Source organism: Fundidesulfovibrio terrae (genome assembly GCF_022808915.1).
Taxonomy (GTDB): Bacteria; Desulfobacterota; Desulfovibrionia; order Desulfovibrionales; family Desulfovibrionaceae; genus Fundidesulfovibrio; species Fundidesulfovibrio terrae.
In genome coordinates this window covers 115,344-229,293 of record NZ_JAKZFS010000005.1, presented here as the reverse complement: position 1 = coordinate 229,293, position 113,950 = coordinate 115,344, and the positions used below count along the sequence as shown (strand labels likewise).

The following is a 113,950-nucleotide window of genomic DNA, read 5'->3' as shown; positions in this document are numbered from 1 at the left end:
AACTGGCGGTCTTCCAGAACAACGTCCTCCCCGAGGTCCTCGATAAGCAGCGCAAGCTGGGCGGAAAAAAGCTGCGCATCTGGTCCGCCGGGTGCTCCACCGGAGAGGAACCGTACACCCTGGCCATCATCCTGCACGAGGTCCTGAAAAGCGAGATCAACTCCTGGGACATCAAGATCACGGCCAACGACCTGTCTGAAGCGGTCCTGGCCTCGGCCCGCAACGGGGTCTACAACGACTACACCCTGCGCACCACTCCCAAGGAGATCGTGACCAAGTATTTCTCAGCGGAGGACGGCAAGTTCAAGGTCAAGCCAGAGGTGAAGCGCCTGGTCAACTTCGGGCAGATCAACCTGAGCGACAAGGCCATGCTCAAGCGCGTGGACCGCTCCCAGCTGGTGTTCTGCCGCAACGTCATCATCTACTTCGACGACGAGATGAAAAAGAACGTCATCGGGTCGTTCTACGACAACCTGCTTCCCGGAGGATTCCTGCTCATCGGCCACTCGGAGTCGCTGCACAACATATCGCGCGCCTTCAAGCCGAAACACTACCCGGGCGCCATCATTTATTTGAAAGAAGGATAAAGAAAATCCGCATGTTGGCCGAGAAATATCATGATGGCCCAGCCCTTTCCCGCCGGAAACGGTGGTGAGCGAGCGTGGGAGCAAGCGTAGTGGCCATCGCCAACCAAAAGGGAGGCGTCGGCAAGACGACCACGGCCTTGTCGCTGGGGGGAGCCTTGGCCAGGCTGGGCAAAAAGGTCCTGCTGATGGACTTGGATCCGCACGGTTGCGCTTCGGTCCATCTGGGGATGTTTCCAGAGAACGTGCCCATATCGGCCTACGACCTGCTGCTGGCCGAGTCGTTCGACCGCGAGCTCTGGAACAAGGCCGTGATCCTGGCCCCGCAGGGGGGCGTGGACATAGTGGCCAGCAACGTCAGGCTTTCGGAGCTGGATATCGACCTCAAGGGACGCGAGAACAAGGGGCTTCTGCTCAAGAACCTGCTGGCCGAGGCGGCGCTGGGGTACGACTTCGTGATCCTCGATTGTCCGCCGAACATGGGAGTACTTCTGGTGAACGCGATGGTGGCCTCGGATCTGCTCATCATCCCCATCCAGACTGAGTTTCTGGCCTTGCACGGATTGCGGTTGATATTCGATTCGATCCGCCTGCTGAACAAGGTGCTCCCGAGGCCCGTGGCCTGGAAGGCCCTGGCCACCATGTTCGACCGGCGCGCCGGGGCGTGCCGCAGGGTGCTTGAGCTTCTGCGCAAGAAACTCGGCTCCAAGATGTTCGAGACGGTGATCGACATGGACACGCAGTTCAGGGAAGCCAGCGCCAGGGGACAGGTGATCTACGACGTGGCCCCGGAGTCCCGGGGAGCCAAGGAATACATGGCCTTGGCCAAGGAAATACTGCCCGCATGAAAACGCTGGAAAACTACTTTGAGCACGACGTGGCTCTCCCCGAATCGGGCCAGCGGTCCGCAGACTTGACGGGTTCCGAACGCGCGTTCCTGGAAAAATACGTCGGGGCAGGGTGGGAAAACACTCCGGAAGGCAGGGCCCTCAAAAGCCCCGTCCAGGCCGAGCAGGTCATGGGAGCCGCCACGGACCAGGAGGCACCCGAGTCCGGCGTGGACCTCGAGTCGAGCCTCATGGCCGAGGAAGAACTCAGGCTGGTGAGCTTTTACGTGTCGGGACAGGTCTTCGCCGTGCCCATCATGCTGGTGCAGGAGGTGCTTCGCGCCGTGGCGGCCACCAAGCTCCCGGCAGCTCCGCCGTTTCTCGCCGGAGTGACCAACCTGCGGGGCCGGGTGACGCCGCTTATCGACCTGGCCTGCCTGCTGGACGTGCCGGCCGAAGACGGGCAGGAGGACAATTTCCTCATCGTCTGCCGGTTGCGCGACATGCAGATAGGCTTGCGAGTTCGAGCCATCGACACCATGTACAAGGCCCCGCGTGCCGATATAGAATGGAACATCGAATCCCAGGTGGGCGTGAACGCTGAACTCATGGCCGGCCTGCTCAAGGCCGGCGACAGGCTGATCAAGATACTGTCGGTCAGCCGTCTCTTCCAGAAAGTGCTCAAGAGCTAGGAGCCCATTATGCCAAAGACGATTCTTATCGTGGACGATTCCAAAACCGTTCGCAACCTTGTGGCCTTCATCATGAAAAAGGAAGGTTTCAAGGTGGTCACGGCCGAGGACGGTCTCGATGGCCTGGAGAAGCTCTACTCCTCCGAGAAGATCGACCTGATCATCTCGGACATCAACATGCCCCGCATGGACGGCTTCACGTTCATCAAGAGCGTGCGGGAACAGGATGCCTACAGCGACATACCCATCGTGGTGCTCTCCACCGAAGGGCAGGAGAAGGACATCCAGGCCGGGCTCTCCATCGGCGCCAACATGTACATGGTCAAGCCGGCGCAGCCCGAGAAAATGGTCAAGAATGTCAAGATGCTGCTTGGCTAGACGGCTTCAATTCGCCTTACAGAGGTACTCATGAGCCAGGATTTCATGGATCCGGAACTCTTCGCCGATTTCATCGTCGAAGCCAAGGAGCACCTGGAGACCATCGAGCCCAACCTGCTTGAGCTCGAGAAGAACCCGGAGAACCTTGGCCTGCTCAACGAAATTTTCCGGCCCATGCATTCGCTCAAGGGCGCGTCGGGATTTCTGGGGCTCAACCAGATAAACGGCCTGGCCCACAAGGCGGAAAACATCCTCGACGAACTGCGCAAGGGCAAGATCGGCGTCACCGCTGGCATCATGGACGTTATCCTGGCTGCCACCGACGCCCTGCGGACCATGATCGACAGCCTGGAAACCCACGGCTACGAGGGCGAGGTCGAGACCGCCTCCATCATCCACCGCATCGAAGCCATCCTGGCGGGCGAGGAACTGCCTGCGGCCGCCCCTTCCGGGCAGACCGCGCCCGCGTCCGAACAGACTGCCGCCAGTTCCTCCGAGGAGGTTGACGTGCCCAGACCGGAAAAGACCCCCGGAGGAGAATCACGCGGCTTCATCATGCCGGAAGCCACTGAGACCGGCCCGTCCTACGGGCTTCAGGCCATCGGCGAGGGCCACCTGAACGATTTCCTCGAGGAAGCCCAGGAGATCATCGAAAACCTGAACGCCTCTCTTCTCGAACTGGAGAAGGATCCCGCGGGCGCGGGCGGCGATCTGGTCAACGACACCTTCCGCTACTTCCACAACCTCAAGGGCAACTCCGGCATCATCGGCCACAAGGAGCTCAACTCCCTCACGCACGAGGCAGAAACCCTGCTCAACAAGGTGCGCAAGGGGGAAATGACCGCCACCCCGCGCATGATCGACCTGCTGCTCGGCACCGTGGATATGATGGAGACCCTGGTCTCCAAAATCGACGCCAAGCACAACCAGGCCACGCCCATGGATATCTCCTTCCTGGTGGACAAGCTCCAGCAGGCCGTGGCCACGGGCGACGTGGATTTCGGGGACATGGCCGTGCAGGCCGAACCGCTCAAGTCGTCCGAGTCTGTTGATGAGGCCGCGCCCGAACCCGAAGCGGCGCAGGCCCCGGAAGCCGCTCCCAAGCCGGAAGCTCCGGCCCCCGCGGACGAAACGGCCTCGTCGTCCGGCGACTCCGGCCTGGACGACGAGGATAAGGAAATTTTCGAGGAAACCGTCACCCAGCAGCTGGCCAACATCCATCTGGCCCTGGACGAACTGGCCAAGGACGGCACCAACAAGGAATACATCGACGGGCTCTACCGTTCGCTGGACACGCTACGCAACTCAACAGGCTACATGGGCTTCGGTGAGCTCAAAACCTACGCCGAGCGCACCGCCGGGCTCGTGGACCAGGCCCGGAAGACCGGCATGGATTTCGAGATGATGCTCGACATCCTGCGCCAGGAGTGCGGCATCCTCGAGGACATGATCAAGGCCGCCTTGGCCGCGCTCATGGGCGGCGTGAAGGCCGCGCAGCCTGCCGCACCCGAGAAGGCCGAGACGGTCGTCACGCCTGCTCCCGCGAAAGAAGAGGCGGCCAAACCGGAACCCGCCCCCAAGCCCAAAAAGGAAGAAGCTCCCAAGGCGCAGCCGAAGGCCGAACCGGCCCAGGCCGCCGCTCCCGCGTCTAAAGCCGAGCCGAAACCCGCCCCCAAGCCGGAGGCGGCCGCCCCCGCGCCTGCCGCTCCCTCGGCTCCAGGTGCGGCCAAGGTGTCCTCCACCATCCGCGTGGATCATGAGAAACTCGACCACCTCATGAACCTGATCGGCGAGCTCATCATCAACAGAAACCGGTACGCCCTGCTGGCCCGCTCCCTGGAAGAGGGCAAGCTCGACGTGCAGGAAATCGCCCAGCAGCTCACCGAAACCACCTATGCCATGGCCAGGCTGTCCGACGACCTCCAGGACACCATCATGAAAGTGCGCATGGTGCCCGTTTCTTCGGTGTTCTCCCGCTTCCCGCGCTTGGTGCGCGACTTGTCGCGCAAGTCGGGCAAGGAAGTGGAGCTGATCATGGAAGGCGAAGAGACCGAACTGGACAAGTCGGTGGTGGAGGTCATCGGCGATCCCCTGGTGCACCTCATCCGAAACAGCGTGGACCACGGCCTGGAGACCGAGGAAGCCCGCCTCGCGGCTGGCAAGAGCCCCGTGGGCAAGGTCTGGCTTCGCGCCTACCACCGGGGCAACTCCGTGGCCATCGAAGTGGAGGACGAGGGCAAGGGCATCGATCCGGCCAAGATGCGCGAGGTGGGCATCCGCAAGGGGCTCATCACCCCCGAGGAGGCCAAGAACCTCGACGACCGGGACGCCCTGGAACTCATCTTCATGCCGGGCTTTTCCTCGGCCGAGAAGATCACCGACATATCCGGGCGCGGCGTGGGCATGGACGTGGTGCGCACCAACATCAAGAATCTCAAGGGCACCGTGAGCGTGACCAGCGAGGTGGGCAAGGGCACCAAGTTCACCATGGCCCTTCCCCTGACCCTGGCCATCATCGACGCCCTCATGGTCATGGTGGGCGACCAGACCTACGCCATCCCCCTGGACGCGGTGTCAGAGACCACCAAGATCGAGGTCAAGCGCATGACCGAGGTCAACAAGCGCAAGGCCGTGACCCTTCGCGGAGAGGTCCTGGGCATTATCGAGCTGCGCGAGGTGCTCGAACTCCCTCCCGCCCCGGAAGACGACAAGGAGATCGTGTCCATGGTCATCCTCCACGACAACGACCGCCGCCTGGGGGTCATCGTGGACAAGTTGCTGGAGCGGCAGGAAGTGGTCATCAAGCCCCTGGGCAGCTATCTCTCGGAGTTCGACACGCGCGGTCTCTCGGGCGCAACCATCATGGGCGACGGCTCGGTGGTGCTCATCCTCGACCCCCACGAAATATACCTCATGTCCACCTCGCAGCGCTGAACGCGTGGCGGATAGTGCGGCGCGACACGAGAACGACAAGGCTGCCCCGGGGTTTCCGAGGCAGCCTTGCTCGTATTCAACAATCGGTTGGCACTACCGGCCGGCCCGGCGGCGCTTGCGCAAGCCCAGCAGACCGGCCCCTGAGCCGAGAAGGAGGAGGGACGTGGGTTCAGGGGTGGGGCAGGTCATGCTGTAGGCGAATTCGCCGGTGCTGTCCTGGGCCGTGATGAAGTGGAGGGTGTTCACCGGGATATTCGGGAAGATGAAGCTGCCGGCAAAGCTGCCCGTGGCGTCGAGGGACGCGCTCAGCATCACTTGCCCGTCCAGAAGCAGATCGAAGGGACTCAGGGACTCAAGTCCAGAGACGCTGAACGGGTAGGAAACCCCGGGTTTGGGCACGCCGTCCCCGAAGGTTTCCAGGGTGGGGTCTTCCAGCCAGCGGATCAGGTCGAAATCAAAAATGCTGTCGTCGAAGATGGACACACCGTCGCCGGCCGTGGCCACCAAGGGCAGGTCCGTGGCCAAGGAAGGGATGGCCAGGGCAGCCTTGGGTATGTCGAAGAGGTAGTTGGTTTCGGCAGGGATACCGGGTTAGTCGATATCGACTAGCGAGTCGGCTATCACGGCCTGGAGTGAGCTGAGGGGGCTGACGACCGTCAATGTTACCGCATCGATGACGGAACCGGTCAGGGAGAATCCGGGGGTTCCGAAAACGCCGCTGGCCGAGATCTTGACGACCCTGTCCACTCCGGGCAGGCCGCTGTAGGCTACGCCCGTGGCGGCGTTCTGGTCGGAGTCGAACCCCAGTGTGTAGGTCGCGCCGATGGCGCTGCCTGGCAGGGGGGTCTGCACCGAAATCTGCGACTGGATGACCCCCGAGGATTCCAGCGATGCCAAGAACATCTGGTGCAGGTCGAAAATGGCCGGCGCGCCACCCTGGTCGTTGCCGGCATCCGTGTTGGCGCCGAACTGCTGCTTGTCCTTGACTGCCGGAAAGGCGGAGTTGAACTGCGTGGAGCACTTGCCGACGAAGTACTTGCGGGTCTGCATCTCCGCGATCTGGTCCGCGGTCAGCTTGGTATCCGTCCGGTAGTTGCTGGGGGCCATCAGGTTCTCTTTCCCCGTCTCGCCCGGCGTATTGGGGGTGTGGCCGCCGGCGTTGGCCTTCTGAGTGGATGTGACCGTGTGTCCCGCCCCCAGGGTCATCACATGGCCGATCTCGTGGGCGATGGTCTGGCCGGTTTCGGCCGCAGTGGCACGGTTCTTCACGATAAGGGTCGGGTCCTTGTGGACGCTGATGCCCGGGTTGGTGGGCGATTCCGTTGTGGGCGTCTTGCCGAAACAGATCTTGAGCCCCTTCTGGTTGGGGAGCTTTTCGAGTTCCTTGCCGCCGAAGGTGCGCACGGCTTTTCGTTCATCCTTGTTGAATTCCCCGTCATTTCCGGCATCGCCTTCGGTGGCGTTCTGCACCTTGACCACCACGAGCTGCATGTTGGCCTGCTTGTGAGCCTTGTTGGCCTCCTTGATGGCGTCCTTGGCGCCGTCTGGGGTCATCCCCGCATCGGGGTAATGTTCACGATCACGGGAATCTGAATGGCTGAAACCTGCCCGAACGCAACGGAAGACAGGGACAGGGCAACAATGAGACCGTGTAGGAATAATCCTGGGATAAGCATTCCTTTTTTCATGGATAATCCTCCATGCGGTAACATGATTGCAGGAACAGACGGAAATCCGTACTTGCCGCCAAGTAAGAACGGTACTGACTGGCGGGAGAGGAGTAGGTGAAAAAGAGGACGAGTGAAATCTTAGCAAGCAACATCCGTTCCGCTTGCGTGCTTCTTGCCAAGGAAAGGAAAAGGTCAGGAAATAACTCTCGAATTATTCCGCCGATTCGACCCGGGTCAAACAAGGCGGAACATAACGCGACACCAGGCTGTTAAGCATCCAGACGCCTGTCGGGATGCTTAACGGCACTAACATTTCGCGCTCCGAGTTCGACATGCGCGGGCCGTCGGGCATGTAGCGCTTTTCTCACGAAGAAACGAACGGGCGGCTCCTCATGGGGGGCCGTCCTTTTTCGTGGGTGGTATCCCCGCAAGCCCGTCAGCCGGGGAGGACGCCCGTGCCCCACGGGTTGTCCACCAGGATGCGCCAGACACCGTCCCGGCGGCGATGGACATCCGCGGACCGGCCGCTCATGAGGACCGGCGTACCGTCCGCCCCGGTGCCCGACAACGTCCAGGAACCCAATACAAGCGCAATGTCTCCGGTGCTTACGACCTCAACCGGATCGATAACCAGGGTGGGCTTCAGGGCAATGAACCCGGCCAGGGCGTTGCGGACTTCTTCTTTGCCCCGGGCTATCCGCCCGGGGGAAACCACGAAGACCGCCTCGTCGTCATAAAGGCCCGCGGCTGCGTCGAGATCACCGCTTTTGAGGGCTTTACACAGGGCCGAGAACAGATCCTGCGAAGAATGCTCGGGCATGGAGCCTCCTTTCCCCCGGACCGAGGGCCGCGACATGCGGCCCGGTCATATGCGGGAGGGACGAGGCATCCTACACCCTCCGGCCGGAAAAGAAACGGGGGAAGGCCTGCCTAGCCGAAAAAGAAACGGGAGACGGCCACCGCCATGCCCGAAAGCCCAGCCACGGCCAGGGCGTATCCGGTCACGCAGTGGAGTTTCAGGCGAAGCGGGTTCTGGTTCTTGAGCACCATGCTCCAGAGCAGTCCGGCCATGACGAAGGCCGTCAGGGCCACGGCCTCGCCCCAGAAGAACGAGGCCCGGATGGGCATGTCCCTGACCACGGGCCAGAGCAGGGCGAAAAGCGCGCCCTGGGAGGCCAAGGCTCCGGCGCTGCCGCCCAGGGCCCACTTGCCGGCCATCTTGAGGGCGTAGTTGTAGTAGTCGCGCCCGAAGTCATCCTTTTCCCGGCGGTAGATCAGGTAGAGCGGGGCGGATGCTCCGGCCATGGCCAGGGTCAGGGCGAGCACGCTCGGAAGAAGCAGCCAGGACGCGGAGTCCAGGGGCGGAAGGAAGAGGGTCGGGTCGGCGGCAGGGTCGGCGGAGCTGACGGCGAAATGCCTGAAGAACGACAGGAACAGGTAGCCCAGGCCCCAGCCGCAGACGGTGGCGGCCATTCCCATGGCGGCATGGGCGGGGCGGTTCTCCTTGAGGATCTGCCAGGTGGCCCGGTAGGCCACGGCCAGGACGGCGCACAAGACGAGCAGGGCGGCCAGGGGAGCCAGGGGCAGGGGCCAGCCCAGCCAGAAGGAGGCCGCGGCGGGGAACACCATGGGCAGGAAGCCCGCCGCCGCCCCCAGGCAGGCCGTGGCGATGATCCCGGCCAGAAGGCAGAAGGTGGCGGTCTGCTGCCCGTACTTGTCCCGGAAGACCTTCACCCGCTTGGGCGGGTTCAGGAGCATCGACGCACTGGCCAGGGGCAGGCCGGCTGCGGCCAGGGCCAGGGAAAGGGGCAGGCAGACGAGGGCCGTTATGGCCGCGAAGAGAAGGTTCTCGTTCACGCTGGACCGGACTCCTTGTGGACTTGTGACCGCGCAGGCGCGGCGCCGGTTATGTGCCTGAAAAACGCCCGCGATGCAACGCGCTTGGACCGGCTTACCGGAAAACCGGAAGTTTGTGTTCGACCAAGCGATTTTCCGGCCCGGGGAGCTTGCTTTCACGGCAAGGCTCGATTATCGCAATGAAAACTCTTGGAGGATGCGGTGAAACGATTCGGCCTGACCGTCCTGGCACTTGCGCTCGCCGTCTCCGGTTGCGCCCAGAACAAGGGCAAGGCCGGGCAGGAGGCCACCCAGGCTTCCCGGCTGGACAACCTCGAGGCCGGATTCTCCCGTTTCCAGGAACAGCAGCGGGCCCGGGACGCCGACATCGACTACAAGCTGCGAGACATCGCCAGCCGCCTGGACCGCCTTGGCCAGGGCCAACCCGCCGTCCCCTCCAAGACCCAGAAGGGCAAGGACCACAAGCCCGCACCCGTGGCCGGTTCCCGCCAGCCGGTGGCGTACGGGCAGGTGATCCCGTATTCCTCTCTCGCTTCGGGCGCGCCGGGCGCTCCCGCCGCCACGGCAGCGCAGCCCTCCCCGCAGGCGCAACCGGTTCCCGCGACGCCCGCTCCCCAGCCGCTGCCCGTCTTGCAGCCCCCGGTGGTGACGCTCGGCGAATCAGCCAAGCAGCCCGTGCCCATGGCAGCTCCAGCCGTTGAAGGTTCCAGGTTCGCCAAGGGCAAGCAGGCGGCCCGCACGCCTCAACCTCTCGCTTCCGCGGCCCAGCCCGCGCCCGTTTCTTCCGCCGCACCCTCCACTACTCCGGCCAAGCCGCAGGGCACCACGCCGCAACCGGCACCCGCCGCGCCTGCAGCTCAGACGGCCGCACCGCAGGCCGCGGACGTCCAGGAGCAGCTGCTTTACACCGAGGCGCTTCGCGCTGTCTCCGCCAACCACAACGACGAAGGCCGCCGGAAATTCAACGACTTTCTGGCCAAGTATCCCAGCTCCCCCAAGACCCCCGAGGCCCTTTACTGGATCGGCGAGAGCTACATGGGCGACAAGAGCTACAACCAGGCCATCTTGAGCTTCAAGGAAGTGACCACCCGCTTCCCCAAGGACTCCAAATCAGCCGAGGCCCTGTACCGCATCGCGGACGCCTACGAGCGACTGGGGGACAAGGCCAACGCCGCCTTCCACCTGAAAATGCTCGTAGACGAGCACCCGTCCTCCGAATTCTCCGGCAAGGCCAAGCAGAAGCTCAAACAGCTGGGCCAGTAGCGCCGTGACCGATCCCCAGCGCCAGGAGTTTTGGGCCAGCCTGTGCCTCAAGCACGCGCCGGGGCTCGGCCCTCGCACGTCCAAAAAGATCCTCGAACGCTTCGGCTGCGCGGCCAAGGCCGTGGAGCGGGCCAGGAGTTGGCACGACCTGGGGCTTGCGTCCTCCACGCAGGTGCAGGCGTTTCTGGCCGAATCCTGGCGCAAAAACGCCGAGGAGGAGTTGGCCACGGCCGAGGACAAGGGCATTGCCGTGCTGCCGTGGCCGGACGCGCGCTATCCTGAGCGGCTGCGCGAAATCCCCGATCCGCCGGTGTTTCTCTACGCGGTTGGCGACCTGGGGCTTCTGGACAATCCGGGAGTGGCCATGGTGGGCTCGCGCGACTCAACCCGCTACGGCATCGAGCTGGCCCACCGCATCGCCACGGACCTCTCCGGGACGGGGGTCACCGTGGTTTCCGGGCTGGCCTACGGTATCGACCGCGAGGCCCACATGGGCGGCCTCACGGGGCCTGGAAGCTCGATCGCGGTGATGGGCACGGGGCCGGACCTCATCTATCCCGCGTCCAACCGGGACATCTGGCGGGAACTGTCCGAGAAGGGGCTCATCCTCTCCGAATTTCCGCCTGGAACCAAGCCGCTGGCCAGCAATTTTCCTCTGCGTAACCGCATCATCAGCGGCCTCTCGCTGGGCGTTCTGGTGGTTGAGGCCACCACCAAGTCCGGCAGCCTGATCACGGCCCGGCTGGCCATGGAGCAGGGCAGGGAGGTGTTCGCGGTGCCTGGGCCGGTGTCCCTGCCCAGCTACCGGGGATGCCACGAGATCATCAACAAGGGGGCCAAGCTGGTGCACGGTGCCGAGGAAATCCTCGTGGAACTCAAACCCCAGCTGGAGGCCTTCCTGGCCAATCGGGGACTGCCCCGTCCCATCGCTCGGCTCACGCCGGCACCCGAACAGGCTCGCCTTCTGCCCGGCGCCTCTCCCGCATCGCGCGCTCCCAAACGCTCCAAGACCCCTCGAGCCGACTCCGGCCAGCCTGCGGCACCCGCGAAGCCGAAACGGGTTTCCAAAGGGCAGCGCCTTTTGGCCGCCGAAGGCATCCTCCCCCTCACGCCTTCGCCCCTCAACGAAGCCACCCCGCCCCCCGTCACCGGCTCTTCGCCGTCTGCCCCCACCACCTCCACGCCTTTCGAAACCGACGTGGCCGGGCATCTGGCGGCCATGGGGGCCACGCACATCGACTCGCTTTGCCGGGTGTTCGGGCGCGACGCCTCGGAAATGAGCCGCACCATGGTGGTGCTGGAGCTGAAAGGGGTTGTGCGCAGGCTGCCCGGCGGATACTATCTCACGGCATAAACACCGGAAGGAGCCCCCAGGGCATGCAGAAAATACCGCTCAACCTCGCCAAGCCCGGTTTCGTGCTGGCCAAGCCCGTGGCGCGCGCCGACGGCATGGTGGTGGCCCCGCAGGGGGCCGAGCTCACCGAGGCGCTCCTGGACAAGTTCGACATGATGGGCGTGGATCAGGTGGTGGTGGAGGGCGAGCCCATCCAGACCGAGGGAGTGGCCTCCGGCACCAACTACGACACGCGCTTGGCGCGCCTGGACCATCTCTTCCGCCACCATGCGCAGGATCAATGGATGAATCAGGTCAAGTCGCTCCTGACCAACTATTTCAAGATGAAGGTGGCCTCCAAGGCCGGATGACGCCGCGTTTTCGAAAACCCGGAACAGGTTTCGGAAATCAAACCATTGGTTCCGCTGGCTGCTGGCCGCGGCAGGAGCATACGTCATGGTCGAGGACCTGAAACTCGAACGCAAGGACCAGATCCTGGCGGTGAAGGATCTGCCGACGCTGCCCAAGGTGCTCGACGAGGTGTCGCGCCTGGTCAGGGACCCGGATTCCTCCACCGAACAGATCGCCAAGCTCATCTCCATGGACCAGGTGCTTTCAGCCAAGGTCCTCAAAATGGTGAACTCGCCCATCTACGGCTTTCCGGGGCGCATAAGCTCCATCCACCACGCGTTGGTGCTGCTGGGCTTCAACGTGCTGCGCGGCGTGATCGTCTCCACCTCGGTCATGGACATGATGAACCAGGCCATGGTGGGCCTGTGGGAGCACTCAGTGGGCTGCGCCCTGGCCAGCTCCACCATCGCCCGGCACGTGGGCCTCAAGGATGTGGAAGATGTGTCCGTGGCCGGCCTGCTTCACGATCTGGGCAAGGTGGTCACGGCGGTGCAGTTGCCGGACATGAAGTCCGGCATCGACTCCCTGGTCAAGGCCAAGGATCTGACCTACCTGGACGCCGAAAAGGAATTCATGGGTTTCGGGCACGACCGGGTGAACGCCTGGATCGCCGACCACTGGAAACTGCCGCCCAGCATCAAGGAGGGCATGAGCTACCACCACAAGCCCCAGCTGGCACGGCTCTACCCCGAGGTGGCCTGCTGCGTGCACCTGGGCGATTTCATGGTCCGGGTGTTCGAATACGGCTCGGGCGGCGATGACAACGTGCTCTACCTGGAGCCCGAAGCCCTCAAGAAGCTCAAGCTCAAGCCCTCCGACCTGGAAGCCATCCTGGACCAGCTCTCGGAGCAGTTCCTGGAGATCGCGGACCTGAGCTTCGTCTAGCGCCGCATTACGGGAATATTCACAATGAACGCCCAAGCCTGCCACCTGCCGCGCCCCCAGAAGGTTTATCTTCTCTCCGCGGACAAGAATCTCAAGGACACCCTCGCGAACCTGTGGGACGACGGACAGCTGGAAATCGTCCATTTCGACCGGGGCAGGGGGGCCATCGAGGTTCTGTTCAACGAACTGCCGGATCTGCTCATCGTGGACAACGATCTGCCGGACATGCCCGGCCTGGACGTGGTGAACCTGGTCAAGAGCGAGAACGTCTACCGCCAGCTGCCGGTGATCCTGGCCATCCGCGAGGAAAGGCTCCTGGAGGGGGCGGCCTGGTGCTCGGCCGAGGTGGACGACCTCATCATCGTGCCCTCGAGCCCCGCCCGGATGAAGGCCCGCATCTACCTGACCATCACCCGCGCGTCGCGCGCCTTCGACGCCAACCCCCTGTCCAAGCTGCCGGGCAACACCTCCATCATCCAGCGCATCCAGGAGATGATCGACCGCAGGGAAGATTTCGCCCTGGCCTACGCCGACCTGGACTACTTCAAGAGCTTCAACGACAAGTACGGCTTCTCCCGCGGCGACGAGGTGCTCATGATGAGCGCGCGGGTCATCGTGAACACCATCCGGGGCTTTTCGGGCGTGCGTTCCTTCGTGGGCCACGTGGGAGGCGACGACTTCGTGTTCATCCTGCCCCCGGACAAAGTGGAGCTGGCCTGCCAGCGGATCGTCGAGAACTTCGACTCCATCGTGCCGCACTTCTACGACGAAGACGACCGGGCCAAGGGCTACATCCAGTCCACGGACAGGGAGGGCAACATGCGCACCTTCCCGCTCATGGCCATTTCCATCGCCGTGGTCTTCAACGTGGACGGCCGACTCAAGCACTACGGCGAGGCCTCCCAGATCGCCATGACGCTCAAGAAGAAGGCCAAGGAGAACCCCAAGAGCTCCTATGTCCTCGACAAACGCCAAGCCTGACGCCCCCCTTCCCGATACCGCCCTCGGCTTCCTGGCCTGGCTCTCCGTGGAGAAGGGCTACGCCGGGGCCACGCTCAAAGCCTATGAGTCGGACCTGCAATACTTCGAGCAATACTTGAAGGGTAAGGGCAAGACCCTGGCCGCCCCCAAGACGCTCACGCGCCGCGACATCCAGGGATTCATGGCCGAACAGCACCGCGCCCGCCAGGCCAAGACGTCCATGGCGCGCAGGCTCTCCTGCCTGCGGGGGTTCTTCAAACACCTCATCCGCCGTGGAGTGCTGGTCCTCAATCCCGCCCAGGGGCTCTCCAACCCCAAGCTCTCCAAGCCGCACCCCAGAAGCCTCAATGTGGACCAGGCGTTCTCCCTGCTTGACGCCCCGGCCGGAGAGGGAGGGGCCGGCGGGACAGGCGACCCGGAAGCCGTCCGCGACGCGGCCTTAGCCGAACTGCTCTATGGGTCGGGCCTGCGCGTGAGCGAAGCCCTGGGACTTGAACTCAACGACGTGGACATCGCCTCCGGCGTGGCCCGGGTGACGGGAAAGGGCAGCAAGGAACGCCTTGCCCCCCTGTCGGACACCGCCATGGCCGCGCTCAAAGCCTATCTGCTGGTTCGCCACGCCTTCGCGCCCGAGCCCTCCGAGCAGGCGTTCTTCCTGGGCCAGCGCGGAGGGCCCCTGCAGCGCCGCCAGGCCAATCGGATTCTCGAGGCCATGAGCAAGAGGGCCGGGCTGCCCACGGCCGTGAGCCCGCACGTGCTGCGCCACAGTTTCGCCAGCCACATGCTGCAGAGCGGGGCGGACATGCGCGCCGTGCAGGAGCTTCTGGGGCATGCGCGGCTCTCCACCACCCAGCGCTACACCCACCTGGACCTGGCGCAGCTGACCCGGGCCTATGACAAGGCCCATCCCCGGGCCAAGTCGCGCCCGGCGCCTGAAGAACCCGACAGCTAACCCAGCCTCCCGCTCCTCTGGCCTTTGGCTCCGGAGGCCAACGGCCTATCATCCGACTTCGGCCATCACCTCACGCATCCTCCGTACTTCCGCCCCCGATGCGAAGCGAAGGGGGATTCCAAAGGGACTGGTCCCTTTGGCCGCCGGAGGCTCTTCAATCTTGCTCTTCTTCCAGCCTTTCACCGCGCAAGCCTCTCCATGCCTGGCTTCCCACTGCTCCAGAAGGGCCTCTCCCATCCGGCTTGACAAAACGCGCCATTACACGGTTGAAATCCCCGGCTCGACTCTTTATATACTTTTGCTGGGCGTGCGATTGCCGCCCGAGTTATCCTCATGTCGAAAAACAAACCCGCTCCAATCATCGTCAAACGCGAAGAAGACGGCCACGCGGCCCACCACGGCGGCAGCTGGAAGGTGGCCTACGCCGACTTCGTGACGGCCATGATGGCCCTGTTTCTGCTGATGTGGCTGACCATGGCGCTCAAGCCCCAGCAGAAGGAACAGCTCTCGGCCTTTTTCCAGGACCAGGACCTCCCCAAGCGCGAACGCCCGCAGGAGACGGTTGTCCTGCCCACCTACGTGGCCAAGGACGTGCAGCAGGGCACCCCCCAGTTCAAGCTCTCCCAGGAGGAGAAGTTCAAGTACGAGGTCGCGCTGCTCATCAAGCAGCTCATGGACAACAACCCCAACATGAAGCAGAACTCCGGCATAAGCTCGGACAAGGTCGGCGTGCTGCTCCACGTCAACAACGCCGTCATGTTCCAGCCGGGGTCGGCAGTGCTCAAGCCCGAAGCCTTCAAGCTCCTGGACGACGTGGTTGGGGTGCTCAAGAAGATCAAGGTGGACCTGGTTGTCCGCGGCCACACCGACGACATCGAGTCCGGCAATGGCCTGTCCAAGTTCGAACTCTCGGCGCTTCGCTCCGCCGCGTGCGTACGCTACATCGTCGAAAAAGGGGGCATCCCCTCCACACGGGTCAAGGCAGCCGCCTACGCCGACAGCCAGCCCATAGCCCCAAACACCTCCGATCAGAACCGCGCCATCAACCGACGGGTGGAATTCCTCTATCATTCGCAGGAAATGGCCAACCTCTATTAACGGAAGCGAGCCTACATGCGCCTTCTCATACTGCTCCTCGCCCTCGCAGCCGCCTGTCCGGCCTGGGCCGGGAAACCGGCCGTCTCCAGCCCCCTGGCCATCCAGATCGACGCTTCGGCCCAGACCGAACCCGGCGGCAACCTGTCGCGGCTGGTGGACCCGGCCAACACCACCGGCGTAGCCGTGGGGCAGTGGATCGAATTCGGCTTCTCCAAGCATGTGGTGGTCACGCGCATGACGGTGGTCAACGGCTGGGCCGCGCACGGGTCCTTCAGGCAATACGGGCGCATCCGCACGGCCGTGCTGGCCTTCGACGACGGCGGCACCCAGACCGTCACCCTCAAGGACACCGACAAGCCCCAGACCATCACGCTCACCGGGCGCGGCTCCGCAGTGCGCTTGAGCGTCTCGGAGGTCTACGCCGGCTCGGCCTCCAGCGTTCCCTACCTGTCACGCGTCTCCTTCGAGGGCTACGACCCCGCCGAGCAGCAGGTGACGATCACCGGCCGCTATGAGGGCTGCGTGCGCTCGCGCTCCAGCTCCAGCTGGGGCGGCCAGGACGAGCCCTTCTACTATTGCGTGCGCTTCAAGGCCGACGATGGCACCTTCTACGGCTGCATCGACGATCTTTGCTTCCACCCCAAGGACCATGTGGGCACGCGCCTGCAAGTGACCGGCGTGGTCAAGCCCGGCAACGTCCTTCAGGTGCTGGAGGCCAAACCGGTCAAATAGCGCCCGTGATATCGCTTCTGACCACCGCCATCCGCTTCCCCGACCCGGAATCAGCCGATCCCGGGGGGCTTCTGGCCGTGGGCGGCGACCTGAGCGTGGCCCGGCTGATGGAAGCATACAGCCACGGCATCTTCCCCTGGTACAACGACGAGCATCCCATCCTCTGGTGGTCGCCCGACCCCAGGCCTGTGCTTTTCCCCAAGGACCTCGTCCTGGATTCCCGCTTCCGGCGCTACCTGCGCAACCATCCCTTCCGGGTGAGCGTGGACACCGACTTCCAGGCCGTGATCAGCGCCTGCGCCGTCATGGACCGCCCTGGACAGGCGGGCACCTGGATCACCGACGACATGATCCGGGCCTATGTGCGCCTGCACCAGGCCGGGCATGCCCACAGCGTGGAGTGCCGCCTGGACGGACGCCTCGTGGGGGCCATCTACGGCGTGTCCGTGGGGCGGGCGTTTTTTGGTGAATCCATGTTCCACGAGGTTCCGCAGGCCTCCAAGGTGGCCTTCGTCCATCTGGTCTGGCTGCTCAAAGAATTAAAGTATCACTTTATGGATTGCCAACAGGCCACACCGCATGTGGTCCGCTTCGGCGCCCGCGAGATTCCCCGAAAGCTGTTCACGCGCATGGTGGAGGCCGCGTCGGCCATGAATGAGGAACCGGACGGCTGGCTCACGCCCGCGTGGTGGAGCGACCCGGACAAACGCAAGGAGCATCTGCATCATGGATGGTGAGCGGATCGTGCTGGACGTTCGCGGCAAGTGCTGAGGCGTGGGCGCGGAGGTCGGGTGGCACCTCCGGTTCGTCGGGGCCTCGCGCGTGGACGTGTGGGCCAACGCCGGCCAGGCCTCGATTTTCGAGGAACTGGCGCACACGTTCTCACAGTGGCGGCTTGAGCGGGAAGAGATCGACGGGGCGGTGCGGTTCAGCTTTGTGAGGTGAAAGGCGGGGCAGCGCCCCGCCTTTCACAATAAATCTAGCTTTTCTCCAGCCCGAACCATTTGCCCAGAACAGCGGGCTTGAACGCGGCCATGATGTCCAGGAGTTCTGCCGGGTTGTCGCCCTGGATCAGGTTGTTGCGGTGCGGACCTTTCAAGAATCCCTGTTCCACCATGTGGTCCAGGAAGGCGGCCAGTTTGTCGTAATAGCCCTGGACGTTGTAGAATCCCACGGGCTTGGCGTGCAGCCCCAGCTGTCCCCAGGTGGCCACCTCGAAAATCTCCTCCAGTGTGCCCAGGCCGCCGGGCATGGCGATGAACCCGTCAGAGAGTTCGGCCATCTTTGCCTTGCGCTCGTGCATGGACTCCACCTCGAACATTTCGGCCAAGCCCTCGAAGGCCAGTTCCTTGGCTTTGAGGAATCCCGGCAGCACGCCTACCACACGGCCTCCGGCATCGGCCACGGATCTGGCCAGAATGCCCATCAAGCCGTTCTTGGCCCCGCCGTAGACCAGGGTGATCTTGCGGGCGGCCAAGAGGCCGCCGAGGGTTTCGGCCGCCTGGGTGTACCCGGGCGACGTGCCGGGGTTGGACCCGAGGAACACGCAGACGCTTTTCATTGTTGTTGTGCCTCCACGATGGGGGGGTGCTGGCTCAGGTCAAAGAAGCCTCGGATGGGGAAGGGCAGGGTGTAGTTGGGAATCTTGTCGAAGAGGATGAACCCGATGTCCTTGCCTTCGGTGATGTCGCACAGGGCCGGGATGCCGAGAGGCACGGGGAAGTCGATGGGGCAGGAGCGTATGGCCTCGAGCTTGCCCTTGTAGCGCTCCTGGAAGTAGGCCACCATCATGTCGCGCTCTTCGGGGGTGAACGACTCCATCACCAGCTTGCGGCCGGAGCCGATGTCGGCGTCCATGTCGGGGTGCATGGGATCGCCCAGCACCACGTCCCAGTCGTAGCTCTCCTCCTCCAGGCAGTCCCATTCGGGGCGGAAGAGATGGACCTCCACGTCCTTGCGCCCCTTGAAGCTTTTGATGACGATGGACATGGACCAAGCCCTGTCCACGGGCAGTTTTTCAAGGGCCGGGACGATATCGATCAACATGGATGCCTCCGAGCTTGTTTTATGGCCTTCAAGGCCGTAGAATCTACCTGTTCGTAACCGCGAGGGAAAGATTTGAAAATTCTGGACAAAAGTCAATCGGGGTTCACGCTTTCCAGCCCCTATTCGCCCCAGGGCGACCAGCCACGCGCCATCGAGGAGCTCACGGCCAACCTGGCCACGGGCATCCGCGACCAGGTGCTGCTCGGGGCAACGGGCACCGGCAAGACCTTCGCCATGGCCCAGGTGATAGCCAAGTCCAACCGCCCGGCGCTGATCATGGCCCCCAACAAGACCCTGGCGGCCCAGCTCTTCAACGAGTTTCGGGGCCTCTTCCCGGACAACGCCGTCGAATACTTCGTCAGCTACTACGATTATTATCAGCCGGAAGCCTACCTGCCCCGCACGGATACATACATCGAGAAGGACTCGTCCATCAACGAAGATATCGACAAGCTCCGCCATAGCGCCACCCATGCGCTGCTCACCCGCCGAGACGTGGTCATAGTGGCCTCGGTGAGCTGCATCTACGGCCTGGGCTCGCCCGAATACTACGCCAAGATGGTGATTCCCCTGGAGGAAGGCCAGCGCGTCTCCATGGAGGAGGTCATCACCCGGCTGGTGGAGGTGCAGTACGAGCGCAACGACGTGGACTTCCACCGCGGCGTGTTCCGGGTGCGCGGCGACGTGCTGGAGATCATCCCGGCCTACAGCCGCGAGCGGGCGCTGCGCCTGGAGTTCTTCGGCGACGAGATCGAATCCATGCTGGAGACGGACCCGCTTACGGGCGAGGTGTTCGGCCGGCTGAAAAAAACGGTGATCTTCCCCAACTCCCACTACGTGTCTGACCGCGACAACCTCTCGCGGGCCATGAGCGACATCCGTGACGAACTGCGCGAGCGCCTGGTCTTCTACAAGGACCGGCAGATGCATGTGGAGGCCCAGCGCATCGAGCAGCGCACCCTCTACGACCTGGAGATGATCGAGGAGCTGGGCTACTGCAACGGCATCGAGAACTATTCGCGCCACCTGGACGGCCGCAGGCCCGGCCAGCCCCCGGCCACGCTCATCGACTATTTCCCCAAGGATTTCATCCTGTTCATCGATGAATCGCACATAACGGTGCCGCAGATCGGGGGCATGTTCAACGGCGACCGGTCCCGCAAGTCCACCCTGGTGGACTACGGCTTCCGCCTGCCCTCGGCCTTGGACAACCGGCCGCTCAACTTCCAGGAGTTCCAGGAGCGCATCGGCCAGACCATCTACGTCTCGGCCACGCCCGGCCCCTGGGAGCTGGAGCGCGCCCAGGGCCTGGTGGTGGAGCAGATCATCCGTCCCACGGGCCTGCTCGACCCCCAGCCCGAAGTGCGCCCCACCAAGGGACAGGTGGACGACCTGCTCTCCGAGTGCAAGAAGCGCATGGCCGCCGGCGAACGCGTGCTCGTGACCACGCTCACCAAGCGCATGGCCGAGGAGCTCACCGACTATTTCAACAAGTTCGGCGTCACCGCCCGCTACCTGCACTCCGACATCGACACCCTGGAGCGGGTGGCCATCATCCAGGCCCTTCGTGCGGGCGAGTTCGACGTGCTCGTAGGCATCAACCTGCTGCGCGAGGGGCTGGACATCCCCGAAGTGTCGCTGGTGGCCATCCTGGACGCGGACAAGGAAGGGTTCCTGCGCAGCGCCCGTTCGCTCATCCAGACCTTCGGCCGCGCCGCGCGCAACGTTTCCGGCAAGGTGATCATGTACGCGGACTCGGTCACGCGCTCCATGCAGGAAGCCATGGACGAGACCTCGCGCCGTCGCGCCAAGCAGGAGGCGCACAACCTGGAGCACGGCATCGTCCCCCAGACCATCCGCAAGGAGATGGACAACGTCCTGGAAGCCATTTACGCCCAGGGCAAGGCCGAAAAGGGGCAGAAGGCCAAGGGCGCGAGCTTCATCGACGAGATCATGCAGCGCGCCCAGGACGCCGGCACCGTGGAAAAGCTCATCAAACGTCTGGAGAAGGACATGCGGGCAGCCGCCAAGGACCTGGCCTTCGAACGCGCCGCCGAACTGCGCGACGCCATCACCACCCTCAAGGTGAAGCACGGAAAGGAGGGCGCGTGAAGCGCCGGGGCCCCAAAGGCATGAAGGGCGCGGCCGGCCGGTTCGCCGCGTTGAGAAAAAGGCTCGGGGTCCTGTGGCCGGTGATCGCGGGCCTGTGCTCCCTGGTGGTGGTCTTCGTGATGGGCACCACCGGCTTCATGGTCATCGAGGGCTGGGACCTGTTCGACAGCGTCTACATGATGCTCATCACCCTCTCCACGGTGGGCTACGGCGAGGTGCATCCCCTATCGCGCGCGGGCCGTGTGGTCGCCTCCCTGGTGATCCTGTTCGGGGTGGGCACGTTTTTCTACCTGGCGGGCGCCTTCGTGCAGCTGGTCATCGAGGGGCATATCCAAAACATTTTCGGGAGGCGCAGGATGCGGCGGGCCATCGACAAAATGCATGGGCACACCATCGTCTGCGGATACGGCCGCATCGGGGCCATCGTGGCCCGGGAGATCGACGCCGAGGGCCACGACGTGGTCGTGGTGGAGCGCTCCCAGCAGCTCATCGACGAGCTGCAGCAAAAGGATCTGCCCTTCGTGCCCGGCGACGCCACCAAGGACGAGGTCCTGTTGGCTGCCGGGCTCAACAGGGCAAAATCATTGGTTTCTGCCCTTACGGACGAATCGGCCAACGTCTATGTCACCCTCACCGCGCGCCAGCTCAACCCGGACATCTACATCGTGGCCCGGAGCGAATCGCCGGACCACTCCCAGCGCCTGATCCGGGCCGGGGCCAACCAGGTGCTCTTCCCGCACCTCTACGGCGGCATCCGCATGGCCCAGTCCGTGCTGCGCCCCACGGTGCTCGGGTTCATGGACCTGGCCATGCGCGGCGACATCGAGGACTTGCAGATGGAGCAGCTCACCATCGCCCCCGGATCGCCCGTGGCCGGCAAGGACCTGATCGAGTCGCAGTTGCGCCAGCGCTTCAACATCATCGTCATCGGCATCAAGAAGGCCGACGGCAAGCTGCTGTTCAACCCGCAGCCCCAGGCGGTGCTTGAGGCCGGAGACACCCTGATCCTGGTTGGCGGCAAGCAGAACCTCGCCGCCATGCAGAACGAGCTGGCGTGATGGGTTGGGACGCCTCCGGCGGCCGAAGGGACGAGTCCCTTTGGAATCCCGTGTAATGGGCACGGCCGGGATCGATCGCTATGAACGCTATGAGCGAGGATGAAACGGGACAGGGCGTGGAGCTGGTCATCGCCCGATACCGGGAGGACGCCTCCTGGGTTGAGCGGTTGGGCTTGCCGTTCGTGGTGTACGACAAGTCGGGCGCGCCGGGGCCCAACGCGCTTCCAAACATCGGACGCGAGACGCACACGTATTTAACCCACATCGTGAGGCGCTACCCGGATTTTCCCGGGTACACGGTCTTCCTGCAGGCCGACCCCTTCGGCCACATGGGGGAGGGGGCCGCCCCCGCGTCCCTCAAGTCCCGCATCGAACAGAACGTGCGCCTTGGCGTGCAGTTCACCGGCTTCGCCTGGTTCAAGCTCAAGTGCGACCGCCTGGGCCGCCCCCACGACATGGCCGCTCCGGAGAACGAGGGGCGCTGGAAAGGGTGGGGCCGGGACATCCCCGTGGGAGAGGTGTATGGGAAGATATTCGCCGGGGAGGTGCCGCAGTCGTTTCTGGTAACGGCCCCGGCGGGGATGCTTTTCGTGTCGAAAAGCCGTATCCTGGCGCGGTCGCACGATTTCTACAAATACTGCTTGAAACTGGTCGAGAACGATCCCGAAGATGAAGACAACACCGGCCATGCCTTCGAGAGGCTGTGGCAGGTGATATTCGGCGGCGACGCCCGGCTGAACAAAAAGGCTTACCCATGAACGGATCCAACGCGCAGGCGGCGCAACGCGTCAAGACGCTGCGCGGCCTGCTCGAACACCATAATCGCCAATACTACGTCCTCGACGCCCCTGAGATCACCGACGCCGAGTACGACGCCCTGTTTCGCGAACTTCAGGAGCTCGAAGCAACACACCCGGAGCTGGACGACCCCAACTCCCCCACCAGGCGCGTGGGCGGGGGCGTGGCCCAGGCGTTCGCATCCCGGCCGCACCGGCTGCGCATGTACAGCCTGGACAACGCCCTCACCGGTGAGGAGTGGACCGCGTTCCTGGAACGCCTGGGCCGAGTGCTCCCCGCGCGCGAATTCAGCTTCTGGGCCGATCCCAAGTTCGACGGCCTGGCCCTGGAGGTGATCTACGAGGACGGCCGTTTCGTCAGCGCCCTCACGCGTGGCGACGGCGAGACCGGCGAGGACGTCACCGGGAACATGCGCACCGTGCGCAACCTCCCCCTGGACATCCGGGACCACGCCGCCAAGGCGAAGCTGCCCGTGCCCCGCATTCTGGAAGTGCGCGGAGAGGTGGTCATCACCAAGAAGGACTTCCGCGCCCTGAACGAGGCCCAGGACGAAGCCGGGGCCAAGGTGTTCGCCAACCCGCGCAACGCCGCCGCCGGGAGCATCCGCCAGCTCGATTCGGCCGTCACGGCCTCGCGCCCGCTCAAATTCTTTGCCTACGGCATCGGCGTGACCGAATGGCCGCTGGGCGACCCGTGGCCCACGCAGCGCGCGGTCATGGAGGGCCTGTCCAAGCTCGGCTTCACCATCGCGGAGCAGGGCCGCGCCGTGGACGCCGCCGGTGTGGAGGCTTTGTACGCCCGGCTGGAGCAGGACCGCGACTCGCTGCCCTTCGAGATCGACGGCATGGTGGTCAAGCTCGACCGCCTGGACTGGCAGCGCGAGGCCGGGTTCACGGCCCGCGCCCCACGCTGGGCCGTGGCCTGGAAATTCCCGCCCCGGCAGGCCCGCACAGTGCTCAAGCGCATCGATGTCCAGGTGGGGCGAACGGGCGTGCTCACCCCCGTGGCCATGCTCGATCCCGTGTCCCTGGCAGGCGTCACCGTGTCCCGGGCCACCCTGCACAACGAGGACGAGATCAGGGCCAAGGACCTGCGCGCGGGCGACACCGTGGTGGTGCAGCGCGCGGGGGACGTGATCCCCGAGGTGGTGGGGCCGGTGCTGGAGCTGCGCCCGCAGGACGCCGAGGAGTACGTTTTCCCGCAGACGTGCCCCTCCTGCCATGAACCCGTAAAACGCCTGGAGGGCGAGGCGGCCTGGCGCTGCCTTAACCTGTCCTGCCCGGCCATGCTCAAGGGATCGATCATCTTTTTCGTGTCCAAGGCGGGCCTGGACATCGAGGGGGTGGGCAAGCGCTGGATCGAGATACTGGTTGAGCGCGGCATGGTGAAGTCCCCGGCGGACCTTTTCGGGCTCACCGCGGAAGACTTGCTGGAACTCGACCGCATGGGCGAGAAGCTGGCCGGGAACTTCGTGGCCTCCATCGCCCAGGCTCGGGAAAAGGCCACTCTGGCCCGGCTCATCGGGGCTCTCGGCATCCGCCAGGTGGGCACGCAGACCGCGCGCACACTGGCCGCCCACTTCGACGACCTGGACGCCGTGGGCGCTGCGTCTGCCGAAGAACTCCAGGACCTGCCGGACATCGGCCCTGAAGTGGCCGCGAGCATCCGGGCTTTTTTCGACAACCCCGCCAACCACGAGCTCCTGGCCCGGTTCAAGGCCATCGGGCTCTGGCCGCGCAGGGCCGCGGTCGAAGCCGCCTTGGGCGGTCCCAAGCCCCTGGCCGGGAAGCGCTTCCTGTTCACGGGCTCGCTCGAAGGCCTCACCCGCAACAAGGCCGAGTCCATGGTGGAGGCCCTGGGCGGGGTGGTGGCCGGATCGGTCTCCAAGAAACTCGATTATCTCGTCGTGGGCCAGGACCCCGGCTCCAAGCTGGATAAAGCCCGCGCACTTGGTGTACAGGTCCTTTCACAAGACGATTTCGAACGCCTCGCGCGGGGCGAAACCCTTTCATCCTAGAATGAGGACGAGAATATGAGCGTGTGCGATGTCATCATCATGGGCGCTGGTGGGCGCATGGGCGCGACCCTGGCCGGACTGGCCATGGACGACCCTGCCTTCCGGCTGGCCGGTGTGGTGGAACGCCCCCAGAGCGAAGCGGCGCTGGCCCGCTACGACTGCGTCAGGGGAACCTCCATGGAGGACGTGTTCGCCAAATGTCCGGGCGCGGTGATCATCGACTTCACCGCGCCGGAATCGAGCCTCAAGGTGGCCAACCTGGCCGCGCGCCTGGGAAATCCCGCCGTCATCGGCACCACGGGCTTCACCGCCGCGCAAATGAAGGAGCTGGAGGCCGCCGCCCACAACGGCCCCATCTTCTGGGCTCCCAACATGAGCGTGGGCGTCAACGCCCTGCTGCAGGTGCTGCCCAAGCTGGTGGAAGCCCTGGGTCCTGCCTATGACCTCGAAATCATGGAGATTCATCACAACAAAAAGGCCGACTCCCCCAGCGGCACTGCGCTCAAACTGGGCCAGGCCATCGCGGCAGCGCGCGGGGAAAAGCTCGACGACGTCAAGAAGTGCTCCCGCGACGGCATCATCGGCCCTCGCACCCCCCGCGAGATCGGCCTCATGGCCGTTCGAGGCGGCGACGTGGTGGGCGACCACACCGTCTACTTCCTCGGACCCGGCGAGCGCATCGAGGTGACCCACCGCGCCCACTCCCGCGAGACCTTCGCGCGCGGGGCCATGCGCGCCGCACTCTGGCTCAAGGGCCAGAAGGGCGGCAAGCTGCACACCATGTCCGACATGCTGCAATGAAGATCGGCCTTTTGCAGGTGAACACCGTGGTGGGCGATCTGGCTGGCAATGCCGGACGCATCGCCCATGCCGCGCGCCTCGCTGCCGAGGCAGGGGCGGAGCTGTGCATCACGCCGGAGCTGGCCCTCACCGGCTATCCGCCGCGCGACCTGCTGCTCTCCGGCGCGTTCGTGGACAAGGCCCGCCGCGAGTTGGACCATCTGGCCAAGCGCCTGGAAGACGCTCCGCCCATCCTGGCGGGAACGGCCGCCAGGACGGTCCTGCCGGACGGGAGGCCCTTGCAGAACTGTGCTGCGCTGCTATTTAAGGGCGAGGTGGGGGCCCTGTTCCCCAAGAGCCTTTTACCCACCTACGACGTCTTCGACGAGGACCGCTACTTCCAGCCCGGCACCTGTCCCGGGTTCGTCGAAATCGGCGGCAGGCGCCTGGGCGTGACCATCTGCGAAGACATCTGGAACGACAAGGACTTCTGGCACAAGCGCCGCTACGCATCCGACCCCGTGGAGAAGCTGGCCGAGGAAGGCCTCGACGCCATCCTCAACCTGTCCGCTTCGCCATTCATTCTGGGCAAGCAGCCCATGCGCGAGCGCATGCTCGCCAGCGTCGCCGGCAAGTACGGCCTGCCCGTGCTCTACTGCAACCAGGTGGGCGGCAACGACGACCTCATATTCGACGGTCGCTCCATGGCCCTGGACGCATCGGGAAGGCTCGCGGCCCGCGCCAAGGGGTTTGGCGAGGACGTCCTCGTGGTGGAGTTGGACAACCTGATGGAGGGGAACGGCGAAGCCTCCCCGAGCCTGGCCGACGACGACTTCTCCGAGGAGGCCGAGGCCTGGCGCGCCCTGGTGCTGGGCGTCAAGGACTATGCGGCCAAGTGCGGCTTCAAGGGCGCGCTGCTCGGGCTCTCCGGCGGCATCGACTCGGCCCTGACCGCCGCCATCGCCGCCGAGGCCCTGGGACCGGAAAACGTCCTGGGCGTGCTCATGCCCAGCCCCTATTCCAGCCAAGGCAGCCTTGACGACTCCCTGGAGCTGGCCCGCCGCCTGAAGATCGCCCACAGGACCATCCCCATCGCGGACATCATGCAGGCCTTCGACCGGGGACTGGCCGAGTCCTTCGCGGGCCTGCCCCCCGACGTCACCGAGGAGAACATCCAGTCGCGCATCCGGGGCAATTTGCTCATGGCCATCTCCAACAAGTCCGGCAAGGTGCTCCTGACCACGGGTAACAAGTCCGAGCTGGCCGTGGGCTACTGCACAATCTACGGCGACATGTCCGGCGGCCTAGCCGTCATCTCCGACATGCCCAAGACCATGGTCTACCGCCTGGCCGAGTACGTGAACGCCCGCCACGGCGAGCCCATCCCCCGCGCCATCATAGACAAGGCCCCCTCTGCCGAGCTCAGGCCCGACCAGAAGGACCAGGACAGCCTGCCGCCCTACGAGGTGCTGGACGCCATCCTGAAACTGCGCGTGGAACTGCACGCCTCGGTGGACGAGATCGCAGCCGCCGGATTCGAACGGGCCATGGTGGAGAAGGTGTGCAGGCTGGTGAAATCCGCCGAGTTCAAGCGCCGCCAGGCAGCACCGGGGCTTAAGATCACGGATCGGGCGTTCGGGACCGGGTGGCGGATGCCCGTTGCGTGCAGGATAGAATATTGAAGAGGGAGAAGAGCCTCCGGCGGCCAAAGGGAGAGCCTCCCTTTGGAATCCCCCGATAGCTTCGCGTCGGGGACGCCTCAGCTCGAGGCGGGCCGAAAGGCCACTTTGGTGAATATCACGCTCACCTCCGGAAATTCGGGGAGCAGGCTGCCTATCGGTGCCGTGAAGGACTTGTCCGCAACCAGCGTGTAGCGCACGTCCCGGCCCGGCGCGAAGAGCGTCACCCGGTTGGGCAGCCCCCAGAACGACAGCTTGCCCGCGTCCTTGCCGTCCACGTACATCCGCACCTCGAGAGGGGAAAGGCTCACGCCTTCAAGCACCAGGCTCTCCCCCGAACGCAGCGAGAATTCCGCCCGCCGGCCCATCCAGAGTTCGCCATTTCCCAGTACGGAAAAGCCTTTCATGCCAAGCGCCCAGATGAGGTCTTCCTTGGAGCCGGAGGAGGAAAACAAGCGCAGAAGTCCGTTTCGAGCCTCTTCACGGCTGGAGGGAGGGAGGGCGCAGGCTTGAGCCGCGCCCGGACCGGCCTGTGCGAAACCCTGGAAGAGGGGAGAACCGGAGCGGGATTGGTTCCGCAGCATCCACGATTCCAGCTCCGGGCAGTCCGAATGCCTGAAGAAGCCGTATCCCCTCGGGAACCAGCTGGTGTAGCCGTTGACTACGGCCTTGCCCATATCCTGACCGGCCAGCATGGCCGCCACCGTCACCCGGCAGTCCATGGACGCATCCCTGGGGGCGGGCAGGTAAGCCACGACCCCGGCTTCGGGAGCGTCTCGCAGGATGTCTTCCCGGACCTGGGCTATCTCCTTGGCCCGGTCGACCTTCTCGTAGCCGTAATGGTCAAGCAGGGTGTCGTACTGGTCCAGCACCGCGACGAGGCAGAAAAGAGCCAGCAGGGCATTGCGGATCCATGGCGTCTTCACCGCCTGGGCGAGGGCGGTCATGGTACCGGCGCAGATCAGCACCAGGAAGAATGACTCCACTAGCACCACGCGCGTAAGCGCCCGCATGGATTGGAACACCGGCAGCCCCTGCAGGAGCCTGAAAAGGCTTACTCCGCCGATGTTCAGGGTGAGCGCCGTCAACAGAGCCCAGGTGGCCAGGGCCGCGGCCAGGCGCTTGTCGCCGCGCCGCGTGAAGAGCAGGTAGAGAAATACTCCAAGGCAGAGCCAGGGAACGAGCCCCACGTGCATGGCGTTGTTGAAGGACTCGATGTCCCCGGCTTTCGAGGTCCAGCCCCAGAAGAAGTTGCCGGTGCTGGCCCGGAAAAGGTCGGGCAGGGTGGGCAGCTGCGACGCGACTTCGCTCCAGAAGCGCTGGAAACCATTGGCTTCGGCCACGGCCAGGTAAGGCGAGGCCAACGGCCAGAGCAATACGCCCGCGCCCGTGAGGCATCCGAGGAGGGAGAACGTCCTGGGTTCGGTCCAGGCGCCGCCTATGCCGCGGTTCATGCACAGCCAGGCGATCCCGTACAGCGCCAGCGCCAGGACCAGAAAGGTGCCCAGGTAGAACGCGCCGTAGAACTGCAGGGCCACCGCCAGGCTCATGCCCGCGAAAGCACGGACGGAGCCGCTTTCGGCCCAGAGCACGAACCCGCAGACGGCCAGCGGGATGGGGAACAGGTGCAGAAGCGCCGGGTGGGTGACTTCCTCCAGCACAGGAGCCATGAAGGCGAAAAGATATGCTCCGAGCGCGGCCGGCACGGCGGGAAGGCGCAGCCGGGAAAAGGCGAACCAGGCGCAGCAGTAGTTCAGGATGAAAAGCGAAAGAAACCAGAGCTGATAGGCTCCTTCACGGTCCAAGCCCGCCAGCCGAAAGGCCGAATAGACAGGCAGGGTGGCCAGGAAGTTGTCCGAGAGGGCGATGGCGTCCTTGAACGGATAGAGGAAAGGCGCGCTGAAAAAGGACGGCTCTAGCCCTCGAATAAAGCGGTACCCGTGCTCCAACACGTAGTTGGAAAACCCGGCGTCGCAGGGTTCACCTGGCATGCGCGTAAAACCGGTGCCCAGGATGGCCATGGGCACGAGCCACAACCCCAGCGCGAGGAACAGGGCGGGGAGGGCGTAACGAAAAAGGCGGCTGGAATGCATGGAGTGGTTCGCAGTATCCTATGCGCGGGACGTCCGGCCTCGCGGGTCACCGCCATACTTCGAAAAAGCCCTGGAGGCAAACGCCGTGCGACGCTCGGAAGGCGTCAGCGGGTCATGAACTCCTTCATGACACGGATGGTCTGGTCGAGTTCGCCCACCAGGAGTTCGACCTCGCGTCCGGCCAGCCCGGCGTCTCCAGCCTTGGCCGCCTTTTCCACTTCGAAGGCCCGGTCCTTGAGTACCTCCGCCCCCATGGTGGCCGCGCCGCCCTTGAGCGTATGGGCCATGAATCCCACCTGCTCCAGGTCGCCATCGTCGAGAGCCAGGCGCATTTCGGCGATCTTGCCGGGCTGCTGATCAACGAAGACCGCGAAAAGTTTCTTCAGGAAATCCCTGTTGCCCCGCGCCTTGTCCAACAGCCACTGTTCATTGAGAATGCTCGAACCGGACACACAGACCTCCGGAGATTCGTCTTTGGCGCAAAGCACTTGATGGAGCGCCGTCTGGATGTCCTCGGACCCTACGGGTTTGGAGAGGTATCCGTCCATACCCGATTGCAGGAAACGCTCCCGGTCGCCCTTGAGAGCGTGCGCGGTCATGGCGATGATGGGCAGCTCACGGGAGATGCCGGGAACTTCGCCGGAGCGGATGCGCCGCGTGGCCTCCACCCCGTCCATTTCCGGCATCTGGATGTCCATGAGCACCACGTCCACACGCGTCTTGGCAAGCGTGGCCAGAGCCTCGGCCCCGTTGGCCACGGCGATCACGGTGTGACCGTCCTGCTCGAGTATCTCGATTGCGAACATCTGATTGATCAGGTTGTCTTCGGCAAGCAGTATGGTCAGCGGCCCGATGTCCGTTTTCGGGGCGGGCTTGGGCGTGGGCAACTGCGGAGCCTCGTCCACCATGGGCAGCATCACTTCGAAGAAGAACGTGCTCCCACGGCCTTCGAGGCTTTCCACCCATATCCGCCCGCTCATGCGTTCCACCAGGTGTTTGCAGATGGCCAGGCCCAGGCCCGTTCCATAATGCTTTCTGGTGGAGGAGTTGTCCGCTTGGGTGAAGCTCTCGAAAATGGTGTGGAGCTTGTCCGTGGGTATGCCCGTGCCGGTGTCGGCCACCTCGATGCGGATAATCGCCGGGCCTGAACAGGCTTTCACGCATTCCGCCCTGACGGACAGGCGGCCCTGGCTGGTGAACTTCACGCCGTTGCCCACGAGGTTGACGATGATCTGGCGCAGGCGTCCGGAATCGCCCTTCACTCGCACGGGTACGTCCGGGGCCACGGAACACTCCAGCGTGAGCCCCTTGTTCTGGGCCAACGCCGTGAAGATGCCGACAGCGCTGCGGATGGTGGAGTGCAGGTCGAAAACGTGCTCTTCCAGTTCGAGCTTCCCGGCCTCGATCTTGGAAAAATCCAGGATATCGTTGAGAATTTCCATGAGCGACGACGCGGACTGGCGCACCATGTCCAGATAGTCGCGCTGCTTGTCGGTGAGATCGGATGCAAGGAGCAGCTCGCTCATGCCCAGAATGCCGTTCATGGGCGTGCGGATCTCATGGCTCATGTTGGCCAGGAACTGGCTCTTGGCCCGGTTGGCTGCTTCAGCGGCTTCCTTCATGGTCGTCAGGTCGCGCTCCAGGCGTTTTCGCGCGCTGATGTCGCGGAGTGACGCCAGGTAGACGAGTTCGCCGCTTTCCCACCGGGACTGCACCACCCGCATTTCCACTGTCTTGAGCACGCCGTCGCGGGAGAGCACTTCGATTTCCATGGTGCCGCCGGGGATAAGCGCGTGTCCGAAACGCTCCCCGGCCAGTTGCTGGGCCGTGGCGCCGAACAGCTGCTCGGCGCTGGTGTTGGCGAAGCGTATGAGTCCGTCGATGCCCACCACGACGATGCCGTCCGCGTTGCTGGCGATGATGCTCTGAAAGCGCTTCTCGGACGACGCCAGTGATTCCTGGGCGTTTTCGAGCTGGCGGCAGAGCTGTGCCCTGTCCGTAGCGCAGAGCAGGCTCTGTTCCAGCAGCGAGTTGTCGAGCCTGGATTTCGGCAGGACGATGACCACGTTTTCGGAAAGCGACGAGTGCAGAAAGAGGCTGGAGCCCGTGTCGCAGAATCCCACCACGGGCAGGCCGGAGAACACGGTGGCCAGCTCGCCGGTATCGGGACCATGGGGGGCGGGCAGGGGCAGCCCCGCCAGAATGACGTCGAAGTGCCGCAGGGCGATGGCTTCCCAGGCTTCGCCCACGGTGCCCGCCATGCTCCATTCGGCCTGGATGCGAGTGAGGCCCTGAAGCCGGTTGGCCAGCGAGACGGTGAACTCCGGCGACGGGTCAATCACCAGCAGGCGCATCGGCTTTTTGTCTTGGTACTGGTGCATCATGGATTTCATCCCCAATACCAATTCCAGGAGCTATTGCAACCCACTATCCCTTCACACATGCAAGGGGACGCATCCTGGCCACAGTGGCGGCTATTCCCGCACCCACGGAACTCTCCACCACGGCGTCGATGTCCTTGTACGCTCCGGGAGCCTCCTCGCTGACTCCCTTGTATCCGTGGCATCGCACGATGATGCCGTCCCGGGCCAGGGACTCCAGGACGTCGCGCCCTTTCCAGCGCTTGAGCGCCTGAGACCTGGAGAGGCTGCGGCCCGCGCCATGGCACGACGATCCCAGCGATCGCTCAAGCGACAGATCGGTCCCGGCCAGCACGTACGAGGCCGTTCCCATGCTGCCGCCCACAGGCATGGGCTGGCCCACGCCGCGAAGCCATGCGGGGAGCTCCGGATGGTTCGGCCCCCAGGCGCGCGTGGCCCCCTTGCGGTGCACGAAGACCCGCCGGGGCTTGCCGTCCACCAGATGCGTCTCCTCCTTGCAGGTGTTGTGAGACACGTCGTAGAGGAGCCAGAGCCAGTTATTCGGAAAGAACTCCGCGAACACCTCACGCACCAGATGGGTGAGCACCTGCCGGTTGGCCAGGGCGCAGTTGATGCCCGCGCGCATGGCCGCCAGGTATTCCCTGCCGAGGCCCGACTCGATGGGCGCGCAGGCCAGTTCCGGGTCCGGCAGCTTGATTCCGTATTTAGGGGCCTTGTGGAGCATGCGCGTCAGGTAGTCCGAGGCCACCTGATGCCCGAGCCCGCGCGAACCGCAGTGGATGCTCACCACCACCTCTCCCTCGACAAGCCCGTAGACCGCCGCCGCCTTGCTGTCGTGGACGCTCTCAACCACCTGGACCTCCAGATAGTGGTTGCCCGACCCGAGCGTGCCGGTTTCGGCCAGCTGCCGTTTCTTGGCCTGGTCCGACACCAGGGAGGGATCGGCTCCCGACGCGCGGCCCCCATCCTCGATGTGTTCCAGATCGGCCTTTTCCCCGTAGCCCTGCTTCACCGCCCAGACCGCGCCGCCTTCCAGCATGGCGTCCATGTCCCGTCCCTTGAGTGCAAGATCCCCCGTTTTCCCCACTCCGGCCGGGATAGCGGAGTACAGCCGGTCCGCCAGGCGCTCCAGCACCGGACGGATGTCATCTTTATGGATGCCCGTGGTCAGGGTCCGCACGCCACAGGCGATGTCGTAGCCCACGCCTCCGGCCGAAACGACCCCCCCCTCCTGCGGGTCGAAGGCGGCCACGCCGCCGATGGGGAATCCGTAGCCCATGTGGGCGTCCGGCATGGCGTAGGCCGCGCCCACGATGCCCGGCAGGCAGGCCACGTTGGCGATCTGTTTGGACGCCGTGTCGTCCAGGGATCGCACGAGTTCACGTGAGCCGATCATCACGGCGGGGACGCGCATGCCCCCCCGCGGGTGCAGCATCCATCTCCATGAATCCATCTTTTCGAGCATGCCCACGTCCATGATGCCTCCCGTGCGCCGCACTCCGGCGCGCTTGACAAAATCCCCCGCGCGGGCGCATTCCCCCTATCCCGAGGAGACGAAACAATGCGTACGCTCACCGCACTTATCATCTGCCTGACACTCACCGCCTGCGCCGGGGTTCCGCTCATGCCCGGCGGCGATTCCGAGGATTCCCTCACCGCCGCCGACGCCTCCTTCACCCTCAAGCTGCCCGCAGGCTGGACCGTGAAGCAGAAGGGAGGAGGCGAGGGAGGGCGGGTCAGCATCCTGGCCCACAAGGACGCCGCTGCAACAGGCAAGGGCTATCCCACCATGGTGATCCGGCAGGTTCTCGACCCCACCCCCCAGGGCGTCCTGGACATCATGACCAAGGACACAAAGCTCGATTTCTCCGAGCTTTGGACCGTGAGCCCGGAAAAATACCAGCTCAAGCAGGCCCTGCTGGACGAAACCTCTCGCGTGCTGTCCTACTGGGTAGTGCCGCGCGACGGGCAGGACCTGGAATACTACGGCTGCATCATACTCACTGGATACGGCCGGGTCGAGATGATCGGCGTGGCTCAGGCCGGGACGACCGCCAAGTACATGAAGGATTTCAACCAGATGTTCACGTCCCTGAACATCGCCGAGAAAGCCCGTTTCAACCCGGCCCAGTCGGGCGACACCGCCGCCTATCTGCGTAAGACATATGCAAGCGCCCTGGAGCGCGAAAAGAACGGCCTCACCCGCCTCGCCGCCGAAACGGCTTCCTGGGCGGGTGCGGCGGCCGGGCTCACGGCCCAGGAAAAAGGATTCATCGGGACCACCTACGTCAAAGCCGTGAACAAGGCCCTCGAAGCCTGCGCCGGGCTGACCGAGGTGATCGGCAGGGCGCAGGCCAATGACTCCAGAGCGGAGATGCAGCGCTTTGCCGAACGCCTGGAAGAAGCGGCCACCGCCGTGGACACCGTCCAGCTCAACATACGCGAAAACCAGGTCAGGACCAGCGTGGAAAAAAGCGCCGCCCGGATCAAGCGCATGGCGGCGCTGGGGCGTGAAGCGTCGAAGATGCCATTATGATATGAGAGGAAGATGCCTCCGGCGGCCAGAAAGAACTTTTCGAAAAAAGTTCTCTCTGGACTCTCTCAAAAACTTTTAAATAGCTTCGCGCCCTTGAGCGTTCCGACGCTCAAGGGCGCGAAGCTATTTACGAGTCCAGGGGATGATCCCCTGGCGGGAGAGTCCAGAGAGGACAGGCCCTCTCTGGCAGCCGGAGACATTCTTTTCTACAAGTTTACCGAGTGCTTGAGCGCCTCCACCTCGTCCGGCGTCAGCGGACGCGACGCCCCGGTGGCCAAGGTCCCGAGCTTGAGCGGCCCTTGCGCCACCCGGACGAGCTTCAGGATGGTCAGCCCCAGATCGCGGCACATGCGCCTGATCTGGCGGTTCACACCCTGGATCAGCTCCAGCTCCAGCACGCTCGACCGGGCGTCTTTCCGCACCAGCCGGGCCTTCACCGGGGCCAGTGTCTCGCCTTCGGCCAGGGTCATGCCCCCACGCATGGCCGCGAGGGTGCTTTCACCGGCATCGCCCCGCACCGTGACCCGGTAGAGTTTGGGCTGGTGCCAGCGCGGGTGCATGAGGCGGTTGGCCAGATCGCCGTCCGTGGTGAGGATGAGCAACCCTTCAGAGAAATAGTCCAGGCGTCCCACCGGAAAGAGCCTGCGCCCGCCCGCCTGGGGACGCATCAGGTCCAGGACGGTCCTGCGCCCCTGGGGGTCCTTTGCGGTGGTCACGGTCTCTATGGGCTTATTGAGAATAAAATAGAGGTGTTCGCGTGCGTCCGGGGCACCCACGGGCCTTGCGTCCACGCGGATGTCGTCGATGCCAGGGCGCACGGCCGTGCCCAGGTCGGCAGGACGGCCGTTCACGGTGACGCGTCCGGAGCGGATGAGTTCGTCGGCGTTGCGGCGCGAACAGACCCCGGCTTGCGCCAGGGCCTTGTTCAAACGCATGGGAGCATCGGCTTCCGGGGCGGAGTTTGCAGAAGTTGGTTGTTTGGAGCGCATCCCCGGACCCATAATACGGGATGCCAAAGGGCGCCAGCCCTTTGGCCCCGGGATCCCCTTGGCCGGGCTTCGATTACCCGGCGGGTTCTCCATCGCCCACTACAGGTCGATCACCTTGGTGGCCAGTTGCAGACTTGTGACCACGTCCAGCATGTTGGTGGTCTGGCCCACGGCGCGCTTGTCCATGAGGCCGAAGAACTCCAGACAGGTACCGCACACCAGGATGTCCACGCCCTGGGCTTCCAGTACCTTGAGAGCATCCAGATGCGGGCTGTCCAGCGCCGCCAGCTTCACCGCGCCGTTGACCATGACCACGCGCCAGAGGTCCTGGCCGAGTTCGGGCAAGGTCTTCAGGAAATTACCCATGAGCTTGCCGCCGAGGCCGTCGTCGCCGCGCCCGATGGTCTCGGCGGTGAGAAACACCACGACGCGCGTCCGTTCGCCGGGTCTGGGGACGGGGCAGGGGAAGTCCTCCACGGCGGGTGCGGGGGCCTTGCCCGCCTCGGGGCCGCGCGCGGCGCTGATGATCCAGGTGCGTCCGTCCTTGGCGGAGGAAGGCTGGTAGCCGCTGGCCGTGAGGAAACGGGTGACGTTCTCCAGGGCGGCCTCGTCGTCGACCAGCACCGTGAGGGCCTCGGGCGCTTCGGTCTCGAGGCACGCCCGGCAGGCCATCAGGGGCTGGGGGCAGGTCATGCCCAGGCAATCCAGTGTTTTCACGCTCATTGTGTCTGTCCTTTTCCCCGGTGATTAGCATGGACACGGGCACGGGGGTCAAATAGTATCCCCTGATACATAAGGCCGGTCTCCAAGGAGGCGGCCAATGACGGAGGAATGCATGAATTTCAGCGCGCCTGTGGCGGCCCTGGCCGGAAAGATCGCCCTGGCATTGGGCGAGAGGCCGGTGGATCTGCTGCTCAAGAACGCCCGCCTGGTGAACGTGCTCTCGGGCGACATCCACGAGGCGGACATCGCCGTCTCGGACGGGATCGTCGTCGGCTTCGGAGACTATGAGGCCAAAAAGGTCATCGATTGCCAGGGCCGATACGTCTGCCCCGGACTCATCGACGGTCACATTCATATCGAATCCACGCTGCTCACCCCCTGGGAGTTTGCCCGTGCGGCGGCGCCGCGGGGCACCTGCGCCGTGGTGTGGGACCCCCACGAGATCGCCAACGTGCTCGGGCGTGAAGGCATCGAGCACATGCTTGACCTGACGAAGGATTGTCCCTTGAGCTTCTATATCATGGTGTCGAGCTGCGTGCCGGCCACCAATATGGAGACATCGGGGGCGGAGGTCACAGCCGAGGACGTGGAGCAGTTGGTGCTGCAGAACCTGGATAGGGTGCTTGGGCTGGCCGAGCTCATGAACTATCCCGGCGTGCTGGCCAAGGACCCATCCGTGCTGGCCAAGATTGTGGCCTGCTCCTGCGCGGTGGTGGACGGGCATGCGCCGCTGGTGTCCGGAAAGGCGCTCAATGCCTACATCCTGGCTGGTCCCAGCTCGGATCACGAATGCACGGACGTGAACGAAGCGATGGAGAAGCTGCGCAAGGGCATGCACCTCTTCATGCGCGAGGGCAGCGACGAGAAGAACCTCAAGGACCTGATCAAGGTCTGCAACAAGTTCAATTCCCAGAATATTTCCATGGTCTGCGACGACCGCGACCCCGTGGACCTGACCACCAACGGCCACATGGACCACAATGTGCGCATGGCCGTGAGCCTGGGTATGGACCCGGTTCGGGCCATCCAGATGGCCAGCATCAACACCGCCCGTCACTTCGGCATGCGGGGCAGGGGGGCAGTGGCCCCCGGATACAGGGCGGACATGGTGATCCTGGACGACCTGGAGGGGTTCACCGTCTGGAAATCCATCCTGAACGGTCAGGATGTGGCGGGCATCTCTTTCGGACCGAGCGGTGCGGTTCACGCAGAAAACACTGTAAAATTGAACGTTCTCGGCGGAAAGCTCAGGGCTTCCGACTTCGAAATAGTTAAAGTGAAAGATAAGGTTCGCTGCATCGGAGCCGTGACCGGGCAGATCATCACCCAGTCGCTTGTGGTGACGCCGCGTTTCGAAAACGGCTTGGCCATGGGCGACCCGGCCAAGGACCTGGCCAAGCTCGCCGTTGTGGAGCGGCACGGCAAGAACGGCAACATCGCTCTGGGATTCATCCACGGCCTGGGCCTGGGGCGCGGAGCCCTGGCCGGGACAATCGCCCACGACTCGCACAACCTCATCGTGACGGGGGTGTCCGACGCGGATATGGCCCTGGCCGGGAACACCCTGGCGGAAGCTGGCGGTGGATACTGCATTGTGGCCGACGGCAGAGTGCTGGCGCTGGTCGACCTGCCTCTGGCCGGCCTCATGAGCCTGAAGCCCATGGAGGAGGTCGTGGTCGGGTGCAGGGAACTCATCGAAGCCTTCAGGTCGGTGGCCATCAACCCGGACGAGTACACGCATCCATTCATGGCCATGTCTTTCTCGTCCCTGGCCGTGATCCCCGAACTGAAGCTCACGGACAAGGGCCTGGTGGACGTAGGAACGTTCTCCATGGTCGACTTGTGGGTGGGATGAAACTCATGATGCGCGCGGGACCGCCGAACGGAACGAACTCTGACCGTCCGACGCTACAAGTTAACTGCTGCGGTTCATGCCTCGGCCATCCATAATGACGCCTGGCGCGGAATAGGCCCAGGAGACCCTATCAACGCTTCAGGGCGGCTTCAGGTTTGAAAGCCTGGGCCGCCCTTTCGTTTGGCAGGGCGGGGGCAGCCCCGTTCTTAAAGTTTACATAATTTACATTATGAGACACAGACGGATATGCCCGAAGAGGGCGCCTCCGGCTCACAACAGACCTCCCGCCTGCAAGGTCCCACATAACGGCAAGTCTCTGCGGAGCCACCCACTCTAGCTCCAGGCCGCACCCCGTAGCTCTCGCCACATACATGCGACGTCAGATCTGCGCCCTGGATGAATTCCACTCGGAAGCTCGTCGACCCTCTCTACCCAATCTTTCGCCGACCACGCCTCAGTGGCCCAGTCTGAAGCTCAAAATTGACCTAAAACAGAATATTTCCCCATAAATGCCCCAGGATCAAATTGAGCCTGTTTCGCAAACTCATCCAAGGGAAAGCCCCTTGAAATCGATCTCAGACGATCCTGGGCGGTCGAATAAATTTGGACACTCGTTGACGCAGGTCGTCAGTCACCGTAACCGGCACCTCTTTCACAGAACCAAAGACGCCCCAAGTGATTGCAGTCAGCTCCTCATTATCCCCGCCATCCTCTGTTTTGTAAAATCGTAGCGCTTGATTTGTTTCATATTTTTGTTAGTTAAATTCATAGCATCATCATAACTGACTGCAAGCGGACGAGAACTGCAGCCCCCTTCAACTCAGTGCCAGCAGGTTCGGCATGAGAATATTCTCTTTCTTGATCGCTCTATGCATGCTCACCATGCCCAATGCTGCTTCGTGCCAGTCCCTCCTGTTCGCGTACCCTGAACGCCCTCCATACAACTACACGGAGAACGGCAACGCCGTCGGAACCCTTGTGGAGTTGACCAGGAAAATCCTTGCCGAAGCGGGTATCGATGCGACCTTTGTCGAAATGCCCTCGAAGAGAATCCTCGCCGAGATACAGAAGGACGGGAGCACCCTGTGTTCTTTCGGTTGGTTCAAAACGCCTGAGCGGGAATATTACGTCAGATATACCCTGCCCATCATTCGCGACACCCCCCTCGTCGCCGTATTCTTAAAGAATAACTTTAATATTCAGCCGCTGGGCCTCCGCCTCGAGACCTTGGCCGCCAATACGAATCTGTCCGTCGGCCTCGTGCGGGGATGGACCTACGGCGAGCATGTTGACGCGGTGTTCAAAAACAACGGCACACGTTTGGTTGAAATTCCTGAAAGAAAGCAGCAAGCTCTGATGTTGGCTCTGGAGCGATTTTCATACACCCTGGCCAGGGAATCCGAAATTGATGAGATCATCCACATGTCCGGAAAACCCAAGGAAGCGTTCGTGGTGTCGCCCCTTGAGGATGTCATCCTGAACCGGAACAGCCGCTACATCATATGCGGCAAGGGCGTCCCCGAAGATGTCGTGGAGCGAATAAACGCCTCGATCGTCAAGCTCTGCGCCCGGCAGCCCGGCGGCGCGGACGACTGACGCAAAAAAAACGCCGGGAACAGTCTTCGGACCGCTCCCGGCGTTCACGCATACACGCTTCTCCGTCCGGAATTTCTGTGGAATCCGGACGGGCGGGTTTCCTCTAGCCCTTCTCCACCTTGCCCCAGTCCTTGAGGAATGTCTCCAGGCCCGCGTCGGTAAGGGGGTGCTTCACCAACTCCTTGATCACGGAAAACGGCACCGTACACACGTCCGCACCCATGAGGGCGGCGCGTACGATGTGAGTGGGATTGCGGATGCTGGCCACCAGAACCTCGGTCTCGTAGGCGTAGTTGCGGAAGATGGTGACGATCTCCTCCACCATGGCCATGCCGTCGCCGCCGATGGCGTCGATGCGGCCCACGAACGGACTCACGAAGGTGGCCCCGGCCTTGGCGGCCATGAGGGCCTGCAGCGGCTGAAAGACCAGGGTGACGTTCACCGGGATGTTCTGCGCCTTGAGCTGGCGTACGGCCTTGAGTCCCTCCAAGACCATGGGGATCTTGACCACCACGTTGGGGCCGAACTTGATGAGTTCCTTGGCCTCGGCCAGCATCTGCTCGGCGTTGGTTCCCACCACCTCGAGGCTCACCGGTCCGTCGACTTCCTTGCAGATGGCCTCGGCAGTCTTGTGCCAGTCGCCCTTTTCCTTGGAAAACAGCGTGGGGTTGGTGGTCACGCCGTCGAGCATGCCCATGTCCTTGGCCGCCTTGATCTCATCGAGGCTAGCGCTGTCGAGGAAAAATTTCATCCGTTACCCCTCTTTGGTTTTCGAAGCTTCGATCTGCTTCAGGAACTTGTCCCGGCACTCGTAGCTGCAAAAATGCCGGACGGTTCCGCCGTCACGCGCTTTCACGGAATTTTCGATGGACACGTAGGAGCCGCAGATAGGGTCCTTGACCATCTCGCCCTTGGCGATGAGGGTCTCCTGCTCCTTCTTGGTCTCCTGCTTGCGGCGGTTCATGTCGCCGGCGAACATCTTCCAAAGGATGAAGGCCGCGACGGCGAAAATAACGAATTTCCACATGGTCCGCACGATCCTTTTCTAGAGTTGGAATATCATAGTTCCAGACGCTGTAAATGACAAACAGTCGATCCGCTCCGGCGTGGCGGTCTCGGGGGCGACTTCCTCCAGGGGCAGGAGCACGAACGCCCGCTCGAACATGCGCGGATGCGGCAGGGTCAGGCGAGGGGTGGCACGGGTCTCGGCTCCGAAGGCGAGCAGATCGATGTCGATGACGCGAGGCCCCCAGCGGGTTTCCATCACCCGGTTGCGCCCGAGTTCCGCCTCCAGGGCCATGAGCGCCTCGAACAGGGCCTCCGGGGTGACGTCCGGCGGGCAATCCAGGCGCACGGCCATGTTGGCGTACCAGGGGGAAGTCGCCGCCGCTGCGGGCCCGGTTACTACCTCCCGCTGGCACTCCGGCCGGGGATATTCCATGGCCGCCATTCCCAGGGGGGCTGTGTGCCAAACGCGCGAGCGGGCCGCCAGGCGCACGCCGGGGAGAATCCCGTGCATGCGTCCGGCGGCCCGGTGAAGCGTGGCCGCGGGTTCGCCCAGGTTGGAGCCCAGGGCGACCAGAGCCGTATGTTCAGTATGCCGAGTTATGTTCTCGCCTTACATCTTCGCCAGGCGCGAGAGGGCTTCCTCGATCTTTTCCTTGCCCACGGTCATGGCGATGCGGAAGTAGCCCTCGCCCGCCTCGGGGGAGCCGAAGCCGTTGCCCGGGGTGACCACGACGCCGGTCTCCTGGAGCACCTTGGTGACGAAGCCCTTGGAGTCCTGGCCGTTGGGCACCTTGCACCAGAAGTAGAAGGTGGCCTCGGGCAGGCGGAAGTCGATGCCGATCTTCTTGAGGCCCGCGGCCAGGGTGTCGCGGCGCTCCTTGTAGACGGCGCGGAACTTCTCGGCGTAGGCGTCGCCCTTTTCCAGGGCGGCGATGCCGGCTTCCTGCACTGCCTGGAAGATGCCGGAGTCCACGTTCTCCTTGATCTTGCCCAGGCCCTTGACCAGGTCAGAGTTGCCAACGGCCATGCCGATGCGCCAGCCGGTCATGTTGTAGGTCTTGGACAAGGAGTGGAACTCGATGGCCACGTCCTTGGCGCTGGGAATTTCGAACACGGAGATGGGCTTGGCCGCCTCGTTGTAATACATCTCGGTGTAAGCGGCGTCGGCCACCAGGATGGTATTGGTTTCGCGGCACTTCTTCACCAGCTTCTCGTAGAAGCTCTTGGGGGCGCAGGCCGAGGTGGGGTTGTTGGGGAAGTTGGTGAAGATCATCTTCGCCTTGTCCCATTCGGCGTCGGTGACTTGGTCCAGGTCAGGCAGGAAGTTGTTGGCGTCGGTCATGGGCAGGAACTTGGTGGTGCCGCCCGCGAAGCCGGTGGCCACGTTGTACACCGGATAGTTGGGGGTGCACACCAGCACCAGGTCGCCGGGGTTGACGTAGGCCAGGGGGAAGTGGGCGATGCCTTCCTTGGAGCCGATGAGGCTGACCACCTCGTTGTCGGGGTCCAGGTCCACGCCGAAGCGGCCCTTGTACCAGGTGGAGACGGCTGCGCGGAAAGTGCGCAGGCCCACGTAAGACGGATACTGGTGGTTCTCGGGCTTCTTGGCGGAAGCGTAGAGGGCGTCCACGATGAAGTCGGGGGTGGGCATGTCGGGGTCCCCGATACCAAGGCTAATGATATCCACGCCGCGCGCCTTGACCTCGTTCTTCACGCGGTCGATCTCGGCGAACAGGTAGGGAGGCAGCGCGGCCAGGCGATCGGCCATCTTGAACTGAGGCATGATAGGCTCCTTGGGCGATTGCGCGTAAACGCAAGAAATGGAATAACAGGCCACGAGGTCATAAAAAGAGGCCCCTGGAAGTGTCAATAAAAACCAAGCAGCAGCGCGACGCGCCCTCCTCCCCTCCTCCCGCCCATCCCTGGGTGGACGCATGGCTGGAACACCTGCTGGTGGTGAAGGGACTCTCGGAAAACAGCCTGGCGGCCTACGCGCAGGACATGCTGCACTTCCAGGTATTCCTGACGGAGCGTTCCTCCGCGATTGAGGACGTCTCCGACCAGACCATCTTTCTCTATCTGATGTACCTGCGCCAGAAGGGTTTGACCAGCCGGTCGCTGGCCCGGCATCTCTCCAGCATGCGGGGATTCTTCGCCCACGCCGTGGCCGAGGGATGGATCGACGCAAGCCCGGCCGAACTCATCGAGGCTCCCAAGCTGCCCCGCAAGCTCCCGGACGTGCTCTCTCAGGGCGAGATGGAGGGACTGCTCGCACGCCCGGACATGGAGACCAGCCTGGGATTTCGCGACCGGGCGATGCTTGAACTGCTCTACGCCGCCGGGCTTCGGGTGACGGAACTCATCACGCTGACGCCCCTTGATTTCGACGCCCAGGCCGGGGTGCTGCGGGTGTTCGGCAAGGGCGACAAGGAGCGCCTGGTGCCCATCCACGACCTGGCACAGGACCTGCTCGCCCGCTACATGCAGTCCATCCGTCCGGCGTTCAAGCCGGTGAAGGAATTCCTGTTTCTGAACCGCTCGGGCAAGGGGCTCTCGCGCCAGGGGGTCTGGAAGCTCATCAAGCGCTACGCCCTGCTTGCCGGCATCCGCAAAGAGATATCCCCCCACAGCCTGCGCCACTCTTTCGCCACCCACCTGCTTGAGGGCGGGGCCGACCTGCGCACCGTGCAGATGCTTTTGGGACACGCCGACATCTCGGCCACGGAAATCTACACCCACGTGCAGGCCGACCGGCTGACGGCCGTCCACCGCAGCCACCATCCCCGCTCAAGCTCCACAAGGAAGGGTTCATGATCCCCAAGCCCCACAAGGGTTTGGCCGCTCCCACGGTCATCACCGCGCACATAAACGCCGACTTCGACGCCCTGGCCGCCATGATCGCCGCCAGCAAGCTCTACCCCGGCGCCACGCTCATATTTCCCGGCAGCCAGGAGAAGAACATCCGCAACTTCTTCATCCAGAGCGCAACCTACCTCTTCAACTTCAAGACCTACAAGGACATCGACCCGGAGACCGTGGAAACACTGGTCATGGTGGACACCCGCCAGCGCTCCCGCGTGCCCCATGTGGACCCGCTTCTCGACAAGCCCGGCATCCACGTCCACCTCTACGACCACCACCCGGACACCGAAGAGGACGTCCCCTCCGAACTCTCGGTGGTGAAGCCCTGGGGATCGAGCACCACCATCCTCACCCACCTCATCATGGAGCGCGGCCTGATCCTCACCCCGGACGAGGCCACCTTCCTGGCGCTGGGCATCTACGAAGACACCGGCTCCTTCACCTTCACCTCCACCACTGAAGAGGATTTCACCGCCGCCGCCTGGCTCAAGGGACAGGGCATGGACATGCCTACCCTGTCCGAACTGCTCACGCGCGAACTTTCCGCCGAACAGATCACCATCATGAGTTCGCTCATAGAGTCCTCCACCACATACGACATCAACGGCGTAGAGGTGGTGGTGGCCGAGGTGACGCTTGAGAACTACGTGGGCGACTTCGCCCTGCTGGCCCACAAGCTCATGGACATGGAGAACATCAGGGTGCTCTTCGCCCTGGCCCTCATGAAAGACCGGGTGCATCTGGTGGCCCGCTCGCGCACCACCGACGTGGACGTGGGTCGCATCTGCGCCTCGCTCGGCGGGGGCGGCCACACATACGCGGCCTCGGCCTCCATCAAGGACAGGACCCTCACCCAGGCCAAGGAGGAACTCTTCGGGCTGCTCTACTCCCAGGTGAACCCGCAGATTCTGGCCGAAAGCCTCATGAGCCGCCCGGCCAAGGTCATCGGAAACGACCGGCCCATATCGGAAGCCCAGGAGCTCATGGCCAACTACGGCCTCAAGGCCCTGCCCGTGGTGGATTCCCGGGACGGGACCTGCCTGGGCATCCTGGAGCACGACATCGTGGACAAGGCCATCAAGCACGGCCTGGCAAGCTCGGACGCCAGCGACTACATGATGCTGGGCGCCCAGACCGTCAGCCCCAAGACCGACCTGTACCACGTCATGGAGATCATCCTGGGGCAACGCCAGCGCCAGGTGCCAGTGGTGGAGGACGGCCAGGTGGTGGGCGTGGTCACGCGCACGGACCTGATCAACACCCTGGTGCGCGAGCCGGCCCGCATCCCGGAAAGCGTGGGGGCCGAGCGAAAGAGCGAGCGCAACGTGGCCGGACACCTGCGGGACAAGCTGCCCGCGCGGCTCCACCAGCTGCTGAAGAAAGCCGGGGCCCTGGCCCAGTCCATGGGGTACGAGGCTTACGTGGTGGGCGGTTTCGTGCGCGACCTGCTGCTCGGACGAGCCAACTTCGACCTGGACCTGGTGGTGGAGGGCGACGGCATCCTCTTCGCCGGAGCGCTGGCCCGGGAGTTGGGGGGGCGGGTGAAGGCCCACAGCAAGTTCAAGACCGCAGTGGTGATCCTTGCGGACGGCACCCGCGTGGACGTGGCCACCGCGCGCCTGGAATACTACGAATACCCGGCGGCCCTGCCCACGGTTGAGCTTTCCTCCATCAAGATGGATCTCTACCGGCGCGACTTCACCATCAACGCCCTTGCCGTGCACCTGACGCCCGGCCAGTTCGGCAAGCTGGTGGACTTCTTCGGGGCCCAGCGGGACCTGAAGGAACGCGCCATCCGGGTGCTGCATTCGCTCTCATTCGTGGAGGACCCCACCCGCATCCTGCGCGCCATCCGTTTCGAGCAGCGCTTCAACTTCAAGATCGTGGCCCAGACCGAACGCCTCATACGAAACGCCATCACCAACCAGTTCGTGCACAAGCTGTCCGGATCGCGGGTGTTCCACGAGATGCGCCACATCCTGGAGGATGACAATCCTCTGTCCTGCATCCGGCGCATGGACGAGTTCGGGCTGCTTGCGGCCATCCACCCGCTCTTGGCCCTGGACACGCGCAAGGACGAGGTGCTGGCCGAGTCAGAGCGGGTGGTCAACTGGTATCGCCTGCTCTACACCGAGCCGCGCCCAGAGATATGGCGCATCTACTTCCTGGGCCTGTGCGCGGGCATGGAGGACGATCAGGTGGTGAGCGTGGCCCAGCGCATGGGCTTCTCGGCCCACCACCAGGAGGCGTTCCTGCATCTGCGCCACTGCATCCGCAACACGGCGCAAACCATTTTCGAATGGGAATACCGCAAGGGACTCTACAGCGAGCTCTACTTCCTGCTGAGGGACCTGCCCCTGGAAGGGGTGCTGTACCTGATGGCACGCCACCCCAAGGAGACCGTGCAGCGCTCCATCTCGCTGTACCTCACCACCCTGCGCACCCAGCAGATCGACATCAGAGGAGAGGACCTGAAGGCGCTGGGCATCCCGCCTGGGCCGCGCTACGGGGATATCCTGCGTACGATCACGGCCGCCTTGCTTGACGGCAAGGCCACCTGCCGGGCCGAGCAGCTGGCCCTGGCCAAGCGGCTCTCCGAGGGGGACGTGGGGTTGGATTGGATGCCGGAAGCGGCGGAAAAATCGGGAAGTTCCCCCGCCGCCTAAAGATTAACGCATGCGGCAGCGCCGTTCATCGGCGAACAAGGTGCCGGGATTGGCGGGGCGGTCGGACGTCCGACCCTTCTGGCTCGGCGGAAATCACATCCGTCATCAAGGCATTCCACGCGCAATGATGAGCCCCGAGTTTCCCTCGGTGCCGTGTTGGAACGTATTCTCCAGGATGAAGCTTCAGTGCGACGAGATGTTCTGGTTCAGCCGGAACAGATTCTGCGGGTCGTAGCGACGCTTCACCTCGGCCAGCCGCTCATAGTTCGAGCCGAAGGCTCCCCGGATACGGTCAGTCTCATCCGCGGGCATGAAGTTCACGTACACAGAGCCCAGGGCGTGCGGGGCGAGCGCCTTGAAAAGGTCCCGCGCCCAGGCGATGCAGGTCGTGTCCTGCGCGGGATCACGCCAGCGGGTGTGCATGTTCACGATGAACTCCACGTCGCGGCGGGGGAACGCGGTCGCGTCGGCCGGCACGCGGTTGACCTGGCCGCCGAGATGCCCGACGAACACTTCGCATTCGTTGGAGGGCAGCCGCCGGATAGCATCCACGAGCGCGTCGCATGCACCGTCGGACAGCTGTTTGAAGTCGTGGCTCTTCCAGTAGTTGCGTGCTCCCGGGGCCAGCAACGGATCGAACGCCGCCTGCCAGCCCACGAACGGAGTAGGACCGATCAGATCGGCGATGGGCTTGCCCAAGGCGCGAAACGGCGCAGCCGCAGCTTCACCATCGGCTAACGGCCCGGCATAGCAGAGCGCGATGATCAGGACTTCCTTGTCGTGCCACTCAACCGGCACGAAGGGAGCGGGCGGCGCCTTGCGCAGCACCAGCCAGGCGCTCAGTTCGTCCGGAGCGGCGGCGGCCAGACGCCGGTATTCGCGCATGAGCGCCGGAGCTTCGGCGAAGGGATGCAGCAAAAGCCCGGCGGTCACCTGCGGGCCAAGGCTGTTGAGCTTGAACTCGAACGAGGTCACCACCCCGAAATTTCCGCTGCCGCCGCGCACGGCCCAGAACAGGTCGGGGTGCTGCGCGGCGTCGGCGCGGCGCAGCTCACCGTCGGCGGTGACGATATCCACGGAGAGCAGGCTGTCGATGGTCAGCCCGAATTTGCGGCTGGTCCAGCCGAAGCCGCCGCCGAGCGTGAGCCCGGCAATGCCCGTGGTGGAGTTGATTCCCACGGGAACCATCAAACCGAACGCCTGGGTTTCCCTATCCACGTCGGAGAGCAGCGCGCCGCCTTCCACACGGGCGCGACGCGAGTCGGGGTCCACATGCACGGAGCGCATGCGCGACAAGTCGAGCATGATCCCGCCCTCGCAGACGGCATTGCCCGCGATATTGTGGCCGCCCCCGCGCACAGCCAGAAGCGCATTCCTTTCGCGGGCGAAACTGACCGTCCGCATGACATCCGAAGCGCCCAGAGCCTGGACGATCATGCCCGGGCGCTTGTCGATCATGGCGTTCCAGATCATCCGGGCCGCGTCGTACCCCGGTTCGTCCGGCAGCAGCAGGCTGCCCCGCAACGAGCCGCGAAAAGCGCCGAGATCATCGCTGCCAAGCTTCACCGCCCCGCCGCCAAGGGTCTGCAAGCGTGTGTCCATTTCGCCCTCCCTTTCCTGCCATCATGATAGGTAGCAGAAAAAGACAGAAAGCAAAGATGAAATTGACACTCCTTACGATTCCTTCGTCGCTCCCATGAAATACACCGGCACGCACCCGACAACGATCACCCCGGCGATGAACAGAAACGCCTGCTCGTAGCCCCCGGTGTGGGCCTTCACCCAGCCCATCAGGTACGGCCCGAGAAACCCGCCCACGTTGCCCAGCGAATTGATCAGCGCGATGCCCGCCGCCGCCGCGGTCCCCGTGAGGTAACGCGTGGCCAGCCCCCAGAACGGTCCGAGCACGCCCCAGATGCCCGTGGCCGCGACGGAAGCTCCCAGCAGGATTCCCGCGAGCCCCGTACTCTGGGTGAGCACCAGCATCCCCACCATGCACAGGGCCATGGACCCGGCCACGTGCCAGCGCCGCTCCCCAAGCCTGTCGGAGCTGGCCCCAATGACCACCATGCCCGCGGCGGCGAAAAAGTAGGCCACCATCACGTAAACGCCCACGGAAAGCGTGCTCGCGCCGGTGACTGAAGCCACGATCTGCGGCAGCCACATGACCAGCCCGTACATGGCCAGCACCGAGCAGAAATAGACGAATCCCAGCAGCCAGACCCTGGGGCTCGTCAGGCCGTCGCGCAGCCTGGAGAGGTGGCGCGCGGCCACGGCGCGGCTTTCTCCGTCCAGGGCGGTCTTCAGGGCGTCCCGTTCCTCGGCGGTGAGCCAGGATGCTTGGCCCGGTCCGTCAGGGAGCAGAAAGAGCACGACGACGCCAAGAACGACCGCGGGAACCCCTTCCAGCAGGAACAGCCACTGCCAGCCCGCATGACCGAGCGCGCCGTGCAGCTGCATGATCCAGCCGGAGAGGGGGCTGCCCACCAGCCCGGCGATGGGAGTGGCGGTCATGAACAGGGCCACGGCGCGGGCGCGCCTGGCCTGGGGGAACCAGTACGTCAGGTAGAGGATCATGCCCGGGAAGAACCCGGCTTCGGCCGCTCCCAGAAGGAAACGCAGCGCGGTGAAGCTCGTGGGTCCCTTGGCGTAGGCCAGGGCCATGGTCACCATGCCCCAGCTGGCCATGATGCGGGCGATCCAGCGCCTGGGGCCGACGCGTTCGAGAAAGAGGTTGCTCGGAATCTCGAAGATGACGTAGCCAAGGAAGAATATGCCCGCGCCCAGGCCGTAGGCGGTCTGGTCCAGGCCCAGGTCCTTATTCATGGTAAGCGCCGCGAAGCTCACGTTGATGCGGTCCAGGTAGGCCACTATATAGAGGAGGAAAAGAAGCGGCAAAATCCTCCAGGAGGCTTTGGCCACCGCGCTGTCGAGAGGCTGCGTCATGGTTCCTCGCGGCTTGGGAAGTGTGGAAGGGCCGGGAGAAGCCCCGGCGGCCCAAGGGCTACGCTCTTTGGGCCCCCCTTTCAAGAGGGGCGCGGAGCGCTTGCGGTACTCGACAAAGCCCCCTGCATAATCTATCAAGCCGCCAACGACGCCATCAGGAGCCTTCATGCCCTGCCCGCAACTCACATACCAGCGTCCCGAGGATTTCGCCCCACTGCACGCCAAGCTCAAAGGCCGGGAGAATCCCGACCAGGCCGTGGAATCGCGTGTTCGCGACATCCTGGCCGACGTGGCGCAGCACGGCGACGAGGCCCTCGCCCGCTATACCAGCCGTTTCGACTGCCCGGATTTCACCGCTTCCATGCTTCGCGTCCCGGCCGAGGACATCGCCGAGGCCAGACGGCAGGTTCCCGCCGAGGACATGGCCATCCTTGAAGAGGCCGCCGCCAACATCCGCTTGTTCCACGAATCCCAGAAGGAAAAGTCCTGGTGGACCACCCGCGAGGACGGCACGATCCTCGGCCAGCTGGTGCGCCCGGTGGACTCCGTGGGCCTGTACGTGCCCGGCGGCGTGGGCGGCGAGACGCCGCTCATCTCCTCGCTGCTCATGAACGCCATCCCTGCCCAGGTGGCAGGCGTGGAACGCATCGCGGCCGTGTCGCCCCCGCGCAAGGACGGCACGCTCAATCCCTATATCCTGGCCGCCGCCGCCATGCTCGGCATCGAGGAAATCTACCGCGTGGGCAGCGCCTGGGCCATCGCCGCCCTGGCCTACGGCACCAAGTCCATCGCTCCGGTGGACGTGCTGGCCGGCCCCGGCAACATCTACGTCACCACGGCCAAGAGGCTTTTGGTGGGCCAGGTGGGCATCGACATGATCGCCGGCCCCTCCGAGATCGTCATCCTGGCCGACCAGAGCGCCCCTGCCGCCTGGCTCGCGGCGGACATGCTCTCCCAGGCCGAGCACGACCCCTTGGCTGCCTCGATCCTGGTCACGGACAGCCCCGAGCTGGCCCGGGCAGTGGAAGGCGAACTCGAATCGCAGCTCGAGCGCCTGCCGCGCGGGGACATCGCCCGCAAGGCCCTGGCCGATTGGGGAGCCATCGTCACCGTGCCCGGCCTCAAGGAAGGCATCGAGCTGGTGAACAAGCTGGCCCCCGAGCACCTGGAGCTGGCCGTGGCCGACGGCTGGAGCATCCTTTCCGACATCCGCCACGCGGGCGCCATCTTTCTGGGCTGCGGCTGCCCCGAGCCCGTGGGCGACTATTTCGCCGGTCCCAACCACGTGCTTCCCACCATGGGCAACGCCCGGTTCTCCTCGGCCCTGTCCGTCGAGACCTTCACCAAGAAGTCGAGCCTCATCGCCGCGCCCCCGGCCTACGCGCGCAGGCATGGGGCCAAGATCGCGCGGCTGGCGCGGCTGGAAGGCCTGGAGGCCCATGCCCGGTCCGTCGAGTGCCGCAACGAATAATCCCCCCCAGGAGCAAGCCATGCAAGTGGTCACCACCACCGACATCAAGGAATATCCGCTCGTTTCGCGCGGCAAGGTGCGCGACATCTACCAGGTTTCGGACGACAGCCTGCTCATCGTCACCACGGACCGCATCTCGGCCTTCGACGTCATCCTGCCGGACCCCATCCCATTCAAGGGCGTTATCCTTAATAAAATCACCATATTCTGGATGAAGATGTTCGAGAAGCTGGTGAAGAACCACCTGCTGGCCACCGACCCGGCCGACTTCCCCGCTCCGCTCAAGGCCCACGCCGACATGCTGGAGGGTCGGGCCGTGCTGGTGCGCAAGGCCAAGCCCCTGCCCATAGAGTGCATCGTGCGCGGCTACATCACCGGCTCAGGCTGGAAGGACTACAAGGCCACGGGCTCGGTCTGCGGCCATACATTGCCCGCAAACCTGCGCGAGTCAGACAAGCTGGAGAAGCCGCTCTTCACCCCCTCCACCAAGGCGGAGCTGGGCAGCCACGACGAGAACATCACCCTGGACCAGGCCAAAGCCATGATCGGGCAGGCGCTCTTCGACAAGGTGCAGGACACGGCCCTTTCCATCTACTCCCAGGCGCGCGAATACGCCGGGAACAAGGGCATCCTCATCGCGGACACCAAGTTTGAATTCGGCATGATCGACGGCGAGCTCATCCTCATCGACGAGGTGCTCACCCCCGACTCCTCGCGTTTCTGGCCCGCCGCCAGCTACGCTCCCGGCCAGGGACAGCCCAGCTACGACAAGCAGTACGTGCGCGATTGGCTGGAGTCCGTGGGCTTCAACAAGAAGCCGCCCGCGCCCGCCATGCCCGCCGACGTGGCCGCCCGGACCCGGGAAAAATACCTCGAAGCCTACCAGGCGCTCACCGGAGAGGCCCTGTCGTTCTGAACCCAAGAGACGCCGCGCGGGGGAAAGCCCCCGCCCGCCATGCGCCGCCACGTTGACTGGGCGGCGCGGTTCGCATAACTTGTCGTAATTTCAGGCCGCCTCCAAGAGCGCGGCTTTTCGAAACACTGGGGGAATAGGAACAATCATGGAGACCCTTCGTACTCTTCCTGGCGACGACGTTCGCCAGATCATGTGGCGATTCGCCGACCGTTACGACGTTCAGATGGCCGTGCAGTCCGCCAGATCCCTGGCCCGCACGCTCGTGGCCCGGCTGGTGGCCGAAGGCGCTCGCCACACCCATGAATGGACCGACCACAAGGCCCAGTTGCTGGAAGCCTTCGACACCTCCGGCCTCACCGCCCTGTTCATGGACCCCCACCAGGGCGGCTTCATCGAAGGCCCCAAGAACCTGGCCCTGGCCCTCGTCGCTTTCGAACTCTCCTGGGTGGACGCCGGCGCGGCCACCTGCTCCCTGGCCACCAACCTGGCCCTGGCCCCCATCCACGAGCGCGGCACCCCCGAACAGCGCGACTACTACATGAGCCGTTGCGTGCCCCCCCAGCCCGGAGAGGACCGCACCATCTTCCGGGGCGCCTTCGCCCTCACCGAGCCCCTGCCCTACGTGGGCGTGGAGACCAACACCCTGGTGGGCAAGGTCCGCGTGCTCGAATGGGAGGAGGGCCAGGAGCCCATCCTCCAGGTGGACAAGCGCGGCCGCTTCATCACCGGCATGGATTTCGCCAACTTCGCCACCTGCGCCGTGGACACCGACGACCCGCGCATCAAGTCCTCCTGCATCATCATCGTGGAGGACACCGACGAGGGCCTGTTCGACAGGGGCGCGCCCACCCTCAAGATGGTGCACCAGCTCTCCTCCACCCGCGACCCGGTCTTCAACCTGAAGGTTCCGGCCAGCCGGATCGTTGGCGGATACACCGTGAAGGACGGCGTCATCGTCCCCAACTACACCCACTCCGAGATCATCGGCGCGGTGTTCCACCGTACCCGCGTGCCAGTGGCCCTCATGAGCTCCGCCAAGCTGCTCTCGGCCGTTGAGCCCGTGATCCGCTACCAGCGCCAGCGCTTCCGCGGCGGCGACGCCGTGCCCGGCACCCCCAAGTACGACCTGGGCATCCAGCAGAAGCAGGACGCCGTGCTGCGCCTGGCCGGCATCTGGGCCATGGGCGAGGCAGGAGCGTCGCTGGGCTTCGAGACCGGCCGCCTCTTCGACCAGCTCGACCCCACCGAGAAGGCCAAGGACAAGATTTTCGCCGAGCAGGGCATCGTGGGGCCCAAATCCCAACTGACCGCCCTTCGCAAGATCGAGAAGCTGGCCATTGAATACCTCGAGCTCGAGGCCATGCCCGAGTCCGAGCGCGACGCCGCCCGCTTCGAGGAACTGGGCAACGACACCCTGGTGCGCTACTCCGTGCTGGAATCGCTGGCCAACATCCTCTGCCCGGCCTGCAAGCTCTGGAACACCGGCCAGGGGGCCAACCAGATGCGCGAGGCCATCGCCCTCATGGGCGGCTACGGCATCACCGAGGACTGCCCGGGCTTCCTCTTCTTCAAGTGGACCGACACCCAGCTCGAGGCCACTTACGAAGGCCCCGAGGCCGTGCAGCGCCGCCACCTCTCCATCACCATGACCAACGAGGTGTTCCTCACCAAGCTGCGCATCTGGATCGCCCAGTTCGCCAAGCTGGGCCAGGATCAGCCCGAGACCGGCGCGGCCATCGTGGCCAAGGGCATGGAGCTGTGGCTGTGGACCCTGGAATTCCTGCTGCGCGCCAAGGACCCCTCCGGCGCGCGCCTTTACCACAACCGCCGCCAGAACGTGACCTTCCCCATGGCCGACGCCCTGTGCTGGATCATGGCCTCGCGCAGCCAGGTCTCCGACGTCATGGAACTGGCCGAGAAAGGCCCCGAGAACCCCATCGTGGCTGAGGGTCTGGAAGGCACCCTGTCCTTCTTCCGCGATCTTGCCGTGACCCAGGCCGCCTACTCCGCCGGGGAATGCGCCCGCGTGTGCGCCAGCATGGTCTACGGCTTCGGCCCCCAGGCCGAGGAAGAACTGGAGGCCTTCGAGAAGCTGCGTAGGGAGCTTGACCGCTCCATGTCCGGGGCGGCCCTGGCCAAGGACCGCGCTGGCCAGGCCCTCACCCAGGTCATGATCCCCGAGGCCCTGGATTACCCGATGTAGTTTGAGATATCATGGCTGTTCGCGAGGCTTCTCCCGGGAAGGCGCCGAGGCGTCATGGGGGAAGCCTCCGGCGGCCAAAGGGACGAAAGTCCCTTTGGAATCCCATATAATTTACGCCGGGGCTGACGCGTGAACGCGGGTCAGCCTTCGCCGTGTCGAGAGGGAGGCACATGTCCGAGATTGAACGCCAGAGCATGGACGTGGACATCGTCTGCGTGGGATTCGGCCCGGCCATGGGCGGCTTCCTGACCACCCTGACCCGTGGCCTGACCAACCCCGACGGCACTCCGGCGGCCGATAGCACGGTCATGCCCGGCATGCCCCCCCAGGTGATCTGCTACGAACGCGCCGACGACATAGGCGCGGGCGTCTCCGGCGTGGTCTCCAAGGCGCGCGGCATCCGGGAGTCCTTCCCCGATTTCGAGCCCTCACAGCTCCCCATGTGCGCCGAGGTGACCCACGAGAAGGTGGTCTACCTCCAGGATCCCCACGGCGCGAGCCGCCGCCAGGACCTGCTGGACTTCAAGGACAACATGATCCGCACCTTCGGCAAGCACCTCCCCTGGTGCAAGGACGAGGCTGTGGAACTGCCCTACATCCCGCCGTTTCTGCGCAAGGAGCCGGGGCTGGTGTTTTCGTTGGGACAGTTCAACCAGTGGATCGGCTCCGAGGTGATGGCCTCGGGCCTGGCCCAGATCTGGCCCGGCATGCCCGTCTCCAAGGTGCTTATCGAGGACGGCAAGGTGGTGGGCGTACGCCTGGTTGACCAGGGCGTGGACAAGAAGGGCGAGCCCGAGGCCGGGTTCATGCCCGGCATGGACATCAAGGCCCCCCTCACCGTCATCGGCGACGGCCCCGTCGGCCCCGTGGGGCGTGACCTGGACGACGCCATGGGCATGCCCCACAACCACCACCGCCGCGACTGGGCCCTGGGCATGAAGATGGTGGTGGACCTGCCCGAACGGTGCGACCTGCCCGAGGGCTTCGTGCTGCACACCTTCGGATATCCCGAGCCGGACATTTTCGGTTTTCTTTACGTGCTGCCCGACCGGGTGGCCTCGCTTGGCATCTTCGTGCCCTCCTGGCTGGACATCCCCGTGCGCACCGCCTACCGCTACATGCAGCACTGGATCACCCACCCCTATCTGTGGAAGCACCTCAAGGGAGCCAAGATGCGCTCCTGGGGCGCCAAGTCGCTGCTGGAATCCGGGCGGCGCGGCGAGCCCTGGCTGGTGGGCGACGGATACGCCCGCATCGGCGAGGGCTCCGGCACCACCAACGTGCTCACCGGCTCTGGCGTGGACGAAGCCTGGACCTCTGGCGTGCAGCTGGCCGAGGGCGTGCTCGAGCTCATGAAGGAGGGCAAGCCCTTCACCCGGCAGAACCTGCGCCGGGTCTACGTGGAGCGCCGCCGCGCATCGCGGCTCGAGGAGGAGGCCATCGTCGCCGAGAAGTCCCGCGACGGCTTCGGCAAGGGCTTCATCCAGGGCCTCATGGGCATGGCGCTCGCCGGGTACACGGACGGCAAGTTCAACTGGCCCGGCGACCACCGCACGCCCCACGAGCGCGTGCCGTCACTGGAGGACGCCTACACGCCCCAGATTCCGGCCGCCGAGCTCAAAGCCATGCGCGAGGAGTGTCAGGCCAAGGGCGAGGCGCTGCACGACGCCATCATGGACCGTGTGGGCTGGCCCAAGATCGAATACGACGGCGAACTGCTGGTGTCCCACCAGGACGCCCTGCTCCTCGGCGGCAAGGTGCAAGCCCCCTTCGGCTTCGCGGACCACGTGGTCTTCGCGGACCACGACACCTGCCGGGGCTGCAATGAAAAGATCTGCATCGACATGTGTTCCGGGCAGGCCATCACCATGAATCCCGAGGACGGCGTACCTCTGTTCGACCGGGAAAAGTGCGTGCACTGCGGCGCGTGCCTGTGGAACTGCTCCAAGCCGCACCCCAAGGACCCGGAGAAGTCCAACGTGGAGTTTAAGGCCGGGGCTGGCGGACTGCATTCGGCCGAGAACTGAGTATCGACCATGAACGCGAAGCGAAAAGGGAGTGCAGAGGGCGCAGCCCTTTGCCCGCCGGAGGCTTCAACCCGTTATAAGGAGACTCTATGAGCGCAGGATTCAACATAGTCGTCTGCGGCGGCATCGTCCCCGACCCGCTCCAGACCCTGGAGCCGGTCAAGGGTCCCGCCGGATGGGGCCTGAAGAACGAGCTGATGCTGCCCGCCATCCTGGACCCCTGGGCGGGCCACGCCCTGTACGAGGCCGCCAATCTGGCCAAGAACGTTCCGGGCAGCAAGGTCTGGCTGGTGAGCATGGGCCCCAAGGCCAAGCTCCAGCAGGTGATGATGACCATCGCTCAGAAGGTTCCCTTCGAGCTGGTGGTGCTGGACGGACCGTCCAGCGGCTTTGTTGAGGCCGACGCCGTGGGCAGCGCCTTGGCCGAGGCCATCGAGGCCATCCCGGGCCTGGACAAGTCCCGCCTGCTGGTGTTCGGAGGCTGGATGTCGGCCTCGCGCGGCGCTGGCGCCACCATGCAGATCGTGGGCGAGAAGCTCGGCATCTTCGACCAGTTCCAGGGCGTGGACAAGCTTGAGGCCAACGGGGACGGCTCCCTCCGGGTGCTCGAACGCATCGAGGGCGGCAGCTACCAGGAATCCGTGGTGGCCGGACCCCCGGCGGTTGTGGGCTGGGCCACGGGCGAGCTGTCAGAGCCCCCCAACAATCCCCAGGTGGGCATGCAGAACATGCGCCTGGTGATGCCTGCCCTGCAGAAAGCCAAGCCCGTGAAGATCGAGGGCGGCCCCGAGTACGCCGGCGTGCAGATCCCCAGCCAGAAGCGCGAGACCCGGATCGTCAAGGACACCCCGGTTGAGACCATCGCCAAGGAAATCGTCGACTGGCTGAGCGCCTAGCGGCAAGCCCCAGGAAGGGGATTCCAAAGGGACTTGCCCCTTTGGCCGCCGGAGGCTTTCCACCGGGAAAGCTGGCTGCTCCCGACCACAGGCTCGACACCGACACGACTGGCAACATCGGGCGATTCCGTCCCGAACGCCGGAGGAACATATGAGCACGATTCTCTTCGCCGCCCAGACCGAATGCGACGGTTCCCTGGGCAAAGCTTCCCTCGAGGCCCTTTCCGCCGCAAAGACCTTGGCCGAACAGCTCGGGGCCGACCTGGCCGTAGGCCTGGTCGGGTCCGATGTGCAGGCCGCCGCCGACTCCCTGGCCGGATGCGGCGCAAAAGCCATCTACGGAGTTTCCGGCGATGAATTCGCCCAACCCCGCTACGCCACCGACGCTGCCGCCCTGGCGGCCCTCTACAAGGCGTCCGGAGCCGACATCGTCATCGGCGCGGCCACCTCGCGCATGAGCCGCGTGCTGCCCGGCGCCGCCGCCCGCGTGGGCGGTCGCTCGGACACCGGCGTCACCGCCCTGGCCGCCGAGGGCGGCAAGCCCGTGGTCACCCGCTGGTACTACCGCCAGCGCATGTACGCCGAGCTGACCCGCCAGGAGCGCCCCTGGTTCATAAGCGTCTCCACGGGCTGCTTCACCCCCTACTCGGGCGACGCGGGCCAGGCCCAGGTCACGGCCGTCACCGCCGAGCTGCCTGCCGGAGGCGTTCGCACCCGGAACACCGCCACCATCTCCCCTTCCGCCGAGGAGCAGACCATCCGCCCCGACGCGGCGCTCCTCTTCGTGGCCGGCGCGGGCTGGACCAAAAAGCAGCCTGACGGCGCGGCCCACCTGGAAGAGGCCGAGCAGATCATCCTGCAGTTTTTGGGCAAGTCCCAGGGTTCGCTGGGTACATCCAAGTCCCTGGTGGACCTCTCGGGCGAAGGCCAGCAGGTCATGAGCTTCCTCACGCACATGCACCAGGTCGGCCAGACCGGCGCGACCCCCCGCCACCCCAAGGGCTTGGCCACTTGCTGCCACGGCGAGGAGCCCCACACCGTGGGCTGGCGATTCATCGGCGAGCGCCGGGCCATCAACCTGGACGCCAACTGCGGCTGGGCCCAGGGCAAGGCGGATGTGGTCTACGTGGCCGACGCCTTCGAGGTAATGCGCAAGATACTGGAAATGATGCCCTAACAGTCTCCGCACGTCCGGAGGCAGGCTTGCTTTCCGGTGCGATCCATGAGAATAGCCCCCGGCTCGACGGCCGGGGGTTTTTCTTTTCCCGGCGAATTCTTCGTACGGGAACATACCGCCAGCGACATCGTTTTTCCTCTCTCGACCGCGCTCCTTTCATTCCAGCGGCTCAACCGGCGCACCAGCCTCCGGCGATCGTTCGCATCGCCGCCGGGCTCGGTCTTTTTTTGCGGGATCGCTGCTAGGACGCATCCGCCTGCCGTTACGGAAAAAATACAGTGCGTGGGGCCGCCGGAATCATGCGGAGGGTTCGTGAAAACTGTCGCGCGACTTGACCCGGTTCACGGATTTCTTAGTAGACACTGTTAGCCCTCCATGAGGGTACCGACATCAAGGAGACCACAATGCTGCTCAACGGCAAGAAAGCCCTCATATTCGGCGTGGCCAACGACCGCTCCATCGCCTACGGCGTGGCCAAGGCCTTCAAGGAACACGGAGCCTCTCTGGCCTTCGGCTACCCCGGCGAAGCCATCCGCAAGCGCGTGGAGCCCATCTGCGAGGAATTGGACGGGGATTTCGTCTTTCCTTGCGACGTGACCAGCGACGCGGACATCGAGGCCGCCGCCGCCATCGTTCGCGAGAAATGGGGCCAGGTGGACATCCTGGTGCACTCCGTGGCCTACGCCAGCCAGGACGACCTCAAGGGCCGTTACGTGGACACCTCGCGCCAGGGCTTCGCCCTGGCCCTGGACGTGTCCGCCTTCTCGCTGGTGGCCCTGTGCAAGGCCTTCGACACCATGTTCACCCAGGACGCATCGGTAATGACCATGAGCTACCTGGGCGCGGAGCGCGTCGTCACCTCCTACAACGTCATGGGCGTGGCCAAGGCCGCGCTTGAGTGCTCGGTGCGCTACCTGGCCAATGATCTCGGAGTGAAGGGCGTGCGCGTCAACGCCGTGAGCGCAGGACCGCTCAAGACCCTGGCCGCCTCGGGCATCTCCGGGTTCAAGACCATTCTGCCCGTGGTCGAAAAGAGCGCTCCCCTCAAGCGCAACATCACCCAGGAAGACGTGGCCGGAACCGCGGTATACCTTGCTTCCGGGCTGTCCAGCGGCGTCACCGGTGAGGTGATTTACGTGGACAGCGGATTTAATATCATCGGGATATAATTTAGGACTTGCCAAGACGGGCGGAAGCCGCTAATTACCGCCCTCTCGCGGAGAGGTGACCGAGCTGGCCGAAGGTGCACGATTGGAAATCGTGTGTAGCGGCAAAACCGTTACCGAGGGTTCGAATCCCTCCCTCTCCGCCACTTTTCCAAGGAAGCCAGGCGGCATTGGCGCCGCCAACCCCGCCAGGCCCGAGAGGGAGCAACGGTAACGGTTGCTTTTGGGTGCCTGGTTTCCTTCAAAGGCCCGGTTAACGCCGGGCCTTTTTCATTGCCGCCGGAAAATCCTCTGGGCCACCCGCCCCACGGCCCGGCAGTAGTTCCAGTCAATGGCCGCGCAGACCACGGCGCTGGCAACGGGAACGGCCTTGAGCACCAGTCCCGGAACCTGCTCCCCGCCCTGGGCCAGAATCCGAAGCCCCACGCCCGGGCCCACCTCGGCCATGACGCGCTCCGAAAGCTGTGCCGCGCCGCGCTCCAGAAGCATCGTGGTGAAGCGCACGCCAAGCCCCTTGAGAATGTCCACCGCCCTCCTCCCGGCCATGGACAGCCCGACCAGCATCCGTACCCGGTGCTCCCGGATGTCGTGCCCGTAGACCAGGGCCACGGCGGCAGCCAGGCGAGCCTGATAGGCGAAGGATGCGTAAACGTTGGCCGGGATGGCCAGGGGCAGGGTCATTACCCCTCCCATGTTGGTCACGGCCGTGGCGAAGGCGTTCTTGCCTGATTCCCTGCGGATGAGCGCGTCCACCCGGCGGTCGTCCGTGGCGTAGCGCCCGTCGCGCATGTAGTGCACGGCGAGCTCCCACGACGAAACCAGCGGCGGCAAGCCCTTGATGCCGCGATCCACCACCGCGTCGAAAACCTGTTGGGCCATTCCTCTGGGATCACCGTTCATGGCGAACCTCCCCGGCCGCATGGCCGCCTACGCGGTCGCACTCCGCTCACCCGTCTGGCTAATGGCGCTTCCTCGCGCGGATCCTGCGCCAAACGGCGTACGCAGCTCCAGCGGCGACCAGGGCCGCCATCGCCACGTATTCGTAGCGCTTCATGTCCTCGAATATCCACCCCATCGCATGGCCGAACACGTAGCCCGCGCCGCCTATCGCCAAGGCCCATATGGCGGCCCCGAGCACGTTGAAAGCGATAAACCGCCAAGGCGCAACTCCGCTCGCCCCGATGATCACCGGCCCGGCCACCCTCAAACCGTACATGAAACGCACCATGACGATCACCGCTGAATGGAACCGCAGAATCAGCCGGTCCACCGTGGCCACATGGGGCCTCAGCTTCGGGAAGCGATCGAACATGGCCTTGCCGTATCGCCGCCCCAGAAAGAAAAACACCTGATCGCCCATCGCCCCGCCGCAGAAAGCCACCCCGGCCACCAGCGGGAATGACAAATACCCCTGGTGGGCGGCGAAACCGGCCAGGATCAGGATCGTTTCGCCCTCGAGAATGCTCCCCAGGAAAACGGCCAGATAGCCGTAATCCGACAGGAGCCTGGCCGCATCGAACTCCATCGGCAACCTCCAACGAACGAATGCCATCCTACGCGCCCAGGCCCGGCGCAGGCAAGGGAGAACACGTCAGCGGCATTTCCATACCCGCCTACAAGGCGATGCGCTCTCCAGACCGCCCTCTTGCATCTTTTCGCTCCGGGCGAGATAGTGCGCACTCGTATGAAAGGAGTGCCCCATGAACACCCCCGGCTTCCAGGGATTCACGCAGGACGGTCTCGCCTTCCTGCGGACCCTTCTCACCCTGCAGCAGAACCTCGAATTCGACGCCGCGCGCGAATACTACGCTAAGAACAAGCCCCTCTACGAACGCGAGATCAAGGCGCCCATGGGCCTGCTGGTGGAGAACCTCTGCGCTGCCTTCAAGGACGACAAAATCCCTCTCAAGGGCGACCGCCACTCGTCCTTGTTCCGCATCAACCGCGACATCCGCTTTTCGCCCGATAAGAGCCCCTACAAGACCCACGCAGGGGCCGTACTCACCCCCTCTGGCACCAAGAACGACCAGGGCCTGATCTACATACACATCGACCCCACCGGCTGCTTCATGGCCGCCGGATTCCACATCCCCCAACCACCGGAACTGGCCCGCATCCGACGCGACATCCGCGACAGGCCCAAAGCCTTCAAGGCCATGCTCGCCAAGCTCACCGCCCTGGGACTTCATTTTGACCAGGAAAACACCCTCAAGCGCCTGCCGCGCGGTTTCGAGGACGTCACCGACCCCGAACTGGCCCAGGCGGTGAAGCTCAAGAGCTTCACCGTCAGCCGCGACCTGCGCACCGAGGACGTCATGAATGCAGGGCTCGTGGAGAAACTCAGGGCCTTCACGCACGAAGTGATGCCGCTTCTGGAGTTCGGCTGGGAGGCGATACGGAGGGAGGATTGAGGGTCATTTCACGATTAGCACGTCGCATTTGGCGTATTCGGCGACCTTGCTGGAGACGCTTCCCAGCAGGAACCGCCTGGCGCCGCGCATCCCGCGGGACCCCACCACGATCAGGTCCGCGCCCAGCGATTCGGCCGTCTCCAATATCTTGTCCACCGGGTCGCCGGTTTCGACCACCGTTTTCACCGCGATGCCGCCTGCGGCGAGTTCGTCCGCCTTTTTGCGCAGCATGTCCCGGGCTTCCTTGGAGTACGCCTGGGCGAGCTTCTCGCAGTCTTCCGGGTCGAATTCCACGGAGGGCAGGCACAGGTCGGGGGTCGCCGAGAAAAGGGTGAGCGGCGCGCTAAATTTCCCGGCCAGCCCCGTCGCGCGCGCAAGGGCTCTATCCGCGTAGGGGGAGCCGTCGTAGGCCACGAGGATGTTCATGGAGGAGCCTCCTTTTCCTGTCTCCGGACGTGGCATGCCCATACCACGTCCGGCAAAGACGCAGCCAGAAAAAAGAGCCCCGGCTCAGGAAAAGAGGGAAGCGCGGTGCGCTTGGCGGCGCATGCGAAAAAGGCCGGGACTCTCGTCCCGGCCTCGATGTCCTACAGGTAATCCGGATCGATCCCGGCCCGGCCGTTGGCGGTCATGAGCTTCAGATACCGCACGGTCTTCTCGTCGGCGGGCACGACCGGAAAACGCTGATGGCAGGCGTCGCACTGGGCCATGGTGGGCTTGGTGGGCGCGATGAGCGGCACCTCACGCACGCAGAACGGGCACGGGTACAGGTAAACCAGTTCCAGGCCGCTGGGCTTCACCGGGGTGACGGGTTTTTTCTTCTCGGACATGATGTACGCCTTAGATGAGGGGTTGCCCGGTCATCTGGGGGGGCTGAGGCAGCCCGGCCAGCTTGAGGATGGTGGGGGCGAGGTCGGCCAGCTTGCCATCCTTGAGGGTGGCGTCCTTGCGGGCGGGGTCCACCAGGATGACCGGCACCTCGTTCAGGGTGTGGGCGGTCATCCGGCCGCCATCGGCGGAGAGCATCTCCTCGGCGTTGCCGTGGTCGGCGGTGACGATGGCCCGACCGCCGGAGGCCAGCACGGCGGCGATGATGCGCCCCACGCATTCATCCACGGCTGAGCAGGCGGCAACGGCGGCGTCCATGATGCCGGTGTGGCCCACCATGTCCAGGTTGGCCAGGTTGCACACGGCCAGGTCGTAGCCCTTGGCCCAGGCCTGTTCGAAGGCGTCGGTGACCTCGCGCACGCTCATCTGGGGCTTCAGGTCGTAGGTGGCCACGTCGCGCGGCGAAGGGATGAGCACGCGGTCTTCGCCGGGGAAGGGCTCCTCGCGTCCGCCGTTGAGAAAGTACGTGACGTGGGCGTATTTTTCGGTCTCGGCGATACGCAGTTGCTTGAGCCCGGCGTCGGAGTAGACCTGACCCAGGGTGTGGGTGAGTTCTTCCGGCGCGAAGGAAACTGGCAGTCCGAAGCCGGATTCGTACTGGGTCATGGTGGCGAATCCGGCCAGTTTGGGCGTCTTGGCCCGGGGGAAGGCGTCGAAGGCGGGCTCGATGAAGGCCTTGGTGATCTCGCGGGCGCGGTCTGCCCGGAAGTTGAAGAAGAACACCGCGTCGCCGTCCTCGATGAGGGCCACGGGCTTGCCGTCGCCGCCTGTCATCAGGGTGGGCTTGACGAACTCGTCGGTCTCCTTGGCGGCGTAGGAGTCGCGAATGGCCGACACGGGATCGGCCGCGAGCCTGCCCAGGCCGTCGGTGAGGGCGGCGTAGGCTTCGGCCACGCGCTCCCAGCGCTTGTCTCGGTCCATGGCGTAGAAGCGCCCGGTGACGGAGGCGATCCGGCCAGCGCCGATGCGCTCCATAGCATTGCGCAGATCGCCCACGTAGCCTGCGCCGGATTCGGGCGGCGTATCGCGCCCATCCAGGAAGCAGTGTACATAAAGCTTTGAAATACCGAGATCTCGGAATGTCTCTAGAAGCGCTTCAAGATGCTTCTGGTGGCTGTGCACGCCGCCGTCCGAGACCAGCCCCATGAGGTGCAGCTTGCCGCCCGATGCCTTGACCTTGGCGGCCAGGTCCACGAGTGCCGGGTTGGACTTGATGCTCGCGTCCTCGATGGCAATGTCGATGCGGGTCATGTCCTGATAGACCACGCGGCCCGCGCCGATGTTCATGTGCCCCACTTCGGAGTTGCCCATGAAGCCGCCTGGCAGGCCCACGGACCGGCCCGAGCACTTGAGGCGCGCGTGGGGGTATCCGGCGGCCAGGGCCTGGAGGTTCTGCGGACAGGCCGTGGTGACGGCGTTGCCCGGCCCGGCCGGGGCGATGCCCCAGCCGTCCAGGATCAGAAGCAACGTGGGAGCCTTGCTCATTGGTCGTCTTCGTCGTCGGATCGAGGCACGGCTGGCGCCTCGGGCAGGGCGATTTCCCCGCCTTCGGCCCACAGGCCTTCGATGTTGTAGAAGCCGCGCGCATCTTCCATGAAGATGTGCACGAGCACGTCGTTCAGGTCCACGAGGATCCACTGGCCGGTCTTGTAGCCGTCCATGCCCAGGAAGGGGAATTTCTCCTCCTTGCACTTGGCCAGAACGTGGTCGGCCAGAGCCTGGGCTTGGCGCATGTTGGCGGCCGTGGCCACGATCATGGCCTCGGTGACGCTGCACACCTTGCTGACATCCAAGGCGGTCAAGTCCTTGGCTTTCTTTTCCATGAGCCACAGGGCCACAAGGCGGACTTTATCGATGGTGGGAATGATGGGTTTCTTTGATTTTGGCATGTGTGTTTTCCGTGGCCCCTTCGTACAGACTTTGCGCCCAAGCCGCAAACGCAAAGTGCCGGGGATATTGACGCGAACGCTCGGCATCAGGCAGGTATCAGCAGGACGCGCGCAACACGATGGAGGTGACGCCGACATGATCTACGACGTGGAGATGGAGACCCTGCCCCGGGAGGACCTGGAAGCCCTGCAACTGAAGAGGCTCAAGGCGCTCGTTGAGCGCGTGCATGCCAATGTCGGCTTCTATCGCCAGAAATTCGACGAGATGGGGGTCAAGCCCTCGGACATCCGGACCCTGGACGACCTGAAGCTCTTGCCGTTCACCGAAAAGCAGGACCTTCGCAATCACTACCCCTTCGGGCTGTTCGCCGTGCCCAAGGAGAACGTGGTGCGCATCCACGCCTCGTCGGGCACCACGGGGCGTTCCACTGTGGTGGGGTACACGCACCGCGACGTGCGCAACTGGGCCAAGCTCATGGCGCGCTGCTTCGTGGCCTCCGGAGCCTCGCCCAAGGACATCATCCACAACGCCTACGGCTACGGCCTGTTCACCGGCGGACTCGGCGCGCACTACGGCGCCGAAGAGATGGGGGCCATCATCGTGCCGGTCTCCGGCGGCGGCACCAAACGCCAGGTGATGCTTCTGAAGGATTTCGGGCCCACAGTCATCTGCTGCACCCCCTCCTACGCCCTGGTGCTGCACGAGGCCGCCCTGGAGGCCGGGGTGAATATCAAGGACCTGCCCCTTCGCATCGGCATCTTCGGAGCCGAACCCTGGACCGAGGAGATGCGTCGCGACATCGAGGACAAAATGGGCATCACGGCCATCGATATCTACGGCCTCTCCGAGATCATGGGTCCGGGAGTCGGCATCGAGTGCAACATCGCCCAGAAGGGCCTTCACATCATGGAGGACCACTTCCTGGTGGAGATCATCGATCCCGACACCTGCGAAGTGCTGCCCCCGGGCGAGATCGGCGAACTGGTCATCACCACGCTCACCAAGGAGGCCCAGCCGCTCATCCGCTACCGCACCCGCGACATCACCAAGCTGGACGTGGTGCCCTGCCGCTGCGGACGCACCTTTGCCCGCATGCACCGCATGATGGGCCGCTCCGACGACATGCTCATCATCCGGGGGGTGAACGTCTTCCCCAGCCAGATCGAGTCCATCCTGCTCGAGACCGAGGGCCTGGCCCCCCACTACCTGCTGGTGGTCAAGCGCGAAGGCAACCTGGACACCCTGGAAGTGCAGGTGGAAGTGGACGAAAAGCTCTTCTCGGACGAGATCAAGAATTTACAACGCATCGAAGGCAAGATAGTCAAAAACATCAAGGACTACCTGGGCGTCACCGCGCAGGTGAAGCTCAAGGAGCCCCGGAGCATCCAACGCTCCGAAGGCAAGGCCCAGCGGATTCTCGACCTGCGCAAGACGAACTAGGGGGAGCCCATGAAAGTCGAACAGATATCCATCTTCCTGGAAAACCGGGCCGGCCGCCTGGAGGAAGTGACCCGCATCCTCGCCGAGAACGAGGTGAGCATCCGGGCCCTGTCCCTGGCCGACACCTCCGATTTCGGCATCCTGCGCCTGATCGTGTCCGACCACGAGAAGGCCAAGAAGGCGTTGAAGGAAAACGGCTTCACCGTGGGGCGCACCTCCGTGGTGGCCGTGGAAGTGGACGACCAGCCCGGCGGGCTCAATGCGATTTTGCAGATCCTGTCCGCGGGCGGCGTCAACGTGGAGTATATGTACGCCTTTGTGCAGCAGAGCTCCAAAACAGCCATCATCGTGTTCAGGTTCGACAAGACCGATCAGGCCATCGAGCTTCTGGGAAAGAAGGGGATCAAGATCATCCCCGGCGAGACGCTGTACAACCTGTGATTTGACCTAGAAGAAGTTGTGCGCCCGGCTCTATCATTCGAGCCGGGCGCATGCTTTTTTTGTCCCGGACAGGACATCCGCCAGGTCGTATGCGGGAGGGCAAATGCTTAGGGGCGCGTCTGGACCTGCCCACGGCATGTGCCAATCGCCGCACCGGAAGCGCTCTCCCAAGCTACCACTTCAGAACGTAATACCGCACGTACAGATACACCGTTGCGACGGCCACGGTCAGAAGCATCACCGGCACGCCGTACTTCATGAAACGCAGGAAGGTGATCTTGTGCCCGGCCTTTTCGCTCATCCCCACCACAATCACGTTGGCGGAGGCCCCGATGGCTGTGCCGTTGCCGCCGAGGCACGCGCCCAAAGCCAGAGCCCACCACACCGGCATCATGGAGGGGTGCTGGAGAAGCTCGAATCCCTTGAGTCCCGTGGACGGCCCAAGCACCTTCTCGGCCATGTCCACCAGCAGCGGGTTCATGGTGGCCACGAAGGGGATGTTGTCCACAATCGCCGAGGCCATGGCCGAAAACCACACCATGACCATGGACAGCGTGAACATGTCGCTGGGTGTCGGAGAGGTCAGCCCAATCATGCTGCGCGCGAGCACCTCGATGAAGCCCACCTTCACCGTACCTCCAATGATGATGAACAGCCCTATGAAGAAGAATATGGTGGACCATTCCAATTCAATCAGCACAGTGTGCGGATCTTCGTCGGAAAGCATCAGCAAAAGAGAAGCTCCTGCCAGGGCTACTGTAGCCGGTTCGTAATGGAACACGCCATGCAGCACGAAACCCACGATGGTAAGCCCCATGATGGCGCCGGACTTTTTGAGTAGCCCCATGTCCTTTATGAGCGCGTTCTCGTCCATGGCCATGACGCGGGCCTTGAGATCCTCCCTGGCACGCAAGCGTTTGCCGAATACCACCTTCCAAACCAGCATCCACACGATCATGGCGAGGATGATCACGGGGGTGAGGTGGTAGACGAAATCCGTGAAGGCAAGTCCTGCCTTGGAGGCGATCATGATGTTGGGTGGGTCGCCGATGAGGGTGGCCGTGCCGCCTATATTGGAGGCCATCGCCTCGGTGATGAGGTAGGGAACGGGGTCCACCTCGAGTTCTTTTGCGATCAAAAGCGTAACCGGGGCCAGCAGGAGCACAGTGGTCACGTTGTCCAGAAACGCCGAGGCCAGGGCGGTGACGATGGAGAAGATGATCATCAACCGGACAGGGTCTCCCTTGGCGATCTTGGCTGATTTTATGGCCACGTACTGGAACACGCCAGTCTTGGTCATGATGTTGACCATAATCATCATGGAGATAAGCAGAAAGATGACGTTCCAATCCACGCCAAGATCGATGTTGTGCAGTGCATCGTGCTGGGTGAGAACCTTGGTCAAGAGCGTCAATGCCGCCCCGAACATGGCCACCTTTGTCTTATGGACTTTTTCCGAAACGATCACCGCATAGGCGCTGAAGAAAATGCCGACTGCTATCCAGAACATGAAAGCGCTCCGTCCTATTGTTCCGAGCTTGCTGGAGCGCAGAGTTCGATGAATTGAGACAGAATGGCCTGGCGGGTCACTTCACCCACCACGTGCCCCTGCTCGTCCAGAACTGGCAGGGCATTGACGGCCTTTTCCTTGATCAGGGCCTCGGCTTCCAGCAGATGGGAGTCCTCATGGAGGGTAATGATATCCACGGCCATGATGTCCGCAGCCGTGAGGTGAGCGTTGTCGGCCAGCAGGCGGCGTACGAAATTCTCGTCATCGGTCACGGCCTTGGCCAAGTTGGAGTCCAGGTAGAAAGGCATCATAACCTTGAGCACATCATAGCTGGAGATGATTCCCATGAGCCTGTCATCAGCATCCACAACGTGCAAAAGCCGCGAGGGCATGGCCTGCATGGCCGCCAGCACCTTTGCGAAGCTTTCGCCGGGGCCGGTCTTGGCCACCTGCCTGTTCATGATGGTGGATATTTTCATGAGTAAATCCTTTGAGTTAATCGGTAGAAACCGGCATCGGGTCCACGATTACATCGCTGGAGGCTGCAATCCACAAATTGTCATTATTGCAAAAAAACGAGAAGCGTTCACGAATGCCGAGCAGATACAGGCATGAGCGGATCATGTCTACCCAGGAAGTGCTTCACGCCCCCGGGGATTCCGCTGGAAAATTCCCGGGTGAGTTCGTGTCCTGCGCGGGTGTCTTGCTACGCCGAATTCCTTGCGTGCTTCATCCCCGAAGTGAGTTTCCTCCGGCCAGAACGTCTGAAGACCGCCCTGAAAAAAAACGCCCGGTCACGGACCGGGCGTTTGAGATCGCTCATACCCTTCGCGCGCAGGCGGCACGAAAGATGAGAAGTTCAAGCCAAAGGCGCGACTACACCTTTTCCTTCTCCCCGGCCTTGGTTTTGAAATCGAAGGAAAGCACCGTCTCCACCTTGCCGCTCTTGCTCTTCTTCGGCCCTTCCTTGGCCACGTCGACCTTGACGGTTCCGCCCTTCTGGAGCTTTCCGAAGAGCAGTTCGTCGGCCAGGGGATCCTTGAGCTTCTCCTGAATCAGACGCGCCAGCGGCCGCGCACCGAAAGCCGGATCGAAGCCCCGCTCGGCCAGCCAGGCCACGGCCTTGTCGCTCAAATCCACCAGGACCTTGCGCTCCTTGAGCTGGGCGTTGAGTTCCGTGATGTACTTGCCCACGATCATCTCCATGATGGACGGGGTCAAGGGCTTGAACGAGATCACGGCGTCCAGCCTGTTGCGGAATTCCGGCGTGAAGAGCCGTTCCAGGGCCTTCTGGCCGTGGAAGGCGGCGTCTTCCGGCTTGGACTGGCCGAAGCCAATGGCCTTGGAGGCCATCTCGCGCGCGCCGGCGTTGGAGGTCATGAGCAGGATCACATGGCTGAAGTCGGCCTTGCGCCCGTTGTTGTCGGTAAGCGTGGCATAGTCCATCACCTGCAGCAGGATGTTGAACATGTCCGGGTGGGCCTTCTCGATCTCGTCGAGCAGCAGCACGCAGTAGGGATTCTTGCGGATGCCGTCGGTCAAGAGCCCGCCCTGGTCGAAGCCCACGTAGCCCGGAGGCGCGCCGATGAGCCGGGCCACGGCGTGCTTCTCCATGTATTCGCTCATATCGAAGCGCATGAAGTGGATGCCCAGCACGTTGGCCAGCTGCTTGGCCAGCTCGGTCTTGCCCACGCCGGTGGGACCGGTGAGCAGGAAGTTGCCGGTTGGCTTTCCCGCCAGGGCGAGCCCGGCGCGGGAGCGCTTGATGGCCTTGGCCAGTACGTCGATGGCCTCGTCCTGGCCGAAGAGCAGGCGCTTGAGTTCGTCCTCGAACCCGGAGAGACGGGTGCGGTCGGTGGAGGACACGCGCTGGGCCGGAATCCTGGCCATGCGCGAGACCACCTTCTCCACGTCATGCACGCCGACGACGTTCTTGCCGGGCTTGCCCGAGAGGCGGAACACCGCCCCGGCTTCGTCGATGACGTCGATGGCCTTGTCGGGCAGGTAGCGGTCGTTGATATGGCGCGCGGAAAGCTCCACCGCGCTTTTCAGGGCGGCGGGCGTGTACTGCACCCCGTGGTGCTCCTCGTAGTGGGGCTTGAGGCCCTTGAGGATTTCCACGGCCTCCTCCTGGGTGGGCTCCTTCACGTCGATCTTCTGGAAGCGGCGCGACAAGGCGCGGTCCTTCTCGAAATGGTTCTTGTATTCCTCGTAGGTGGTGGAGCCGATGCAGCGCAGCTGCCCCGAGGCCAGCACGGGCTTGAGGATGTTGGAGGCGTCCATGGTGCCGCCGCTGGTGGCTCCCGCGCCCACGATGGTGTGGATCTCGTCCACGAAGAGGATGGCCCCGGGCTTGGCCTTGAATTCGTTCAGCACGCTCTTCATGCGGGCCTCGAAGTCGCCCCGGTACTTGGTCCCGGCCAGGAGCGCCCCCATGTCCAGGGCGAAGATTTCCACGTCCCTGAACGCCTCGGGCACTTCTCCCTTGGATATCTTCAGGGCCAGGCCCTCGGCCAGGGCGGTCTTGCCCACGCCGGGGTCGCCCACGTAGAGGGGGTTGTTTTTGCGACGGCGCGCCAGCACCTGCACGGTGCGGGTCAGCTCCTCGTCGCGCCCGATGAGCGGATCGATCTTGCCCTCGCGGGCCTTGGCCACGAGGTCCACGGTGAATTGCTCCAGGGCGGATTCCTTCTTCTTGCCGGGTTCCTCGCCCTGCCGGGAGGCGTCCTCAGAATCCCCGCCCTCCTCCATGCCCTGGCCGTGGGCGATGCACTCCAGCACGTCCAGGCGGGAAACGCCGTGGGACTTAAGAAAATAGACCGCGTAGGAGTCGTCCTCCTCGAAGATGGCCGCCAGCACGTCGCCCACGTCCACCTTGGTCTTGCCCGCGGACTGTATCTGCATGATGGCCCGCTGCAGCACGCGCTGCACGCCCAGGGTCTGGACCACTTCCGTGGCCTGCTCCTGGGGCAGCGTCTCCATGTGTTCGGCGAAGAAGCGCTCAAGCTGGTGGCGCAGGCGCACCACGTTGGCTCCACAGTTGATGAGTATGGACTTGCCGCTCTCCTCGCCCACGATGGCGTGGAGCAGGTGCTCCAGGGTGAGGTATTCGTGGTTGCGGCGTTTGACTTCCTTCACCGCGTTGGTGAGGACCCGTTCGAGTCTTTTTCCGAGCATTTATTCCTCTTCCATGGTGCACTTGAGCGGATACCCGCCCTGGCGGGCCAGTTGGCGCACCGCGACCACCTTGGTTTCGGCCACTTCGGCCGTGAACACCCCGCACACGCCCATGCCGTTCTTGTGCACGGCCAGCATGATCTGGGTGGCTTCGGCTTCCGTCTTGTGGAAGACGGTCTGGAGCACCTGTACCACGAATTCCATCGTTGTGTAGTCGTCGTTGTGCAGGAGCACCTTGTATTTTCTGGGCTCCCGGACTTCGTCCTTGAGTCCGGTCCCGGATTCGGATTCGTCCTGATGCAATGGTCCGGCCATGTCGAAAACTCCGTATGGGGTGGGCGGCTCGGCCCTGAGATAAGACCTGGCGAGGCGTTGTCGAGGTGTCGGCTGCCCGGATGAATGACAATATCCTGGTACTGAAAAATCGCGGCACAGGCAAGGCGCGAAAAGCTCTCTGGACAGCGCGCCGGACCAGGATATAAATGGATTCATGACCGCAAAGCGCATCGTCCTGGCCGTCACCGGAGCCTCCGGAATGCCCTACGCCGTGGCCCTGGCCCGGGCCATATCGGCCGACCCCGGGCTTTCGTTGCACCTGATTCTTTCCGAGGCGGCCAAGAAGGTCCTGGAGCTGGAATCCGACGTCCAGGCTCCCGAGCTTGAGGCCCTGGCCCAGGCGTCCTATTCCCAGCACGATCTCGCCGCAGGCCCCGCCAGCGGCTCCTGGCGGCACGCCGGGATGATCGTCTGCCCGTGCTCCATGGCCTCACTGGCGGCCATCGCCAACGGTTTCGGTTCCAACCTGATCCACCGGGCAGCGGACGTGACCCTCAAGGAGGGACGCCGCCTGGTGCTGGTGCCGCGAGAGACCCCTTTCAACGAGATCCACCTGAAGAACCTGCTGGCCGCCAAGCAGGCCGGAGCGGACATCCTGCCAGCCTGCCCCGGATTCTACTCCCGGCCGCAGACCATCGGCGAACTGGCGGACTTCATCGCCGCCAGGGCGCTCGACCTCTTGGACATCCCCCACAACCTCGGGAAGCGCTGGAAGGACGGCTAGCCCGTCGTCCGTCTGAACCCGCCCGACCCGTACGACAGGAGGACTCCCCATGGCCCACGCGCTCACCTGGAACGGCCATTCGAACTTCACCGTCAAGACCGACGGCATGACCATCCTCATAGACCCCTTCTTCGACGGCAACCCCAAATCCGTCCTGGCAGCTAAGGACATCACCCAGGTGGACTACGTGCTCGTCACCCACGACCACGGCGACCACGTCGGCCAGGCCATGGAAATCTGCCTGGCCACCGGGGCCAAGCTCCTGGCCATCGTGGAGACGTGCTCCAAACTGGTGGGTCAGGGACTGCCCAAGGAGCAGGTGGTCAACGGCATCGGCATCAACATCGGCGGCAGCATCTCGCTCGGCACCGTGCGGGCCACCATGGTGCAGGCCGTGCATTCCAGCGAATCGGGCTGGCCCGTGGGCTACGTGCTGACGCTCGGCGACGGCTACACCCTGTACCACTCGGGAGACACCGCCATCTTCGCCACCATGGAGCTCTACGGAAAGCTCTTCTCCATCGACATGGCCCTCTTGCCCGTGGGCGGAGTCTTCACCATGGACGCGCGCCAGGCGGCCGTGGCCTGCAAACTGCTCAAGTGCAGGCAGGTGCTGCCCATGCACTGGGGCACATTCCCGGTGCTGGAGAGGAACACCCGAGCCTTCGGCCTAGCCTTGGAGGACCTGGGGGTGGACACCATGCTGGTGAACTGCGAACCGGGACAAACGGTGAAGCTGGAAAGGAATCTCTTCAACGAGGATTGCGGCTGCGAATAGAGCCGGACCGGTTTCACGCGGACCAAAAGATATGAAAAAAGCCCGGAACGTACGCTCCGGGCTTTTTTGTATCGGTGCAAGGCTCCCCACTCGGGAGCAATGTCTGGTGTGATCAGCGTCCCGCCGGAAGCGCCGCCTCCGCCCTGTCCTCACGTTCGTTGCGCAAGTCTTGAGCGTGCCGCGCCGCCCGGTCGTCCCTGGGCATCTGCGCGCCAGGGGCTCCGCTTTTGCCGGAAACCATGCGTTGGGTGTTGTGCTGGGACAAGGCCGGGCCGGTGATCAACGCGGTCAGGATCACCAGGAGCGGCGCCAAGGCAGCGAACGATCGGAGTATGGTCATAGGGCCTCCTTACCGGAAGGGTCAGGAAGCTTACTACCCCAGCCTTGTGCAAAGAGAAAGGCAAACCCGGGAATTATTTGCGCAGACGCATGTACTTTCTGGGCTTCTCGTAGCCGTCGCCAATGTCGGAGAGCATCTCTATATCCCAGCGATCCTTGAAGAAATCACGGACGAAATCCAGCACCAGGATGTCGCCGTCCTCGAGATACCGGTCCGGATAGTGGCGGCGCATCTCTTCGACGGTGGAACCGAGTTCCTTGCGGATCATGTAGGTCTTCTGCACCGAGAGGACCAGCTCCGTGTCGGAGAGCGTTTCCAGGAACGCCAGGGAGCGGGGGATGAGCCCCTCGCGCACGAAGGTCTTGCCGATGAACTCCACCAGCATGGCCGTGTCGAACTTTCGGCCGCACAGGCAGTTCAGGGGAACGTCGATATCGCAGGAGACGAACTCCACGCCATCGAGCCCGAAGATTTCGCGCAGCATGGCCGCACCTTCGAGTACCCGGGATTCCCGGTCCACGCCGGTCACGCTGGCCGCGCCCAGGCGGCGGGCCTGGAAGGAGAAGAACCCGAAGTTGCAGCCCAGGTCCACCACGGACTTGCCCGTGAAATCGACCTTGCGGAAGTCCTGGAGACCTTGAGGATCCAGGGGCTCGGTTCCTTCGATGACCGGATTCAGATTCTCGTCGTAGATGGTGCGGTAGACGTGTTCGGGCTCCAGGCCGGACACGTGTTCGCGCAGGCGCTGGAAGCGGGGCATGGACACTCCTTGGCGAAACGTGACGAGGCGCGGATACCGGCTTTTGGCCGGAAATGCAATGCGGCCCTTAGGAATGAAGCGATTCGTAAACGGTTTTCGCTTTTTTGCCCCCAAATCCGGGAATGGATTCGATCTCGGCCAGGGTGGCCCGGCGCATGGCATCCAGCGTCCCGAAGCGGTCCCACAGGAGCTTGGCCGTCTTGGGCCCGACGCCCGGAATGGCCAGAATCTCGCTCTTGAGCGCCGTCTTCTTGCGCGCCTGGCGCTGCCGGCCGATGACGAAGCGGTGCACCTCGTCGCGCAGGCGCTGCAAAAAGAGCAGCTCCTTGCTGCCGGGACGCAGCGGCAGATGGTTCTTGCGCCCCGGCCTGAAGACGCGCTCCTCCATGTCGGTCTTGGTGTGCCCGGCCTTGGCGATGGAGGCCAGCTCCCACAGGTGCGGCAGCCCGGCCTGTGCCAGGGCCCGTTCCACGGCCGCCAGCTGCCCCTTGCCGCCGTCGATGAGCACGAGGTCCGCCCAGGGCTCGCCGGAATCGATGCGCCTCTCCACCCACCTGGCCAGAGCGGCGTAGTCGTCGCCCGTGCCCTCCAGTTCCGGCATGGCGTACTGCCGGTAGGAGTCCTTGGCCAGGCGTCCGTCCTCGTACACGACCATGCCCACGCGCATGCCCTTGCCGCCCAGGTGGGACACGTCCACCACCTCGATGCGCCCAATCTCGCGCCCCACCTGGAGCTTGCGCCCGATGAGCGCGGGCATGGATTCCTCCGAGCCCTTGTCGCGGGCCTCGCTCACGGCGCGGGCCGCGTTGGCCGCCGCGATCTCAAGCAAGCGCTCCTCCTCGGCGGATCTTGGGGCCGTGACCACGACTTTTCCCCCGCGCCGCTCGGCCAGCACCTCCGCCGCCATGGACACGTCCTGCTCCCCCATGACTGCGATCAGGCGCGCGGGCAGCAGGACGCGGGCGGGGATGAAGCTCTCCGGCCGGTAGTACTGGGTAAGAAAGCTCGGCAGGGCCTCGGGCAGTTCGTCCTCGGAGAAGTCGGGCCAGAAGAAGTTGGCCCGGTCCAGGAGCCTTCCCTGGCGCACGAAGAGCACCGAGAGCCCCATGCCGCCCCCGGCAGCGAACACGCTTATGGCGTCCAGGTCGGCGTGATTGGGCAGCACGGCGGCCTGCCCCTCCACGGTGGCGCGCATGGCTGTGAGCAGGTCCCGCAGTTCGGCGGCCCGCTCGAAGAGCAGGGCTTCAGAGGCTTCCAGCATCTCGCGCTCCACCCGCTTGAGTACGTCCCCGGAGCGCCCGGACAGAAAGGCTTCCACCCGCCTGACCAGAACGGCGTAGTCCTCCTTGGAGATGTTGCCCACGCAGGGGGCCAGGCACTGGCCGATGAAGTGGTACAGGCAAGGGCGCACGCGGTTGGAGAAGGAGGCGTCGCGGCACTTGCGCAGGGGAAAAAGCTTGTTGAGCTCGCGCCAGGTTTTGCGGGCGGCCTGGGCCGAGGTGAAGGGACCGAAGTAGGTGGAACCGTCGCGCACCACGCGGCGGGTGAAGGCGATCTTGGGAAAATCGTGGGTCTTGTCGAGCTTGAAGAGGATGTGGCTCTTGTCGTCGCGCAGCACGATGTTGTAGCGCGGCCGGTGCTTCTTGATGAGGCTGGCCTCCAGGAGCAGGGCCTCCTTTTCCGTGGCCGTCACCAGAACGTCCACGCCCGCGATCCTGGCCACCAGGGCGCGGGTCTTGGGATGGGGCACCTCGCCCCGGAAATACGACGACAGCCGCGACCGCAGGTTCACGGCCTTGCCCACGTAGAGCACCTTTCCCTGGGCGTTCTTCATGAGATAAACGCCGGGGTCGGTGGGGAAGTCCTTGGGAACGAATTCGAACATGGCCCCAAAATGCCCGGAAGAGCCCGGACAGACAAGCCCCGCGGCGGCTTGCCCTGGAGGCTGCGAGCGTGTATGGTCCCCGAACCCCACCGGGTGGAAATCAGGAATGAAAAAGCGCATTTCCGTCATCGGGGCCGGCACGTGCGGCCCGGAAACAGAAGCTTTGGCCGAACGCCTCGGCTTTCTCATTGCCGAAAACGGCTTCGACCTGGTCTGCGGAGGGCGCATGGGCGTGCAGCGGGCCGCCTGCCGGGGGGCCAAGACCGCCGGAGGCCGCACCGTGGGCATCCTGCCTGGGCTCGACTTCGCCCAGGCCAACGAATTCGTGGACGTGCCCGTCATCACCGGGCTCGGCCACATGCGCAACTTCCTCGTGGTCAAGAACGGCGACGCAGCCGTGGCCGTGGAAGGCGGCGCGGGCACGCTCTCCGAGATCGGCCTGGCGCTCAAGTCCGGCATCCCCGTGGTGGCCCTGGGCCACTGGTCCGGCATCGAAGGCGTGCGCCCGGCCAAGGGCGCCGACGAGGCCATGGACATCCTCAAGACCCTGGTGAACGGCTGATGGACGTGCTCTGGGCTCCCTGGCGCATGGACTACATCCTGGGTCCCAAGCCGGACAGCTGCGTCTTCTGCATCCCGGAGCACACCGGCGAGGACCGCGACCGCCTGGTGCTGGCCCGCGCCGACCACTGCTACGTGATCATGAACAAGTTCCCCTACAACAGCGGACACCTCATGATCTGCCCTTACCGCCACGTCAGTTGCCTGACCGAGCTCACCAGCGAGGAATGCGCCGAGGCCATGCTTGCCCTGCAGGCGGCCGTGGCCATCATCAAGGACGCCTTCCGGCCACACGGGGTGAACGCCGGGCTCAACCTGGGCGAGGCGGCCGGGTCCGGCATCGCGGCGCACCTGCACTTCCAGCTGGTGCCGCGCTGGAACGGCGACAATTCCTTCATGGCCGTGTTCGGCCAGACGCACGTGATTCCCGAGCTTCTGCTCGACACATACGACCGGATCAAACCGCGCTTCGACGGCGCGGCCCCATTTCGCAACATCTGACGAGGGAGGCGGTTATGCGTTTCATCAAGTTCGTCCTGCTGGTGGCGTTCTTCCTGTTCTTCATGGTGTTCTTCGTCCAGAACCAAGCCCAGCTGTCCACCGTGCTCGAACTGAAGTTCAACATGTTCACACTGAACTGGCAGGCCCAGCCGCTGCCGTTCTACATGGTGGTGCTGGTGTTCTTCGTGCTGGGCGCTCTGTTCAGCACCATTTTCTTCGTCGTCGACCGCATCCGCGTGGGCTCCGTCTGCCGCGACGCCCAGTCCAAGGCCCAGAGCCTGCAGTACGAGCTGGACGCCCTGAAGGCCAAGCAGAGCATCGTCACCCCCGCGCCCGCCCCGGCTCCGGCCGCCGAGCCCGAGGCCAAGGCATAGTATCCGCCCCTTCGAGATCATGCGGCCGGACGCCTCCGCGCGTCCGGCCGTTTTGCCTGTTGACGCGACGAGAATGTCCGGGCAAGGTGAGGCCATGCCCGAACAGGCCTATTTTTACAAAAACGTAAATAAGACCCTCCCCACGCCATGAGCACCGTCAAGCTCACCCCAATGCTCGAGCAGTACCTCTCCATCAAGGGAGAGTACCCCGACTGCCTGCTCATGTACCGCATGGGAGACTTCTACGAGCTCTTCTTCGAGGACGCCGAGGTGGCCGCCCGGGAGCTCCAGATCGCGCTGACCTCGCGCGACAAGAACTCCGACTCCCCCGTGCCCATGTGCGGCGTGCCCCACCACGCCATGACCGGCTACGTGAGCCAGCTCCTGGAGAAGGGCTACAAGGTGGCCATCTGCGACCAGGTGGAAGACCCCAGGCAGGCCAAGGGGCTGGTCAAGCGCGAAGTGACGCGGGTGCTCACCCCGGGCACCGTGGTGGACGACATCAACCTCCAGGCCAAGGAGAACAACTACCTGGCCGCCCTCTTCTGGGAGCCCGACGAGCGCGCCGGGGGCTTGGCCTGGATCGAGTTCTCCACCGGCGAGTGGGAGGGGCTTTTCTCCCGCGACGAGGCCCAGCTCTGGCAGTGGGTGGAGAAGATCCACCCCAAGGAGCTCCTGCTGCCGGACATGAAAGCCCCGCCGCGCCACCTTCCGGAACTGGGCATCCAGATCACCAACTATCCCCACAAGCCGCATTTCGACCTGGGGGCCGCCACCCAGCGCGTGCTCGAAGCCCAGGACGTGGCCAGCCTGGACGCCCTGGACGTCTCCGACAAGCCGCAGTTGGTGAGGGCCATGGGGGCCATTCTCTCCTACCTGGCCCAGACCCAGAAGCAGGAACTCGGCCATCTCTCGTCCTTCCGTCCGGTCAATCTGAGCCGCCATCTGCTCATAGACGAAGTCACCGAGCGCAATCTGGAGATCTTCCGCCGCCTGGACGGACGAAAGGGACAGGGCACGCTCTGGCACGTTCTGGACCGCACGACCACCCCCATGGGCGGACGCCTACTGGAAACGCGCCTGCGCCAGCCCTGGGTGGACATGGAGCCCATCCTGGCCAATCAGGAGGCCGTGCGCTTCTTCTTCAAGGAAGACATACTGCGCGAGTCCGTGCGCGACGCGCTGGACGACGTCTACGACCTGGAGCGCCTCTCCACGCGCATTTTCCTGGGCCGGGCCACCCCCAAGGACTTCCTGGCCCTGCGCCACAGCCTGACCGCCCTGCCCAAGCTCTACCGCCGGCTCACCGCCGACGGCCTGGACGAGGGCGCCTTCACCCTGGAGAAGCCCAAAGCCCTGGCGGACATCCTGGCCGCCTGGGACAGCCTGGAGGACATCCGCGACCTGCTCCTCTCCGCCCTGGCCGACACGCCTCCGGCCGTGATCACCGAGGGCGGTCTCTTCCGGGCTGGCTATGACCCCAAGCTCGACGAACTCATGGAGCTCACCGAGCACGGCGAGGGCAAGCTCAAGGAACTCCTGGAAGAGGAGCAGCAGGCCAACGCCCTGCCCCGCTTGAAGCTCGGCTACAACCGGGTGTTCGGCTACTATTTCGAGCTCACGCGCGCATCCGACAAGGTCCCGGACCACTTCGTGCGCCGCCAGACCCTGGCCAACGCCGAACGCTACATCACCCCCGCTCTCAAGGAGCTGGAAGACAAGCTCCTCTCGGCCAGCGAACGCCGCAAGGACCTGGAATACCGCCTCTTCGGCGAGCTGCGCGAGACGGTGGCGAAGGCCCAGACCCGCTTCAAGTCCATGGCCTCGGCCCTGGCTTCCCTGGACTACTGGCAGGCCCTGGCCGACGCCGCCCGCCGCTTCGAATGGACCCGCCCCACCCTGCACACCGGGCTGGACATCACCATCCAGGCCGGACGCCATCCCGCCGTGGAGGCCGTGCAGGGCGCCGCCAACTACATCCCGAGCGACCTGCACCTCACCGGCGACACGCGGCTTCTGCTCATCACCGGCCCCAACATGGCGGGCAAGTCAACGGTACTGAGGCAGGTGGCCATCCTGTCGCTTCTGGCCCAGATCGGTTCCTACGTCCCGGCGGCCAAGGCCCACCTGGGGCTCACCGACCGCATCTTCTCGCGCGTGGGGGCATCGGACAACCTGGCCCAGGGGCAGTCCACCTTCATGGTGGAGATGATGGAGACCGCCCGCATCCTGCGCCAGGCCACGAAAAAGAGCCTGGTCATCCTGGACGAGATCGGGCGCGGCACGTCCACCTTCGACGGCCTGGCCCTGGCCTGGGCCGTTGTGGAGGAACTCTGCGGCCGGGGCCGCAAGCCCGACTCCAAGGACCAGGGCGGCATCCGCACCCTCTTCGCCACCCACTACCACGAACTGACCCAGCTCGAGGGCAAGCTCCAGGGCTTGCGAAACGTCAACATTGCGGTCAAGGAATGGAGAGGCGACATCATTTTCCTGCGCCGCCTCGTGCCCGGGCCGTCCGACCGCAGCTACGGCATCGAGGTGGCCCGCCTGGCAGGCGTGCCCGCCAAGGTGGTGCAACGCGCCAAGGACGTGCTGGCGGGGCTCGAGAAAAAGGCCCGGGACGCCAAGAATTTCGCTCCCGCGCCGCTGCCCACCTGCCAGACGCTCCTTCCGGGCCTGCCCGGAAAGGACGCGCCCGCGCAGGAAGCGCCGCGCCAGGAGCATCAGCTTCTGGTGGAGCTCAAGAACCTCAAACTTGACAGGATCACCCCGCTGGAAGCCCTGAACATCCTGGGCGACTGGAAATCCAAGTGGAGCGGGGACACGAATACGCAAGGAGACTAAGCGCATGAATTTCTTCGAGTACAAGGACGGCCAGCTCTTCGCCGAGGGCGTCCCCGCCGCCGAACTGGCCAAGCAGTACGGCACCCCGCTCTACGTCTACTCCGCAGCCACGCTGCGCCGCCACTTCAAGGCGTTCGACTCGGCCTTCGACGGCCTGCCCCACATCACCTGCTATTCGGTGAAGGCCAACTCCAACCTGAGCTTGCTTGGACTCCTCAAGGACTGCGGCGCGGGCATGGACATCGTCTCCGGCGGCGAACTGCACCGCGCCTTGGCCGCTGGCGTGCCCGCCTCCAAGATCGTCTACTCCGGCGTGGGCAAGCGCGAGGCCGAAATGCGCCAAGCCCTGGCCGCTGACATCCTCATGTTCAACGTGGAGTCCATGGGCGAGCTGGAACGCCTGTCCGCCGTGGCCTCGGACATGGGCAAGACCGCGCGCATCAGCCTGCGCATCAACCCCGACGTGGATCCCAAGACCCACCCCTACATCTCCACGGGCCTGAAGAAGAACAAGTTCGGCATGGACATCGAGCAGTCCCTGGCCGCCTACTCCAAGGCCGTGACCCTGCCCAACATCGAGCCCGTGGGCATCGACTGCCACATCGGCTCCCAGCTCACCACCCTGGAGCCCTTCATGGAGGCCCTGGACCGCATCATCCGGTTCTACGACCGCCTGAAGGCCATGGGCATCCGCATCGAATACCTCGACCTGGGCGGCGGCCTCGGCATCACCTACAACGAGGAAGAGCCGCCCCACCCGGCTGAATTCGGCAAAGCCCTGACCGGCGTGCTGAAAGACCACCCCATGACCCTTATCCTTGAGCCCGGTCGCGTCATCGCCGGCAACTCCGGCATCCTGCTCACCGAAGTGGTCTACACCAAGAAGACCCCCTCCAAGGACTTCATCATCGTGGACGCCGCCATGAACGACCTGGTGCGCCCCTCCCTTTACGGGTCTTTCCATGGCATCAAGGAAGTGACCCCCAAAGGACGCCAGGTCCTCAACGTGGACGTGGTCGGCCCCATCTGCGAATCCGGCGACTTCCTTGCACGTGACCGCGACATCCCCGCCGTGGAGTCCGGGGAGCTGCTGGCCGTGTTCTCGGCCGGGGCCTACGGGTTCACCATGTCGTCCAATTACAACTCGCGCCCCAGGGCTGCCGAGGTGCTGGTGGACGGCGACGAGGTGATCCTGGCCAGGAAGAGGGAGACTTATGATGATCTGATCGCGTTGGAGAAAGGCGAGTAAGAATAAAGATGCCTCCGGCGGCCAGGGGGAGAAGCCTCCCCCTGGACCCGGCAATAAACGGGATTTAGCGATGAAATCTCAGTCGATAGATTTTATCGAGGTGGAGCAAAAACGACTCACACTGGAGACCTTGGACGATATTGATGCTGGACGCATTGTCGAACATCAATCCGTTCTGGACAGGGTCGAGAGCGTCATCTCCAACCAGATACACACGCGCGAACAACGATAAGATAAGGCCGGAGGCGCTACGCGCCCCCGGCCCGTCCGTTACACCGACGTCAAATCGAACTTCGTCTCCACGCCGTCGTCCCAACCTTCCCACAGGAAGTCGTCAGCGCGCCCGTCGGCGATCAGCCTGAAGGCGTAGCGCACTTGTTCTTCGTAGAAACGGCAGAACGCGCCCTTCTTCTCCATGCCGCCATTCATCTCAGCCGCCTCTGCCGGACACGGCGAACCGCAGAAATGCCTGATGGCGCAACGCGCGCAGTCCTCGATGTCCTCCACCTTGCGGCCGGTGACTGCCAGGAAGGGTTTGCTTTGCAGGACGTCATCAAGGCTGTCCGAGAACAAGTTGCCGCCCTTGTAGTCCGGCAGGCCGATGAACTCGCTGCACGGGAAGATGTCCCCGCTGGGGGCCAGGGCGAAGAAGCACCGTCCGCCGCCGCAGGGCGAGATGTCGCACATGAGGCGGCGCGCGGTGGGAGCCATGACCGCCAGCAGAATGTTGGCGAAGTTGGCCACCACCAGCTTGCGCCCGGTCTTGGCGTACAACTCGTGGGAGCGTTCCAACGCCTTGACGAACCACTTGGCGGCCTCGTCCTCGTCGGGCTTGATTTCCCGCGCCCCGGGCAGGGTGCAGCGCACCATGTTCAGCAAGCAGGTGGAAACCTCGCGGGAGTGGAAATACTCCACGATCTTCGGCAGCGAACGGATGTTCAGGCTGGTCACGGTGCAGATGACGTTGAACGCGGAGTAGCCGCGCAGCTTTTCCATGACAGCGTTCACTTGCCGCGACACGCCGTCCCCGCCCCACGTGACCCGGGCGCGGTCGGCCACGACCGCACTGTGGCCGTCAAGCGAGATGCCGACGCCCACGCCGTTGTCCATGAGAAACGAAATGGCCTCGTCGTCCAGGAGCGTGGCGTTGGTCTGGACGCCGAACCGGAAATCGCCTCGGTAGCGTTCTATCCCGGCGAACATGGCCTCCCGGTTGAGCATGGGCTCAGCGCCGTGAAAGATGATCTGGGGGCGTGTTCCCTCCGGGAGCGTGGCCCGGAAGTGGGCTTTGAGCCTGTCCAGGGCCTCCAGCAGCCTGGGCTTGGACATGTGCTCGCCGTGCGAGCGCAGCTCCGACGGGATGTAGCAGTAGGCGCAGTTGAGGTTGCAACGCTCAGTGGGGTTGAAATAGACCGCCGAGGGTTTGAGGCCGAAGCGCAGGCGATGCATTTCCTGCGCGAATTCCTGGGCCTTCTGCTCGTAGGCGGCCATGAACGCGCGCCCGGTCAGGGTCTGACCGAGCTTCTCCTTGCGCACCAGCGCCCAGAAGGCCGTGTCCGGATCGACCACAGCCATGTAGTCGCGGTGGCCGATGTCCACGGGCTGCAGGGAGGGACTCATGCCTGTGTTGAAGAAGCGGCCCCCGCCGGGGGCCGCTTTGGAAGACGGCTGGGACATCGTTATTTCTTGGGATCCATCAGGATGTAGTGGGACAGTCCGGTGCCGTCGGCCTTGCAGGATTTCCTGAAGGCGATCACGTCTTTCTTGCCGTTCTTTTTCATGGTTCCTCCTTTGTTTCACCGTACAAACAAAAAAAGGGTTCCGGCAGGACTATCCTGCCGGAACCCTTTGCCTTCGGATTCCGTTGATGATGCGTTTCGACAGGTCTTCTGGCTCCCGGATCACTCGCGGAGGGGCCAGCCTTCCCGGGGAAAGCCCCAGTGACCGGCGTTTCGCCATGCCCTCCCGCGTCCCCGGATACAGCGGCGGGTCCGCCACGGATTCGCACCGTGTTCCATTATATCGAACGCATTCGGGGAGATACATACCCGTCGCCGAATGAAAGGTCAAACAGGGACGGGAGCTGGGCTCCGCCCGGATCCGCCAGGGGGATGATCCCCCTGGACCTCCAAAATGCTTCGCGGGCCAGACCGGCATGCCGGTCTGGCCCGCGAAGCGATAAAGGATTCCAAAGGGACTGATCCCTTTGGCCGCCGGAGGCATCTTACTCTTCCTCTGCTACTTCTTCCCGTACTTCACCAGCTCCGCGATATTATTCTGGGTATCAACCACCCGCACGAAATACCCCACATCCGGGGCGTACCACATCATGTAGGTCCCGCTCCAGCCGGTTTCGTTCCTCTTGCTCACCCGTATCCGGAACGTCTTGAAGGTACCGGCGGAAACGGTGATCTCCTCGGCGGCTTCCACCATGACCGTGTTGACGTAGTTCTGCGTGCCTTTGGCCAGGGCGGTGCTTTGCTGGAATGTCCGCGATTCGCCCACGGCCAACGGAAAGAATATATACGCGTCCTGTCCGGACGCGACAGAATACCTGAGCAGGGTTCCCTGGCTTTCCTTGACGCAGAAGTCCTTGTCCAAGCGCACCTTGCGGGTGGGGTCGCCGTTGCCTGTCAGGACGATCTCGTCGCCAACCTGTGCAACTTCCATGCGCTCGGCCATGGTGAAGGGGCTACGGGTCTTGGTGTTGAACACCCAGTAGTCGCCGGGTTTCCACTGCGGGGCCTGGGCCATGGGCATCTGCGCCACGGGCGCGGTCCTGGGGGCGCAAGCCGCGAGGAGCGCCAGAGCCAGCAGGGCGGGTATCAACCTGGGGGACGTCATATCAATCCGCCGCCTTGCGTTCCTTTGCCAGTTCCTCGGCACTCAGGCTCCACCAGGGCATGCCGTCCTTGGAGCGACGCACCTTGAGTTCCACGCCCTCGTCCTTCTTCACCTTGGAGGCCATGACCACGTCCTTGCCGCCGATATTGGCCCACACGCCCGCAACCTTCACCGTATCGCCCTTCTTGAGCCCGATGGAGTCCAGATCGACGAAATCCTTGGGGCCCAGGTGCACGGTCTCCACCTTGTTGTCTTTCTTGTCTCGCACAGTGAGCCCGACGCCCTTGGCCATGCCCGGCAACGGCGTGATCTCGATGATGTCTTCCACGCGGCCCTTGAAGGAGTCGGCCTCCTTGGCGTCATAGAACTTGTCGTATGCCCCGCCCTTTTCCCAGCCTGTGGTGTCGGGCGTGCCGCCCTGGGCGGCGAAGGCCAGGGCGCCGAGGAACAACAGGGCGAGCACGGTCAGGAGCGCGCCACGGATAATCGGTGTCATGGAAGTCCTCCGGAAAGGGGTTGATCGGATGATGGTCAAATTACTCCGCGACGGCCTGCGTGTAAAGAATGCGCTGTGCCTCCCCGGAGCTTTCACCAGGCTGTCGGGAGAGCGTTTGATCAGTCCGTCCATACGCCATCTGGATGTAACGCATCAAAACAATTTGGCATCAAAAGCATGCTCTCGATTTCTGAGTCGGCGCCACTAGCCGGACTTGGCGTTCCAAATCCCTTCGCCAGCGCTTCGGAGGCGGACCATGGCGTAATCGTATTCCGGCTCGCCCGAGAAGAGAAACTGGTAGGAGATGTTCTCGCGGCAGAACGCCTCAAAAGAATCCTCCCAGTCCACTTCGGGCAAAGGCTCGTGGCGTTCCATATGGAAGACGGCAAAGAGCGGCTCCCGGCTGAAGGCCTCTGAACCGAAAAGATATTTTCCGGTCATGTAAAATGGCTTTCTTCCCACGATCACCGGGTTCCGCAAAGGTTCCGGAAGCATGGCCATCGCAAAGGAATGCATCTCGTTCAAATAGAAGTTTGCGTACAGAAATGACCCCCACCTATGCATCTCCCCATCCATGCTGTTTTGTTCCGTTTCGAGAAAAAAGTTCGCCTTCATACGCAGGCAATAGACATCCGTATCGTATATTGCCAGTGCCATCTTGTTGATTCCCACATCCAGGGGAAACTTCATGAGGTAGACTATGTAGAATCCCTTTATGAGGTCGAACAATTCGCCGACATATTCAGGCCTGTTGAAATCAAGGAATTTTTCATTGACCGTTGTGCCAAAAATATTTTGAAGCATGATAGACGGCGGAACTCCATCCGACTTCCCTTTGACAATGGCAGTCACGAAATCAGGGTCGGCATGACGCACCGAATCATCGGCAAGCAACGCCGGAGGGATATTCAGCAGTGAGGCATATCGCACCAGCCTGTCATATGCCACCCCGCACCGGATATCTTCCTTCACGGTTTTAATGCTTTTAGGCAAGCCGCAGAATTCCCATCGTTTCATATTGAAAATATGACCTGGTACATTCGTATTGCTTCCCCAAGATTTCTGAAGAAGCATGAACGCCATGCGCAGTTTGTCACCGGCATGGAGCGCCCGGTTTTTCCGTGGCCTGCCCGGCGTGCCATTACCAGAATCGCATTCCATCCACCTTCCCTCCCCGACCAAAGGCCGTCCGGAATTTGAACAGTTCTATCCAGGCATTTTCTGCCCCTTTTTTGGCCGAAAATAAACCAAAAAAGGACCATTGCTAAATGTGCGTTTGCCCCCCAACTACATGTTCACGCAGGGGCGATCTGACCCTGACAGGCTGGCGACGGACGCGTGAGCAGAGAATGCAGCCGTGAAACGGCGCTGGACGGATGCGCCCGTGAACGTCCGAAGGGACCTTGGTCCACGAGCGGCAGCGTGAGGACAGTCCGTGAATCTGTCCCTGTCTTCAAACGATTTGTCAGGAGGGTCGACCATGATGCGGCGCTTCCAGACATCCTCGCCCCGGAGTATCGTTCCTCAGCAGAGTGAGTCTCGCAGCAGCTTCCGGGTGAAAGTAACCAGGGAGCTCATCCTGGAGTTGGCGGTATGGTTCAGCAACAGCACAAGTGTCCAGCGAATCCACCTGCGCGACCTTGGACCTCCCACGTTCATCCTGGGCAAGCCGCCCCACCCTCTCATCAACAACATTTCCGCCGGAGGCATGGCCCTGTCCTTCGAAACATCCTCTCCCCGGCAACTCGACGCTTTCCACAGCCACCTTCCCCTGGCCCTCGTCTACTTCAAGATTCAGGACGCCACAGGAGGGCATTCCAGCCCGTTGTCATTCATGGCCGGCTATGAAGTGAGACGCGTTCAATACCTCTCTGGCCGGATGTATCTCGGCATGAGCCTGGCTCTGGACGGAGTCCCCCATCCCGAGGAACTGGTCCTGGATTTCGTAGACGCCCGCAGGTACGGCATCGCCTGCCTCACGAAGTGGTGCGAAGACATGGACCGCCAGGCCAGCCATGGGGAATGCCGCAGGACGTTTTCCGGCTTGCGCCTTGACATGCTTCTCAACCAGCTGGACATTGCCATGATGGAATTGCCCGGCCGAGCAGTTTGCCCTGACATGTGAACCCGGTTGAGCGGAAAATCCAAATGCGACGCGAACCCGATACCTCAGGCGATCTCAGCGCGTGCCGGACGCGGCGAGGACAGAATGCCGGTCCAGCAGCTCTGGGCAACCAGGGCGGCATCCACAAAATCGCGATCTCCGAGCTCAGGGTGGGGATGGAGGTGGTGGACACGGGACTGTCCTGGACACAGCATCCCTACCTGTACTCCGAGGCGGGCCGGATCACTTCCGCGAGACAGATCAAGGACCTCGTGGAGCAGGGATACCGGGATCTGTTCATTCAGGACGCCGGCTCGGACCGGCTGATCGAGGAGGCTCCTGTCCCGGAAGATAAAGCCGCCTGCGGTCATAACGTTGCCCACCCGCTCCCGGGCGCGGAGGACTACGCCCGTGCCCTGGGCCTCTATGACGACTCTTTCGGCGTGATCAATTCGTTCATCCTGGCCGCCAAACTGGGCAGGCCCATGGATCGGGAGGCATCGGTCAGGCTCGTGGAAGGGCTGATCGACAGCGTGACCAGCAACCCCGACGCCCTGGTCAGCCTTGTGAGCCTTCGCTTCAACGACGACTACACCTTCACCCACTGCATCAACACGGCCGTGCTGGCCGTGGTCTTCGGGCGTCATCTCGGCCTGGAAAAGCCGAAACTGCGCAGGCTGGGGGAAGCCGGGCTTTTCCACGACCTGGGAAAAACCAGGATTCCCGAGGAAATCCTCGACAAGCCCCGCCGCCTGACGCCGGAGGAGTTCCGCGTCGTCAAGGCGCACCCAGCGGAAGGGGCGGCCATCCTGGAAAAACAGGACATGGTCTCGGACGGGGTTCTAAGGACAATCCGCGACCATCACGAGAAGTTCAACGGAACCGGCTATCCCCTGGGCGTTTCCGGGGACAGGCTCTGCCTCTCCGCGCAGATAGTGGGCCTCGCCGACTGCTACGACGCCATGACCAGTCACCGCCCCTACAGGCGGGCAATTCTGCCGAACACGGCCATGCGCATCCTGTTCGCCATGCGCAACAAGGATTTCTCCCGTGATCTGATCGAACCTTTCATCAAGTGCCTGGGCATCTATCCAGTGGGAAGCCCGGTTCGCTTGAGGAACGGTGAGGTGGCCCTGGTGTGCGGGGCCAACCCGGAAAGCCCCCTCCTGCCCACGATCAAGATCATCATGGACGCGAACATGCGCCCCCGCCCTCACCGGATACTGGACCTTTCCTCCCCTGAGGCCAGAGCACTGGGTGACGACATATCCATCGCCACGGCTCTGGACATGTCCGTCCTGGGCGTCGATCCCGCCGGATTCCTCTTCTAAGGCTGTTACCACTTGACGATTCTGCCGGGGCCCCTGGGAAACGGAAACGCCCGGCGCGGGCCGGGCGTTTCAAGATGCATTTTGTATACGGATTGAATCAGCAGGTGAACTGGCCGTTCTCGTAGACCACCAGGGTCCCGCCGCCCTTGAGCGTGGCGGTGACGCGCTTGTTTTCGGTGTTCACCAGGTCCCAGTGCAGGGCGGAGTCGTTGAAGCCAAGCTCGGCTTTGCGGGCTTCGGTGAGCTGGGCCGGGTCGCCGTCGAAGGTGTCGGAATACGAGCTGCCCAGGGCCACGTGGCAGTTGCCGTACTCACCACCGAAGTTCTCGTCGAAGAGGGTGTTGGCCATGAATTTGTCGATCTTGGAGAAGCGGCGGTCGGTAAGCGAGAACTCGCCAAGCTTGTTGGACCCGTTGTCCATGGCCACCTGTTTCTTGACGAACTCCTCGCCCTGCTCGGCCTTCACATCCACGACTTCGCCCTTCTTGAATTCCAGGCGCACGCCCTTGACCAGGTTGCCGCTGCGGTAGGAGGGCTGGTCGGCGAAGTAGACGCCCTCTGTGCCACGCCAGTCGGGGGAAAGGAACAGCTCGAAGCTGGGGATGTTGTGGCCGGAGATGCCCTTGAAGCGGCGGTGCTCTCCGGGCGTGACCGTGAGGTCCACGCCTGCGGATTCCACATGGTAGGAAACCACGGCCAGGCCGTTCAGCCAGTTCTTGATTTCCATGGCCTCGGCGAAGATGCGGTTCCACTCCTTCACCGGGTCGGCCGCGCGCAGGTGGCAGGCCTTGATGATCTGTTCGGTGAACTCTTTCTTGGAGAGGCCCGCGCACCGGGCGTATTCGTCGGTGGGGCAGACGCACAGGGTCCATCCGAACTGTCCGGCCTCCTCGCGTTTGACCAGGATGTCCCGGAAGGGCTTGCGGGCGATGGCGGTCTGGGCGATGCGCTTGGGGTCGATGCCGGAGAGGTGCGTCAGGCTGTCGGGAGCCAGGATGTGCACGGCCCCGTGCAGGTTCTCGTAAAGTTCCTTGGTACCTGGGGCGATGAAGGAGAGCTGGCTTTCATTGGCCAACTGGTAGAAGTCCAGCTCCATGCGCGAGGTGAAGGTCAGCCGGGGCACCACATTGATGCCGCGCGCCATGAGTTTGGCGAACAGGACCTCGGCCAGCTTGAGCCCGGCCAAGTCATACTGGACCAGCACGGTGTCGCCCGGTTCGTAGGGATTGGGGCGGGAAGTGGTCAGCCCCCAGAGAAGGACGTCGGCGTATTTTTCGAGCAGTTTCGCGGTCAACACGGCGTGGGCTCCAGGTGGTTATTTTTCGGCATTTCGTCCATGCCGTTTGCCGAAAACCCGGTCGATTGTAAAGCGGACCGGCCGTCGCTCAACCGTCACGGACATCTGCCATGAGCCCAAGGGGGACCCGCCGCCATGCTGCCGTTCATCCAATCGGCCTGCCTCGTGACCCTGCCGAATGCAGCGGCGCGGGCGTGGAGATCAACGCCTTGTCCCCGGTCTTTCGCGTCACGGTGCCTTCCAGGGGGCTGCATCTTGAAAAGAAAGGCACAATAGGCTATAGGCTGCTGCTTCATGATCACCAAGGAGGCGGCAAATGCCCAAGGAAGACGCCATTGAAGTGGACGGAACCGTCCAGGAAGCGCTCCCCAACGCCATGTTCCGCGTCGAACTGGAAAACGGACACGAAGTGCTGGCGCACATTTCCGGCAAGATGCGTAAGTTCTACATCCGCATTCTTCCCGGCGACAAGGTCAAGGTGGAACTCTCCCCCTACGACCTGAGCCGCGGCCGTATCACCTACCGCATGAAATAGGCCCCCTCTTTCCGGGGGCCGTTCATGCCGCCGGACGGCAGCGCCCTTGCCCAAGATGGGCTGCAACCGTACCCTCCGGAGCGCTCTACTTCCAGATTTCCTGGAACATTCCGTCCAGGACCGTGTCCGGCAAAGGACTCGTCGATCGAGTCGCCGCCTGGATTTCCTGCATCCCCATCAACTTCCGGTAAATCTCCCTCGCCAGCAGGTAGTTCCCGTAACGCGCCAGATGCAGGTCGTCGGCCCAGACCCGCGGCGTATCCGGCATCCGGGAGACTCCCATGAGTGTGGCAAGGGGTTCCACGAGCGCGACGCTGTTGGCTTCGGACAAAGCCCGGTTGTCCGAATAGATGGTCCTGGCGCACAGGGAGAGCAGTTCCGCGAGGTCCGGATTGCCGATTTCGGGGGGCGACGCGCAGTCGTTCCCCAGCGCGGGCGTCTGCATGGGCTCATCCACCAGGACGGGCACTATCCCCTTCCTCTTGGCGTGATTGATGGCTACCTGAAGATTCTTCCTGTAGCCGAGAAGCTCGACCTTGCCGCACACGTCCGTCAGCCCGTAGCCTGACTCCTGATATCCCAAGGCCGCCAGGATGTACTCCCGCAGGATGACGAAAGAAGTCAGGTTTGGCAGCGAATCCGCCACTCCCGCCAGAAAACCGTATGACGGCGGCCTGGGCTCCCAAGGGATGTCCAGGGCTTTGCGCAGACGTACCAGCTTCGTCAGGGGCAAGGCCTTGGCCAGCCCCTGGTCGTTCAAGCCGTCCATGATGACGTACATGTCCGGCTGGAAGGCGTCGAGCCGTTTGGTTACCCTGAGGGCGGTATGGATGGTGTTGTACCCGAAAACTCCGCCGTTGATCACTTCAACGTGCCTGGCGGGGCCCTCGACCGTCCTGTCGAACATCTGCTGGAGCAATGCTGGATATGCATAGCGGTCGCCGTCAGCGCCGACACCGAGCGTCGTCGAGCCGCCGAGGCAGAAGATGCGGAAGGTTCCGGACGGTTTGGGAACCTCGAACTCGGGTCCGACAAAACCGAAAGCGTTCAGCCGGACCCCGTACGCTGTCATGCTCTTCTTTAATCTGAAACCGAGCAGTCTGTCTGTCTCGGCATTGATTTCCCAGCTGAACTTATGATGGTCGAGCAGTTGGAAACGCGGATCAGGCAGAGGCAAAGTCCGGCATAGGACCTCAACCACTGTCAGGACCAGCATGCTCACAAGTGCAAGGCGACGCAACGTCTTGAATCTCAGGGCCATATCTCTATTCCGTCCCGGGACCGCATGGCGATGCAGCCCCAGGCCGATTGTTCTACATTTGCGAAATCATCTCCATCAGGTCCTTGTTGACGTCCAGCAGCCTGTCGCGGAGTTCCACCTGGGCCACCCAGGGGCGCTCCTCGGCCTGGCGTTCATCGGAAGAGAATGGCTCGGCCAGCATGCCAGAGCTGCGCGTTTTTCCCCGTCAGCCGGATAACCAACCGCCCCGCCGGAAAACCGTCTCTGGGGACCGTCACTTCGTACCAAGACGATTCCGGACTCCATAGGTCGTCATTCTCGGGTTTCTTCAACGCAAAAAGCTCCGTTCTCTCACCATTCACGCCGAACTTTTCGATAACGACACTGTCGTCACGCTCGAGAATCCGGGGGAACACCTTGAACGTTTCCGGGGCACTATCCAGGGTGAGTGTGATCTCCCCTTCCGTTCCGCCACCGTCCACGCCGTAAAAAGCCCAACCGTCCTTGTCCGGTACCGAATCCACGGCGCCTTTCACAGTGATGCCGGAGGGATCGAGAGCTTTTTCGGCCGAAATCCTTCCGGCCCCGTCCGCCGGGCGCCAAGCCATGATGCCGTCGAAAAGCCTGTCCAGCTCGGAATCCGGCAGGGGGCCGCTTGCTCCGAGTTCCCGGCAAATTCGTTTGTCTTCCAGAAGACTCCGGTAGACCTCCCGTGCGACGAGATAATATCCGTATCGCGTCAGGTGCAGATCGTCGGCCCAGGCCCTGCGAACCGCCTTGGCGTCGTGCAGAAAGCCGTCGAATATCCTCTGGGGATCGATGAGCAGGGTCTCGTTTTCGCCTGCCAGCAGAGCGTTCTCACTACGGATTCTCTCGCGCCCGAAGCGCAGAAGCTCCTCCAGATCGGAGTTGATCCGCACGGATGCGGGAGCCGTTTTGCTACTGCCCGGAGCCATCCTCATGGGCTCGTCCACCAGCACCGGCACGACACCTTTTTCCCTCAAGAGCGAAATGGCTTGCTGAAGATTGTCCCGATACCCGAAAAGCCTGAATTTTTCGTCTATCCTCTCTATGCCGTACCCGGCCAAGGGCTCGTAGCCGCTTGAGACAGCACTGCCCCACGCCAACTCGAACAGCATGGATCGTTTCAGGAGCGCAAGGGCCCAGGAGGCAGTTCCACTGACCGGATCACTCCCGGACGACCGCCCTAACCCTCTCCATGCGTCGAAACGAGACAGTTGATCGAGGGTGAGCGCCCTGACCGCATCCAGATCGTTGAGCCCGTCCATGATGACGCAGGCGTCCGGCCTGTACGCATCCGGATAGAATGAAGCACGTATGGCTGTGTGCAACGAGTGGTATCCGAACACTCCGCCGTTCACCACCTCGACCTTTTTGCCTCCCGAAAGAGGAGTCTTGTCGAACATGGCCTGCAAGAGCGCCGGATAGGAATAGATCGGCGAGTCGACTCCGGCGCCGAGCGTCGTGGAACCTCCGAAACAGAAAATCCGGAAAATCCCTCTCGGCTTCGGCACGGCGAATTCCGGCCCGATGAAACCACGTGAGTTGTGGGGAAAACCCTGCAGCGCCACTCCTTTTTTCAGGAGAAACCCCAGCACGGGATCATACTCGGCGGTTATTTCGGAACGAAACCTGTGATGGTCGAGCACTTGAATCCGCACGGCCGGCGAAGGGAAAATCCTGAGATACACTTCGCCGAGCACGGCAAGCGACAGCAGGGCCAGGATACATGTCGAAATCCGGATCCGGCGTGAAGGTCTGCGTTGCCGCAAATTGAATGTATTCATTATCTTGAAGAGATCAGCCGGAGGTTGAGCTGAGATATAGCGCCCGGAACGAAGTTGTTCCCGGCGGGTGCCCTGCCACCGAAACCGGAGCGCACCTTCGGGCGAGGCATGCGCCCCGCCGGTCACACATGACCGGACATCTTGAGCGCATGCCTCCCGCGAAAAACGTTACATCTGCGAAATCAGCTCCATCAGGTCTTTGTTGACGTCCAGCAGCCTGTCGCGCAGCTCCACCTGATCCACCCAGGGGCGCTCCCCTGCCCTGTCCAGGCGCTGCTTGAGCAACTGGAACTTGGCCTCGGTGTCGCCCAGGATGAAGCTCCAGTCCACTTTGGGCATGGCCCGCTCGGTGTCCAGGGTCACGGCCGTGGTCAGTCCCGGCTTGAGCGTGCATTCCTCGAGGTATTCCGGCTTGTGCACCGTGAACCCGAAGCGCGATTCGATAAGCCCGGACAAGGTGTTCATGGCCCCGTTTTCGCCGTGAACCAGGAACACCTCCATGCCATTCTTCTTGAAATGCCTGAGCCAATCGAGAATCTGGCTCTGGCCCGCGTGGGCCGAGAAGCCGCCGATGGTCCAGACCTTGGCGGCCACCTGCACGTCCTCGCCCAGGAGCTTGAGCGTCTTGGCTCCGTCCACGATCTTGCGCCCTGGCGTGCCCTGTCCCTGGTAGCCCACGAACACGACGCTTGCGCCCTTGCGCCAGAGGTTGTGGCGCAGGTGGTGCTTCACGCGCCCGGCGTTGCACATGCCGCTTGCCGAAATGACCACGGCCGGGCCGTCGGCGGTGTTGATGGCCCGGGATTCGTCCGCCGTGAGGGTGAACTTGAGGTTGGGCAGGGTGAAAGGATCCTCGCCGCTTATGAGCAAGCTCTTGATGTCGGCGTCCATGTACTCAGGATGCTGGCGGAAGACCTCCGTGGCCCGAATGGCCAGGGGGCTGTCCACGTAGACGGGCATGTCCTTGGGGAGCTTTCCGCTCTTGCCGAGCATGTGCAGCGAATAGAGCACCTCCTGAGTGCGCTCCACCGCGAAGGCCGGGATGATCACCTTCTCGCCGTGGGCGTAGGAGAAGGAGATGGCCTCGGCCATTTCATCCAAGCTTGACCCGAAATCCTTGTGGTCGCGGTCGCCGTAGGTGGATTCCAGGAAGAGGTAGTTGGCCTCCTCGGCGAATTTCGGGTCGTTGATGAGCAGCTGGTCGGGACGGCCCAGGTCGCCGGAGAACACCAGCTTGTTGGCGGTGCCGTTCTCGGTGACCCATATCTCGATGAAGGCCGAGCCCAGGATGTGCCCGGCGTCGCGGTAGACCACCTTGACGCCCGGGGCGGGCTCAAAAGGCACGTTGTATTCGATCACCTGCATCATGGGCATGACCGCCGCAGCGTCCGCCTGGGTGTAGAGCGGCTCCACGGGCTTGCCGCCGCGCCGGGCGTTCTTGCGGTTGGCCCATTCGGCCTCCATCTCCTGGATATGGGCGCTGTCCTGGAGCATGAGCCAAAGCAGATCCTTGGTGGCCGAGGTGACGAAGACTTTGCCCGAAAAGCCGTGGCGCACCATGCGCGGCAGAAGCCCCGAGTGGTCCATGTGAGCGTGAGTGATGAGGAAAAAGTCGATCTTTCGGGGCTGGTAGACCGAGATGTCGGCGTTGCGGGCCTCGATTTCGCGGTTGCCCTGATGCAGGCCGCAATCCACGGCGAAGCGCGTGCCGCCGGTCTCCAGCACGTAGCATGAACCGGTGACGGTCTTGGCCGCTCCCAGGAACTTGATCTTCATGAGTCTCCTCGGCTTGTTACGGTTGCCTTGCGGAAGGTGGGAGCACTCGTTACACCAATGCGGCGAGGATTCCAAGAAGCGCCGCCCGCCTGGAAAGCAGGCGGCGGGCATCGAACCCTGAACTTGGCGCGGCGCGGGACACCCGACTGCGGCAACGCGCGAGAGAGACCAGGATGGATGTGAAGATTGTCGATGCCACCGGCGGCCCTGCCCTGGAGGAAATACGGACGCTTTTCCGGGAATACTCCCAGGGACTGGGCATTTCCTTGTGCTTCCAAGGCTTCGAAGAGGAGTTGAGCGGGCTCCCGGGACGGTACGCCCCGCCCGGAGGGACCATCCTGCTGGCCCTGGCCGAGGGGGATGCCCCCGGTGCCGCGTCCGATGCCGAAACAGCCAGTGACGCCGGCTGGCGCGCCGCGGGATGCGTGGCCGTGCGCCCCCTGGACGAGCCCGGCGTCTGCGAGATGAAGCGGCTGTACGTCCGCCCGGACTTTCGAGGCATGAAGCTCGGCAGGCTCCTGGCCGAAGCCGCCATCGAAAAAGCCCGCGCGGCGGGCTACCGGGCCATGCGCCTGGACACCCTGCCCAGCATGGCTTCAGCCATCGCCATGTACGAAAAGCTCGGTTTCGCAGACATCGAGCCCTATTGCCACAACCCGCACGCGGGCGTGCGTTACATGGAACTCGCCCTGTAGCGCGCCCCGGGCAACCCCTATGAGCCACGCATCATGAACGACTTCTCCAACACCTTCCTCCTGGTCTACGCGGCCCTGTTCCCCATCGTGAACCCGGTGGGCAACGCCCCCATCTTCCTGGGCCTGACCATCGACAGCACCGAGGCCGACCGCAGGGCCCTGGCCCGGCGTGTCGGCGTCAACTGTTTCTTCCTGCTTTTGTGCGCACTCTTCGTGGGATCGCACGTACTGGAGTTCTTCGGCATCTCCCTGCCCATCTTGCGCATAGCGGGCGGATCGGTGGTCACGGCCTTCGGCTGGAAGCTCCTGCATGCGGGCGAGCACCTGAAGGACCATAAGACGCCTGAAGCCACCGGCATGGCGGTCAGCATGGCCGACGCCTTCTATCCGCTCACCCTGCCGCTTACCGTGGGGCCGGGCTCACTGTCCGTGGCCATTACCCTTGGCAGCCGCAGGCCCATAACCCTGGTGGACCTGCCGCACATCGCGGTGCTCGGCTCGGCGGCGGTCCTCGGGCTGGCGGCCATCGCCGCCACGGTCTACGTCAGCTACCGCTACGCCAGGCAGATCGTGGCAGCGCTCGGGGATACCGGCACCAACGTAATGCTCAGGTTGTCGGCGTTTATTCTGCTGTGCATCGGGCTGGAGATCGTCTGGACTGGGTACCGGGAGCTCATGGGCATCGCGCACTGAGCTGCACGGAGAGGGGGGAGAAGCCTCCGGCGGCCAAGGGGCTGCGCCCTCTGGACTCCCGTATAGGGGGGTCTTGGGGCGGGGCGGGGGCCCGGGAGCGTAGAGAACGCGGCAGTCAAACGCGCCGGAAGATTACTCAAGTATCGCTTGAAGGAATCTTCCGGCGCTCTTCGTGTAATTACGCTCCTGCCGCCTTGAAGGCCGCGTCCAGCATGGCCTTGGCCTCGTCCTGGATGCGCTTCAGGTGGTCGGGGCCCTTGAAGCTCTCCGCATATATCTTGTACACGGGCTCGGTTCCGGACGGCCGGGCCGCGAACCAGCCGTTTTCGGCCACCACCTTGAGGCCGCCGATGCTGGCTCCGTTGGAAGGGGCCCTGGTGAGCTTGGCCTGGATGGGCTCTCCGGCCAGGTCGGCGGCGGTCACGTTCTCGGGGGTGAGGCTCGAAAACGCCTTTTTCTCGGCGGCGGTGAGGGGCGCGTCCACGCGCTCGTACACGGGCGAGCCGAAGCGCTCGGTGAGCCCCTGGTACATGACGGCCGGGTCCTTGCCGGTGACGGCGGTGATCTCGGCCGCCAGCAGGTCCATGATGAAGCCGTCCTTGTCGGTGGTCCAGACGGAGCCGTCCTTGCGCAGGAAGGATGCCCCGGCGCTTTCCTCGCCGCCGAAGCCGAAGCTCCCGTCCACCAACCCGTCCACGAACCACTTGAAGCCCACGGGCACCTCGCACAGCGTGCGCCCCAGGGCCTTGGCCACCCGGTCGATCATGGCGCTGGACACCAGCGTCTTGCCAACGGCGGCGTCCGCGCGCCAGCCCGGCCGGTTCTGGAAGAGATACCAGATGGCGGTGGCGAGATAGTGGTTGGGGTTCATGAGCCCGCCGGTGGGAGTGACGATGCCGTGGCGGTCGTAGTCAGGGTCGTTGCCGAAAGCCACGTCGAAGGAATCCTTGTGCCCGATGAGTCCGGCCATGGCATAGGGCGAGGAGCAGTCCATGCGGATCTTGCCGTCACGGTCCACGGTCATGAAGGAAAAGGTCGGGTCCACCACGTCGTTGACCACGGTCAGGTTGAGCCCGTAGCGCTCGGCCATGGGCTGCCAGAAGGCGATGCCCGAGCCGCCCAGCGGGTCCACGCCGATGCGCAGGCCGCTGGCCTTGATGGCGGCCATGTCCACGACGCTTCCCAGATCGGCCACATAGGGGGTGACGAAGTCGTAGGCCGTGATGTTGGGCGCCTTGAGGGCCTGTTCGAAGGCGACGCGCTTCACGCCGGAGAGCTTTTTGGCCAGATAGGCGTTGGCCTGGGCCTGGACCTGTCCGGTGATGTCGGTGTCGGCCGGGCCGCCCGCCGGGGGATTGTACTTGAAGCCGCCGTCCTGGGGCGGATTGTGCGAAGGCGTGATGACGATGCCGTCGGCCAGGCCGCCCGACGCCGGAGTCCTGCCCTTGTTCCAGGTTAGGATGGCGTGGGAGATCACCGGGGTGGGCGTGTAGCCCTCCCAGTTCATGCGCGCCTCGACGCCGTTGGCGGCCAGCACCTCCAGGGCGGAGATCATGGCCGGGGCGGACAGGGCGTGGGTGTCCATGCCGATGAAGAGGGGACCGTCTATGCCCTTGGCGGCGCGATAGTCGCAGATGGCCTGGGTGGTGGCCCAGATGTGGTCCTGGTTGAAGGAGCCCGCCAGGGAGGTGCCGCGGTGCCCTGATGTGCCGAAGGAGACGGCCTGGGCGGGGTCGGCGGGGTCGGGCTTCACGCAGTAGTAGGCGCTGACCAGCTTGGGGATGTTCACCAGCATGGAGCGCGGAGCGGGCTTACCGGCCAGGGGATGCATGGACATGGGGCTCTGTTCCTTATTGATGCTTGTAGTCCGCCGGGGCGTGGAACTTGTCCAGGAGCGAGGCGAACTGCTTCACGAAGTCCTTGAAGTCCTCAAAGGTCATGTCGGTCTTGAGGGCGATGCCTTCGGAGGAGAAGCAGTGCGAGTCCGAGAAACAGCAGACGTCGAATTCGATGTCCACATAGACGGTGTTGGGCTTCTCGAAATAGCGGTTGAAGCTGATGCTGCCGTCGGGGTCGATCATGTCGATGCGCGCAGCGCCGAACCCGGACACCAGGGCGTCCAGGCCGTCCAGGGTGAACTTCACCGCGTCGGCGTAGAGGTTCATGCGGGCGATGGAATAGTCGTCGGTGACGTGCAGGGCGGGGTTGAACACCGGCTTGCCGTCGATGGTGGCGACGACTTCGATGGAATAGCCATAGTCCGTGGCTTCCAGGTCCAGCTCGACGCCGAGCACGCTGGAGTTGACCTTCAGGGGACATCTCATGTGATTCTACCTTCTTTATCTGAAATCGGAAAAAGCTACTGCTTTCCAGGGCCGCCCTGCAAGCCCGTATTGTCGAATATGCCGTAATCCTTGGGCGGGGTGTACTGGAAGATGTCCTTGGATACGGAGGGGTTCAGCTTCACGTTGTTAAGCGTCACATCGTTCAGGTTGCCGTAGAAATCCTCGATGCTGATGCGCGCGAGCATGCTGGTTTTCAGGTCAACCCAGGCGTAAGCCAGCACCATGGCGGGCTCGGCCTCGCGGGGCACGAGCTTGAGCTTCACCTGCCCTTCGGGCGCGCCCTGTTCCTCCTGGATGTGGAAATCCTCGCGCAGGTTGCCCTTGCCCGAAAGGAAGCGCAGCATGGTCTTGGAGCCCAGCACGTCCTCCACGCCGTAGCGGTAGGCGGACTTTTCCTCGGGGAAGGCGTTCCAGACCACGTCCTTGCCCACCACCAGAAGCTCCTTCTCGGGCTTCTCGGTCTCCCAGCGGATGAGCGACGGCTGGGCGAATACCAGCTTGCCGCTGCGGGTTTCCTTGTCCTTGCTGGCCGAGTTGACCAGGACCTGGGTGAAGTCGGCCGTGAAGGACGACAGGGCCTGGTACTGCTTCTGCACCTTGTCCGCCAGGGCGGCGATGTCGGCGGCCTGCGCGGTCTGGGCCATCAGGCCGCACAGGGCCAGGGCCATGAATATCCGTCTGATCATAGGGTCCTCTTATTGTCCCGCGTTCTGGATCGCGGCGAAGATGTCCTGGGGGTCCAGGACCACGTCCATGTCCTGGGTAAGTTTGTAGGAGACGACGTGGATGTCGTGGCGGAAAAGCGTCTGGGTGAAAAACGGCCCGAGCGCCCCGGGCACCACGAGAAATTTGGCGGCCCGCAGGGTGTGGCGCGACAGGAGCAGCTGCCCCACCCCGGCGTACAGGTCGGCTGGCGACAGCCTGGTCTTCACTTGGAGCGCGGCCAGCACGGCGTTGTCGGGCGAGACCAGCACCATGTCGCTGCCGGGGGCGGAGCCGATGCGCACGCGAAGCTTGCGGGACTCCACGTACCTGGCCAACTGCTCGCGCACGCCTCGGGCAACGCGCTGGTGCAGACCGCCGTGGACGAAGCCGGGGTCGGGACAGGATTCGTCCGGGGCTGCGGCCTTGGGACCGAAAACGATCTTGTCATTCCCGCCCGGCAGGAGCCCCTGCTCGTGCCATTGCCGGTGGTCGCTCACGGCGCTCACGAAACGGAACGCGTTGTAGGCCAGGGCCGGGCTGGATATGCCGGAGAGGATTACCGCCAGCTGTTCCTTGCCTTCGGGGGTTCTCACCTCGTGGGTTGCCAGGTCGTAGCCGTGCAGCTCGAGAAACTGCGGGAAGTGCATGTCTCGCTTCCCGACCCTGCCCGAATGGGCCACCAGCACGTCCTTGCCGAAACCAACGAAGAACCCGTTCATGCGCCCGTCGAAGCCCGAAACGGGAAAACTCATCTCACAGGCGGATTCGAGCCTGCCGCCCTCGGAGGGATCGTGCAGGCCGAACTGTAGCCAATGACGGTTGCTGGTGGTCTTCTCCGCCACCCAGAACCGGAACTTGGAGTTCCAGTGGATGTCGCTCTCCTGCCACACGCCCTTCCAGGACACCGTGCCCGTGGTTGCCACGCATCCCTTGGTCAGATGGCGCATGAAGGATTGGAAAGCCTTCCCGACCTCCACGGAGTCCAGGATGATACGCATGGCGCTAGTCCTTGCCCTTGAGCACGACGCGGGGCTTGCTGCCGTCGGCCGGCCCGAGCAGCCCCTCGCGCTCCATCTGTTCGATGAACCGCGCGGCCCTGTTGAAGCCTATCCTGAAACGCCTCTGGATGAGCGATATGGACGCCTTGCCCTGCTCCATGACGAACTCCAGGGCCTGGGGGTACACCGGGTCGGAAAGCGACTCGCCGTCGCCGAAGCCACCCTGGCCGTCGCCGCCGGAAGCGTCGTTCCAGCTGGCCAGGTCCATGAGGTAGCTGGGGGCTTGGCGCTCCTTCCAGTATTCCACCACCCGGGCGCTCTCCTCGTCGGAGACGAAGGCCCCGTGCATGCGCACCATCTTGGCTCCGCTGGGCTTGAAGAGCATGTCGCCGCGCCCAAGCAGGTGTTCCGCGCCCACAGTGTCCAGGATGGTGCGCGAGTCGTGGCGGCTGGTCACCTGGAAGGCGATGCGCGTGGGGAAGTTGGCCTTGATGAGGCCCGTGACCACGTCCACGCTTGGGCGCTGGGTGGCCAGGATCATGTGGATGCCAGCCGCGCGCGCAAGCTGCGCCAGGCGCACGATGGCGATCTCCACTTCCTTGGCGGCGGTCATCATGAGGTCGGCCAGCTCATCGATGATGAGCACCAGATAGGGCATGGGCTCGATCACCTCGACGTCCGGGCCGGGATTGGCAGCCAGCTTGGCGGCCTTCTCGTTGTAGCCGTCCAGGTTGCGCACCCCGAGCACGGCCATGGCCTCATAGCGCCGGTCCATCTCGGCCACGCACCAGTCCAGGGCGGACTTGGCCAGGGCCATGTCCGTGACCACGGGATGCACCAGGTGCGGCAGGTCGGCGTACATGGCCAGCTCGATGCGCTTGGGGTCGATGAGCAGGAGCTTCACTTCGCTGGGCTGGGCCTTGTAGAGAATCGAGAGCAGGACGCCGTTGATGCACACGCTCTTGCCGCTGCCCGTGGCGCCCGCCACCAGCAGGTGCGGCATGCGGGCCAGGTCGGCGGTGAAGGGGCGTCCCTGGATGTCCTTGCCGACGGAAAGCGTCAGCCTGGAGGGCGAACCGTTGAAGGCGTCGGACTCCAGCACCTCGCGCAGGTACACGGTCTGGCGCTTGACGTTGGGGATCTCCACTCCCACGGTGTCACGCCCGGGGATGGGGGCCTCGATGCGGATGGCCATGGCCTTCATGGCCAGGGCGATGTCGTTTGAAAGCCCGGATATGCGACTGACCTTCACCCCAGGAGCGGGCTTGAACTCGAACATGGTGACCACCGGCCCGGGCACGATGCGCACGATCTCGCCCTGGATGCCGAAGTCGCTCAAGCAGGTCATGAGGCTGGCCGACTGGGCGCGCAGCACGTCCTCGGAGGGGCCGCCCGCCTGAGCTGGCGGCTGCGTGAGCAGCGAAAGCGGCGGCAAAACGCCGTTTGCCTGCGCGCGGGCCGGTTTCGGCTGCGGCTTGGCGGCCGCCTTGGGTTTTGCGGGCTTCTCGCTTTTGGCCTGGCGTTTCACCACCAGCTCTTCATCAGGATCGTGGGGGTCGTGCGCCGTGGGTTCGTGGTCCCCTTCGGCCAGGGCCTCGCGTTCCGCCTTGTCCGGCCCGAACAGGAAACGCATGATTCCGGGGCCGATCTGGCTCCAGACGCCTTCGAGCGCGCCTTTCATCCGCGAGGTCTGCTCCTGCCAGGATATGCCCAGGAAGAGCTGCAGGCTGACGATGCCCAGAAAAGTGACCAGCAGGTACATGCCCACCGGGTGGATCATCCTGGCCCCGAAGCGGTAGAGCGCCCCGCCCAGGTACCCGCCCCCGGCTACCTGGTGAATCCTGATCCCCGGCCCCGGCCAGTCGGAGCCGAAGGAGATGAGAAACACCAGGAACAGCCCGAAGAGCCCGGCCCAGTGCCTGCGGGTGATGCCGATGAGGGGAAAGAGCCTGCGGATTCCGGCGTAGGTGAAAAGCGCCGGAACGAACCACGCGGCCAGCCCGAACAGGTCGGCCAAGATCCCTGCCAGGTAGGAGCCGATCACGCCGGTGAGGTTTGCGACCTCGCGTCCCTTGGCCGTGGTTTGGTTCAAGGTGGGGTCCAGGGGGTCGAAGGAGTACAGGGCGACCACGAAGAACAGGGCCACGAAAACGAGCGTGACCCCGATCAGCTCTTCCAGAATCTTCTTGCGTTCCGTCTCCATAACCCGCCCTGTTGGGATACTCCAAGCCCTGCCAGTACGCGAAAAAACCGGCGATTAAAAGCCGCTTGCCGCGCTTCCGGACGACCGCGCCCGATCCAAAACAAAAGGCCGTGGAGCGCATCGCCCCACGGCCTCGGATCATCATGTATTCGGGCTAGACGCGTCCCAGGTATTCGCCGGAGCGGGTGTCCACCTTGATCTTCTCGCCTTCGTTGACGAACAGGGGCACGTTCAGAGTGATGCCGGTGGACAGGGTGGCGGGCTTGGTGGCGCCGCTGACGGTGTCGCCCTTGAGGCCGGGCTCGGTGTGGGTCACTTCCAGCACCACGGAGGTGGGCAGGTCCATGTCCAGGGGCTTGGCGCGGTACATGAGCATGGTCAGCTCCATGCCGTCCACAAGATAGCCGCCCTTGTCGCCCAGCACTTCCTTGTCCACGGAGAACTGCTCGTAGCTCTCCATGTCCATGAACACGAAACCGGAGCCGTCCTTATAAAGGAATTGCATCTCCTTGGTTTCCATGTCGGGCTTTTCCATCTTCTCGCCCGAGCGGAAGGTGTTCTCCACCACGCGGCCGTTGAGCATGTTCTTCAGCTTCGTGCGGACGAAAGCGCCGCCCTTGCCGGGTTTGACGTGCTGGAAGTCCACGATTTCGTAAGGGATGTTGTCCAGCTCGATCTTGAGGCCGCGGCGGAAGTCGGTGGTGGAAAGCATTGTATCTCCTTGACTGATCACGAATTCTTTTTGAGCCAGTGCTGCCAGAGGGCAGAAACCGCAAGCGTATAGCTCATCATGCCGAAACCTGCAATCACCCCGATACAGTTCAGCCCGATGAGGCTCTGGCGGCGCAGGGGCTGGTCGGAGCGGGCCAGGATGTTGGAGAGGTGCACCTCCACGCAGGGGATGCCGATCCAGGCCAGGCAGTCCGCCAGGGCCAGGCTGGTGTGGGTGTAGGCCCCGGCGTTGAAGGCGATTCCGTCGAGCTTGTCGCGCCACGCCTGTTCCAGGCGGTCGATGAGCTGCCCTTCCCCGTTTGCCTGGAAATAGGACAGTTCGATGCGCGAGGCGGCCTCGCCGAGCGTCTCTTCCACCATGGAGCCCAGGGCGTCCATCCCCAGCGCCCCGTAGATCTCCGGCTGACGCTTGCCGAGATGCCCCAGGTTGGGGCCGTTCAGCACCAGGATGCGGCAATTGGTCATGTGCTCACCTTGCTTCTCTTTCGTGGGATTTCAGGATAACCTACGCAGCTGAGAAACATTATATGGAACAAAACATCGTGCGCAAGACGCTTCTTCTGGAAAAGACCATCTACGGCCAGGCCGACCTGATCGTGCCCGAGGTGCCGCAGATGGCCCTGGCCGGACGCTCCAACGTGGGAAAATCCTCGTTGGTGAACCGGCTGGCCGGACGCAAGCAGCTGGCCAAGACCAGCTCCACCCCGGGCAAGACCCAGAGCATCAACCTCTACAAGGTGGTCCCCGGCGACTACTACCTGGTGGACCTGCCCGGCTACGGCTACGCCCGCCGCTCCAAGGAGGAGCGCGCCCGTTGGGCCAAACTCATCGAACGCTACCTTACCGGCAACCAGTGGCTGCAGGCCGTGGCCGTGCTCATCGACTGCCGGCTCACGCCCCAGGCCAGCGACCTGGACATGGTGGCCTGGCTGCACGCCTCGGGCGTGCGGGTGGTGGGCGTGCTCACCAAGGCCGACAAATGCTCCCAGCGTGAACGTCAGGCCCAGAAGGCCCGCTGGGCCTCACTGCTCGGGGGCGAACCGCCGATCCTGTTCTCGTCCGTCACCGGCATGGGCTACGAGGAACTCTGGCGGCGCATCGACTCCATTCTCGCGGACGACGAAGAGTTCGAGGACGGCCTGGAGAGCGAAGGCAGCGACGCCGGGCCCGACGACGAGGACGTTTAAGAGTTTAAGATGCCTCCGGCGGCCAAAGGAACTGTGTTCCTTTGGAATCCTTTCCAGCTTCGCGCCCGCGTGAGTCGCTCCAGTGGTCCGGGCGGTCTGAGGCGGGCGTGACTTGCGCGGCGGGCGACGGATCGTCTTCAAATCGATCCGAGCCCGCCGCGCAAGGCGCGAACGGTCCAGGCCTCCCGGACCGCATGAATCTAGCGAACAAGCTAGGCGTTTTCGGAGTTCCTGAAGAAGTCTCGCAGGAACTCCTGCTCTTTCGGGCTCAGGTTGAAGCGCATTCCGGCTTCGCCCAGCACCTTGGCCAAGGGCTCTCCGGCGGCTTTCTGCTCCGAAACCCAGGTCACGGCTTTGCGCATCAGTTCCGATTGGGGCATGACGGTAGTCATGATTACAGCTCCGGTAGGATCGTTTATTACCAAACGGCAATCATCCATGTAACTTAAGCGGCCGGGGGTTGCAAGGAACACCGGACTGTCGTACCCCCTCGCTGGCCCGCTGCGGCGCTCCCCGACGCCGGGACCGGCCGCAGCGCGACATTACAATCAAGGGCGCACTTCCGCCCCCCGCAGAAGGACCTCATCATGGATCCCTGGCTCAGTACAGTCATCCTCGGCATAGTGGAAGGGCTTACGGAATTCCTGCCCGTATCCTCCACGGGACATCTCATCCTCACCGGAGTGCTGCTCGGCCACTCCGGGGACAAGGCCGCTTCCTACGACATTATCATCCAGCTCGGCGCGATCCTGGCGGTGGCGGTGATGTACCGCGACCGCTATCTGGCCCTGGTCTTCCCCCAGTCCAGGCAGCGCTTCGGCGGCAAGCGCGGGCTCACCCTGCTCTTCCTCACCTGCCTGCCCGCCTCGGTGGTGGGGCTCCTGGGGCGCAAGATGATCAAGGCCCACCTGTTCGCCCCCCTGCCCGTGGCCCTGGCCTTGATCGCGGGCGCGATCCTCATCCTCATCGTCGAGAGCAAGAAGACCGCCCGGGAGAAATACTACGACCTGGACGACGTCTCCCCGGCCCTGGCCCTGGGGATCGGCCTGTTCCAGTGCCTGTCGCTGTGGCCGGGCTTCTCGCGCTCGGCGTCCACGATCCTGGGCGGCATGATACTGGGCGCGCGGCGCAAGCTGGCCGTGGAATACTCCTTCATCAGCGCAGTGCCCATCATGATCGCAGCCACCTGCTACGAGACGTACAAGAGCTGGGGCGAGTTCGACATGGCCGACCTGCAGTTTTTGGCCGTGGGTTTCGTCGTGGCCTTCTTCTCGGCCTGGATCGCCGTGAAGTGGTTCATCGCCCTGGTGAGCCGCATGACCCTGCGCCCCTTCGCGGTGTACCGCTTTCTCCTGGCGCTCTCGGTGTTCCTGTTCTGGCCGAAATAAAATTGGAGCGAAAAAGCTCTTGCCAAGCAGTGTGGGAATGTGTACTTAGCCCGTCCTGCCGCGAGGCAAGAAACGTGGCGAGGTAGCTCAGTTGGTTAGAGCATGCGGCTCATATCCGCAGTGTCGGGGGTTCAATTCCCTCCCTCGCTACCACGATTTTGAAAGGACCGGGTCATGACCCGGTCCTTTTTTATTTTCCTCGGCAAGCGCGCCCTAGCAGGCGCCAATGTGAAAGGCCCCACCGGAGTTTCCGGCGGGGCCTTTCTGGTTTGATTCGCTTTGCGGGTTAATGAGCCTTTTTCGCCCTTCTGCGCATGAAGGCCGCTCCTGCCGCGCCGATGCCCATGAGCAGCATGGTGCCGGGTTCGGGGACGGCGGCGGGCGCGAAGCCGCCGGTCAGGAAGAGCTCTTCGAAGCCGTCGTTGAGGCCCTGCATGCGGAAGTCGAACTCGATGGTGTTGCCGGCCGCGTTGAACAAGGCCAGGTTCATGGTGGGGGCGTACACGATGAAGTCCAGCTTGCCGCTTCCCTTGTTGTTGTCAACCGTGACGGACTGGAAGGGAGGCAGGGGGTTGGTCGCGGTGATGGTGCCGGGCGCGGTGACCCACGCGGTGTCCTCGAACTTATTGTCAGTGATGTTGTCGAAGGCCCAGCTGGCTATGACGGTGTTGCTCGCGTTGCGGACGCGCACCTGCCCGACAACCTGGAGATCGGGGCTGGCTCCGGTCTGGTTCATGTCAAAGTCGAAGATCGGGACGTTGGCCTGTGCGCCGAAAGTGGCGTGGAGATAGTCGAGCATGTAGCTCACCGGGATAGGGCCCGTACCCACCGGAATGTTGGTGGGGCCCCAGACGCCTGCGACGGAGGTATCGCCGCCGCCGGGCGCCGCCAGCGGATCGGGGAAGTTGAAGAGGCCACCGGCACCGACGCCGGTGTTGTTCGCGCCGTTCGCGCCAGTGTAAATCAGAACATCCAGTCCGCCCGTGCCGGTGTTGACGTCAAAGCCGGGCAGCCCGAAGCCGGTAAGGAGCTTGGCAGAATAGGAGAAAAAGTTATCATACTGGACTGCATAGGGCACTACGGGCGGCGGCAAAACCACCGGGGCGGCCATGGCCAGTTGAGCGAATGCCAGGCAGGACACCAGCGAGAGAAAAATCTGTCTGGATATTCTGATCATAATGTTGCCTCCATCATTTGGAATGCACAGCTGTGAGGAACGTAGCAACGTCTGTTCCAGCGCGGTACTTTCATTGCTCCATCAGTAATACTCGACTTTATGGGCGCCCTTGCTGGTGTAATCGCTGCGGTTTTTAGAGGGCGTCATTGCCAGCATTCCGGGAGACGCGAATGACGACCTCCGCCCATCCCCGATGGATATTGTAAACCTCCAGTGTCTTCGCGTCGGAAATGTTTACAGCGCACGCTTCTCACTCCAAAGGATATACCACGAAACGGAGTAAATGATTTCGTATGGTTACTTACAGTCCATGGTGTCCCATGGATCAAATTATCATTTAAGATCTGAGATGATTTAACAATTTAAAGACATCCTGGTCGCGCCCAGGATGTTCTGGTCCGGCTGCCTGTTTGGTAGTCATTCGCAACCGTACAGTATTTTTCAATCTTTCCCTTGCCTGCGCTCGTTTGCGCTGATGCGGTATCAAATGGTGAAGTGTTCTTCGCTGCCCCACCGGAATGTTCCCCCAGAGTTCGAGCAAGAGCCCTTAAAACACTAAAATATTTAATTAAAGCAATATAATGCAGTGAGTTTCATTCAAAATTCTTAGTTCGGCCGAAAAAGAAACAAGGAGTGTTTGTCGAAAAACATTACAGACTCGCCCCGGGGCTAACGGAGTTTATACTCGGCGCGGGCATGATGACGGCAAAGCCAGCCAATAGAAGGATTGAGTTGCGCGAGAGGACATACTCTCAATCAATACCATTTTGGTATGAATTCTAGCCAGTCCCCTCACTTTTGACCGGAAGGCCGTTCCGCTCACAGGGAGGCGCCTCCCTGTCGTCCTAAGCCAATACTCCGCGAACCGAGCATCCACGCCATCATTGTGAAAACGCTTTGCATTTGTGAAAAATTTAGTTAAGATATCTAAACACTACCGAAAAGGGATGGATTAAACTTCGGCCTATACGCCGGGGCATGCCACCCCCTCTCTTGAATCACTGGTTTCTCGATTCCCGTGCCCGCATGTGCGGCGCGGACCGGGGCGGGTGGACACGACCATCCGCCGTCCGGAAAGACCGGCCCTCTGGTGCGCAGGCCGGTCTTCAGGCGCAACCGGCGAACGTGTCGCCTGGCGCCACCCGATCACCGCGCGCATTCGCATGAGCGTCTACCCGGCGAAACGTCGATACACCATAAGGAGGAGATTCAATGAAACGTCTAGGGGGGCTTGCCTTACTCGTCACCTTGATACTGTGCAGCGCCGGTCTGGCCTCGGCCGCCACCGAAGTGAAGATGGTCGGCGACGCGCGCGTCCACGCCAACGCATGGTCCAAGCTCGACTACACCGGCTGGAACAGCAACGGCACCAGGACCGCCGATTCCTTCGTGATCTGGGAGCGCTTCCGCCTGCGCACCGACTTCATCGCCAACGAGGGCCTCAAGTTCCGCTTCGGCATCCGCCTGCAGAACAGGGTCTGGGGTAACGACACCCTGACCGTTGACAACCCCACTACCGCCATCGACGTCTACCAGGCGTTCCTGCAGTTCAAGTGGCCCGGCACCAATGTCGAATTCTCCATCGGCATGCAGGACTTCGACCTGCCCATCTCGTCGCCCATGCTGGCTTCCAGCCCGGTGATCGGCGGCACCCGCCTGGCCGCGGCCGCCGTGACCGTCCCCGTGTGCGACGCCTTCAAGGCCATCGGCGGCTTCGCACGCCTGCTGGACACCAACAAGGATTTCGATCCCTCCACCACCCAGAAGGCCGACGAGTTCGACGCCTATTTCCTGGTCCTGCCCGTCACCGTGCAGGGCTTCTCCGCCACCCCCTGGGGCATGCTGGCCGTGGCCGGACGCGACGCCGGCTACACCACCATCGGAACGGGTTCCATGCGCAACTCTTCCGAGACCCTGGCCACCAACCTTTTCTCCGCCGGCACCCTGCTGGCCCCCAGCGGCTTCAAGAACGCCCAGAACGTCTACTTCTGGGTGGGCACCGCCCTGTCCCTGACCGCGCTTGATCCCTTCAAGTTCTACGCGGACGTGATCTACGGCGAGGGCAACGCCTCCGACCGCGGCAAGAACCGCCGCGGCGGCCTGTTCTTCGACGTCGCCGCCGAGTACACCGGTTGGGACATGCTGACCCCTCAGCTGACCTTCTGGTACTCCACCGGCGAGGATTCCTCCATGCGCAACGGCTCCGAGCGCATGCCCACCGTGGTCCAGAACTGGGGTCCCAGCACCTCGTTCCTGTTCGACTGCAGCCAGCAGTTCGTGAACGGCCACATGGCCCTGAACCCCACCGGTTCCTGGGGCTTCGCGGCCAGCCTGAACAAGATCAGCTTCATCCAGGACCTGACCCATCGCCTGACCTTCACCTACGCCCGGGGCACCAACTCCCCCCGCGCCCTGCGTCAGGCCAACCTCCTCTGGGGCACCGGCAACTACGTGCAGATGGGCCGCGACCTGACCACCGACGAATACGTCATGGGCATCAACTTCGACAACGAATACAAGATCTACGAGAACCTCTCCGCCGTGGTGGAGACGGGCTGGGCCCACGGCCAGTTCCAGAAGTCCGTCTGGGGACGCCGCTTCGTGAACCAGACCGGCACCGACCCCTGGAAGGTGGCCTTCGGCTTCACCTACAAGTTCTAAGCAGTACCTTCGCCGGATGACGCGGGCGGCCGGGACATGTCCCGGCCGCCCTTTTTTATCCCCTTCTCCTCGAACGTCTTCCCGCGTCGTTTTCGGGATACCGGGTGTCGCAATTGCCGCTTGACCATATTCTCACGGATTTTCTAGAGACATGTTGAATCGGCAGAAAACCCCATCAACGGGAGGATCCCATGTCCCGCATGACCGCGATCCTTGCGGGCCTGTTCGTCCTGGCCTGCCTCTCCCCGGCCCACGCCGCCAGCCAGAAGGCCCTTGACCTGCGCAAGGCCGACGGGCTGAGCGAATTTTCCCCGCCCGAGGCGTTCCTTTCAGGGGGCTTCCTCGCCGACGAGATGGAGCCGTGTTACCTGTTCGGCTCGGTCAAGGAGTTCGTGGCCTCCCGCAAATGCCCCACGACATGGCTCATCGAGGAGGGCGAGAAGGCCCGCATCGCCAAGCCCGCATCGCCCGATGCGCCGCTCGAATACACGCTCTACCTCGAGGAGGACTGCCCGGACGGCGTGGTCCACTACGTCTTCGTGGACCAGAGCGCCATGACCCCCAAGCAGTGGATTGAATGGCGCAAGCAATTCCACAAGAGCAAGGCCGAAGGTGAGTACGGCGCCACCAAGGATCGCCTGGAAAAGGCCGTGTCCGAAGGAATGAAGATTTCCGGCGAACTGCGCTTCATCATGAAGAACGGCGAACTGAGCGGGAACAGAACTCCTGAGCAGACGCTGCGACAGGACATGAACTTCCCCGCCTGCTATGACCTCAAGCAGGGCGCGAAGCTGCCCAAATAGGTGGGGCTTGAGGTTCGCATGGCCAGGTCGCGCGCGAGCATGAGCGAGAAAAGGGTGGGATACGCCGTTCTGGGCCTTCTCGCGTGCCTTGCCGTCTGGCTCTTCGCGCAGCAGGCGTCGTTCAACCCGGCGGTGATCGTGGCCATGAACCACCCCAAGGGAGCGGGCAGGATCGTCACCGGCCAGCAGGGCGCAGCCCTGTCGCAGACGGCCGGTTTCCTCGCCGACCTCCAGGGTTTCCCTGCCCTCTCGCCCGTGGAGGGCTACACCCCGGAATCGCTCTCGGACAAGATCGACGGCAAGGCCGAGCTCTACCTGGCATCCAACTTCCAGGAGATGGCCTGCCGGGCCTTCGCAGCTGAGAATGCCGGAAACGCCCGGGTTGAGACCTTCCTCTACGCCATGGAATCCCCCAAGGATGCTTTCGCCGTGTTCAGCGGCCAGCGCCGCCCGGGAGCCGACCAGCTCCCCTTGGCCCAGAACGCCTACGCCACGGAAAACGCCATATTTCTCACCAAGGGGCGCTACTATCTGGAGTTTGTGGCCGACCACGCTTCGCCCGAGTTGCGCCCGGCCCTGGAGTCGCTGGCCCAGGCGCTCCTGGCCGCCCTGCCCGAGGACACGGCCCAGGGGGCGGAAACGGACCTGTTCCCTGCCGCGGGCCTGCGCGCCGACAGCGTTCGCCTGGCCGTCAGCGACGCCCTGGGCATGGAAGGCCTGGAGAACGTCTACACGGCGGAGTACGCGCTGGCCCCCGGCGAGGCGTCGGCCTTCCTGGCCGTGCGCGCCACCCCGGATGAAGCGCGCGCCCAGGCCGACGCGTACGCCCACTTCCTGGCCTCCAACGGATTCAAGGAACTCAAACCCGGCGAGGACCTTCCCGCTTCCCTGGCCGGAGCCAGGGTGCTGGTCCTGGAGGACATGCTCCAGGTGGTGATGGCCAAGGGCCGGGCGCTGGCCGGGGTGCACGACGCCGCAAACCGGAAAGCTGCTCTGGAACTGGCCGGACAGCTGGCGAAATCCCTCGAGGAGAAGAAGCCGTGACCAAGGACGGCGGGCGTATCGCCCCTGAAATTCCGGCCGGCCTGAACCGCCGCGACTTCCTGCGGCGCGTGGCCGGAGCCTCGGCCGTGGCCGCGGGTGCTTGCGTCCTGGGCCTGTCTCTGCGGGACGGCACAGGCCCCGCCGCGCTTCCCGAGGTGAAGGCCCTGCCCGGGCTTGGCGACTACGCCCTCAAGGACCTGGCCTCCGGGAGCCCCCGCATGGCCGTGGTGCGCGGAGCAGACCGGGCGGCCATGTTCGACCTGGGGGTGCGCGCCCTGGGCGGCATCGAGGCGTTCATCAAGAAAGGCGACCGCGTGCTCATCAAGGTCAACGCGGCCTTCGCCTCGCCGGCCGCGCTCGGAGCCACCACCCATCCGGAGCTCCTGACCGCGGTGGCCTCGGCCTGCGTGAAGGCCGGGGCGTCCCAGGTGTCCGTGACCGACAACCCTATCAACAACCCCGAGAGCTGTTTCGAGATCACCGGCCTCGCCGGGGCGGCCCGCCAGACCGGGGCGCGCATCGTCGTCCCCCGCGCGGGCCTTTTCACCCCCGCCACCCTGCCCGGCGCCAGGCTCATCAAGGATTGGCCGGTGCTGGCCGGGGCGTTCACCGGCGTCACCAAGCTCATCGCCCTGGCTCCCGTGAAGGACCACGCCCGGGCCGGAGCCTCGATGCTGCTCAAAAACATGTACGGGCTGCTGGGGGGCCGCAGAAACGTCTTCCACCAGGACATCAACGGCATCATCTCGGAACTGGCCCTCCTGACCCGCCCCACCCTGTCCATCCTGGACGGCACGGTGTCCATGATGTCCAACGGTCCCACCGGAGGCTCGCTCTCGGACCTCAAATCCACCGGAACCCTGGTGGTCACCACCGACCCGGTGGCGGGCGACGCCTTCGGGGCCGGGCTTCTGGGCCGCACCCTGGAGGACATCCCCTACATCCGCCTGGCCCAGGCCGCCGGGGCCGGGACCGCCGACTTCGCCTCGCTCAACCCCGTGTACCTGGACGCCGGAGCCTGACCCGTGCGCATCGCCACCGTCCGCCGCATAAGCCAAGGCTTCTTCCTTCTCGTCTTCCTGTGGTTCTGCGTGGCCGCCACGGTGGGCCCGCAGTGGTGGCAGCTTCGCGGCTGGCCCATCAACTGGATACTGAGCCTGGACCCGCTCACGGCCCTGTCCACGGTACTGGCCACGGGGACGCTTTACGCGCCGCTTCTCTGGGCGGTGGCGGCGGTGGCGCTTACCGCCGTGCTGGGGCGCTTCTTCTGCGGCTTCGCCTGCCCGCTGGGGACGCTCAACCAGCTGACCGGCTGGGCCTCGCGCCTGGGAACCACGCGGGAGGCCCGCATCCGGGACAACGCGCACCATCTCCTGCACGGCTTCAAGTACCTCCTGCTGGCCTTTTTCCTGGCCTGCGCCGCTTTGGGATCGGTGCAGAGCGGCCTCCTGGACCCGCTGCCCCTCTTGCACCGCTCCATCAACCTGACCCTTCTGCCCCTGGCCGACCGGGGCATGGAAGTCTTGAGCGACGAGCCCCGGGCCTACGAATCGGCCTGGCTCATCGGCATGGTGCTCGTGGCCGTGATCGGGCTCAATCTGTTGCGCCCGAGGTTCTTCTGCCGCTTCCTGTGCCCGCTGGGAGCCCTGTTCGCCCTAGCCGGGCGCTTCGCACCCTGGCGCATGGGCAAGGTGGAGGCCCACAAGTGCGGCGACTGCCGCCTGTGCGAGGAATACTGCGAAGGCGGCTGCCGCCCCTCGGGCGAACTCGTCGCCAGCGAATGCGTGCTGTGCATGAACTGCCTGGAGCGCTGCCCGGCCGGGCGCATGGGGTTCTCCCCCAAGCCGTCGGCCGCGGGCGAGCTTCCCGTGACATCGATATCGCGGCGCGGGGCAATCACGGCCGTGGCCGCCGGGGTGTTGGCCGTCCCCTTATGGAAAGTGGGAGCCCTGGCCTCGTCCGACCGCGACGCCTCGCTCATCCGTCCTCCGGGCTCCCTGGACGAGGAGCGCTTCCTTGCCCGTTGCATCCGCTGCGGCCAGTGCATGCGGGCCTGCCCCTCCAACATCATCCAGCCCGCGCTGTTCCAGGCGGGCGTCCAGGGGCTCTGGACACCGGCGCTCAACTTCCGCATCGGGCGTAGCGGATGCCAACCCAACTGCGTCGCCTGCGGCCAGGTCTGCCCCACGGCGGCCATCCGGCCTTTGAGCCTGGAGGAGAAGCACGGCGTGGGCGACTTCGCGCCGCAGGGCCCGGTGCGCCTGGGCACGGCCTTCGTGGACCGCTCCCGCTGTCTGCCCTGGGTCATGGACCGCCCCTGCATCGTCTGCCAGGAGCTCTGCCCCGTGAGCCCCAAGGCCATCCACACCCGTACCGTCTTCGAGACCGTGCGGGGAGGAGTGGCCGGTGTGGCCCGCGTCCAGGGAGACGTCCTGGACCTTCTGACCCCAGCGCCGCCCGCCCTCAACCTGGGCAGCGGCGACTACGCCGTGCGCCCAAGCGCCGCGCCCGGAGCGGCGCCGCGACGCATTCTGGCCCAGGCCGGATCGCGCCTCACCCTGGACAGGCCGCCTGCTGGCTGGGCGGACCCCGCCCGGGGCGACAAGGTGGACATCGTGGTCCGGCTGCAGCGCCCCTTTGTGGACCCGGCCCGTTGCATCGGCTGCGGCATGTGCGAGCACGAATGCCCGGTGTCGGGGCTTCGGGCCATCCGGGTGTACAGCGAGAACGAATCGCGTTCGCGGTCCGGGCGGATGCTGGCTTAGTGTTGCAATCCACGACTCATCGCATATAGGAATAGCTCGAAATCCGACGACAACATCACGCCGCCAAAGCCGGTCACGGCAGGGAGGTCATCATGGACGATACGAAAAAAACGACGGGCCTTTCGCGCAGGGAATTCATGAAAGCGGCCGGAGTGTCCGGCCTGGCCGTAGGTATGGCCCCCGTAAGCGCCATGGCCGCGCAGGAAGCGCCCCCCCAGGCCGGTACCATGCCCAAGCGCAAGCTCGGCAAGACCGGGGTGGACGTCTCCGTGCTTGCCCTCGGCGGCATGTTCGACACCATCAACAACCAATTGCTGCTCAAGCAGGCCCACGCTTGGGGCGTCACCTACTGGGACACCGCCGAGGCGTACGGCAACGGACTCTCCGAGGAGGGCTACGGCCGCTATTTCGGCCGC

104 protein-coding genes, 2 tRNA genes, 1 other RNA gene and 1 riboswitch (2 of these 108 only partly in view) are annotated in these 113,950 nt (G+C 63.8%); of the genes, 58 read left to right on the top strand and 49 right to left on the bottom strand.

Annotated features, from left to right (window positions below; all coding sequences use genetic code 11):
* The 5 genes from ML540_RS15765 to ML540_RS15745 all read left to right on the top strand — a co-directional run.
* Positions 1-587, top strand: the 3' portion of a protein-coding gene (locus tag ML540_RS15765) for a CheR family methyltransferase (RefSeq protein ID WP_243363357.1). It extends 292 nt beyond the left edge of the window; 587 of the gene's 879 nt are visible here — the last part of the coding sequence; its start codon lies off the left edge, out of view; its stop codon occupies positions 585-587.
* A 74-nt stretch (positions 588-661) separates the two neighbouring features.
* Entirely contained in the window at positions 662-1,432 is a 771-nt protein-coding gene (locus ML540_RS15760; RefSeq protein WP_243363356.1) for a ParA family protein, read from the top strand.
* Positions 1,429-2,103, top strand: a complete 675-nt coding sequence (locus ML540_RS15755) for a chemotaxis protein CheW (RefSeq protein WP_243363355.1) — start codon at positions 1,429-1,431, stop codon at positions 2,101-2,103. Before ML540_RS15760 ends, ML540_RS15755 begins: the two co-directional genes overlap by 4 nt.
* Positions 2,104-2,112: 9 nt before the next feature.
* On the top strand, positions 2,113-2,481 hold the full coding sequence (locus tag ML540_RS15750) for a response regulator (RefSeq protein WP_243363354.1): 369 nt from the start codon (positions 2,113-2,115) through the stop codon (positions 2,479-2,481).
* A gap of 30 nt (positions 2,482-2,511) precedes the next feature.
* Entirely contained in the window at positions 2,512-5,415 is a 2,904-nt protein-coding gene (locus tag ML540_RS15745) for a chemotaxis protein CheA (protein WP_243363353.1), read from the top strand.
* A 93-nt stretch (positions 5,416-5,508) separates the two neighbouring features.
* On the opposite strand, the gene ML540_RS15740 is transcribed toward ML540_RS15745, so the two are convergent.
* The 4 genes from ML540_RS15740 to ML540_RS15725 form a co-directional block, all read right to left on the bottom strand.
* The gene (locus ML540_RS15740) at positions 5,509-5,940 is read right to left on the bottom strand and encodes a PEP-CTERM sorting domain-containing protein (protein ID WP_243363352.1); all 432 of its coding nucleotides are present in this window, start codon (positions 5,938-5,940) and stop codon (positions 5,509-5,511) included.
* Between the two features lie 66 nt (positions 5,941-6,006).
* The gene (locus ML540_RS15735; RefSeq protein WP_243363351.1) at positions 6,007-6,969 is read right to left on the bottom strand and encodes a zinc-dependent metalloprotease; all 963 of its coding nucleotides are present in this window, start codon (positions 6,967-6,969) and stop codon (positions 6,007-6,009) included.
* A 552-nt stretch (positions 6,970-7,521) separates the two neighbouring features.
* Complete coding sequence (locus ML540_RS15730) at positions 7,522-7,905, bottom strand: YybH family protein (protein WP_243363350.1); 384 nt, start codon at positions 7,903-7,905, stop codon at positions 7,522-7,524.
* 110 nt (positions 7,906-8,015) lie between these two features.
* Entirely contained in the window at positions 8,016-8,942 is a 927-nt protein-coding gene (locus tag ML540_RS15725; protein ID WP_243363349.1) for a hypothetical protein, read from the bottom strand.
* Positions 8,943-9,143: 201 nt separating this feature from the next.
* On the opposite strand from ML540_RS15725, the gene ybgF reads away from it, so the two are divergent.
* The 9 genes from ybgF (at position 9,144) to aat (ending at position 17,334) form a co-directional block, all read left to right on the top strand.
* The gene (gene ybgF, locus ML540_RS17980) at positions 9,144-10,205 is read left to right on the top strand and encodes a tol-pal system protein YbgF (protein ID WP_341482668.1); all 1,062 of its coding nucleotides are present in this window, start codon (positions 9,144-9,146) and stop codon (positions 10,203-10,205) included.
* Between the two features lie 4 nt (positions 10,206-10,209).
* Positions 10,210-11,559, top strand: a complete 1,350-nt coding sequence (gene dprA, locus ML540_RS15715) for a DNA-processing protein DprA (RefSeq protein WP_243363348.1) — start codon at positions 10,210-10,212, stop codon at positions 11,557-11,559.
* A 23-nt stretch (positions 11,560-11,582) separates the two neighbouring features.
* Positions 11,583-11,909, top strand: a complete 327-nt coding sequence (locus ML540_RS15710) for a hypothetical protein (protein ID WP_243363347.1) — start codon at positions 11,583-11,585, stop codon at positions 11,907-11,909.
* A gap of 85 nt (positions 11,910-11,994) precedes the next feature.
* Positions 11,995-12,834 carry an HDOD domain-containing protein gene (locus tag ML540_RS15705; RefSeq protein WP_243363346.1) on the top strand — a complete coding sequence of 280 codons (840 nt, stop codon included), beginning with the start codon at positions 11,995-11,997 and terminating at the stop codon, positions 12,832-12,834.
* Between the two features lie 24 nt (positions 12,835-12,858).
* Positions 12,859-13,815: a GGDEF domain-containing protein gene (locus tag ML540_RS15700; RefSeq protein WP_243363345.1), complete on the top strand. Its 957-nt coding sequence runs from the start codon at positions 12,859-12,861 to the stop codon at positions 13,813-13,815.
* Positions 13,790-14,767, top strand: a complete 978-nt coding sequence (locus tag ML540_RS15695) for a tyrosine recombinase XerC (RefSeq protein ID WP_243363344.1) — start codon at positions 13,790-13,792, stop codon at positions 14,765-14,767. Before ML540_RS15700 ends, ML540_RS15695 begins: the two co-directional genes overlap by 26 nt.
* A 333-nt stretch (positions 14,768-15,100) precedes the next feature.
* Positions 15,101-15,865 carry an OmpA/MotB family protein gene (locus ML540_RS15690; protein WP_243363343.1) on the top strand — a complete coding sequence of 255 codons (765 nt, stop codon included), beginning with the start codon at positions 15,101-15,103 and terminating at the stop codon, positions 15,863-15,865.
* A gap of 15 nt (positions 15,866-15,880) precedes the next feature.
* A complete protein-coding gene (locus ML540_RS15685; protein ID WP_243363342.1) occupies positions 15,881-16,597 on the top strand; it encodes an NADase-type glycan-binding domain-containing protein in 717 nt (238 codons plus the stop codon).
* A 5-nt stretch (positions 16,598-16,602) separates the two neighbouring features.
* Positions 16,603-17,334 (top strand): leucyl/phenylalanyl-tRNA--protein transferase, encoded by a 732-nt coding sequence (aat, locus tag ML540_RS15680; protein ID WP_243363341.1) that lies wholly within the window; start codon positions 16,603-16,605, stop codon positions 17,332-17,334.
* A gap of 242 nt (positions 17,335-17,576) precedes the next feature.
* Here the strand turns inward: aat and ML540_RS15675 are convergent, their stop codons facing one another.
* Both ML540_RS15675 and ML540_RS15670 read right to left on the bottom strand, forming a co-directional pair.
* Positions 17,577-18,158: an LOG family protein gene (locus ML540_RS15675; protein WP_243363340.1), complete on the bottom strand. Its 582-nt coding sequence runs from the start codon at positions 18,156-18,158 to the stop codon at positions 17,577-17,579.
* Positions 18,155-18,643 carry a hypothetical protein gene (locus ML540_RS15670; RefSeq protein ID WP_243363339.1) on the bottom strand — a complete coding sequence of 163 codons (489 nt, stop codon included), beginning with the start codon at positions 18,641-18,643 and terminating at the stop codon, positions 18,155-18,157. The genes ML540_RS15675 and ML540_RS15670 overlap by 4 nt, the downstream gene beginning before the upstream one ends.
* A gap of 72 nt (positions 18,644-18,715) precedes the next feature.
* On the opposite strand from ML540_RS15670, the gene uvrB reads away from it, so the two are divergent.
* The 6 genes from uvrB (at position 18,716) to ML540_RS15640 (ending at position 27,090) form a co-directional block, all read left to right on the top strand.
* Entirely contained in the window at positions 18,716-20,755 is a 2,040-nt protein-coding gene (gene uvrB / locus ML540_RS15665; RefSeq protein ID WP_279343490.1) for an excinuclease ABC subunit UvrB, read from the top strand.
* Complete coding sequence (locus ML540_RS15660) at positions 20,752-21,813, top strand: potassium channel family protein (protein ID WP_423747898.1); 1,062 nt, start codon at positions 20,752-20,754, stop codon at positions 21,811-21,813. The genes uvrB and ML540_RS15660 overlap by 4 nt, the downstream gene beginning before the upstream one ends.
* Before the next feature lie 80 nt (positions 21,814-21,893).
* Positions 21,894-22,571 (top strand): DUF3431 domain-containing protein, encoded by a 678-nt coding sequence (locus ML540_RS15655; RefSeq protein ID WP_243363338.1) that lies wholly within the window; start codon positions 21,894-21,896, stop codon positions 22,569-22,571.
* Positions 22,568-24,628: an NAD-dependent DNA ligase LigA gene (gene ligA / locus ML540_RS15650; RefSeq protein WP_243363337.1), complete on the top strand. Its 2,061-nt coding sequence runs from the start codon at positions 22,568-22,570 to the stop codon at positions 24,626-24,628. Before ML540_RS15655 ends, ligA begins: the two co-directional genes overlap by 4 nt.
* A 15-nt stretch (positions 24,629-24,643) precedes the next feature.
* Positions 24,644-25,429 (top strand): 4-hydroxy-tetrahydrodipicolinate reductase, encoded by a 786-nt coding sequence (gene dapB, locus ML540_RS15645; RefSeq protein ID WP_243363336.1) that lies wholly within the window; start codon positions 24,644-24,646, stop codon positions 25,427-25,429.
* Positions 25,426-27,090, top strand: coding sequence for an NAD+ synthase (locus ML540_RS15640; RefSeq protein WP_243363335.1), 1,665 nt, complete (start codon positions 25,426-25,428; stop codon positions 27,088-27,090). Before dapB ends, ML540_RS15640 begins: the two co-directional genes overlap by 4 nt.
* A 77-nt stretch (positions 27,091-27,167) precedes the next feature.
* On the opposite strand, the gene ML540_RS15635 is transcribed toward ML540_RS15640, so the two are convergent.
* The 3 genes from ML540_RS15635 to ML540_RS15625 form a co-directional block, all read right to left on the bottom strand.
* Positions 27,168-29,180 carry a hypothetical protein gene (locus ML540_RS15635; protein ID WP_243363334.1) on the bottom strand — a complete coding sequence of 671 codons (2,013 nt, stop codon included), beginning with the start codon at positions 29,178-29,180 and terminating at the stop codon, positions 27,168-27,170.
* A 104-nt stretch (positions 29,181-29,284) separates the two neighbouring features.
* Positions 29,285-31,564: a response regulator gene (locus ML540_RS15630; protein WP_243363333.1), complete on the bottom strand. Its 2,280-nt coding sequence runs from the start codon at positions 31,562-31,564 to the stop codon at positions 29,285-29,287.
* Between the two features lie 43 nt (positions 31,565-31,607).
* On the bottom strand, positions 31,608-33,038 hold the full coding sequence (locus ML540_RS15625; protein WP_243363332.1) for an RtcB family protein: 1,431 nt from the start codon (positions 33,036-33,038) through the stop codon (positions 31,608-31,610).
* Between the two features lie 84 nt (positions 33,039-33,122).
* On the opposite strand from ML540_RS15625, the gene ML540_RS15620 reads away from it, so the two are divergent.
* Positions 33,123-34,097 carry a hypothetical protein gene (locus ML540_RS15620; protein ID WP_243363331.1) on the top strand — a complete coding sequence of 325 codons (975 nt, stop codon included), beginning with the start codon at positions 33,123-33,125 and terminating at the stop codon, positions 34,095-34,097.
* 206 nt (positions 34,098-34,303) lie between these two features.
* Here ML540_RS15620 and ML540_RS15615 read toward each other — a convergent pair whose 3' ends face one another.
* On the bottom strand, positions 34,304-35,032 hold the full coding sequence (locus ML540_RS15615; RefSeq protein ID WP_243363330.1) for a pseudouridine synthase: 729 nt from the start codon (positions 35,030-35,032) through the stop codon (positions 34,304-34,306).
* A 153-nt stretch (positions 35,033-35,185) separates the two neighbouring features.
* Positions 35,186-35,809 (bottom strand): sulfurtransferase-like selenium metabolism protein YedF, encoded by a 624-nt coding sequence (gene yedF, locus ML540_RS15610; RefSeq protein WP_243363329.1) that lies wholly within the window; start codon positions 35,807-35,809, stop codon positions 35,186-35,188.
* Positions 35,810-35,921: 112 nt separating this feature from the next.
* Here yedF and ade point away from each other — a divergent pair, with 112 nt between their 5' ends.
* The gene (gene ade, locus ML540_RS15605; RefSeq protein ID WP_243363328.1) at positions 35,922-37,664 is read left to right on the top strand and encodes an adenine deaminase; all 1,743 of its coding nucleotides are present in this window, start codon (positions 35,922-35,924) and stop codon (positions 37,662-37,664) included.
* An 840-nt stretch (positions 37,665-38,504) separates the two neighbouring features.
* Positions 38,505-39,260, top strand: a complete 756-nt coding sequence (locus ML540_RS15600) for a substrate-binding periplasmic protein (protein ID WP_243363327.1) — start codon at positions 38,505-38,507, stop codon at positions 39,258-39,260.
* A 103-nt stretch (positions 39,261-39,363) separates the two neighbouring features.
* On the opposite strand, the gene fsa is transcribed toward ML540_RS15600, so the two are convergent.
* Genes fsa through ML540_RS15580 form a run of 4 tightly spaced genes read right to left on the bottom strand, consistent with a single transcriptional unit; the run spans position 39,364 to position 42,051 of the window.
* Positions 39,364-40,011: a fructose-6-phosphate aldolase gene (gene fsa / locus ML540_RS15595; RefSeq protein ID WP_243363326.1), complete on the bottom strand. Its 648-nt coding sequence runs from the start codon at positions 40,009-40,011 to the stop codon at positions 39,364-39,366.
* 3 nt (positions 40,012-40,014) lie between these two features.
* Positions 40,015-40,287 (bottom strand): transcriptional regulator, encoded by a 273-nt coding sequence (locus ML540_RS15590; RefSeq protein WP_243363325.1) that lies wholly within the window; start codon positions 40,285-40,287, stop codon positions 40,015-40,017.
* Between the two features lie 18 nt (positions 40,288-40,305).
* The gene (folK, locus tag ML540_RS15585; protein WP_279343502.1) at positions 40,306-40,833 is read right to left on the bottom strand and encodes a 2-amino-4-hydroxy-6-hydroxymethyldihydropteridine diphosphokinase; all 528 of its coding nucleotides are present in this window, start codon (positions 40,831-40,833) and stop codon (positions 40,306-40,308) included.
* Positions 40,834-40,878: 45 nt separating this feature from the next.
* Entirely contained in the window at positions 40,879-42,051 is a 1,173-nt protein-coding gene (locus tag ML540_RS15580; RefSeq protein WP_243363323.1) for an LL-diaminopimelate aminotransferase, read from the bottom strand.
* Between the two features lie 86 nt (positions 42,052-42,137).
* On the opposite strand from ML540_RS15580, the gene xerD reads away from it, so the two are divergent.
* Complete coding sequence (gene xerD, locus ML540_RS15575; RefSeq protein WP_243363774.1) at positions 42,138-43,082, top strand: site-specific tyrosine recombinase XerD; 945 nt, start codon at positions 42,138-42,140, stop codon at positions 43,080-43,082.
* Positions 43,079-45,796, top strand: coding sequence for a CBS domain-containing protein (locus ML540_RS15570; protein WP_243363322.1), 2,718 nt, complete (start codon positions 43,079-43,081; stop codon positions 45,794-45,796). Before xerD ends, ML540_RS15570 begins: the two co-directional genes overlap by 4 nt.
* 183 nt (positions 45,797-45,979) lie before the next feature.
* Here ML540_RS15570 and ML540_RS15565 read toward each other — a convergent pair whose 3' ends face one another.
* Positions 45,980-47,398, bottom strand: a complete 1,419-nt coding sequence (locus tag ML540_RS15565) for an FAD-binding oxidoreductase (protein WP_243363320.1) — start codon at positions 47,396-47,398, stop codon at positions 45,980-45,982.
* Between the two features lie 72 nt (positions 47,399-47,470).
* A complete protein-coding gene (locus ML540_RS15560; protein ID WP_243363319.1) occupies positions 47,471-48,742 on the bottom strand; it encodes an MFS transporter in 1,272 nt (423 codons plus the stop codon).
* Positions 48,743-48,908: 166 nt separating this feature from the next.
* Here ML540_RS15560 and hisD point away from each other — a divergent pair, with 166 nt between their 5' ends.
* The 9 genes from hisD to ffs all read left to right on the top strand — a co-directional run bounded on the left by hisD (position 48,909) and on the right by ffs (position 58,845).
* Positions 48,909-50,213 carry a histidinol dehydrogenase gene (hisD, locus tag ML540_RS15555; protein WP_243363318.1) on the top strand — a complete coding sequence of 435 codons (1,305 nt, stop codon included), beginning with the start codon at positions 48,909-48,911 and terminating at the stop codon, positions 50,211-50,213.
* Between the two features lie 19 nt (positions 50,214-50,232).
* On the top strand, positions 50,233-51,129 hold the full coding sequence (locus ML540_RS15550) for a phosphoribosylaminoimidazolesuccinocarboxamide synthase (protein ID WP_243363317.1): 897 nt from the start codon (positions 50,233-50,235) through the stop codon (positions 51,127-51,129).
* 145 nt (positions 51,130-51,274) lie between these two features.
* Positions 51,275-53,332 (top strand): acyl-CoA dehydrogenase family protein, encoded by a 2,058-nt coding sequence (locus tag ML540_RS15545; RefSeq protein ID WP_243363310.1) that lies wholly within the window; start codon positions 51,275-51,277, stop codon positions 53,330-53,332.
* A 170-nt stretch (positions 53,333-53,502) separates the two neighbouring features.
* Positions 53,503-55,359: a 4Fe-4S ferredoxin gene (locus ML540_RS15540; RefSeq protein ID WP_243363307.1), complete on the top strand. Its 1,857-nt coding sequence runs from the start codon at positions 53,503-53,505 to the stop codon at positions 55,357-55,359.
* A gap of 89 nt (positions 55,360-55,448) precedes the next feature.
* Complete coding sequence (locus ML540_RS15535) at positions 55,449-56,255, top strand: electron transfer flavoprotein subunit beta/FixA family protein (protein WP_243363304.1); 807 nt, start codon at positions 55,449-55,451, stop codon at positions 56,253-56,255.
* A 151-nt stretch (positions 56,256-56,406) separates the two neighbouring features.
* Entirely contained in the window at positions 56,407-57,432 is a 1,026-nt protein-coding gene (locus ML540_RS15530; RefSeq protein WP_243363302.1) for an electron transfer flavoprotein subunit alpha/FixB family protein, read from the top strand.
* A 404-nt stretch (positions 57,433-57,836) separates the two neighbouring features.
* A complete protein-coding gene (locus ML540_RS15525; RefSeq protein ID WP_243363300.1) occupies positions 57,837-58,601 on the top strand; it encodes an enoyl-ACP reductase FabI in 765 nt (254 codons plus the stop codon).
* Between the two features lie 49 nt (positions 58,602-58,650).
* A tRNA-Ser gene (locus ML540_RS15520) sits at positions 58,651-58,744 on the top strand.
* Between the two features lie 5 nt (positions 58,745-58,749).
* Positions 58,750-58,845: signal recognition particle sRNA small type (ffs, locus tag ML540_RS15515), an RNA gene on the top strand.
* Positions 58,846-58,868: 23 nt separating this feature from the next.
* On the opposite strand, the gene ML540_RS15510 is transcribed toward ffs, so the two are convergent.
* Positions 58,869-59,498: a hypothetical protein gene (locus ML540_RS15510; protein ID WP_243363297.1), complete on the bottom strand. Its 630-nt coding sequence runs from the start codon at positions 59,496-59,498 to the stop codon at positions 58,869-58,871.
* Positions 59,499-59,556: 58 nt separating this feature from the next.
* Entirely contained in the window at positions 59,557-60,123 is a 567-nt protein-coding gene (locus ML540_RS15505) for a DedA family protein (protein WP_243363294.1), read from the bottom strand.
* Between the two features lie 175 nt (positions 60,124-60,298).
* On the opposite strand from ML540_RS15505, the gene ML540_RS15500 reads away from it, so the two are divergent.
* Complete coding sequence (locus ML540_RS15500) at positions 60,299-61,009, top strand: TIGR02453 family protein (protein WP_243363292.1); 711 nt, start codon at positions 60,299-60,301, stop codon at positions 61,007-61,009.
* 3 nt (positions 61,010-61,012) lie between these two features.
* On the opposite strand, the gene ML540_RS15495 is transcribed toward ML540_RS15500, so the two are convergent.
* From ML540_RS15495 to rsfS, 4 genes are all read right to left on the bottom strand, one after another.
* Entirely contained in the window at positions 61,013-61,435 is a 423-nt protein-coding gene (locus ML540_RS15495) for a universal stress protein (protein WP_243363290.1), read from the bottom strand.
* Between the two features lie 161 nt (positions 61,436-61,596).
* Complete coding sequence (locus tag ML540_RS15490) at positions 61,597-61,839, bottom strand: hypothetical protein (RefSeq protein WP_243363288.1); 243 nt, start codon at positions 61,837-61,839, stop codon at positions 61,597-61,599.
* Positions 61,840-61,849: 10 nt separating this feature from the next.
* Entirely contained in the window at positions 61,850-63,382 is a 1,533-nt protein-coding gene (gene gpmI, locus ML540_RS15485; protein ID WP_243363286.1) for a 2,3-bisphosphoglycerate-independent phosphoglycerate mutase, read from the bottom strand.
* On the bottom strand, positions 63,379-63,786 hold the full coding sequence (rsfS, locus tag ML540_RS15480) for a ribosome silencing factor (RefSeq protein WP_243363283.1): 408 nt from the start codon (positions 63,784-63,786) through the stop codon (positions 63,379-63,381). The genes gpmI and rsfS overlap by 4 nt, the downstream gene beginning before the upstream one ends.
* 136 nt (positions 63,787-63,922) lie before the next feature.
* Here rsfS and ML540_RS15475 point away from each other — a divergent pair, with 136 nt between their 5' ends.
* Both ML540_RS15475 and ML540_RS15470 read left to right on the top strand, forming a co-directional pair.
* Positions 63,923-65,227, top strand: coding sequence for a phenylacetate--CoA ligase family protein (locus tag ML540_RS15475; protein ID WP_243363274.1), 1,305 nt, complete (start codon positions 63,923-63,925; stop codon positions 65,225-65,227).
* Positions 65,228-65,236: 9 nt separating this feature from the next.
* On the top strand, positions 65,237-65,668 hold the full coding sequence (locus ML540_RS15470) for an ACT domain-containing protein (protein WP_243363251.1): 432 nt from the start codon (positions 65,237-65,239) through the stop codon (positions 65,666-65,668).
* A gap of 172 nt (positions 65,669-65,840) precedes the next feature.
* On the opposite strand, the gene ML540_RS15465 is transcribed toward ML540_RS15470, so the two are convergent.
* The 4 genes from ML540_RS15465 to clpS form a co-directional block, all read right to left on the bottom strand.
* Positions 65,841-67,178 carry an ArsB/NhaD family transporter gene (locus ML540_RS15465; RefSeq protein WP_243363248.1) on the bottom strand — a complete coding sequence of 446 codons (1,338 nt, stop codon included), beginning with the start codon at positions 67,176-67,178 and terminating at the stop codon, positions 65,841-65,843.
* 14 nt (positions 67,179-67,192) lie between these two features.
* A complete protein-coding gene (locus ML540_RS15460) occupies positions 67,193-67,657 on the bottom strand; it encodes a CBS domain-containing protein (RefSeq protein WP_243363238.1) in 465 nt (154 codons plus the stop codon).
* Between the two features lie 397 nt (positions 67,658-68,054).
* Entirely contained in the window at positions 68,055-70,355 is a 2,301-nt protein-coding gene (gene clpA, locus ML540_RS15455; protein ID WP_243363235.1) for an ATP-dependent Clp protease ATP-binding subunit ClpA, read from the bottom strand.
* The gene (gene clpS, locus ML540_RS15450) at positions 70,356-70,670 is read right to left on the bottom strand and encodes an ATP-dependent Clp protease adapter ClpS (RefSeq protein WP_243363232.1); all 315 of its coding nucleotides are present in this window, start codon (positions 70,668-70,670) and stop codon (positions 70,356-70,358) included.
* A 175-nt stretch (positions 70,671-70,845) separates the two neighbouring features.
* Here clpS and ML540_RS15445 point away from each other — a divergent pair, with 175 nt between their 5' ends.
* Both ML540_RS15445 and ML540_RS15440 read left to right on the top strand, forming a co-directional pair.
* Complete coding sequence (locus ML540_RS15445) at positions 70,846-71,415, top strand: UbiX family flavin prenyltransferase (RefSeq protein WP_243363229.1); 570 nt, start codon at positions 70,846-70,848, stop codon at positions 71,413-71,415.
* A gap of 49 nt (positions 71,416-71,464) precedes the next feature.
* Complete coding sequence (locus ML540_RS15440; RefSeq protein WP_243363227.1) at positions 71,465-72,193, top strand: metal-dependent hydrolase; 729 nt, start codon at positions 71,465-71,467, stop codon at positions 72,191-72,193.
* Positions 72,194-72,305: 112 nt separating this feature from the next.
* Here ML540_RS15440 and ML540_RS15435 read toward each other — a convergent pair whose 3' ends face one another.
* The 3 genes from ML540_RS15435 to uvrC form a co-directional block, all read right to left on the bottom strand.
* Positions 72,306-72,533 (bottom strand): hypothetical protein, encoded by a 228-nt coding sequence (locus ML540_RS15435; RefSeq protein WP_243363225.1) that lies wholly within the window; start codon positions 72,531-72,533, stop codon positions 72,306-72,308.
* A gap of 73 nt (positions 72,534-72,606) precedes the next feature.
* Positions 72,607-73,293, bottom strand: coding sequence for a methyltransferase domain-containing protein (locus ML540_RS15430; protein ID WP_243363222.1), 687 nt, complete (start codon positions 73,291-73,293; stop codon positions 72,607-72,609).
* Between the two features lie 67 nt (positions 73,294-73,360).
* On the bottom strand, positions 73,361-75,178 hold the full coding sequence (uvrC, locus tag ML540_RS15425; RefSeq protein WP_243363219.1) for an excinuclease ABC subunit UvrC: 1,818 nt from the start codon (positions 75,176-75,178) through the stop codon (positions 73,361-73,363).
* A 106-nt stretch (positions 75,179-75,284) separates the two neighbouring features.
* Here uvrC and ML540_RS15420 point away from each other — a divergent pair, with 106 nt between their 5' ends.
* The 5 genes from ML540_RS15420 (at position 75,285) to lysA (ending at position 80,707) form a co-directional block, all read left to right on the top strand.
* Positions 75,285-75,740, top strand: coding sequence for a TIGR00725 family protein (locus tag ML540_RS15420; protein ID WP_243363210.1), 456 nt, complete (start codon positions 75,285-75,287; stop codon positions 75,738-75,740).
* Positions 75,740-76,240, top strand: a complete 501-nt coding sequence (locus tag ML540_RS15415; RefSeq protein WP_243363200.1) for an HIT family protein — start codon at positions 75,740-75,742, stop codon at positions 76,238-76,240. Before ML540_RS15420 ends, ML540_RS15415 begins: the two co-directional genes overlap by 1 nt.
* 14 nt (positions 76,241-76,254) lie before the next feature.
* Positions 76,255-76,614: a hypothetical protein gene (locus tag ML540_RS15410; RefSeq protein ID WP_243363197.1), complete on the top strand. Its 360-nt coding sequence runs from the start codon at positions 76,255-76,257 to the stop codon at positions 76,612-76,614.
* Between the two features lie 147 nt (positions 76,615-76,761).
* Positions 76,762-79,458, top strand: a complete 2,697-nt coding sequence (gene mutS, locus ML540_RS15405; RefSeq protein WP_243363194.1) for a DNA mismatch repair protein MutS — start codon at positions 76,762-76,764, stop codon at positions 79,456-79,458.
* A 4-nt stretch (positions 79,459-79,462) separates the two neighbouring features.
* Complete coding sequence (gene lysA / locus ML540_RS15400; protein WP_243363193.1) at positions 79,463-80,707, top strand: diaminopimelate decarboxylase; 1,245 nt, start codon at positions 79,463-79,465, stop codon at positions 80,705-80,707.
* A gap of 270 nt (positions 80,708-80,977) precedes the next feature.
* On the opposite strand, the gene cbpB is transcribed toward lysA, so the two are convergent.
* The 5 genes from cbpB to ML540_RS15375 all read right to left on the bottom strand — a co-directional run bounded on the left by cbpB (position 80,978) and on the right by ML540_RS15375 (position 85,208).
* Positions 80,978-82,384, bottom strand: a complete 1,407-nt coding sequence (gene cbpB, locus ML540_RS15395; RefSeq protein ID WP_243363191.1) for a peptide-modifying radical SAM enzyme CbpB — start codon at positions 82,382-82,384, stop codon at positions 80,978-80,980.
* Between the two features lie 2 nt (positions 82,385-82,386).
* Positions 82,387-82,488: a modified peptide precursor CbpA gene (gene cbpA / locus ML540_RS15390; protein WP_243363188.1), complete on the bottom strand. Its 102-nt coding sequence runs from the start codon at positions 82,486-82,488 to the stop codon at positions 82,387-82,389.
* Between the two features lie 81 nt (positions 82,489-82,569).
* Positions 82,570-82,768: riboswitch (cobalamin riboswitch) on the bottom strand.
* A 177-nt stretch (positions 82,769-82,945) separates the two neighbouring features.
* The gene (locus tag ML540_RS15385) at positions 82,946-83,551 is read right to left on the bottom strand and encodes a DUF3108 domain-containing protein (RefSeq protein WP_243363186.1); all 606 of its coding nucleotides are present in this window, start codon (positions 83,549-83,551) and stop codon (positions 82,946-82,948) included.
* A gap of 1 nt (position 83,552) precedes the next feature.
* Complete coding sequence (locus tag ML540_RS15380; RefSeq protein WP_243363184.1) at positions 83,553-84,047, bottom strand: MamS/MamX family magnetosome protein; 495 nt, start codon at positions 84,045-84,047, stop codon at positions 83,553-83,555.
* 204 nt (positions 84,048-84,251) lie between these two features.
* Entirely contained in the window at positions 84,252-85,208 is a 957-nt protein-coding gene (locus ML540_RS15375) for a hypothetical protein (RefSeq protein ID WP_243363181.1), read from the bottom strand.
* A 394-nt stretch (positions 85,209-85,602) separates the two neighbouring features.
* Between ML540_RS15375 and ML540_RS15370 the strand changes: the two genes are divergently transcribed.
* Together ML540_RS15370 and ML540_RS15365 are read left to right on the top strand one after the other, a co-directional pair.
* Entirely contained in the window at positions 85,603-86,172 is a 570-nt protein-coding gene (locus ML540_RS15370) for a hypothetical protein (RefSeq protein WP_243363178.1), read from the top strand.
* Between the two features lie 23 nt (positions 86,173-86,195).
* Entirely contained in the window at positions 86,196-87,482 is a 1,287-nt protein-coding gene (locus ML540_RS15365) for an HD-GYP domain-containing protein (protein ID WP_243363175.1), read from the top strand.
* A 97-nt stretch (positions 87,483-87,579) separates the two neighbouring features.
* Here ML540_RS15365 and ML540_RS15360 read toward each other — a convergent pair whose 3' ends face one another.
* The gene (locus tag ML540_RS15360) at positions 87,580-88,779 is read right to left on the bottom strand and encodes an aminopeptidase (protein ID WP_243363166.1); all 1,200 of its coding nucleotides are present in this window, start codon (positions 88,777-88,779) and stop codon (positions 87,580-87,582) included.
* Between the two features lie 316 nt (positions 88,780-89,095).
* On the opposite strand from ML540_RS15360, the gene infA reads away from it, so the two are divergent.
* On the top strand, positions 89,096-89,314 hold the full coding sequence (gene infA, locus ML540_RS15355) for a translation initiation factor IF-1 (RefSeq protein ID WP_027190819.1): 219 nt from the start codon (positions 89,096-89,098) through the stop codon (positions 89,312-89,314).
* 85 nt (positions 89,315-89,399) lie between these two features.
* On the opposite strand, the gene ML540_RS15350 is transcribed toward infA, so the two are convergent.
* From ML540_RS15350 to ML540_RS15340, 4 genes are all read right to left on the bottom strand, one after another.
* A complete protein-coding gene (locus ML540_RS15350; RefSeq protein ID WP_243363164.1) occupies positions 89,400-90,575 on the bottom strand; it encodes an SGNH/GDSL hydrolase family protein in 1,176 nt (391 codons plus the stop codon).
* Between the two features lie 52 nt (positions 90,576-90,627).
* Positions 90,628-90,756: a hypothetical protein gene (locus tag ML540_RS17860; protein WP_279343489.1), complete on the bottom strand. Its 129-nt coding sequence runs from the start codon at positions 90,754-90,756 to the stop codon at positions 90,628-90,630.
* The gene (locus tag ML540_RS15345; protein WP_243363163.1) at positions 90,728-92,362 is read right to left on the bottom strand and encodes an SGNH/GDSL hydrolase family protein; all 1,635 of its coding nucleotides are present in this window, start codon (positions 92,360-92,362) and stop codon (positions 90,728-90,730) included. The genes ML540_RS17860 and ML540_RS15345 overlap by 29 nt, the downstream gene beginning before the upstream one ends.
* A gap of 168 nt (positions 92,363-92,530) precedes the next feature.
* Positions 92,531-94,138 (bottom strand): MBL fold metallo-hydrolase RNA specificity domain-containing protein, encoded by a 1,608-nt coding sequence (locus tag ML540_RS15340; protein WP_243363161.1) that lies wholly within the window; start codon positions 94,136-94,138, stop codon positions 92,531-92,533.
* Between the two features lie 179 nt (positions 94,139-94,317).
* Here ML540_RS15340 and ML540_RS15335 point away from each other — a divergent pair, with 179 nt between their 5' ends.
* Positions 94,318-94,833: a GNAT family N-acetyltransferase gene (locus ML540_RS15335; RefSeq protein ID WP_243363159.1), complete on the top strand. Its 516-nt coding sequence runs from the start codon at positions 94,318-94,320 to the stop codon at positions 94,831-94,833.
* 33 nt (positions 94,834-94,866) lie between these two features.
* Positions 94,867-95,526, top strand: coding sequence for a MarC family protein (locus tag ML540_RS15330; RefSeq protein WP_243363156.1), 660 nt, complete (start codon positions 94,867-94,869; stop codon positions 95,524-95,526).
* 178 nt (positions 95,527-95,704) lie between these two features.
* Here ML540_RS15330 and pgm read toward each other — a convergent pair whose 3' ends face one another.
* The 7 genes from pgm to ML540_RS15295 form a co-directional block, all read right to left on the bottom strand.
* Positions 95,705-97,363, bottom strand: coding sequence for a phosphoglucomutase (alpha-D-glucose-1,6-bisphosphate-dependent) (gene pgm, locus ML540_RS15325; RefSeq protein WP_243363153.1), 1,659 nt, complete (start codon positions 97,361-97,363; stop codon positions 95,705-95,707).
* A gap of 13 nt (positions 97,364-97,376) precedes the next feature.
* Positions 97,377-97,850, bottom strand: a complete 474-nt coding sequence (locus ML540_RS15320; protein ID WP_243363151.1) for a hypothetical protein — start codon at positions 97,848-97,850, stop codon at positions 97,377-97,379.
* Positions 97,851-97,885: 35 nt separating this feature from the next.
* Positions 97,886-98,557: an outer membrane lipoprotein periplasmic chaperone LolA gene (gene lolA / locus ML540_RS15315; RefSeq protein WP_243363140.1), complete on the bottom strand. Its 672-nt coding sequence runs from the start codon at positions 98,555-98,557 to the stop codon at positions 97,886-97,888.
* 9 nt (positions 98,558-98,566) lie between these two features.
* Entirely contained in the window at positions 98,567-99,574 is a 1,008-nt protein-coding gene (locus ML540_RS15310) for a hypothetical protein (protein WP_243363133.1), read from the bottom strand.
* Between the two features lie 4 nt (positions 99,575-99,578).
* The gene (locus tag ML540_RS15305; protein ID WP_243363131.1) at positions 99,579-101,777 is read right to left on the bottom strand and encodes a DNA translocase FtsK; all 2,199 of its coding nucleotides are present in this window, start codon (positions 101,775-101,777) and stop codon (positions 99,579-99,581) included.
* 154 nt (positions 101,778-101,931) lie between these two features.
* Entirely contained in the window at positions 101,932-102,489 is a 558-nt protein-coding gene (gene efp / locus ML540_RS15300) for an elongation factor P (protein ID WP_243363121.1), read from the bottom strand.
* 17 nt (positions 102,490-102,506) lie between these two features.
* On the bottom strand, positions 102,507-102,974 hold the full coding sequence (locus ML540_RS15295; protein ID WP_243363118.1) for a type II 3-dehydroquinate dehydratase: 468 nt from the start codon (positions 102,972-102,974) through the stop codon (positions 102,507-102,509).
* 77 nt (positions 102,975-103,051) lie between these two features.
* Between ML540_RS15295 and yihA the strand changes: the two genes are divergently transcribed.
* The gene (gene yihA / locus ML540_RS15290; RefSeq protein ID WP_423747899.1) at positions 103,052-103,696 is read left to right on the top strand and encodes a ribosome biogenesis GTP-binding protein YihA/YsxC; all 645 of its coding nucleotides are present in this window, start codon (positions 103,052-103,054) and stop codon (positions 103,694-103,696) included.
* A 212-nt stretch (positions 103,697-103,908) separates the two neighbouring features.
* Here the strand turns inward: yihA and ML540_RS15285 are convergent, their stop codons facing one another.
* The gene (locus ML540_RS15285; RefSeq protein ID WP_243363103.1) at positions 103,909-104,088 is read right to left on the bottom strand and encodes a hypothetical protein; all 180 of its coding nucleotides are present in this window, start codon (positions 104,086-104,088) and stop codon (positions 103,909-103,911) included.
* 195 nt (positions 104,089-104,283) lie between these two features.
* Between ML540_RS15285 and ML540_RS15280 the strand changes: the two genes are divergently transcribed.
* Complete coding sequence (locus tag ML540_RS15280; protein WP_243363101.1) at positions 104,284-105,084, top strand: undecaprenyl-diphosphate phosphatase; 801 nt, start codon at positions 104,284-104,286, stop codon at positions 105,082-105,084.
* A 76-nt stretch (positions 105,085-105,160) separates the two neighbouring features.
* Positions 105,161-105,237, top strand: a tRNA-Met gene (locus tag ML540_RS15275).
* 133 nt (positions 105,238-105,370) lie between these two features.
* Here the strand turns inward: ML540_RS15275 and ML540_RS15270 are convergent.
* On the bottom strand, positions 105,371-106,261 hold the full coding sequence (locus ML540_RS15270) for a PEP-CTERM sorting domain-containing protein (protein ID WP_243363099.1): 891 nt from the start codon (positions 106,259-106,261) through the stop codon (positions 105,371-105,373).
* Between the two features lie 1,212 nt (positions 106,262-107,473).
* Between ML540_RS15270 and ML540_RS15265 the strand changes: the two genes are divergently transcribed.
* The 6 genes from ML540_RS15265 to ML540_RS15240 form a co-directional block, all read left to right on the top strand.
* Positions 107,474-108,922, top strand: coding sequence for an outer membrane homotrimeric porin (locus ML540_RS15265; RefSeq protein ID WP_243363096.1), 1,449 nt, complete (start codon positions 107,474-107,476; stop codon positions 108,920-108,922).
* Positions 108,923-109,113: 191 nt separating this feature from the next.
* Complete coding sequence (locus ML540_RS15260; protein ID WP_243363094.1) at positions 109,114-109,725, top strand: hypothetical protein; 612 nt, start codon at positions 109,114-109,116, stop codon at positions 109,723-109,725.
* Positions 109,726-109,743: 18 nt separating this feature from the next.
* On the top strand, positions 109,744-110,769 hold the full coding sequence (locus ML540_RS15255) for a DUF6599 family protein (protein ID WP_243363092.1): 1,026 nt from the start codon (positions 109,744-109,746) through the stop codon (positions 110,767-110,769).
* Positions 110,766-111,791 carry a DUF362 domain-containing protein gene (locus ML540_RS15250; RefSeq protein WP_243363090.1) on the top strand — a complete coding sequence of 342 codons (1,026 nt, stop codon included), beginning with the start codon at positions 110,766-110,768 and terminating at the stop codon, positions 111,789-111,791. The genes ML540_RS15255 and ML540_RS15250 overlap by 4 nt, the downstream gene beginning before the upstream one ends.
* Positions 111,792-111,794: 3 nt before the next feature.
* Entirely contained in the window at positions 111,795-113,534 is a 1,740-nt protein-coding gene (locus ML540_RS15245) for a 4Fe-4S binding protein (protein WP_243363086.1), read from the top strand.
* Between the two features lie 92 nt (positions 113,535-113,626).
* A protein-coding gene (locus ML540_RS15240; protein WP_243363083.1) for an aldo/keto reductase crosses the window boundary here: on the top strand, positions 113,627-113,950 show its 5' end (the start). It continues 891 nt past the right edge of the window; 324 of the gene's 1,215 nt are visible here — the first part of the coding sequence; the start codon lies at positions 113,627-113,629; the stop codon falls past the right edge of the window.

Bases quoted from the DNA above. Each gene is read 5' to 3' on its own strand.
- ML540_RS15755 (WP_243363355.1), top strand. From the start codon at position 1,429: ATGAAAACGCTGGAAAACTACTTTGAGCACGACGTGGCTCTCCCCGAA.
- ML540_RS15750 (WP_243363354.1), top strand. From the start codon at position 2,113: ATGCCAAAGACGATTCTTATCGTGGACGATTCCAAAACCGTTCGCAAC.
- ML540_RS15745 (WP_243363353.1), top strand. From the start codon at position 2,512: ATGAGCCAGGATTTCATGGATCCGGAACTCTTCGCCGATTTCATCGTC.
- ML540_RS15735 (WP_243363351.1), bottom strand. From the start codon at position 6,969: ATGACCCCAGACGGCGCCAAGGACGCCATCAAGGAGGCCAACAAGGCT.
- ML540_RS15730 (WP_243363350.1), bottom strand. From the start codon at position 7,905: ATGCCCGAGCATTCTTCGCAGGATCTGTTCTCGGCCCTGTGTAAAGCC.
- ML540_RS15710 (WP_243363347.1), top strand. From the start codon at position 11,583: ATGCAGAAAATACCGCTCAACCTCGCCAAGCCCGGTTTCGTGCTGGCC.
- ML540_RS15705 (WP_243363346.1), top strand. From the start codon at position 11,995: ATGGTCGAGGACCTGAAACTCGAACGCAAGGACCAGATCCTGGCGGTG.
- ML540_RS15700 (WP_243363345.1), top strand. From the start codon at position 12,859: ATGAACGCCCAAGCCTGCCACCTGCCGCGCCCCCAGAAGGTTTATCTT.
- ML540_RS15695 (WP_243363344.1), top strand. From the start codon at position 13,790: ATGTCCTCGACAAACGCCAAGCCTGACGCCCCCCTTCCCGATACCGCC.
- ML540_RS15690 (WP_243363343.1), top strand. From the start codon at position 15,101: ATGTCGAAAAACAAACCCGCTCCAATCATCGTCAAACGCGAAGAAGAC.
- ML540_RS15685 (WP_243363342.1), top strand. From the start codon at position 15,881: ATGCGCCTTCTCATACTGCTCCTCGCCCTCGCAGCCGCCTGTCCGGCC.
- ML540_RS15675 (WP_243363340.1), bottom strand. From the start codon at position 18,158: ATGAAAAGCGTCTGCGTGTTCCTCGGGTCCAACCCCGGCACGTCGCCC.
- ML540_RS15670 (WP_243363339.1), bottom strand. From the start codon at position 18,643: ATGTTGATCGATATCGTCCCGGCCCTTGAAAAACTGCCCGTGGACAGG.
- ML540_RS15655 (WP_243363338.1), top strand. From the start codon at position 21,894: ATGAACGCTATGAGCGAGGATGAAACGGGACAGGGCGTGGAGCTGGTC.
- ligA (WP_243363337.1), top strand. From the start codon at position 22,568: ATGAACGGATCCAACGCGCAGGCGGCGCAACGCGTCAAGACGCTGCGC.
- dapB (WP_243363336.1), top strand. From the start codon at position 24,644: ATGAGCGTGTGCGATGTCATCATCATGGGCGCTGGTGGGCGCATGGGC.
- ML540_RS15640 (WP_243363335.1), top strand. From the start codon at position 25,426: ATGAAGATCGGCCTTTTGCAGGTGAACACCGTGGTGGGCGATCTGGCT.
- ML540_RS15635 (WP_243363334.1), bottom strand. From the start codon at position 29,180: ATGCATTCCAGCCGCCTTTTTCGTTACGCCCTCCCCGCCCTGTTCCTC.
- ML540_RS15630 (WP_243363333.1), bottom strand. From the start codon at position 31,564: ATGATGCACCAGTACCAAGACAAAAAGCCGATGCGCCTGCTGGTGATT.
- ML540_RS15625 (WP_243363332.1), bottom strand. From the start codon at position 33,038: ATGGACGTGGGCATGCTCGAAAAGATGGATTCATGGAGATGGATGCTG.
- ML540_RS15620 (WP_243363331.1), top strand. From the start codon at position 33,123: ATGCGTACGCTCACCGCACTTATCATCTGCCTGACACTCACCGCCTGC.
- ML540_RS15615 (WP_243363330.1), bottom strand. From the start codon at position 35,032: ATGCGTTTGAACAAGGCCCTGGCGCAAGCCGGGGTCTGTTCGCGCCGC.
- yedF (WP_243363329.1), bottom strand. From the start codon at position 35,809: ATGAGCGTGAAAACACTGGATTGCCTGGGCATGACCTGCCCCCAGCCC.
- ade (WP_243363328.1), top strand. From the start codon at position 35,922: ATGAATTTCAGCGCGCCTGTGGCGGCCCTGGCCGGAAAGATCGCCCTG.
- ML540_RS15600 (WP_243363327.1), top strand. From the start codon at position 38,505: ATGAGAATATTCTCTTTCTTGATCGCTCTATGCATGCTCACCATGCCC.
- fsa (WP_243363326.1), bottom strand. From the start codon at position 40,011: ATGAAATTTTTCCTCGACAGCGCTAGCCTCGATGAGATCAAGGCGGCC.
- ML540_RS15590 (WP_243363325.1), bottom strand. From the start codon at position 40,287: ATGTGGAAATTCGTTATTTTCGCCGTCGCGGCCTTCATCCTTTGGAAG.
- ML540_RS15580 (WP_243363323.1), bottom strand. From the start codon at position 42,051: ATGCCTCAGTTCAAGATGGCCGATCGCCTGGCCGCGCTGCCTCCCTAC.
- ML540_RS15570 (WP_243363322.1), top strand. From the start codon at position 43,079: ATGATCCCCAAGCCCCACAAGGGTTTGGCCGCTCCCACGGTCATCACC.
- ML540_RS15565 (WP_243363320.1), bottom strand. From the start codon at position 47,398: ATGGACACACGCTTGCAGACCCTTGGCGGCGGGGCGGTGAAGCTTGGC.
- ML540_RS15560 (WP_243363319.1), bottom strand. From the start codon at position 48,742: ATGACGCAGCCTCTCGACAGCGCGGTGGCCAAAGCCTCCTGGAGGATT.
- hisD (WP_243363318.1), top strand. From the start codon at position 48,909: ATGCCCTGCCCGCAACTCACATACCAGCGTCCCGAGGATTTCGCCCCA.
- ML540_RS15550 (WP_243363317.1), top strand. From the start codon at position 50,233: ATGCAAGTGGTCACCACCACCGACATCAAGGAATATCCGCTCGTTTCG.
- ML540_RS15545 (WP_243363310.1), top strand. From the start codon at position 51,275: ATGGAGACCCTTCGTACTCTTCCTGGCGACGACGTTCGCCAGATCATG.
- ML540_RS15540 (WP_243363307.1), top strand. From the start codon at position 53,503: ATGTCCGAGATTGAACGCCAGAGCATGGACGTGGACATCGTCTGCGTG.
- ML540_RS15535 (WP_243363304.1), top strand. From the start codon at position 55,449: ATGAGCGCAGGATTCAACATAGTCGTCTGCGGCGGCATCGTCCCCGAC.
- ML540_RS15530 (WP_243363302.1), top strand. From the start codon at position 56,407: ATGAGCACGATTCTCTTCGCCGCCCAGACCGAATGCGACGGTTCCCTG.
- ML540_RS15525 (WP_243363300.1), top strand. From the start codon at position 57,837: ATGCTGCTCAACGGCAAGAAAGCCCTCATATTCGGCGTGGCCAACGAC.
- ML540_RS15510 (WP_243363297.1), bottom strand. From the start codon at position 59,498: ATGAACGGTGATCCCAGAGGAATGGCCCAACAGGTTTTCGACGCGGTG.
- ML540_RS15505 (WP_243363294.1), bottom strand. From the start codon at position 60,123: ATGGAGTTCGATGCGGCCAGGCTCCTGTCGGATTACGGCTATCTGGCC.
- ML540_RS15500 (WP_243363292.1), top strand. From the start codon at position 60,299: ATGAACACCCCCGGCTTCCAGGGATTCACGCAGGACGGTCTCGCCTTC.
- ML540_RS15495 (WP_243363290.1), bottom strand. From the start codon at position 61,435: ATGAACATCCTCGTGGCCTACGACGGCTCCCCCTACGCGGATAGAGCC.
- ML540_RS15490 (WP_243363288.1), bottom strand. From the start codon at position 61,839: ATGTCCGAGAAGAAAAAACCCGTCACCCCGGTGAAGCCCAGCGGCCTG.
- gpmI (WP_243363286.1), bottom strand. From the start codon at position 63,382: ATGAGCAAGGCTCCCACGTTGCTTCTGATCCTGGACGGCTGGGGCATC.
- rsfS (WP_243363283.1), bottom strand. From the start codon at position 63,786: ATGCCAAAATCAAAGAAACCCATCATTCCCACCATCGATAAAGTCCGC.
- ML540_RS15475 (WP_243363274.1), top strand. From the start codon at position 63,923: ATGATCTACGACGTGGAGATGGAGACCCTGCCCCGGGAGGACCTGGAA.
- ML540_RS15470 (WP_243363251.1), top strand. From the start codon at position 65,237: ATGAAAGTCGAACAGATATCCATCTTCCTGGAAAACCGGGCCGGCCGC.
- ML540_RS15465 (WP_243363248.1), bottom strand. From the start codon at position 67,178: ATGTTCTGGATAGCAGTCGGCATTTTCTTCAGCGCCTATGCGGTGATC.
- ML540_RS15460 (WP_243363238.1), bottom strand. From the start codon at position 67,657: ATGAAAATATCCACCATCATGAACAGGCAGGTGGCCAAGACCGGCCCC.
- clpA (WP_243363235.1), bottom strand. From the start codon at position 70,355: ATGCTCGGAAAAAGACTCGAACGGGTCCTCACCAACGCGGTGAAGGAA.
- clpS (WP_243363232.1), bottom strand. From the start codon at position 70,670: ATGGCCGGACCATTGCATCAGGACGAATCCGAATCCGGGACCGGACTC.
- ML540_RS15445 (WP_243363229.1), top strand. From the start codon at position 70,846: ATGACCGCAAAGCGCATCGTCCTGGCCGTCACCGGAGCCTCCGGAATG.
- ML540_RS15440 (WP_243363227.1), top strand. From the start codon at position 71,465: ATGGCCCACGCGCTCACCTGGAACGGCCATTCGAACTTCACCGTCAAG.
- ML540_RS15435 (WP_243363225.1), bottom strand. From the start codon at position 72,533: ATGACCATACTCCGATCGTTCGCTGCCTTGGCGCCGCTCCTGGTGATC.
- ML540_RS15430 (WP_243363222.1), bottom strand. From the start codon at position 73,293: ATGCCCCGCTTCCAGCGCCTGCGCGAACACGTGTCCGGCCTGGAGCCC.
- uvrC (WP_243363219.1), bottom strand. From the start codon at position 75,178: ATGTTCGAATTCGTTCCCAAGGACTTCCCCACCGACCCCGGCGTTTAT.
- ML540_RS15420 (WP_243363210.1), top strand. From the start codon at position 75,285: ATGAAAAAGCGCATTTCCGTCATCGGGGCCGGCACGTGCGGCCCGGAA.
- ML540_RS15415 (WP_243363200.1), top strand. From the start codon at position 75,740: ATGGACGTGCTCTGGGCTCCCTGGCGCATGGACTACATCCTGGGTCCC.
- ML540_RS15410 (WP_243363197.1), top strand. From the start codon at position 76,255: ATGCGTTTCATCAAGTTCGTCCTGCTGGTGGCGTTCTTCCTGTTCTTC.
- mutS (WP_243363194.1), top strand. From the start codon at position 76,762: ATGAGCACCGTCAAGCTCACCCCAATGCTCGAGCAGTACCTCTCCATC.
- lysA (WP_243363193.1), top strand. From the start codon at position 79,463: ATGAATTTCTTCGAGTACAAGGACGGCCAGCTCTTCGCCGAGGGCGTC.
- cbpB (WP_243363191.1), bottom strand. From the start codon at position 82,384: ATGTCCCAGCCGTCTTCCAAAGCGGCCCCCGGCGGGGGCCGCTTCTTC.
- cbpA (WP_243363188.1), bottom strand. From the start codon at position 82,488: ATGAAAAAGAACGGCAAGAAAGACGTGATCGCCTTCAGGAAATCCTGC.
- ML540_RS15385 (WP_243363186.1), bottom strand. From the start codon at position 83,551: ATGACGTCCCCCAGGTTGATACCCGCCCTGCTGGCTCTGGCGCTCCTC.
- ML540_RS15380 (WP_243363184.1), bottom strand. From the start codon at position 84,047: ATGACACCGATTATCCGTGGCGCGCTCCTGACCGTGCTCGCCCTGTTG.
- ML540_RS15375 (WP_243363181.1), bottom strand. From the start codon at position 85,208: ATGGAATGCGATTCTGGTAATGGCACGCCGGGCAGGCCACGGAAAAAC.
- ML540_RS15365 (WP_243363175.1), top strand. From the start codon at position 86,196: ATGCGACGCGAACCCGATACCTCAGGCGATCTCAGCGCGTGCCGGACG.
- infA (WP_027190819.1), top strand. From the start codon at position 89,096: ATGCCCAAGGAAGACGCCATTGAAGTGGACGGAACCGTCCAGGAAGCG.
- ML540_RS15350 (WP_243363164.1), bottom strand. From the start codon at position 90,575: ATGGCCCTGAGATTCAAGACGTTGCGTCGCCTTGCACTTGTGAGCATG.
- ML540_RS17860 (WP_279343489.1), bottom strand. From the start codon at position 90,756: ATGCTGGCCGAGCCATTCTCTTCCGATGAACGCCAGGCCGAGGAGCGC.
- ML540_RS15345 (WP_243363163.1), bottom strand. From the start codon at position 92,362: ATGAATACATTCAATTTGCGGCAACGCAGACCTTCACGCCGGATCCGG.
- ML540_RS15340 (WP_243363161.1), bottom strand. From the start codon at position 94,138: ATGAAGATCAAGTTCCTGGGAGCGGCCAAGACCGTCACCGGTTCATGC.
- ML540_RS15330 (WP_243363156.1), top strand. From the start codon at position 94,867: ATGAACGACTTCTCCAACACCTTCCTCCTGGTCTACGCGGCCCTGTTC.
- pgm (WP_243363153.1), bottom strand. From the start codon at position 97,363: ATGTCCATGCATCCCCTGGCCGGTAAGCCCGCTCCGCGCTCCATGCTG.
- ML540_RS15320 (WP_243363151.1), bottom strand. From the start codon at position 97,850: ATGAGATGTCCCCTGAAGGTCAACTCCAGCGTGCTCGGCGTCGAGCTG.
- lolA (WP_243363140.1), bottom strand. From the start codon at position 98,557: ATGATCAGACGGATATTCATGGCCCTGGCCCTGTGCGGCCTGATGGCC.
- ML540_RS15310 (WP_243363133.1), bottom strand. From the start codon at position 99,574: ATGCGTATCATCCTGGACTCCGTGGAGGTCGGGAAGGCTTTCCAATCC.
- ML540_RS15305 (WP_243363131.1), bottom strand. From the start codon at position 101,777: ATGGAGACGGAACGCAAGAAGATTCTGGAAGAGCTGATCGGGGTCACG.
- efp (WP_243363121.1), bottom strand. From the start codon at position 102,489: ATGCTTTCCACCACCGACTTCCGCCGCGGCCTCAAGATCGAGCTGGAC.
- ML540_RS15295 (WP_243363118.1), bottom strand. From the start codon at position 102,974: ATGACCAATTGCCGCATCCTGGTGCTGAACGGCCCCAACCTGGGGCAT.
- ML540_RS15285 (WP_243363103.1), bottom strand. From the start codon at position 104,088: ATGACTACCGTCATGCCCCAATCGGAACTGATGCGCAAAGCCGTGACC.
- ML540_RS15280 (WP_243363101.1), top strand. From the start codon at position 104,284: ATGGATCCCTGGCTCAGTACAGTCATCCTCGGCATAGTGGAAGGGCTT.
- ML540_RS15270 (WP_243363099.1), bottom strand. From the start codon at position 106,261: ATGATCAGAATATCCAGACAGATTTTTCTCTCGCTGGTGTCCTGCCTG.
- ML540_RS15265 (WP_243363096.1), top strand. From the start codon at position 107,474: ATGAAACGTCTAGGGGGGCTTGCCTTACTCGTCACCTTGATACTGTGC.
- ML540_RS15260 (WP_243363094.1), top strand. From the start codon at position 109,114: ATGTCCCGCATGACCGCGATCCTTGCGGGCCTGTTCGTCCTGGCCTGC.
- ML540_RS15255 (WP_243363092.1), top strand. From the start codon at position 109,744: ATGGCCAGGTCGCGCGCGAGCATGAGCGAGAAAAGGGTGGGATACGCC.